General features: G+C 70.0%; 99 protein-coding genes, 1 tRNA gene and 1 pseudogene (2 of these 101 cut by a window edge). 57 read left to right on the forward strand and 44 right to left on the reverse strand.

Annotated features, from left to right (window positions below):
* The 9 genes from AB0B96_RS14625 to AB0B96_RS14665 all read left to right on the forward strand — a co-directional run.
* Positions 1 to 155, forward strand: partial view of a Ppx/GppA phosphatase family protein gene (locus AB0B96_RS14625; RefSeq protein WP_362898846.1) — the 3' end only. It extends 805 nt beyond the left edge of the window; the window shows 155 of its 960 coding nt (coding positions 806-960); its start codon lies off the left edge, out of view; its stop codon occupies positions 153 to 155.
* A 168-nt stretch (positions 156 to 323) separates the two neighbouring features.
* A complete protein-coding gene (locus tag AB0B96_RS14630) occupies positions 324 to 1,481 on the forward strand; it encodes a hypothetical protein (protein ID WP_362898848.1) in 1,158 nt (385 codons plus the stop codon).
* A 282-nt stretch (positions 1,482 to 1,763) separates the two neighbouring features.
* Complete coding sequence (locus tag AB0B96_RS14635; RefSeq protein ID WP_362898850.1) at positions 1,764 to 2,564, forward strand: uracil-DNA glycosylase; 801 nt, start codon at positions 1,764 to 1,766, stop codon at positions 2,562 to 2,564.
* A 169-nt stretch (positions 2,565 to 2,733) separates the two neighbouring features.
* Positions 2,734 to 4,050 (forward strand): FAD-dependent oxidoreductase, encoded by a 1,317-nt coding sequence (locus tag AB0B96_RS14640; RefSeq protein ID WP_362898852.1) that lies wholly within the window; start codon positions 2,734 to 2,736, stop codon positions 4,048 to 4,050.
* A gap of 241 nt (positions 4,051 to 4,291) precedes the next feature.
* Positions 4,292 to 4,364 (forward strand) — tRNA-Leu (locus AB0B96_RS14645).
* Between the two features lie 212 nt (positions 4,365 to 4,576).
* A complete protein-coding gene (locus tag AB0B96_RS14650; RefSeq protein WP_362509416.1) occupies positions 4,577 to 4,960 on the forward strand; it encodes a helix-turn-helix domain-containing protein in 384 nt (127 codons plus the stop codon).
* A 147-nt stretch (positions 4,961 to 5,107) separates the two neighbouring features.
* Positions 5,108 to 5,893: a Bax inhibitor-1/YccA family protein gene (locus AB0B96_RS14655; RefSeq protein WP_350949992.1), complete on the forward strand. Its 786-nt coding sequence runs from the start codon at positions 5,108 to 5,110 to the stop codon at positions 5,891 to 5,893.
* A gap of 187 nt (positions 5,894 to 6,080) precedes the next feature.
* Positions 6,081 to 6,308, forward strand: a complete 228-nt coding sequence (locus AB0B96_RS14660; RefSeq protein WP_350950018.1) for a DUF4287 domain-containing protein — start codon at positions 6,081 to 6,083, stop codon at positions 6,306 to 6,308.
* 68 nt (positions 6,309 to 6,376) lie between these two features.
* The gene (locus tag AB0B96_RS14665) at positions 6,377 to 6,787 is read left to right on the forward strand and encodes a PPOX class F420-dependent oxidoreductase (protein ID WP_350949991.1); all 411 of its coding nucleotides are present in this window, start codon (positions 6,377 to 6,379) and stop codon (positions 6,785 to 6,787) included.
* A 105-nt stretch (positions 6,788 to 6,892) separates the two neighbouring features.
* On the opposite strand, the gene AB0B96_RS14670 is transcribed toward AB0B96_RS14665, so the two are convergent.
* The 3 genes from AB0B96_RS14670 to AB0B96_RS14680 all read right to left on the reverse strand — a co-directional run bounded on the left by AB0B96_RS14670 (position 6,893) and on the right by AB0B96_RS14680 (position 10,685).
* Complete coding sequence (locus tag AB0B96_RS14670) at positions 6,893 to 8,113, reverse strand: acetyl-CoA C-acetyltransferase (RefSeq protein ID WP_362898855.1); 1,221 nt, start codon at positions 8,111 to 8,113, stop codon at positions 6,893 to 6,895.
* 194 nt (positions 8,114 to 8,307) lie between these two features.
* Positions 8,308 to 9,651, reverse strand: coding sequence for a PQQ-binding-like beta-propeller repeat protein (locus AB0B96_RS14675; protein ID WP_362898857.1), 1,344 nt, complete (start codon positions 9,649 to 9,651; stop codon positions 8,308 to 8,310).
* A gap of 59 nt (positions 9,652 to 9,710) precedes the next feature.
* Positions 9,711 to 10,685: an SGNH/GDSL hydrolase family protein gene (locus tag AB0B96_RS14680; protein ID WP_350949988.1), complete on the reverse strand. Its 975-nt coding sequence runs from the start codon at positions 10,683 to 10,685 to the stop codon at positions 9,711 to 9,713.
* A gap of 134 nt (positions 10,686 to 10,819) precedes the next feature.
* Between AB0B96_RS14680 and AB0B96_RS14685 the strand changes: the two genes are divergently transcribed.
* Positions 10,820 to 12,190, forward strand: a complete 1,371-nt coding sequence (locus tag AB0B96_RS14685) for a cystathionine beta-synthase (RefSeq protein WP_350949987.1) — start codon at positions 10,820 to 10,822, stop codon at positions 12,188 to 12,190.
* A 24-nt stretch (positions 12,191 to 12,214) separates the two neighbouring features.
* Here AB0B96_RS14685 and AB0B96_RS14690 read toward each other — a convergent pair whose 3' ends face one another.
* The gene (locus AB0B96_RS14690; RefSeq protein WP_362898860.1) at positions 12,215 to 13,510 is read right to left on the reverse strand and encodes a histidine kinase; all 1,296 of its coding nucleotides are present in this window, start codon (positions 13,508 to 13,510) and stop codon (positions 12,215 to 12,217) included.
* 262 nt (positions 13,511 to 13,772) lie between these two features.
* The gene (locus AB0B96_RS14695) at positions 13,773 to 14,879 is read right to left on the reverse strand and encodes an RNA-guided endonuclease TnpB family protein (protein ID WP_362898862.1); all 1,107 of its coding nucleotides are present in this window, start codon (positions 14,877 to 14,879) and stop codon (positions 13,773 to 13,775) included.
* Between the two features lie 305 nt (positions 14,880 to 15,184).
* Here AB0B96_RS14695 and AB0B96_RS14700 point away from each other — a divergent pair, with 305 nt between their 5' ends.
* Positions 15,185 to 16,324: a cystathionine gamma-synthase gene (locus AB0B96_RS14700; RefSeq protein WP_350949985.1), complete on the forward strand. Its 1,140-nt coding sequence runs from the start codon at positions 15,185 to 15,187 to the stop codon at positions 16,322 to 16,324.
* Between the two features lie 205 nt (positions 16,325 to 16,529).
* On the opposite strand, the gene AB0B96_RS14705 is transcribed toward AB0B96_RS14700, so the two are convergent.
* Positions 16,530 to 16,958, reverse strand: a complete 429-nt coding sequence (locus tag AB0B96_RS14705) for a hypothetical protein (RefSeq protein WP_350949984.1) — start codon at positions 16,956 to 16,958, stop codon at positions 16,530 to 16,532.
* 169 nt (positions 16,959 to 17,127) lie between these two features.
* Positions 17,128 to 17,307, reverse strand: coding sequence for a hypothetical protein (locus AB0B96_RS14710; RefSeq protein WP_362898864.1), 180 nt, complete (start codon positions 17,305 to 17,307; stop codon positions 17,128 to 17,130).
* A 282-nt stretch (positions 17,308 to 17,589) separates the two neighbouring features.
* Here AB0B96_RS14710 and AB0B96_RS14715 point away from each other — a divergent pair, with 282 nt between their 5' ends.
* A complete protein-coding gene (locus AB0B96_RS14715) occupies positions 17,590 to 18,012 on the forward strand; it encodes a DUF6292 family protein (RefSeq protein ID WP_362898866.1) in 423 nt (140 codons plus the stop codon).
* A 268-nt stretch (positions 18,013 to 18,280) separates the two neighbouring features.
* Here the strand turns inward: AB0B96_RS14715 and AB0B96_RS14720 are convergent, their stop codons facing one another.
* Both AB0B96_RS14720 and AB0B96_RS14725 read right to left on the reverse strand, forming a co-directional pair.
* Positions 18,281 to 20,224 (reverse strand): hypothetical protein, encoded by a 1,944-nt coding sequence (locus tag AB0B96_RS14720; protein ID WP_350949981.1) that lies wholly within the window; start codon positions 20,222 to 20,224, stop codon positions 18,281 to 18,283.
* Between the two features lie 9 nt (positions 20,225 to 20,233).
* Positions 20,234 to 21,631 carry a sigma 54-interacting transcriptional regulator gene (locus AB0B96_RS14725; protein ID WP_350949980.1) on the reverse strand — a complete coding sequence of 466 codons (1,398 nt, stop codon included), beginning with the start codon at positions 21,629 to 21,631 and terminating at the stop codon, positions 20,234 to 20,236.
* Between the two features lie 361 nt (positions 21,632 to 21,992).
* On the opposite strand from AB0B96_RS14725, the gene AB0B96_RS14730 reads away from it, so the two are divergent.
* Positions 21,993 to 23,174, forward strand: coding sequence for an FIST N-terminal domain-containing protein (locus AB0B96_RS14730; protein WP_350950017.1), 1,182 nt, complete (start codon positions 21,993 to 21,995; stop codon positions 23,172 to 23,174).
* Between the two features lie 124 nt (positions 23,175 to 23,298).
* A complete protein-coding gene (gene ilvA, locus AB0B96_RS14735) occupies positions 23,299 to 24,507 on the forward strand; it encodes a threonine ammonia-lyase (protein ID WP_350949979.1) in 1,209 nt (402 codons plus the stop codon).
* Between the two features lie 63 nt (positions 24,508 to 24,570).
* Here the strand turns inward: ilvA and AB0B96_RS14740 are convergent, their stop codons facing one another.
* The 3 genes from AB0B96_RS14740 to hppD form a co-directional block, all read right to left on the reverse strand.
* Positions 24,571 to 26,043: a M1 family metallopeptidase gene (locus tag AB0B96_RS14740; protein WP_362898869.1), complete on the reverse strand. Its 1,473-nt coding sequence runs from the start codon at positions 26,041 to 26,043 to the stop codon at positions 24,571 to 24,573.
* Positions 26,044 to 26,116: 73 nt separating this feature from the next.
* Positions 26,117 to 26,794, reverse strand: a complete 678-nt coding sequence (locus AB0B96_RS14745) for an RDD family protein (RefSeq protein WP_362898871.1) — start codon at positions 26,792 to 26,794, stop codon at positions 26,117 to 26,119.
* 101 nt (positions 26,795 to 26,895) lie between these two features.
* The gene (hppD, locus tag AB0B96_RS14750; RefSeq protein WP_362898873.1) at positions 26,896 to 28,005 is read right to left on the reverse strand and encodes a 4-hydroxyphenylpyruvate dioxygenase; all 1,110 of its coding nucleotides are present in this window, start codon (positions 28,003 to 28,005) and stop codon (positions 26,896 to 26,898) included.
* A 102-nt stretch (positions 28,006 to 28,107) separates the two neighbouring features.
* Here hppD and AB0B96_RS14755 point away from each other — a divergent pair, with 102 nt between their 5' ends.
* Positions 28,108 to 28,587, forward strand: coding sequence for an Lrp/AsnC family transcriptional regulator (locus AB0B96_RS14755; RefSeq protein ID WP_362899194.1), 480 nt, complete (start codon positions 28,108 to 28,110; stop codon positions 28,585 to 28,587).
* 102 nt (positions 28,588 to 28,689) lie between these two features.
* The gene (locus AB0B96_RS14760; protein ID WP_362898875.1) at positions 28,690 to 30,870 is read left to right on the forward strand and encodes a transglycosylase domain-containing protein; all 2,181 of its coding nucleotides are present in this window, start codon (positions 28,690 to 28,692) and stop codon (positions 30,868 to 30,870) included.
* A 578-nt stretch (positions 30,871 to 31,448) separates the two neighbouring features.
* Here AB0B96_RS14760 and AB0B96_RS14765 read toward each other — a convergent pair.
* Positions 31,449 to 33,500 (reverse strand): thioredoxin domain-containing protein, encoded by a 2,052-nt coding sequence (locus tag AB0B96_RS14765; protein WP_362898877.1) that lies wholly within the window; start codon positions 33,498 to 33,500, stop codon positions 31,449 to 31,451.
* Positions 33,501 to 33,882: 382 nt separating this feature from the next.
* Positions 33,883 to 34,293: a hypothetical protein gene (locus AB0B96_RS14770; RefSeq protein ID WP_362898879.1), complete on the reverse strand. Its 411-nt coding sequence runs from the start codon at positions 34,291 to 34,293 to the stop codon at positions 33,883 to 33,885.
* A 34-nt stretch (positions 34,294 to 34,327) separates the two neighbouring features.
* Between AB0B96_RS14770 and AB0B96_RS14775 the strand changes: the two genes are divergently transcribed.
* Genes AB0B96_RS14775 through AB0B96_RS14785 form a run of 3 tightly spaced genes read left to right on the forward strand, consistent with a single transcriptional unit; the run spans position 34,328 to position 36,912 of the window.
* On the forward strand, positions 34,328 to 34,825 hold the full coding sequence (locus AB0B96_RS14775) for a DUF2243 domain-containing protein (protein ID WP_362898881.1): 498 nt from the start codon (positions 34,328 to 34,330) through the stop codon (positions 34,823 to 34,825).
* The gene (locus AB0B96_RS14780; protein ID WP_362898883.1) at positions 34,783 to 35,700 is read left to right on the forward strand and encodes a cytochrome c oxidase assembly protein; all 918 of its coding nucleotides are present in this window, start codon (positions 34,783 to 34,785) and stop codon (positions 35,698 to 35,700) included. Before AB0B96_RS14775 ends, AB0B96_RS14780 begins: the two co-directional genes overlap by 43 nt.
* Before the next feature lie 51 nt (positions 35,701 to 35,751).
* Positions 35,752 to 36,912, forward strand: a complete 1,161-nt coding sequence (locus tag AB0B96_RS14785; RefSeq protein ID WP_362898885.1) for a hypothetical protein — start codon at positions 35,752 to 35,754, stop codon at positions 36,910 to 36,912.
* 203 nt (positions 36,913 to 37,115) lie between these two features.
* On the opposite strand, the gene AB0B96_RS14790 is transcribed toward AB0B96_RS14785, so the two are convergent.
* The 3 genes from AB0B96_RS14790 to mca all read right to left on the reverse strand — a co-directional run bounded on the left by AB0B96_RS14790 (position 37,116) and on the right by mca (position 38,711).
* Positions 37,116 to 37,433, reverse strand: a complete 318-nt coding sequence (locus AB0B96_RS14790; protein WP_350950387.1) for a GNAT family N-acetyltransferase — start codon at positions 37,431 to 37,433, stop codon at positions 37,116 to 37,118.
* A gap of 146 nt (positions 37,434 to 37,579) precedes the next feature.
* The gene (locus AB0B96_RS14795) at positions 37,580 to 37,780 is read right to left on the reverse strand and encodes a hypothetical protein (protein ID WP_350950386.1); all 201 of its coding nucleotides are present in this window, start codon (positions 37,778 to 37,780) and stop codon (positions 37,580 to 37,582) included.
* A gap of 34 nt (positions 37,781 to 37,814) precedes the next feature.
* Positions 37,815 to 38,711: a mycothiol conjugate amidase Mca gene (mca, locus tag AB0B96_RS14800; RefSeq protein WP_362898887.1), complete on the reverse strand. Its 897-nt coding sequence runs from the start codon at positions 38,709 to 38,711 to the stop codon at positions 37,815 to 37,817.
* 227 nt (positions 38,712 to 38,938) lie between these two features.
* Between mca and AB0B96_RS14805 the strand changes: the two genes are divergently transcribed.
* From AB0B96_RS14805 to AB0B96_RS14860, 12 genes are all read left to right on the forward strand, one after another.
* On the forward strand, positions 38,939 to 39,367 hold the full coding sequence (locus tag AB0B96_RS14805; RefSeq protein ID WP_350950306.1) for a DUF4307 domain-containing protein: 429 nt from the start codon (positions 38,939 to 38,941) through the stop codon (positions 39,365 to 39,367).
* A gap of 112 nt (positions 39,368 to 39,479) precedes the next feature.
* Positions 39,480 to 39,980 (forward strand): transcription elongation factor GreA, encoded by a 501-nt coding sequence (gene greA, locus AB0B96_RS14810; RefSeq protein WP_350950305.1) that lies wholly within the window; start codon positions 39,480 to 39,482, stop codon positions 39,978 to 39,980.
* Between the two features lie 199 nt (positions 39,981 to 40,179).
* Positions 40,180 to 41,475: a C40 family peptidase gene (locus AB0B96_RS14815; protein ID WP_362898889.1), complete on the forward strand. Its 1,296-nt coding sequence runs from the start codon at positions 40,180 to 40,182 to the stop codon at positions 41,473 to 41,475.
* 271 nt (positions 41,476 to 41,746) lie between these two features.
* Positions 41,747 to 42,274, forward strand: a complete 528-nt coding sequence (locus AB0B96_RS14820; RefSeq protein ID WP_362898891.1) for a hypothetical protein — start codon at positions 41,747 to 41,749, stop codon at positions 42,272 to 42,274.
* Positions 42,275 to 42,563: 289 nt separating this feature from the next.
* Positions 42,564 to 44,363: a phosphoenolpyruvate carboxykinase (GTP) gene (locus tag AB0B96_RS14825; RefSeq protein WP_362898893.1), complete on the forward strand. Its 1,800-nt coding sequence runs from the start codon at positions 42,564 to 42,566 to the stop codon at positions 44,361 to 44,363.
* A 211-nt stretch (positions 44,364 to 44,574) separates the two neighbouring features.
* Positions 44,575 to 45,561 (forward strand): TIGR04222 domain-containing membrane protein, encoded by a 987-nt coding sequence (locus AB0B96_RS14830; protein WP_362898895.1) that lies wholly within the window; start codon positions 44,575 to 44,577, stop codon positions 45,559 to 45,561.
* Positions 45,554 to 46,366, forward strand: coding sequence for a DUF692 domain-containing protein (locus AB0B96_RS14835; protein WP_362898897.1), 813 nt, complete (start codon positions 45,554 to 45,556; stop codon positions 46,364 to 46,366). Before AB0B96_RS14830 ends, AB0B96_RS14835 begins: the two co-directional genes overlap by 8 nt.
* Positions 46,359 to 46,742, forward strand: coding sequence for a hypothetical protein (locus AB0B96_RS14840; RefSeq protein WP_362898899.1), 384 nt, complete (start codon positions 46,359 to 46,361; stop codon positions 46,740 to 46,742). Before AB0B96_RS14835 ends, AB0B96_RS14840 begins: the two co-directional genes overlap by 8 nt.
* 102 nt (positions 46,743 to 46,844) lie before the next feature.
* A complete protein-coding gene (locus AB0B96_RS14845; RefSeq protein WP_362898901.1) occupies positions 46,845 to 47,633 on the forward strand; it encodes a TIGR04222 domain-containing membrane protein in 789 nt (262 codons plus the stop codon).
* Positions 47,634 to 47,925: 292 nt separating this feature from the next.
* On the forward strand, positions 47,926 to 48,402 hold the full coding sequence (locus AB0B96_RS14850) for a hypothetical protein (protein ID WP_362898903.1): 477 nt from the start codon (positions 47,926 to 47,928) through the stop codon (positions 48,400 to 48,402).
* A 78-nt stretch (positions 48,403 to 48,480) separates the two neighbouring features.
* Positions 48,481 to 49,248, forward strand: coding sequence for an isoprenyl transferase (locus AB0B96_RS14855; RefSeq protein ID WP_350950296.1), 768 nt, complete (start codon positions 48,481 to 48,483; stop codon positions 49,246 to 49,248).
* 221 nt (positions 49,249 to 49,469) lie between these two features.
* Positions 49,470 to 50,813: a PhoH family protein gene (locus tag AB0B96_RS14860; protein ID WP_350950295.1), complete on the forward strand. Its 1,344-nt coding sequence runs from the start codon at positions 49,470 to 49,472 to the stop codon at positions 50,811 to 50,813.
* Positions 50,814 to 51,049: 236 nt separating this feature from the next.
* On the opposite strand, the gene AB0B96_RS14865 is transcribed toward AB0B96_RS14860, so the two are convergent.
* From AB0B96_RS14865 to AB0B96_RS14875, 3 genes are all read right to left on the reverse strand, one after another.
* On the reverse strand, positions 51,050 to 51,655 hold the full coding sequence (locus tag AB0B96_RS14865) for a hypothetical protein (protein WP_362898906.1): 606 nt from the start codon (positions 51,653 to 51,655) through the stop codon (positions 51,050 to 51,052).
* Between the two features lie 122 nt (positions 51,656 to 51,777).
* A complete protein-coding gene (locus AB0B96_RS14870) occupies positions 51,778 to 53,175 on the reverse strand; it encodes a HAMP domain-containing sensor histidine kinase (RefSeq protein ID WP_362898908.1) in 1,398 nt (465 codons plus the stop codon).
* A gap of 29 nt (positions 53,176 to 53,204) precedes the next feature.
* Positions 53,205 to 53,879, reverse strand: coding sequence for a response regulator transcription factor (locus AB0B96_RS14875; RefSeq protein WP_350950292.1), 675 nt, complete (start codon positions 53,877 to 53,879; stop codon positions 53,205 to 53,207).
* Positions 53,880 to 54,182: 303 nt separating this feature from the next.
* On the opposite strand from AB0B96_RS14875, the gene AB0B96_RS14880 reads away from it, so the two are divergent.
* Together AB0B96_RS14880 and AB0B96_RS14885 are read left to right on the forward strand one after the other, a co-directional pair.
* A complete protein-coding gene (locus tag AB0B96_RS14880) occupies positions 54,183 to 54,938 on the forward strand; it encodes a lytic transglycosylase domain-containing protein (protein WP_362898910.1) in 756 nt (251 codons plus the stop codon).
* Between the two features lie 60 nt (positions 54,939 to 54,998).
* A complete protein-coding gene (locus AB0B96_RS14885; RefSeq protein WP_362898912.1) occupies positions 54,999 to 56,975 on the forward strand; it encodes a glycosyltransferase family 2 protein in 1,977 nt (658 codons plus the stop codon).
* Positions 56,976 to 57,069: 94 nt separating this feature from the next.
* On the opposite strand, the gene AB0B96_RS14890 is transcribed toward AB0B96_RS14885, so the two are convergent.
* The 7 genes from AB0B96_RS14890 to AB0B96_RS14920 all read right to left on the reverse strand — a co-directional run bounded on the left by AB0B96_RS14890 (position 57,070) and on the right by AB0B96_RS14920 (position 66,318).
* Positions 57,070 to 58,461: a tannase/feruloyl esterase family alpha/beta hydrolase gene (locus tag AB0B96_RS14890; protein ID WP_362898914.1), complete on the reverse strand. Its 1,392-nt coding sequence runs from the start codon at positions 58,459 to 58,461 to the stop codon at positions 57,070 to 57,072.
* Complete coding sequence (locus tag AB0B96_RS14895) at positions 58,458 to 59,489, reverse strand: alpha/beta hydrolase (protein ID WP_362898916.1); 1,032 nt, start codon at positions 59,487 to 59,489, stop codon at positions 58,458 to 58,460. Before AB0B96_RS14895 ends, AB0B96_RS14890 begins: the two co-directional genes overlap by 4 nt.
* Before the next feature lie 20 nt (positions 59,490 to 59,509).
* On the reverse strand, positions 59,510 to 60,832 hold the full coding sequence (locus AB0B96_RS14900; protein ID WP_362898918.1) for an MFS transporter: 1,323 nt from the start codon (positions 60,830 to 60,832) through the stop codon (positions 59,510 to 59,512).
* Between the two features lie 176 nt (positions 60,833 to 61,008).
* Positions 61,009 to 62,850 (reverse strand): helix-turn-helix domain-containing protein, encoded by a 1,842-nt coding sequence (locus AB0B96_RS14905; RefSeq protein WP_362898920.1) that lies wholly within the window; start codon positions 62,848 to 62,850, stop codon positions 61,009 to 61,011.
* 430 nt (positions 62,851 to 63,280) lie between these two features.
* Positions 63,281 to 64,027 carry a 3-hydroxybutyrate dehydrogenase gene (locus tag AB0B96_RS14910; protein ID WP_362898922.1) on the reverse strand — a complete coding sequence of 249 codons (747 nt, stop codon included), beginning with the start codon at positions 64,025 to 64,027 and terminating at the stop codon, positions 63,281 to 63,283.
* Between the two features lie 329 nt (positions 64,028 to 64,356).
* Positions 64,357 to 64,743, reverse strand: a complete 387-nt coding sequence (locus AB0B96_RS14915) for a tautomerase family protein (protein ID WP_362898924.1) — start codon at positions 64,741 to 64,743, stop codon at positions 64,357 to 64,359.
* Between the two features lie 183 nt (positions 64,744 to 64,926).
* Positions 64,927 to 66,318, reverse strand: a complete 1,392-nt coding sequence (locus AB0B96_RS14920; protein ID WP_350947980.1) for a class II fumarate hydratase — start codon at positions 66,316 to 66,318, stop codon at positions 64,927 to 64,929.
* A gap of 137 nt (positions 66,319 to 66,455) precedes the next feature.
* On the opposite strand from AB0B96_RS14920, the pseudogene AB0B96_RS14925 reads away from it, so the two are divergent.
* Together AB0B96_RS14925 and tnpB are read left to right on the forward strand one after the other, a co-directional pair.
* Positions 66,456 to 67,036, forward strand: a pseudogene (locus tag AB0B96_RS14925) (IS607 family transposase).
* Positions 67,037 to 67,049: 13 nt separating this feature from the next.
* Positions 67,050 to 68,324 carry an IS607 family element RNA-guided endonuclease TnpB gene (gene tnpB / locus AB0B96_RS14930; protein WP_362898927.1) on the forward strand — a complete coding sequence of 425 codons (1,275 nt, stop codon included), beginning with the start codon at positions 67,050 to 67,052 and terminating at the stop codon, positions 68,322 to 68,324.
* A 258-nt stretch (positions 68,325 to 68,582) separates the two neighbouring features.
* On the opposite strand, the gene AB0B96_RS14935 is transcribed toward tnpB, so the two are convergent.
* A complete protein-coding gene (locus AB0B96_RS14935; RefSeq protein WP_362898929.1) occupies positions 68,583 to 70,241 on the reverse strand; it encodes a protein kinase in 1,659 nt (552 codons plus the stop codon).
* A 35-nt stretch (positions 70,242 to 70,276) separates the two neighbouring features.
* Positions 70,277 to 71,542 carry a serine/threonine-protein kinase gene (locus AB0B96_RS14940; RefSeq protein WP_362898931.1) on the reverse strand — a complete coding sequence of 422 codons (1,266 nt, stop codon included), beginning with the start codon at positions 71,540 to 71,542 and terminating at the stop codon, positions 70,277 to 70,279.
* Positions 71,543 to 71,857: 315 nt separating this feature from the next.
* On the opposite strand from AB0B96_RS14940, the gene AB0B96_RS14945 reads away from it, so the two are divergent.
* Entirely contained in the window at positions 71,858 to 73,291 is a 1,434-nt protein-coding gene (locus tag AB0B96_RS14945; protein WP_362898933.1) for an ATP-binding protein, read from the forward strand.
* A 27-nt stretch (positions 73,292 to 73,318) separates the two neighbouring features.
* Here the strand turns inward: AB0B96_RS14945 and AB0B96_RS14950 are convergent, their stop codons facing one another.
* Complete coding sequence (locus tag AB0B96_RS14950) at positions 73,319 to 74,971, reverse strand: fumarate hydratase (RefSeq protein WP_362898935.1); 1,653 nt, start codon at positions 74,969 to 74,971, stop codon at positions 73,319 to 73,321.
* A 230-nt stretch (positions 74,972 to 75,201) separates the two neighbouring features.
* Here AB0B96_RS14950 and AB0B96_RS14955 point away from each other — a divergent pair, with 230 nt between their 5' ends.
* Entirely contained in the window at positions 75,202 to 75,549 is a 348-nt protein-coding gene (locus tag AB0B96_RS14955) for a hypothetical protein (RefSeq protein ID WP_362898937.1), read from the forward strand.
* Here the strand turns inward: AB0B96_RS14955 and AB0B96_RS14960 are convergent.
* Positions 75,455 to 76,405 carry a DMT family transporter gene (locus AB0B96_RS14960; RefSeq protein WP_362898939.1) on the reverse strand — a complete coding sequence of 317 codons (951 nt, stop codon included), beginning with the start codon at positions 76,403 to 76,405 and terminating at the stop codon, positions 75,455 to 75,457. The two genes, AB0B96_RS14955 and AB0B96_RS14960, sit on opposite strands and share 95 nt — an antisense overlap.
* A gap of 67 nt (positions 76,406 to 76,472) precedes the next feature.
* On the opposite strand from AB0B96_RS14960, the gene AB0B96_RS14965 reads away from it, so the two are divergent.
* Together AB0B96_RS14965 and AB0B96_RS14970 are read left to right on the forward strand one after the other, a co-directional pair.
* Positions 76,473 to 77,981: a PLP-dependent aminotransferase family protein gene (locus AB0B96_RS14965; RefSeq protein WP_362898941.1), complete on the forward strand. Its 1,509-nt coding sequence runs from the start codon at positions 76,473 to 76,475 to the stop codon at positions 77,979 to 77,981.
* A gap of 519 nt (positions 77,982 to 78,500) precedes the next feature.
* Complete coding sequence (locus tag AB0B96_RS14970; protein ID WP_362898943.1) at positions 78,501 to 79,412, forward strand: TIM barrel protein; 912 nt, start codon at positions 78,501 to 78,503, stop codon at positions 79,410 to 79,412.
* Between the two features lie 91 nt (positions 79,413 to 79,503).
* On the opposite strand, the gene AB0B96_RS14975 is transcribed toward AB0B96_RS14970, so the two are convergent.
* Positions 79,504 to 80,709, reverse strand: coding sequence for an MFS transporter (locus AB0B96_RS14975; RefSeq protein ID WP_362898945.1), 1,206 nt, complete (start codon positions 80,707 to 80,709; stop codon positions 79,504 to 79,506).
* A gap of 184 nt (positions 80,710 to 80,893) precedes the next feature.
* Between AB0B96_RS14975 and AB0B96_RS14980 the strand changes: the two genes are divergently transcribed.
* Positions 80,894 to 81,496: a DUF1707 domain-containing protein gene (locus AB0B96_RS14980; RefSeq protein WP_362898947.1), complete on the forward strand. Its 603-nt coding sequence runs from the start codon at positions 80,894 to 80,896 to the stop codon at positions 81,494 to 81,496.
* Between the two features lie 207 nt (positions 81,497 to 81,703).
* On the opposite strand, the gene glpX is transcribed toward AB0B96_RS14980, so the two are convergent.
* Complete coding sequence (glpX, locus tag AB0B96_RS14985; RefSeq protein WP_350947970.1) at positions 81,704 to 82,738, reverse strand: class II fructose-bisphosphatase; 1,035 nt, start codon at positions 82,736 to 82,738, stop codon at positions 81,704 to 81,706.
* 81 nt (positions 82,739 to 82,819) lie between these two features.
* Here glpX and AB0B96_RS14990 point away from each other — a divergent pair, with 81 nt between their 5' ends.
* The gene (locus AB0B96_RS14990) at positions 82,820 to 83,425 is read left to right on the forward strand and encodes a TetR/AcrR family transcriptional regulator (protein WP_362898949.1); all 606 of its coding nucleotides are present in this window, start codon (positions 82,820 to 82,822) and stop codon (positions 83,423 to 83,425) included.
* Positions 83,426 to 83,463: 38 nt separating this feature from the next.
* Positions 83,464 to 83,997, forward strand: coding sequence for a DUF4245 domain-containing protein (locus tag AB0B96_RS14995; protein WP_362898951.1), 534 nt, complete (start codon positions 83,464 to 83,466; stop codon positions 83,995 to 83,997).
* 210 nt (positions 83,998 to 84,207) lie between these two features.
* On the opposite strand, the gene AB0B96_RS15000 is transcribed toward AB0B96_RS14995, so the two are convergent.
* The 6 genes from AB0B96_RS15000 to AB0B96_RS15025 all read right to left on the reverse strand — a co-directional run bounded on the left by AB0B96_RS15000 (position 84,208) and on the right by AB0B96_RS15025 (position 90,138).
* A complete protein-coding gene (locus tag AB0B96_RS15000; RefSeq protein ID WP_362898953.1) occupies positions 84,208 to 85,863 on the reverse strand; it encodes a CotH kinase family protein in 1,656 nt (551 codons plus the stop codon).
* A 9-nt stretch (positions 85,864 to 85,872) separates the two neighbouring features.
* Positions 85,873 to 86,550 (reverse strand): DUF4956 domain-containing protein, encoded by a 678-nt coding sequence (locus AB0B96_RS15005; protein WP_350947966.1) that lies wholly within the window; start codon positions 86,548 to 86,550, stop codon positions 85,873 to 85,875.
* Positions 86,551 to 86,556: 6 nt separating this feature from the next.
* Entirely contained in the window at positions 86,557 to 87,468 is a 912-nt protein-coding gene (locus AB0B96_RS15010) for a polyphosphate polymerase domain-containing protein (protein ID WP_362898955.1), read from the reverse strand.
* A gap of 92 nt (positions 87,469 to 87,560) precedes the next feature.
* Positions 87,561 to 89,027 carry an ATP-binding protein gene (locus AB0B96_RS15015; protein ID WP_362898957.1) on the reverse strand — a complete coding sequence of 489 codons (1,467 nt, stop codon included), beginning with the start codon at positions 89,025 to 89,027 and terminating at the stop codon, positions 87,561 to 87,563.
* Positions 89,024 to 89,725 (reverse strand): response regulator transcription factor, encoded by a 702-nt coding sequence (locus AB0B96_RS15020; protein WP_362898959.1) that lies wholly within the window; start codon positions 89,723 to 89,725, stop codon positions 89,024 to 89,026. The genes AB0B96_RS15015 and AB0B96_RS15020 overlap by 4 nt, the downstream gene beginning before the upstream one ends.
* 182 nt (positions 89,726 to 89,907) lie before the next feature.
* Positions 89,908 to 90,138 carry an exodeoxyribonuclease VII small subunit gene (locus AB0B96_RS15025; protein ID WP_350947962.1) on the reverse strand — a complete coding sequence of 77 codons (231 nt, stop codon included), beginning with the start codon at positions 90,136 to 90,138 and terminating at the stop codon, positions 89,908 to 89,910.
* Positions 90,139 to 90,275: 137 nt separating this feature from the next.
* Between AB0B96_RS15025 and AB0B96_RS15030 the strand changes: the two genes are divergently transcribed.
* Entirely contained in the window at positions 90,276 to 90,746 is a 471-nt protein-coding gene (locus AB0B96_RS15030) for a GNAT family N-acetyltransferase (RefSeq protein ID WP_362898961.1), read from the forward strand.
* Here AB0B96_RS15030 and xseA read toward each other — a convergent pair.
* The gene (gene xseA / locus AB0B96_RS15035; protein ID WP_350947960.1) at positions 90,724 to 91,932 is read right to left on the reverse strand and encodes an exodeoxyribonuclease VII large subunit; all 1,209 of its coding nucleotides are present in this window, start codon (positions 91,930 to 91,932) and stop codon (positions 90,724 to 90,726) included. The two genes, AB0B96_RS15030 and xseA, sit on opposite strands and share 23 nt — an antisense overlap.
* 27 nt (positions 91,933 to 91,959) lie before the next feature.
* Positions 91,960 to 93,345 carry a hypothetical protein gene (locus tag AB0B96_RS15040; protein WP_362898963.1) on the reverse strand — a complete coding sequence of 462 codons (1,386 nt, stop codon included), beginning with the start codon at positions 93,343 to 93,345 and terminating at the stop codon, positions 91,960 to 91,962.
* 112 nt (positions 93,346 to 93,457) lie between these two features.
* On the opposite strand from AB0B96_RS15040, the gene AB0B96_RS15045 reads away from it, so the two are divergent.
* Positions 93,458 to 94,426 carry a 4-hydroxy-3-methylbut-2-enyl diphosphate reductase gene (locus AB0B96_RS15045; protein ID WP_350947958.1) on the forward strand — a complete coding sequence of 323 codons (969 nt, stop codon included), beginning with the start codon at positions 93,458 to 93,460 and terminating at the stop codon, positions 94,424 to 94,426.
* A gap of 194 nt (positions 94,427 to 94,620) precedes the next feature.
* Here AB0B96_RS15045 and AB0B96_RS15050 read toward each other — a convergent pair whose 3' ends face one another.
* Both AB0B96_RS15050 and rmuC read right to left on the reverse strand, forming a co-directional pair.
* Positions 94,621 to 95,151: a DUF6542 domain-containing protein gene (locus AB0B96_RS15050; RefSeq protein ID WP_362898965.1), complete on the reverse strand. Its 531-nt coding sequence runs from the start codon at positions 95,149 to 95,151 to the stop codon at positions 94,621 to 94,623.
* Between the two features lie 138 nt (positions 95,152 to 95,289).
* Positions 95,290 to 96,594, reverse strand: a complete 1,305-nt coding sequence (gene rmuC / locus AB0B96_RS15055) for a DNA recombination protein RmuC (RefSeq protein WP_362899196.1) — start codon at positions 96,592 to 96,594, stop codon at positions 95,290 to 95,292.
* Positions 96,595 to 96,769: 175 nt separating this feature from the next.
* On the opposite strand from rmuC, the gene ychF reads away from it, so the two are divergent.
* From ychF to AB0B96_RS15120, 13 genes are all read left to right on the forward strand, one after another.
* A complete protein-coding gene (ychF, locus tag AB0B96_RS15060) occupies positions 96,770 to 97,858 on the forward strand; it encodes a redox-regulated ATPase YchF (protein WP_362898967.1) in 1,089 nt (362 codons plus the stop codon).
* A 733-nt stretch (positions 97,859 to 98,591) separates the two neighbouring features.
* Complete coding sequence (locus tag AB0B96_RS15065) at positions 98,592 to 99,620, forward strand: conjugal transfer protein (protein ID WP_350947955.1); 1,029 nt, start codon at positions 98,592 to 98,594, stop codon at positions 99,618 to 99,620.
* Positions 99,621 to 99,770: 150 nt separating this feature from the next.
* A complete protein-coding gene (locus tag AB0B96_RS15070) occupies positions 99,771 to 100,046 on the forward strand; it encodes a hypothetical protein (protein WP_362510052.1) in 276 nt (91 codons plus the stop codon).
* 47 nt (positions 100,047 to 100,093) lie between these two features.
* Positions 100,094 to 102,892: a TcpE family conjugal transfer membrane protein gene (locus tag AB0B96_RS15075; RefSeq protein ID WP_362898970.1), complete on the forward strand. Its 2,799-nt coding sequence runs from the start codon at positions 100,094 to 100,096 to the stop codon at positions 102,890 to 102,892.
* 23 nt (positions 102,893 to 102,915) lie between these two features.
* Complete coding sequence (locus AB0B96_RS15080) at positions 102,916 to 103,053, forward strand: hypothetical protein (RefSeq protein WP_362898972.1); 138 nt, start codon at positions 102,916 to 102,918, stop codon at positions 103,051 to 103,053.
* Positions 103,050 to 105,542 (forward strand): ATP-binding protein, encoded by a 2,493-nt coding sequence (locus AB0B96_RS15085; protein ID WP_362898974.1) that lies wholly within the window; start codon positions 103,050 to 103,052, stop codon positions 105,540 to 105,542. The genes AB0B96_RS15080 and AB0B96_RS15085 overlap by 4 nt, the downstream gene beginning before the upstream one ends.
* Complete coding sequence (locus AB0B96_RS15090; RefSeq protein ID WP_362898976.1) at positions 105,539 to 108,082, forward strand: type IV secretion system protein; 2,544 nt, start codon at positions 105,539 to 105,541, stop codon at positions 108,080 to 108,082. The genes AB0B96_RS15085 and AB0B96_RS15090 overlap by 4 nt, the downstream gene beginning before the upstream one ends.
* A 2-nt stretch (positions 108,083 to 108,084) precedes the next feature.
* The gene (locus AB0B96_RS15095) at positions 108,085 to 108,753 is read left to right on the forward strand and encodes a hypothetical protein (RefSeq protein ID WP_362898978.1); all 669 of its coding nucleotides are present in this window, start codon (positions 108,085 to 108,087) and stop codon (positions 108,751 to 108,753) included.
* 139 nt (positions 108,754 to 108,892) lie between these two features.
* Entirely contained in the window at positions 108,893 to 109,996 is a 1,104-nt protein-coding gene (locus AB0B96_RS15100; RefSeq protein ID WP_362898980.1) for a bifunctional lytic transglycosylase/C40 family peptidase, read from the forward strand.
* A 14-nt stretch (positions 109,997 to 110,010) separates the two neighbouring features.
* The gene (locus AB0B96_RS15105; RefSeq protein ID WP_350947948.1) at positions 110,011 to 110,424 is read left to right on the forward strand and encodes a (deoxy)nucleoside triphosphate pyrophosphohydrolase; all 414 of its coding nucleotides are present in this window, start codon (positions 110,011 to 110,013) and stop codon (positions 110,422 to 110,424) included.
* Between the two features lie 107 nt (positions 110,425 to 110,531).
* Positions 110,532 to 112,628 carry a hypothetical protein gene (locus AB0B96_RS15110; RefSeq protein ID WP_362898983.1) on the forward strand — a complete coding sequence of 699 codons (2,097 nt, stop codon included), beginning with the start codon at positions 110,532 to 110,534 and terminating at the stop codon, positions 112,626 to 112,628.
* Positions 112,629 to 112,703: 75 nt separating this feature from the next.
* Entirely contained in the window at positions 112,704 to 114,239 is a 1,536-nt protein-coding gene (locus AB0B96_RS15115) for a hypothetical protein (protein WP_362898985.1), read from the forward strand.
* Between the two features lie 358 nt (positions 114,240 to 114,597).
* The gene (locus tag AB0B96_RS15120; RefSeq protein ID WP_350947945.1) at positions 114,598 to 115,038 is read left to right on the forward strand and encodes a MarR family transcriptional regulator; all 441 of its coding nucleotides are present in this window, start codon (positions 114,598 to 114,600) and stop codon (positions 115,036 to 115,038) included.
* Between the two features lie 171 nt (positions 115,039 to 115,209).
* Here the strand turns inward: AB0B96_RS15120 and AB0B96_RS15125 are convergent, their stop codons facing one another.
* Positions 115,210 to 115,343, reverse strand: partial view of a succinate dehydrogenase/fumarate reductase iron-sulfur subunit gene (locus AB0B96_RS15125; protein ID WP_350947944.1) — the final stretch only. 628 nt of this gene lie beyond the right edge of the window; only the last 134 of its 762 coding nucleotides appear in the window; its start codon lies beyond the right edge, outside the window — the gene reads right to left on this strand; it ends in the stop codon at positions 115,210 to 115,212.

A 115,343-nucleotide genomic window follows, 5' to 3' on the forward strand; every position in this document is an offset into this window, starting at 1 on the left:
CTGCGATTCCCCTCATGCACCCGGGAAGGGTCGACGTGATCGGGGCGGGGGCGCTCATCCTGGACCGAATAGTGACCCGCTACGGCTTCGGAGACGTGGTCGCCAGCGAGCACGACATCCTCGATGGCATCGCGTGGTCGATTGCTGACTCGTAGCGAGATCTAGACAATTAACCCGTTTAGGGAGTATTGAGGAAAGCTTCCCGTTTATGGTTAGGTAAAGAAGCTTTAGTGAGGCTTTGCCGTAGGGCCCGGCACAGCTGTTGTCGGGGCGGCAACCGTCTCCCGAGCAATCTTGCTTCCCAACGAACGGAGCATCCCCTCATGAAGTCCGGACTAGCCACCAAGCTAGCCGCAGCAGGAGCCAGCGCGGCCATGCTGGCGACGATGGCAGTAGGCATGCTGGCCACGCCCGCAGCGGCGGCCAGTGGTTCGAGCCAGGCGGGTACGGCGGCCTCGGCCGTCGGCAAGCCGAAGCCGGCCGTCTCTGTCGGAACCCCCAAGGCATCGCCCTCGAAGTACAAGGGTGAGTGCCCCGTCGGCGTGACCTTCTCCTCGAAGATCAAGGTGAAGGCCGTCAAGAGCAAGACCACGGTCGCCTACCGGTGGCTGCACGGTGACGGCTCGAAGAGCAAGGTGAAGTCCTTCACCTTCCGCGGCAAGGGCGTCAAGAGCTTCACGGTCAAGGAGAAGTCCACCTTCAAGGGCAACGTCAAGGGCTGGCAGGCCATCCAGGTCCTGTCCCCGCGTGGCGCCACCTCCTCGAAGGGCAAGTTCTCGGTCACCTGTGGCTCCAACGGCGACAAGGAAGAGGTCGTCGTTCCTCGCCGCGTCGACGCCGACGCGTGGGTCGACGAGGGCAACTGCCAGGCTGCCCTGATCGGTCGCATCACCGCCACCGGTACCCGCTGGGTGCACTACCGCTGGGTCGTCAACGGCGAGGTCGTCGAGCGTGACGCCATCCGCGTCAACGGCTCGCGCAAGGTCGTCCACGTGATCAAGCCCGGTGAGAACTTCAGGGGCTGGGCCGTGCTGCAGGTCGTCGGCCCGGTGAAGGCGTCCTCCAACCGCGTCCACTTCAAGATCTGGTGCAAGGACACGTCGCCGAAGGTCTGGGCGTCCGTGGACGGTCCGTCCTTCTACGCGGGCACCTGCCCGACGACCCGCACCTTCACCGGCACGATCGGCGCGAGCGGCCGCACCACCGTGAGGTACCGCTGGATCAGCGACGGTGTGGCGGGCGACTGGAAGTACGCCCACTTCAGCGGCTACGGCTCGCAGAGCCAGAGCGTGTCCGACAGCTGGACCGCCTCTGCCTCCGGTGAGTCCAAGCGCGCGATCGAGATCTCCGGTGGCCCGACCACCGGCACCGCGGTCGGCAAGGTCTTCTGCAAGCACCCGCCGAAGCCGACCCCGACGCCGACGCCCACCGTGACCCCCACCCCCACTCCCACCCCGGCCGTCACCGAGACCGCTGGCTGAGAACGTTGAGGACACGGTAGGTCGAGGTAGCGCGCCCGGCGGCTGACGCCGGGCCGCGTCCCGAGTGAAACAGGCGGCGCCCGCACCCAGCGGGCGCCGCTTCTCGTTTCCCGCGCCGTCTTCCGGCTTCCCCGGGGCGGGAGGTGGTTCGGGCGCTCCCGTGCGGGCGTGAATCGAGTGCTCCCGTGCCGGACGCCGTGAGGGCGTGAACCGGGTGGTCTCGCGCGCCGGGCATCGCGAGCGTGGACCCGGCGCTCTCGCGTGTCGGGCACCATCGAGGACATGAGCTACGTTCCTCCGGGATCCGGCTGGCCCGGTGACCCTGCCCAGCCCGGCACCCCCGTCGCCCACGACCCCGCCGAAGTGCGGAAACTCGCGAGGGAGAGCCGTACCCTCGCGGAGCTCACGGCCGCGCAGTCGGTCTGCCGGGCCTGCCCGCGCCTGGTGGAGTGGCGCGAGGAGGTGGCGACGGTGCGAAGGCGGGCGTTCGCGGAGGAGACCTACTGGGGCCGGCCCATCGCGGGATGGGGTGACGAGAGGCCCGAGGTCCTCATCGTCGGGCTCGCCCCGGCGGCGCACGGCGGCAACAGGACCGGAAGGATCTTCACCGGAGACCGCAGCGGCGACTGGCTGTTCGCCTCGCTGTACCGGACGGGCCTGGCCGTACAGGAGACGAGCCTTCGCGCGGACGACGGCCAGCGGCTCGTCGGCGCGCGGATGGTGGCCGCGGTCCGGTGCGCACCGCCCGCCAACAAGCCCGAGCCCGCCGAGCGGGCCGCCTGCCTGCCCTGGCTCTCCCGCGAGGTCGCCCTGGTCTCGGCGGAGGTACGGGTGGTCGTCGCGCTGGGTGGTTTCGCCTGGCAGGCGATCTGGCCCGCGCTGAGGGACGCCGGGTACGCCCTGCCGCGGCCGAGACCGCCCTTCGGGCACGGCGCCGAGGTGGAGATCACCTCTCCCCAGGGAAATCCCGCGCACCTTCTCGGCTGCTATCACCCCAGTCAGCAGAACACCTTCACCGGCAGGGTGACCGCACAGATGCTCGACGATCTCTTCAGCAGGGCGAACGCGCTACGGGGCTTGTGAAGTCGATCACAAAGAGAAGATTGATCGGAATTCTGTCGAGAAGAGTGATGTTTCTAGCTGATGACGGAAATTAGATCCAGCTTGCCAGATGGGCGGCTGGTGCGACGGGAAGCGTGAGCGTATCCTTGTGAAAGGTTTCACAAGCCTCGAAGCTAAGGACAGTGTCGAAGTGAACCGCAACTCCAAGCACATCGTGGTCGTGGGTGGAGGCTATGTCGGCCTCTACACCGTGCTGCGCCTGCAGCACACCCTCCGCAGGGAGCTCCGCGATGGAAGCGTGCGCATCACCGTCCTGACCCCCGAATCCCACATGACCTACCAGCCGTTCCTCCCCGAGGCCGCCGCGGGAAACCTCTCGCCCCGGCACGTCGTCGTCCCGCTCCGCCGCGTGCTCTCGAAGGCGACGATCCTCAACGGCAAGGTCTCCAAGGTCAACCACGCGGCCAAGACCGTCACCTTCGCCCCCAACGTCGGCACCCCGCACGAGATCGACTACGACATCGTGGTGATGGCCGCCGGATCGATCTCCCGTACGCTCCCCATCCCCGGCCTGGCCGACGCCGCGATCGGTTTCAAGACGGTTGGCGAGGCGATCGCGCTGCGCAACCGGGTGCTCGAACTCCTCGACCGGGCCGAGAGCGACGACGACGAGGCCCTGCGCAGGCGCGCCCTGACGTTCGTCGTGGTCGGCGGGGGCTTCGCCGGCGTCGAGGCGCTGGCCGAGCTGGAGGACATGGCGGTGGACGCCACCCGCTACTACCGCAACATCTCCCGCAAGGACATGCGCTGGATCCTCGTCGAGGCCACCGACCGCATCCTCCCCGAGGTGGGCCCCGAGATGGGCGCGTGGACCGCCGAGCAGCTGCGTGAGCGCGGCATCGAGGTCAAGATGAACACCCGCCTCGATTCCTGCGAGGGCGGCCTGGTCAAGCTCTCCGACGGAGACGAGTTCGAGTCGGCCACCATCGTGTGGACCGCCGGGGTGAAGCCGAGTCCGGTCGTCAACGCCGGAGACCTGCCCCTCGACGAGCGAGGCAGGATCAAGACGACCGCCCGTCTCACCGTGGTCGGCGTCGAGGACGCCTACTCGGCGGGAGACGTGGCCGGGGTGCCCGACCTGACCAACCCCGGCCAGTACTGTGCGCCCAACGCGCAGCACGCCGTACGGCAGGCCAAGGTCCTCGCGGACAACATCACCCGGAGCCTGCACGGGCAGGAGCTGGTCGACTACCGGCACAGGTACGTCGGCTCCGTCGCCGGGCTCGGCCTGCACAAGGGGGTCGCCAACGTCTACGGGATCAAGCTGCGCGGGCTCGCCGCGTGGTTCATGCACCGCACCTACCACCTGTCGCGGGTTCCCACCTTCAACCGCAAGGTCCGGGTGACGGCCGACTGGACCCTGGCGCTCTTCTTCAAGCGCGAGACCGTCTCTCTCGGAGAGATCGAGGAACCGCGCACGGAGTTCCGCGCCGCGGCGAGCAACTGAACGCCCGAAGGGCGAACAGACTCCGAGTGTGAACCGGACGTCCGAACCCGGAGAGTGAACGGAACTCCCGAACCCGGAGGTGGCCGACGAGGCCCACCTCCGGGTTCGCCGTTCCCGGCGATGTGCTATTCCTTGACCGGGTCCCCCGAAGGCGGGACGATCCATAAGATTCTCAGCGGAAGTGATGCGACGGTTGCCTTGAGCAGTTACGCATGAGTGGTCCGTTACGTATGATTACGGCGCCCCCGTAGCCCAATGGCAGAGGCAAACCCCTTAAAAGGGTTCGAGTGAGGGTTCGAGTCCCTCCGGGGGCACTCATGATGATCTGCGGAACAAGGCCCGCGACCAGTGAAAACGTGGTCGCGGGTCTTTTCGTGTTATCCGGCTCCGTGTGACCCGTGCCGAACGGTCGGGAGTACCCCTCCCAAATGTGCTCGCAAAACTTTTGGAGTTACATAACTGTGATCATTCTCCGTGGAGTGCTGAGGGCCGGGATTCGATGTATCCCTGGTATAAAATAGTAACCATGAGTAGCGAGGCGAACCTGGAGTCCGTGCTGGGGGCGAACGGGGTCGCCCGACAGTTGATCGGTCATATCGGGGACAAGTGGTCCCTGCTGGTGATCGCGGCGCTGGGGCACGAGGCCCAGCGCTTCTCCCGGCTCAAGGCGCGGATCGAGGGGATCAACCAGCGCATGCTGACCCGGACGCTACGGGCCCTGGAGCGTGACGGCATCGTCGAGCGCAACGTCTACCCGACCTCGCCACCCACGGTGGAGTACGTGCTCACCAGGATGGGGCGCGACCTTTCGGTGGCCGTGACCGGCATCTGCGAGTGGGCGCGCCGCAATCTCGAAGAGGTCGAGGCGTCGCAGCGACTCTTCGACGAGCGAGCGGCAAGACAGATGTGAGGCCCGGGAACCGAAGGCGCCACCTGTTCGTTGGCACCATCGGCGGTAGCCGTACGGTCGCCTGGACAACATGGATATCAGCACGATACGGCCGTGTGACAACCGATCTAATACGCTGATCGCGTAGGTCGCAGCGTGGAGGCAGCGATGGAGAGCAAGAACCCCGTATTCAGTCGGCAGGCCAAGGGCCAGCAGCAAGGTTGGGGCATGCCGACCCCCACCCCTGACCAGCTTCAGGGCATGTACAACACGCCGTCATACGCGCCGCCCGCACAGCGGACGATGACGATCGACGACGTGGTCGTGCGTGGTTTCATCACGCTTGGCACGCTTGTCGTCTCGGCGGCGGTCGCCTGGGTGCTCAACCTCGGCATGGTCGCGGCGATCGCCGGTGTCATCGTCGGTCTGATCCTCGCCCTGGTCATCTCGTTCAAGTCCAGCACCAACCCCGTTCTGATCCTCGGCTACTCGGTCGCCTACGGTGTCGCCGTCGGTGTGATCAGCCACGTCTACAACGATCTGTACAGCGGCATCGTCTTCCAGGCGGTGGTCGGTACGGCTCTGGCCTTCGCCGCCATGCTGACCGTTTACTCGCTGCGCATCATCCGCGTGACGCCCAAGTTCACCAAGTTCGTCGTGGCCGCCGGGCTGGGCCTGATGGGTCTCATGCTCATCAACCTGGTCGCCGGGTTCTTCATCGAGGACGGCATCGGCATCCGGTCGGGCGGCCCGCTGGCCTACGTGTTCAGCATCGCCACGATCCTCATCGGCTGCTTCTTCCTCCTCCTCGACTTCGACCAGGTCGAGCAGGGCGTGCGGAACGGAGCCCCGGAGAAGTACTCGTGGCTGATGGCCTTCGGCCTCACCGTCACCCTGGTCTGGATCTACCTGGAGATCCTGCGCCTGCTGAGCTACTTCTCGAGTAGCGACTGACGACAGCACGGAGAGGGCCCCGCCGGACGCGTTCCGGCGGGGCCCTCTCGTTTTTTCCGGCGACGGACGAGTGAACGGAAGGCAAAGGGGGATGGACGAACCGCGAAGGAAGAGAGCATCTCAGGGCTTGCTATCTGGGCTTTCGTGATGCACTGTCGAGCAAAGGAGCCTATCCGTGGAGGTGCCCATGTCGTTGAACCACTCGATGGAGACGCAGAGCAAGCTGATCGCCAGGGTTCCGGACATCACCGGACGTGCACTCCCAGAGTGGTTTCAAGCCATCGACAACGGCCCGTCGTTCCTTCGCTGTGACGAGCGGGCCACCTGGCTCGCCAACGAGCACGGGCTGACCCACGGCTACGCCGCGGCCATCGTGCACGAGCACGAGCGGCACCGCCGTACCCGCCACCTGTAAGCCGTCCATCTCCGTGAAGCCCGCGCCGCTCCGGTGGTGCGGGCTTCGGCGTGGGTCATGATGGAGTCATGGATCATGACAAGGCGCGCGGGTTCATCCGCGCCAACCACCGAGCGGTCATGCTGACCTCACACGCCGACGGCCGCCCGCAACTCTCCCCGGTCACCGTGGGGCTCGACGCGGAGGGGAACGCGATCGTCAGCACCAGGGAGACGGCGGCGAAGGTACGCAACCTCCGCAGGAACCCGCAGGTCTCGCTCTGCGTGACGACCGACGCCTTCTTCGGTGAGTGGATCCAGATCGACGGCGTCGCGGAGATCGTCTCCCTGCCCGAGGCGATGGATCTCCTGGTCGGCTATTACCGTGACATCTCCGGCGAGCACCCGGACTGGGACGACTACCGGGCCGCGATGGAGCGGGAGCGGCGGGTGATCCTGAGGATCGCGATCACCCGAGCCGGCCCCGACGTGCACGGCTGACCGCGTCCCGGGACACACCCCGGCCGCGCGCTCGCCTGACCGGGTGGCCCGCGTCGGGAGATCTCCCCGGTACGCGGTGCCCGACGACACCGCGCCCGGCCCGGTTCAGCTGAGGCGTTCCAGAACCATCGCCATGCCCTGGCCGCCGCCGACGCACATGGTCTCCAGGCCGATCGACCTGTCGTGGAAGGCGAGGCTGTTGATCAGCGTGGAGGTGATGCGGGCGCCGGTCATCCCGAAGGGGTGCCCGACCGCGATGGCGCCGCCGTTGACGTTGAGCCGGTCGATGTCGATCCCCAGGTCCTGGTAGGACGGGATGACCTGGGCGGCGAACGCCTCGTTGATCTCGACGAGGTCCACGTCGCCGATGGCCATGCCCGCCCTGGCCAGGGCCTGCTTCGAGGCCTCGACCGGGCCCAGGCCCATGATCTCGGGGGACAGGCCGGTCACCCCGGTGGAGACGATCCGGGCGAGCGGGGTGATGCCGAGTTCGGCGGCCCGGGTGTCGCTCATCACGATCACGGCGGCGGCACCGTCGTTCAGCGGGCAGCAGTTGCCCGCGGTGACCGTGCCGTCGGGCCGGAAGACCGGCTTGAGCTGGGAGACCGCCTCGTAGGTGGTCCCCGCCCGAGGGCCGTCGTCCTTGCTCACCACGGTCCCGTCGGGCAGGGTGACCGGGGTGATGTCCTTCTCCCAGAAGCCGTTGGCGATGGCCTTCTCCGCCAGGTTCTGGGAGCGGACACCGAACTCGTCCTGCTCCTGCCGGGAGACGCCCTTCAGTCCGGCGAGGTTCTCCGCCGTCTGGCCCATCGCCACGTAGACGTCGGGCATCAGGCCGTCCTCGCGCGGGTCGTGCCAGACTCCCCTGCCGCCCTCCGCGGCACTCGCCGTGCGGGCCTGGGCGTCGACGAAGAGCGGGTTCGTCGTGTCGGGCAGCGAGTCCGAGCTGCCCTTGGCGAAGCGGGAGACGCACTCCACGCCCGCGGAGACGAACACGTCCCCCTCGCCCGCCCTGATCGCGTGCAGGGCCATCCGGGTGGTCTGCAGCGAGGACGAGCAGTAGCGGGTCACGGTGGTGCCCGGCACGCCGTCCAGGCCGAGCAGGGTGGCGACCACGCGACCCATGTTGAAGCCCTGTTCGCCGCCCGGCAGGCCACAGCCCAGCATGAGGTCGTCGATCGTGGTCGGGTCGAGCTGGGGGACCTTGGCGAGCGCGGCCTGGATGATCTGTACGGTCAGGTCGTCGGGGCGGATGTCCTTGAGGGACCCCTTGAAGGCGCGTCCGATGGGCGAGCGCGCGGTCGCGACGATGACTGCCTCGGGCATGTGGCTCTCCTGGGTTGATGTCTGCTCCTCCTGCGGAGCGTACCGCGCGGTATGCCCAAAACCGCGCCCAGGGGCGTTGAAACAGAACTTTGTACGGGGAGCGCGAGGCCCCTTCCCGACCGGAGGAAGGGGCCCGGCCGCCCTGTCGGTGACGGGTGACGGGTGACGGTGGTACGGCCGTGGACGCCCGGATGTCAGCCGTACATGCCGGGGGAGGTGCCGTCGCCGTCCCTGATCCCGTGCAGAGCGCCCTTCTCGTCGCGCCACATCCGCCAGCCGTTCTGACTGCCGGTGAACCAGAGGGGCGGGGCGCCCGAGCCGGACACCCGCTTGCCGTCGGCCAGCCTGTACTCGCACAGCGAGGCCACCGAGTAGAAACCGGGGTTCTGGCCCTTGAGTGCGAGCGGCTTGGGGTCGGTCACGCAGAAGGACCAGGCGCGCTCGTCCTTGACGTCGGCCGCGCGGGCGGTGGGAAGGTCGAAGGCGCTACCCGGCTCGCCGTGCCGCAGGAAGCCGACCTTCTCCATGCGAGGCGGGAAGGCGAGCCACCAGCCCGCCTCGGGCACCTGATCGGCGGAGATCTGGCCGAGCACCCGGCCGCTCCCCGCCTCCAGTCTGGCGAACCCGCCGTACCGGCCCTCCTGGTCGACCGGGCGGACCACCGGGGCGAAGCCGGGACTGCCGCTGGGATAGACGCGGACCACCGACGGGCGCATCCAGTTGACCGTGCCGTCGGAGAGCTTGACGGAGAACAGGCCGAAGGCGGAGACCTTGCTCGTCTTCGGATTGGTGTAGGGGGCGACGTATCCGACGAGGTTTCCCGCCGTCGCGCCGAAGGACCAGCCTCCCGACAGGTCGACTCCGGCGCCGAGGGGCTGCTCGACGGGGAGCCGCCAGACGGCCTTGCCGGTCTTGAGGTCGTGCGCCTCCAGCACGGGGTGGCGGGCCAGACGGAGGAACACCACGCGCGAGGCGTCGGACCACTCGGCCTCGGCGATGCCGGGGATCTTCCACAGGGCCTTGCCGGTGGCCGGATCGAGGACGACGACGCGGGCGCTCGCGAGCGCGGTGTTCTCGGACACGCACACGAACGCCCCGCACCGCTGCGGGCCGAAGGTGGAGTGCACCGGGCGACGCCACCTGCGGGCCCCGGTCCTGGCGTCCAGGCCGACGAGCGTGGCCTTCCAGCGGCCCCGCCTGGCGGGGTCGATCGTCACCGCGACGGTCTGTCCGGTGGAGGTCTCGACGATCGCGGGGGCGGGCACCCCCATGCCCGGCAGGCGGCCCGCCATGGTCGAGGGGTGGGCCCACAGCTTCCTGCCCGTGGCGAGGTCGAGGGCGACCGTCTCCAGCGTGCCGTCGGGCTTCATGGAGGTCGTCGTGGCGACGCCACCGGCGGCGGTGGTGCGGCTGACCGCGTTCACCTCGGTGTTGTGCCAGGTGGGATGGTCGGGGGTGGCCGCTTCAGTGCCGGAGCAGCCGCCCAGGGTCAAAGCTCCGGCGAGCACCAGGGCCGGTTTCGCGAGGGGCCGGATCACGGGTATTCCACTCCAATGCGGGCGAGGCGTTACGGCTTCGCAGCGGAGGGTGACCGTGTTCAGGCGTCGTTGGGCCGCATCCACGGCCTTCGGCCGAGTATGGTCACCCACCGTCCGTGAGGTCCGGTCGCTCGCCCGGCGACACGGGTCGCGGAGACCTCGGCGCCGGGCTCCTCCGCGGCCTTGGCCGCCGCGAGGTAGATCGACTCAGTGCGCCGGACCCGGGGCTCGGGCCAGAGTTCCAACGCACTGCATACGGAAGGTAGCACCGCGTAAGCGATCTGGAGATAGCCTTGGGTAGATGGGTGAAAACGATCAAGGCCGAACATCTCCGTGGGGTTCGTGTCGAACTCCGGCCCCAGCAGGTCGGCGAAGGCCACCGTCCGCCCGCCCGCCTCGACCACGGCGACGGTCTGCGCGGCGGCGAGCTGGCGGCTCCATCGCCGCGTCACCCAGCGCAGAGGCTGTGCGATCGGCCGGACCGTGCCCAGGTCGGGGCAGGTGCCCACGACCACCTCCGCCCCCGCCTTCCGCAGCCGTTCGACCGCCTTGCGCAGGTGCCGTACGGCGTGGGCGGGCCTGCTCTGCGAGGTGACGTCGTTCGCCCCGATGAAGATGACCGCGATCTCGGGCCTGGCCTTCAACGCCTTGTCCACCTGCTCGCCCAGCTCCGCGGAGGTCGCTCCCGACCTGCCCGTCACGGTGAGCCGAACCGGCCGCTCGGCGATCACGGCCAGCCCGTTCGCGATCAGCACGGCGGGTGTCTCCGCGGGTTCCGAGGTGCCCAGGCCGACGGAGGTGGAGTCGCCGAGCATGACCATCCTGACGGGCTCGCCGTCGAAGGCCCCGTACACCCCGTCCGAAGGCGGTCCCTCCATGCCGTGCGGGCGGCCGACGGTGCGGCGGGCCACCAGTGCCTCGGCCAGCAGCAGGCCGTAGGTCGCCGCGCCGAGCGCGGTGAGGCCCCCTCCGCCCAGGGCGGCCGCCGCGGCGACGCGGCGGGCGACTCGCGCCGTACCCGGTGTCCAGCTCACGTGGCGTCGCTCCCTCCGTACGGGGCGGTAGCGTTGCCTTTGGTGACACAGCCGAGTCCCTGCCACCCCTACGGGGATCGCGGCGATTACGACAACAAGCCGACCGAGCTTTGGTATTTCGAGGTGATATCCCGGTGCGCGTACATGACTCGCTTGTCGAACTGATGGGCAACACCCCTCTCGTCCGACTGAACAAGGTGACAGAGGGCATTTCCGCCCAAGTGCTGGCGAAGGTGGAGTATTTCAACCCTGGAGGGTCGGTGAAGGACCGCATCGCGGTCCGGATGATCGACGCCGCCGAGCAGTCGGGAGAGTTGCGTCCCGGGGGCACGATCGTGGAGCCCACCTCGGGTAACACCGGGATCGGCCTCGCCATCGTGGCCCAGCAGCGGGGATATCGCTGCCTGTTCGTGGTGCCCGACAAGGTGGCCCAGGACAAGATCTCGGTTCTGCGCGCCTACGGTGCCGAGGTCGTGGTCTGCCCGACGGCGGTCTCCCCCGACCACCCCGACTCCTACTACTCGGTCTCCGACCGGCTGGCCAGGGAGACGCCGAACGCCTGGAAGCCCGACCAGTACTCCAACCCGCGCAACACCGAGAGCCACTACCACTCCACCGGCCCGGAGATCTGGGACCAGACGGAGGGCAGGATCACCCACTTCGTGGCGGGCGTCGGCACCGGGGGCACGATCAGCGGCACCGGCCGCTACCTCAAGGAGGTCTCCGGCGGCCGGGTCAAGATCATCGGAGCCGACCCCGAGGGTTCCGTCTACTCAGGCGGCACCGGGCGGCCGTACCTGGTGGAGGGCGTCGGCGAGGACATCTGGCCGGCCAACTACGACACCACGATCTGCGACGAGGTCATCGCGATCTCCGACAAGGACTCCTTCACCATGACCCGCCGCCTGGCCCGCGAGGAGGCGCTGCTGGTGGGCGGCTCCTGCGGGATGGCGACGGTCGCGGCGCTGCGCGTGGCCGAGCGGGCCGGGCCGGACGACGTGATCGTGGTGCTGCTGCCCGACGGCGGACGTGGTTACCTGTCGAAGATCTTCAACGACGAGTGGATGGCCGACTACGGCTTCCTCACCACCTCCAGCGAGGAGGGCCTGGTCAAGGACGTGCTGACCCAGAAGAGCTCCGGCATGCCGGAGTTCGTGCACACCCACCCGCACGAGTCGGTCGACACAGCCATCTCGATCATGCGCGAGTACGGGGTGTCGCAGCTTCCGGTGATGAAGGAGGAGCCGCCGGTCATGGCCGCCGAGGTGGTCGGCTCGATCCTGGAGCGCGATCTGCTCGACGCCCTGTACCGGGGCCGGGTGCGGCCGACCGACCCGCTGGCCGCCCACATGTCGCAGCCGCTGCCGACGATCGGCGCGGGGGAGCCGGTCTCCATCGCCGTCGAGGCACTGGAGAAGGCCGACGCCGCGGTCGTCCTCGACGACGGCAAGCCCGTCGGCCTGATCACCCGGCAGGACCTGCTCGCCTTCCTCGCCAGCCACTAGCCCGTTCTTCAGGAGAGGGCGGGGTCAGAGGGGAAACTCCGCCGTCACCTCCCAGGCCCCGGAGCGGGTGGGGCCGGCCAGCAGACGGCCGCCGAGAGCCTCGACGCGCTCGGCCATGCCCACCAGGCCGAACCCACCGCCGAGACGGGCGACCCTGACGTCGGCCAACGAGCCGTAGTTGCGCACCCGCAGCCGCACGGCGCCCCCGGTGGGTGAGGCGCCTTCGCGAGGCGGGGGGCCCGCCGGGGCGGAGGCGGTACGCCGGGCCCGCGGGTCCTGGTCGTTCCCCGTCTTCACGCGTACGCTCTCGGCCCAGGCGCGCAGGTCGGAGCCGTCGGTGAGCTTCAGGTCCGCCTCGACCCAGTCGGTGCCGGGGGCGTGCCTGCGGACGTTGGTCAACGACTCCTGAAGGACCCGGTGGAGGGTGGTCATCACCTCCGGGGCGACGGTGCCCTCGGCGATGCCCTGGCCGATGTCGAAGGTGACCTGGGGGCCCGCGGCGGAGAAACGCTCGACCATCGTGCGCATGTCCATGAGCGTGCTGCCCGGTGAGCGGGCGGCCCCGTCCTCCGCGCGCAGCACGCTGACCAGGCGGCGCATCGAGGTGAGCGCGTCGGCCCCCGCGTTCGCGATCGCCTCCAGGGAGGGGACCACGGCCTCGGGTTTCTGCTCGGCGACGACCTTGGCGGCCTGGGCCTGCACCACGATCCCGGTGATGTGGTGGGCGACCAGGTCGTGCAGCTCCCTGGCCAGCTCCAGGCGTTCGGACCGCCGCACCGTGTCGACGGCCTCCCTGCGGCGCTCCAGCTGGAAGCGGAGGTAGGCGCCGATACCGGCGGCGCAGGACCAGCAGACGAAGAGCAGGAAGCCCGAGGCCGTCGCCGGTTCCCCGCTCATGAAGTTCAGGCGGACGGAGGAGGTTTCGAGCACGATCATCGTCGCCAGGGAGAACAGCGCGGCCCGCCGCACCGGCTCGATCGCGCGCAGCCCGCCGACGGTGAGGACCAGCAGCGACCCGATCTCGGCCACGCCGGGACTGCCGTCGCCGTCGGTGATCCCGATGATCAGGGACGACAGGAACGACACCGTCAGCAGGGTGACGAGCCCGCCGACCCGCCAGCGGCGGCGTCGCGCCACCGCCACGACGCCCACCAGGCCGCACACGGGGCTCAGCAGCATCGCCGGGTTGAGGCCGCCCCTCGACGACATGATGGCCGAGACCACCATCACGTCGATCAGCAGGAGCAGGACGAGCCAACCGATCAAAGCGATCTCGCTGAGTCTTTTGACCCAGTAGATCAGCCGGTTCGTCTCTCCCACGGTCCCCGAGCCTAAGCCTCGCGGAGGAGTGGTCATATCGGCCGTTCGGCCGAATCGTTCCCCGGAGAACCGGTCCTTCAGCGGAAGCGGCGCGGGGAGCCTGTCGCCGATGCTTGAGAGGTCGAAGGGGGAAAGAGTTGACCTCCTCCCCTCCCTGAAGGGAGGGGATTCCCCACGGTCACCCGTGAGGGTTCCTGCTTCACCGCCAGTTGCCCGCCCGAGAGGACTCTCGTTGAGGTCTTACACCGGCTCCACAGGCGTTTTACCTCTCCGCCAGCCCGGCGGCGAGGATGTTTTTGGCGGCGTTGACGTCGCGGTCATGGGCCGCGCCGCAGGCACAGGTCCACTCCCGTATGCCCAGCGGCATGGACTGCTGAAGGACGCCGCACGCCGAGCACAGCTTGGAGGAGGGAAACCAACGGTCCACTACGAGGAGTTCCCGCCCGTACCAGGCTGCTTTGTACTCCAGCATGGTCCGCATCTGGCGCCAGGAGGCGTCGGAGACGGCGCGGGCCAGGCTGTGGTTTTTCACCATGTTGCGCACGGTGAGGTCTTCGATCACGACCGTTTGGTTCTCACGGACGAGGCGAGTGGTGACCTTGTGCAGATGGTCTCGGCGCCGGTCGGCGATGCGGGCATGGACGCGGGCGACCTTGAGTTTCGCCTTGGCCCGGTTCGCCGACCCCTTCGCCTTGCGGGAGAGGTTGCGCTGAGCTTTGGCGAGTTTGCGCCGGTCGGCCCGCTCATGCTGGGGGTTGACGATCTTCTCTCCGGTGGAGAGCGTCGCCAGTGCCGTGATACCCGCGTCCACCCCGACCGCGTTGGGCGTCGGCTCCAGCGGCCGGAGGCTGTCTTCGCACAGGATGGAGACGAACCAGCGGCCCGCCGCGTCCTTCGACACCGTCACCGTGGACGGCTGCGCCCCCTCGGGCAGCGGGCGCGACCACACGACGTTCAGCGGACCGTTCATCTTCGCCAGGGTGAGCTGACCGTTGCGGTAGGTGAACGCCGAGCGAGTGTACTCGGCGCTGAGGCGGGACTTCTTGCGGGACTTGAACGTCGGGTACTTCGCGTGCTTGGCGAAGAAGTTGGCGAACGCCGCCTGAAGGTGGCGCAATGCCTGCTGAAGCGGCACCGAGGACACCTCGTTCAAGAAGACGAGGTCGTCGGTTTTCTTCCACTGCGTGAGCGCGGCCGACGACTGCACGTAGGAGGTCTTTCGGCCTTGCAGTGTGTAGGCGCGGGTGCGTTCTTCGAGGGCTTTGTTGTAGACGAGGCGCACGCAGCCGAATGTCCGGGCAAGCTCGGAAGCTTGCTCGGGGGTCGGGTGGAAGCGGAACTTGAACGCCCGCTTCACGGTCTGCGCCATGCCTCACATTCTAAAGCAAGATCAGCTAACAGTGGACGTGTATTCGATTCCAGGTCCGCGCGGCATGGTGCCGCGTTTCCTCTCCGGCCTGAAGGTCGGAGTATCCACACTGGAGGTATTCGATGACCATCATTGGGATAGTGCTCCTGCTCGCCGGGCTTGTGGTCGGTGCGGCCTTGACGCTCGCCGACCCGGTCCTGCTCTCGCGGATCGGCGGGGAGCGCGCGGAGTAGGCGGCCGGAGGCTCCCTGGGCGGCGTTTTCCGCTGCTCTGGGGCACCCGGCGCCGCGAGTAACGTTGACCTCATGAACCAAGGATTCGAGACGCTGGCCATCCACGCAGGTCAGGAACCCGACCCCTACACCGGGGCCGTGGTGCCGCCGATCTACGCGGTGTCCACCTACAAGCAGGACGGCGTGGGCGGGTTGCGCGCCGGATATGAGTACAGCCGGTCCGCCAACCCGACCAGGACCGCGCTGGAGGAGGCCATGGCCGCCGTCGAGGGCGGCAGCCGTGGTCTGGCCTTCGCCTCGGGGCTGGCCGCCGAGGACGCGGTGCTCCGGGCGATCTGCAGGCCGGGCGATCACGTGATCATCCCGAACGACGCCTACGGCGGCACCTACCGTCTGTTCGCGAAGGTCCACGAGCGCTGGGGGCTGCACTACGACCCGGCGCCGCTGGGCGACCTGACGGCGGTGGCGGCCGCCGTGACCCAGAAGACCAAGATCATTTGGGTGGAGACGCCCACCAACCCGCTGCTCGGCATCGCCGACATCGCGGCACTCGCCCAGCTCGCGACCGAGTGCGGCGCGCTGCTGGTGGTGGACAACACCTTCGCCTCCCCGTACCTGCAGCAGCCGATCGCGCTGGGCGCGGACATCGTCGTGCACTCCACCACCAAGTACGTGGGCGGCCACTCAGACGTGGTCGGCGGCGCGCTCGTCGCGCGGGACGCCGGAGTGGGCGAGGAGCTCGCCTACCACCAGAACGCGATGGGCGCGGTGGCCGGGCCGTTCGACGCCTGGCTGACGCTGCGCGGTCTCAAGACACTCGGGGTGCGGATGGATCGCCACTGCGAGAACGCCGAACGGGTGGTGGACCTGCTGCTCGCCCATCCTCGGGTGTCCTCGGTGCTCTACCCGGGCCTGGCCGACCACCCGGGACACGAGGTGGCGGCCAAGCAGATGAGGCGTTTCGGCGGCATGGTCTCCTTCCGGATGGCCGGAGGCGAGGCCGAGGCCGTCGAGCTGTGCAACAGGACCAAGCTGTTCACCCTGGGCGAGTCGCTCGGCGGCGTGGAGTCGCTGATCGAGCACCCCGGTCTGATGACCCACGCCTCGGTGGCGGGCTCGCCGCTGGAGGTGCCCGGCGACCTGGTGCGCCTGTCGGTCGGCATCGAGTCGATCGACGACCTGCTGGCCGACCTCAGCCAGGCGCTGGGCTAGGAGCGGGCGCCGGTCCAGGAGCCGGATCCTGGGCCGGGAACGGGCGTCCGGCCGGGATCGGGTGCCGGACCGGGTGCGGGCGCCCGGCCGGGAACCGGCGCCGGGCAGACGGCGGCCACCGGGTCGGAAACGGGCGCGGCCGGGAAGCGGCCGTGGCCAGGAAACGGCTGCGGCCCGGAAAGGGGCGCGGTGGGAAAACGCGGGCTCAGGCCGGGCTTCCCCAGACCATCAGCACCAGGATGACCATCCAGATCAGCACGATCACGCCGGAGAGGGCGGCGATCCGGCCGACCTGCACCTTGGCGTCGTCGTCCGGGCTCTCATTGGTGAGGACCCGGATGGCGGTGCGCTGGTCCCGCTCCACCATGACCAGCAGCACCGCGGCGACGATGAAAAGCGTCATGGATACCGACAGATACGGCCTTCCAAGGAATTCGCGGCCCAGCAGTGCCCCGAACAGGAAGACACCGACGGACGCGAAACCGTAGATGCGCGTGGTCTTGTGGAGATAACGCAGGACATCGACGTTCTTGGTGCGGATGAATCTGGGAGTCGACATCGTGGCGGCGGTGATCGGCCCCAGGGCGAAGATCGCGAAACCGATGTGCAACCAGAGCAGCAGGTGGTCTGTCATGCGCCAGACATTAGTATCCGGTGATCTCGTCTGGGTACGGCTCGCACGGTGTCACCCGACGGCGTGGTCTTCCTTAATGATCGTTTGAAGGGTCTTCCCACGGAATGGGCGGACGTGCTCCTCGTCCTTCGCTCTTTCGCCGGCCCCGTGGCCGAGATGTCGCCGCCGTTCACGACAGGGACGGTTCACCCTCGACGGTGTCGTACCTGCCCGGACGGTCGTCATCGCGCTCATGGTCCGAGGCGCCGCGATCCGAGATCGCGTTCTCCTCACGCGCGTGTGGCACCATGCACACCTCGAAACAGACGCAGACGATGAGCATCAGCACCACGAGAATTCCCGCGAGCATCGGGCTCACTTCTTCCCCCCTCCACAACGGTGTTCTTCCTTTATCGGGTAGACAGCGCGGACATCGATGCGGTTGTCACGAAAAGGTAACGGTTGAGGTGAGGGGCGGAATTGACGATACGCGATTGTCGATCTTCGCGTTCCGCGCGGAGCACGTCCGCGGCGTTAGTAGGATCGTGGGCGAGCTCGTTACCGTGTGATGAGACCGGCGGTGGTGAAACCGTGGTCGTGCCGGACGGGCGTTCAACCAGACAGAGCAAGACGGCACAAGGGAGTGCCCGCCGTGGGTGTCAAACATGTTGAGCCGTATACCGAGGAGTGGCGCGACCAGCCGTCCCGCTACGTCGGCCTCGTCGTCGAGGCGCTGGGCGAGGCGGTCGAGAGCTGGTGGCAGGGTCCCTGCGACCCGCGCACCGTCACCATTCGCCTGACCGGTGGCGACGCGCTGGTCTGGGACGAGGAGAGCGGCTGGCGCCGTGGCCGCTACGCGAGCGGCGACCCCGCCACCTCCACGGTCCTCGCCGACGCCCGCTATCTCGGCGGAGGTCTGCTGCCCTCCCCTGAGCGGGTCCCCTCCGCGATCGCCGACGCCCGCGCGGGCGTCGGCAACAGCACGGCATGGCGGCCCTGCTACCGCTCCTACCGCCACTATCGCGACGGCTTCGATCTGGCGCTCGACGGATACGCCGCCTACGCCAACGCCTGAGCCCACCTCGGGCCGCGAGCCCACGTCGACCCGGGTCCGCCTCGGCGAGTGCGGCGGGCCCGCAGGAAGTCGCCGACGCCTGGGCCCGGCCTTAGGCCGTGAGGTTCAACATGACCCGGGCCCGCAGGAAGTCGCCGACGCCCGGGCTCGCCTTAGGCCGTGAGTCCGACATCATCCCGGGCCCGCCTCGGCGGATGCGGCGGGCCCGCAGGAACACGTCAACGCCTGGTCCGCCTCGGGCCGGGAGTCCGATCACCCCGGGCCCGTCTCAGCGGGTGCGGCGGGCCCGCAGGAAGTCGCTGACGACGTACTCGCCCAGGCGGTCGGCGCCGGGGGAGAAGACCCGGCCGCCGTTGCGTCGTCCGACCTCGTTCACGAACTCCTTCAGGCGCTCGTCGTCGGCGAGCATGAAGACGTTGAGCGTCGCCCTGCGCCGGGTCATCTTGTCGACCTCCGCGAGGGTCAGCTCCAGCGTCTCCTGGGTCGGTGGCCACTCGAAGGCCGCCGAGCCGTTGCGCCGCAGGTGGGCGGTGGGTTCGCCGTCGGTGACCACGAGCACGACCGGCTCGAAGTCGGGGTGGCGGTCCAGGTGGCGTCCGGCGATCAGCAGGGCGTGGTGCAGGTTCGTTCCCTGGACCATGTCCCACTCCAGCCCCGCCAGTTCGTCGGGCTGCAGCACCCTGGCGTAGTTGGAGAAGCCGATGATCTGCACCGAGTCCTGGGGGAACTTCGAGGCCACCAGCGCCTGCAGCGCCATCGCCGTCTGCTTGGCGGCGGCCCAGGTGCCGCGCAGCGCCATCGAGTAGGACAGGTCGACCAGCAGGCACACCGCGGCCGCCGTGCGCCGCTCGGTCTCGGCGACCTCGAAGTCGTCGACCGACAGGGTGACCGCGCCGCCCCCGCCGCGCCGGACCCCGTTGATCACGGTACGGACCACGTCGATCGGCTGCTCGTCGCCGAACCGCCAGGGCCGTGATGACCCGGTGAGCTCACCGGCAGAGCCCGCGTCCACCTGGTCGTGGTCGCCGCGGCGCCCGCTCTCCAGGGAGGAGAAGACGCGGCGCAGCGCGGTCTCTCCCAGGCGTCGTACGGCCTTGGGGGTGAGCTCCAGCTTGCCGCGCCGGCGCAGGAGGTAGCCCTGCTGCTCCAGCTCGCGCTCGACCTGCCTGAGCGCCTCCAGGTCGTCGACGGCGGAGCGGCCCAGGGCGCGCCGGATCGCCGCCTCGTCGATGTCGTCCAGGCGGGCGCCGGGGTAGTCCTGGCGGAGCGCGGCCTCCAGCTGGGTCAGGTCGGCGAGCTCGTCCAGCGCGCTCACGGCGTCGGACATCCCCATCGGCTCGTCGCCGCTCAGCCGCTCGGGGGTGTTCCAGGCCAGGTCCGGACGACGGGCGTGGAGGGACTCGCCCAGGCGGCGCATCTGCTCGTCCAGCCCGGCCTGCTGGAGGGTCTGCTCGATCAGGTGGTCGAGCTCCTCGCGTTGGGCCGGGGTGAGGGAGGCGAGCAGGCGCTGGGTGGCCGCCGCCCGCCGGGCCAGGGTGTCGACCAACTCCTCCAGGTTCCGGGGCGACTCCGGGAACATGTCCCCATATTTCGACATGAACTGCTCGAAGTCGGCCTGGGTGTGCTCACCCCGGGCATCCCGGTCGAGCATGTCGTTCAAATCGGACATCATCTCCCTGACCCGCTCCATGGCGGCCGGGTCGGGGTTGGCCAGAGACTGCCGCATGCCGCGGAACTGGCTGTCGAGCACCTCCCTGCGCAGCAGGTCGCGCAGTTCCTCGAAGGTCTGCCCGGCGGCGGCCGAGCGCCACCGGTAGGCGCCCAGCTCCCGGATCGCGCTCGCCGTGTCGTCGGGAAGAGCAGCCAGCTCCGCCTCGCGCAGCCGGGCCTCGTCGGAGGGGTCGGGGAACAGTTCGGCCCGCTCCTGGCCGATCGCCTTGTCCAGCAGCGCCCTGGCCCGCTCCAGCGTGCCGTCGATACGGCCGCGCTCGCGCAGCTCACGGCGCCGCCTTCGCACCTCGCGGAGAAGCTCCTCAAGGCCACGACGATCCTGCGCGCCCGGCAGGCCCTCCTTGAGCAGGTCGCGCAGGGCATGGGACGGGTTGGAGCCGGACAGGATCGCGTCACCCATCCGGTCCAGCGCGGAACGGACGTCGTACGGCGGGGCGAGCGGGTCGGGCCCGTCCCGGTATTCGCCATAGCGATAGCTCATGCGGACACCTCAGGTGCGGTAGACCGTCGTGCCGTCCACCTCGTCCTTGGACAGCCGACGCAGGAGGTAGAGGCCCTCCATGGCGAATTCCAGCGCGGCGGCGGCGTGCCCGGGGGACTCGTCGCCGATGCCGAGCTGGGACATGATCTTTGCCAGGCCCGGAACGGGGCCGACCCTGCGCAGCAGCTCGCCCGCGGGTACCGCCACGCCCGACTCGACCTGGACGCCCTCGGAGAACTTCTCCAGCAGCGGGTTCAGGTCGCTGCCGCCGAGCGTGCCGCGGAACGTCTCGGCCACCGCCCTGCGCAGCAGGTGCGCGAGCACCTCGGTCTCCCGGCCCTCCTCGCTGACCTCGAACTCCACCTTGCCGCGCAGCGTGTGCACGATCCCCGGCAGGTCGGCGACCCTCGCCACCGCGTGATCCTCGCCGGTCAGCGCCGCACGCCGTACGGCGGAGGCGGCCGCGGTCTCGGCGGCCGCGATGGAGAAGCGGGCCGAGACCCCGGAACGGGCGTCCACCGCGGTGGACTCGCGGACCAGCCGGGTGAAGCGGGCGATCACCTCGATCAGGTGGTCGGGCAGGTCGGCGCCCACCTGGTCGAGCGCGGCCTCCTGGCGGATCAGGACCAGCTCGGTCTCGATCGACAGCGGGTAGTGGGTGCGGATCTCGGCGCCGAAGCGGTCCTTCAGCGGGGTGATGATCCGGCCGCGGTTGGTGTAGTCCTCGGGGTTGGCACTCGCGATCAGCAGGATGTCCAGGGGCAGGCGCAGGTTGTAGCCCCTCACCTGGATGTCGCGCTCCTCCAGCACGTTGAGCAGCGAGACCTGGATGCGCTCCGCCAGGTCGGGCAGCTCGTTGACGGAGAACACCCCGCGGTTGCTCCTGGGGACCAGGCCGTAGTGGACGGTCTCCGGGTCGCCGAGCGTACGCCCTTCGGCGATCTTGATCGGGTCGATGTCGCCGATCAGGTCACCGACGGAGGTGTCGGGGGTGGCGAGCTTCTCGCCGTACCGCTCGTCCCGGTGCTTCCAGGAGATCGGCAGCTCCTCGCCCATCTCGTCGGCCAGGCGGCGGCAACGGACGCACGAGGGTTCGTAGGGATGGTCGTTGATCTCGCAGCCCTCGACGGCAGGGGTCCACTCGTCGAGGAGCCCGGTCACGGTGCGGATCAGCCGGGTCTTGCCCTGCCCTCGCTCACCGAGCAGGACCAGGTCGTGCCCGGCGAGCAGCGCTCGCTCCAGGTATGGCAGGACGGTGTCGTCGAAGCCCACGATGCCGGGGAACCGCGGCTCTCCTGCCCGCAGGCGGGTCAGGAGATTCTCACGGATCTCGGCCTTTACCGTACGGTGAATATGGCCGCTCGCGCGCAGCTCGCGCAGAGTACGTGGCTCTGGGATTTGAGGCACGGGACCGAGCCTACGTCCACAACGCCCGATCCGGCACTCTCATCCCTCTTTCGGATCTTGACGATTGCGTGAGGGACAACGTGAGTGCTTGTCTCCCCAGTGGGGAGAATCGCTCCAAGACAAGGTATCGGCCGGTTCCCCCGCCCGGGAGCCGGGGCACCCCCGGAAGGGGCCGCCACGTGGGATCTTCGGCATTCGCGGTCGCACGGCACTGACGGGCCTCACGCTCTCGGCTAACGTCGGTTCACAACGGTTCATGGCAGGCTTCAGGGCTTCAGGACGGGCTTCGGACGAGATCCGGACGCTCTCCGGCGAGCCACACGACGAGGGACAAGAGGGAGAGGCGAGACAAGTGGCGTTGATGACGAGCCGCTTCGCCGACGGCCTCGCGGTGGGGGCCGATCTGGTCTCCGCGGCCGAGGCGGCGGTACGCCAAGCCCTGTCCGGCTTGTCCGGACCGGCCGACCTGCTCTGTTTCTTCATCTGCGGCGACGATCCCGACGACGTCTCCCGCGCGGGCCTGCGCGCGATGAGCATGGCCCCCGGCGCCGCCGTCCTCGGATGCAGCGCCACCGGGGTCATCGGCGACGGGCAGGGGGTCGAGGTCACCCCCGCGGTGAGCGCCTGGGCCGCCTCCCTGGGCGGGGCCCGGCTGACGACCTTCGCGCTCGACACGCTGAGGGCCGACGACCGCTTCGTGGTGGTGGGTCTGCCCGACCGCGCCCCCGACGATCACGCGGCCATCCTGCTCGCCGATCCCTACAGCTTCCCCACCGACGGCTTCGTCGAGCGCTCCGAGGAGGTCATGGGAAATCTTCCCCTGATCGGCGGCCTGGCCAACGCGATCCAGGGCCGCGGCGCGGTCCGGCTGTTCGCCGACGGGGAGATCCACACCGAGGGAGCCGTCGGGGTGCTGCTCAGCGGTGCCCTCAACGTCAGCACCGTGGTCAGCCAGGGCTGCCGCCCGATCGGCCCGACGATGACGGTCACCTCCGTCGAGGACAACCTCCTGCTCGAACTCGCCGGGCAGCCCGCCCTGGCGCGGCTGGAGGAGATCGTCAGTGCCCTGGACGAGGACGACCGCGACCTGGTCGCCTCGGGCCTGCAGATCGGCGTCGCGATGGACGAGTACGCCGAGAAGCACGAGCGCGGCGACTTCCTGATCCGGGGCGTGCTCGGCATCGACCCCGAGCGGGAGGCCGTGGCGATCGGCGACGTCGTCGAGATCGGCCGCACCGTCCGCTTCCAGGTCCGCGATGCCGCCACCGCCGACGAGGACCTGTACGAGTTGCTGGACGCGCACCGCGCGGAGTTCGGCCGGGTGGACGGCGCGCTGCTGTTCTCCTGCAACGGCCGGGGCTCGGCCATGTTCGGCAGCGCCGACCACGACGCCGTCGCCGTCCGCGACACCCTGGGTCCCATCGGGGTGGCCGGGTTCTTCGCCGCGGGAGAGGTGGGCCCGGTGGGCGGCCACAACCACGTCCACGGCTTCACCGCCTCGGTCCTGGTCTTCTCCTCCCACCAACCGGCCGGCGGCTCCTGACCTCAGCCGATCTTGAGCTGTTCGTCGCCTGAAGTCGGCGATGAGTTTGAGAGTGCCGGACCTCCGGTTCCCGCGACCACCGCGCCGTCCGGACTGTGGGTGCGCTCGTCGTACGATGATCCGCATGTCAGGCACCCAGGTGACCTACGACGACGTGGTCGCCGCGCGTGAGCTGCTGGCCGACGTCGCTCTGCGTACCCCCCTGCTCCACTCCCACGTGCTCTCCGAGATCATCGGCGGGCCCGTCCACCTCAAGTGCGAGCACCTGCAGCGCTCCGGGTCGTTCAAGATCCGGGGGGCGTACGTCAGGATCGCCGGGCTGACCGAGCAGGAGCGGCGTCGGGGGGTGGTCGCGGCCAGCGCGGGCAACCACGCGCAGGGGGTCGCGCTCGGGGCGGGGCTGGTCGGCGCCGGGGCGACGGTCTACATGCCCCTGGGGGCGCCGCTGCCCAAGGTGGCCGCGACCCGCTCGTACGGCGCCGAGGTGCTCTTCGCGGGCGAGACCGTGGACGTCGCGCTGGAACGGGCGCGGGAGCACGCGACACGGACCGGGGCCGTGTTCATCCATCCGTTCGACCATCCCGACGTGATCGCCGGGCAGGGCACGATCGGGCTGGAGATCGTGGAGCAGTTGCCCGAGGTCGGCACGATCGTGATGTCGCTGGGCGGGGGCGGGCTGGCGGCCGGGGTGGCGCTCGCGGTCAAGTCGCTGCGGCCGGGCGTGCGGATCGTCGGGGTCCAGGCGGAGAGGGCCGCCGCCTATCCGGCGTCGCTGGCCGCCGGGCATCCGGTGGAGGTCAGGCCCGCCTCGACGATGGCCGACGGCATCGCGGTGGGCCGTCCGGGCGAGCTGCCCTTCGAACTGATCCACTATCTGGTCGACAGCGTCGTCACCGTCACCGAGAGCCAGATCTCCCAGGCGCTGGTGCTCTGCCTCGAACGCGCCAAACAGGTCGTCGAGCCCGCGGGCGTGGCCGGGGTGGCCGCGATCCTGGCCCACCCGCACGTCTTCGAGCCGCCGGTGGTGGCCGTGCTCTCCGGGGGCAACATCGACCCGCTGCTGATGGCGAAGGTCCTCAGGCACGGCCTGGCCGCCGCCGGGCGCTATCTCACCCTGCGGGTCCGGCTCTCCGACCGGCCGGGCGCGCTGGCGGCGCTGCTGTCGCGGCTGGCGGAACTCGGCGCGAACGTGCTCGACATCGTGCACGGGCGGCTGGGCATGCACCTGGGGGAGGTCGAGGTCCAGCTCCAGATGGAGACCAAGGGGCCGGTGCACTCCGAAGAGGTGCTGGGCTCCCTGCGCGTCGAGGGATACAAGATCATCGTCACGTGAGGGCGCGGCAGTGGACGGACGACCTTCCCGGCCAGGACGACCGCCCTGACCAGGGCGGCCTTCCTACCAGGTGGTGGGCTTCCTCGCGGTGAACAGCCAGGCGTCGAAGAGGGCGTCGAGCTTCTTGCCGGAGATCTTCTCGGCCATCGCGACGAATTCCGGGGTCGTGACGTTCCCGTACCTGTGGGTGGTGTTCCACTCCTTGAGGAGCTTGAAGAACGCCGGATCGCCGATCCGCTGCCTGAGAGCGTGGAGCGTCATGCCGCCCCGGGTGTAGACGGAGTCGTTGAACAGGTCGTCGGGCTTGGCCTGGCCCGGGGTGTAGCCCCAGATGGGATCTTCGGCCCCGGCGCCGTAGTGCCTGCGGAAGAGCTGCTCGGCGGTGGCCTCGCCCTCGTGCTCCGACCAGAGCCACTCGGCGTAGGTCGCGAAGCCCTCGTTGAGCCACAGGTCCTTCCAGCGCGTGATGCTGAGGCTGTCGCCGAACCACTGGTGGGCGAGCTCGTGGGCGATGATGGCGTCGTCGGGGTCGAACCCGCCGTACATGGGCTTGGTCTGGTTCTCCAGCGCGTAACCGGCGGGGAAGTCGTCGACCACGCCTCCGGTGGAGGAGAAGGGGTAGGGGCCGAAGACCGTGCTCCAGTAGTCGGTGACCCTGCCCGACACGTCGTACAGCTTCTTCAGCGAACCGCGGAACCTCGGATCGACGGCCGCCAGGTTCTTCACACCCCCGGGGGTCGTGCCCTGGAGCATCTCGAACCTGCCCAGCGTCACGGTGGCGAGGTAGCTCGCCATCGGGTGGCTCTCCCGCCACTGGAAGGTCGTCTTGCCCTCGGCGCTCTTCGGCGTGCCGACGAGCTCGCCGTTGGCCAGCGCGGTCAGCCCGGCGGGAACGGTGATCTCGAAGTCGTAACTCGCCTTGTCCGAGGGGTGGTCGTTGCCGGGGAACCAGGTCTTGGCGCCGTTGGGCTGGCAGGTGACGAACGCGCCGTCCTTGGTCGGGATGAAGCCGTACGTGCCCAGGTTGGAGGAACCCCTGACCGGTTTGGGCTCACCGGCGTACGCGACCTCGACGGTGAACGCGGCGGCGTTCGGGATGAACGCGGCCGGGGTGACGCTGAGCTCGGTCCCCGCCCTGCCGAAACTCGCGGGCTTGCCGTCCACGGTGACCCGGCTCACGGTGAAGCCGGAGAGGTCGAGGTTGAAGCTCGCCAGGTTCTGGGTGGCCCGCGCCTCGATCCTGGTCACTCCCGACAGGTGCTTGGAGGGCGGGTCGTAGCTCAGCTTGAGCCCGTAGTGGCCGACGTCGTAGCCGCCGTTGCCGTCGGTGGGGAAGTCGGGGTCGCCGATCCCCGCGGTGCCGGGTGCGGCCTCACCGCCACCACCGCCACCGGCGACGACGTCGGAGGCGACCGGCTTCACGGAGCCCGTCGGCGGGACGCTCTCCCCGTTCGACGTCGAGCAGGCGACCGTGCCAACGGTCGCGAGCGTGCTGAGAAGAGCGGCGGTCGCCGCGGCCAGCCGTTTGGACGCCATGCGTTAAAGCCCCTTTCCCGGCCGGACGGCCGAGCCCCGTGGAATGGCACACTACGCGACCGACCTGCGTCGATCAGGCGTCTATGACAAGCGTCTTGGCGGCGAGGTCGTGCACGGCCTGCTTGCGTGGGTGGAAAAGGATGAAAGCCACATCTATCCAGCCCAGGCAGCAGGTGGAGTACATCAGCCAGGAGACCAGTTCGCGCAGCGCGACCTGTCCGACACCGGCCCTCCGCCCTTCGGTGTCCGTCACGCGCAGCCGAAAGATCTTCTTGCCGAGCGTCTGCCCGTTCCAGTAGGCGGTCAGCAGCCAGTAGTACAGGAAGCCGATCACCGTGACCAGGAAGGTCTCCGCGTAGGGTACCTGCACCGACAGCCCGCTCGCGGCGCCCGTGACGGTGTTGACGGTCCGGTAGGTGAAGGGCGAGGAGATGAGCCCGACGATGAGAAGGTCGAGGATTCCCGCGAAGAGGCGGCGCCAGCGGCCTCCCAGCCTCATGGCGTCCGAGGGGGGAAAATCACCGGGCGGATACCCCTCGGCCGTGTAGCCGAAGACGGGGTCGAACCCCCGGCCGTGTTCCCTGCCATGGCCCGGACCGAGGTCGGAGCCGAAGCCGGGCCCCTGGCCGGGGCGGGGATCGTGCCCGGGGCCCGAAGCGGGGTTCGAGCCCTCGTGGCCCGGCCTGAGCGGCTCGGGATCGGACCACGGGTCCGATCCCCGGTCATCCGGCGGTGGCGGTAGTGATCCCATCCAAGGATGATCACCTCAGGGGCGCCATCGCAAAGCCAAGGACGGTTATCGTGTTCCTTTCAGTGCGGAGACCTCGCCTTTGGACGTGGGGAGGAAGCCGGTTACAGGTTGCCTCGCAGGTCCTGCTCGCGCTCGATCGCCTCGAAGAGCGCCTTGAAGTTGCCCTTGCCGAAGCCGAGTGAGCCGTGCCGCTCGATCAGCTCGAAGAACACCGTCGGACGGTCCTGCACCGGCTTGGTGAAGATCTGCAGCAGGTAGCCGTCCTCGTCCCTGTCGACCAGGATGCCGCGCTTCTTCAACTCCTCGATCGGCGCGCGGACCTCACCGATGCGGGCGCGCAGCTCCGGGTCGTCGTAGTAGGAGGCGGGGGTGTCCAGGAAGCTCACACCGGCCTCGCGCATGTGGTCGACCGTGCTCAGGATGTCGTTGGTGGCGAGCGCGATGTGCTGAACGCCGGGGCCGCCGTAGAACTCCAGGTACTCGTCGATCTGTGACTTCTTCTTGGAGATCGCCGGCTCGTTGAGCGGGAACTTCACCTTGCGGGTGCCGTCCGCGACCACCTTGGACATCAGTGCCGAGTACTCGGTGGCGATGTCGTCGCCGATGAACTCCGCCATGTTGGTGAAGCCCATGACCCGCCGGTAGAACTCCACCCACTCGTCCATCCTGCCGAGTTCCACGTTGCCGACGCAGTGGTCGACGGCCTGGAACAGGCGGCCGTTGCGCACGTCGGGGGCCGCCACCAGGGGCTTCGCCGCGACGTAGCCGGGCAGGTACGGGCCGCTGTAGTTGGACCTGTCGACCAGGGTGTGCCGGGTCTCGCCGTACGTCGCGATCGCGGCCGTCACCACCTTGCCCTGGTCGTCCTCCATGACGTGCGGCTCCACGAGCCCTCGCGCGCCCTGGGCGAGCGCGTGGGCATAGGCGGCCTCCACGTCGGGGACCTCGATGGCGAGGTCGATCACGCCGTCGCCGTGCTCGGCGACGTGGCGGGCGACCCCGGTGCCGGGCCGCACCGCTCCCCGGAACTCGAACCTGGCGGAGCCCGAGGTGAGGACGTACGCCACCTCGTCGCGGCTGCCGTTCTCCGGGCCTCGGTAGGCCACGAGCCGCATGCCGAACGCGGTGGAGTAGTAGTGGGCGGCCTGCTTGGCGTTGCCTACCGCGAAGACCACGCAGTCCATACCGTTCACAGGAAAGTTGTCGCTCATGCGAATACTGTCTGTTTTGTTGGGCTGTTTGTGCAACACTGTCTTCGAAGACCAGACAATATGCACACCTACTCGCCGTCCATCGCGGAGCATCTGTACATCATGACGATCGACCAGCTCGACGCCCGGCTCATCGCCCTGCTGGCGGCGGAGCCCCGGCTGGGGGTGCTGGAGTGCTCACGGCGGCTCGGTGTGGCGAGGGGGACCGTGCAGGCACGCCTCGACCGGCTCGCCGCCCGGGGGGTGGTCACCGGGTTCGGCCCCGACGTCGACCCCGCCGCGCTCGGCTACGACGTGATGGCGTTCGTCACCCTGCAGATCCGCCAGGTCAGCGGGTACGATCCGGTCGCCGATCAGCTCGCCGCCATTCCCGAGGTGCTGGAGGTGCACACGATCACCGGCGGTGACGACATGCACTGCCGGGTGGTGGCACGCAGCAATGCCGACCTGCAGCGGGTAATTGACCTGATCGTTGACGTCCGGGGCGTGGTCAGAACCTCGTCGGTGATCGCCTTGGACACCCCTGTGCCATACCGTGTTCTGCCTTTGGTGGCCGATGTCCCGCGCAAGGGGAGGGGCTAGCCGTACCATGCCAAGCAGGGGCCAGACACCGTTATCCATCGTTTACCCTTAACGGTCCGCAACCGTCGGGGGTCAGCGGCGGGTCCTATCGGGGGGTCACGCGTGTCAAAGGGCGGGACGAGCAGTCGCAGGAGGAAACTCCTGAGAATCACACTCATCGTCTTCGGTGTCGGGATCATCTCGGCGATCGGCCTGCTCGGGGTGGTGTGGGCGATCACTCCCATCCCCGACAGCACGCAGCCAAGGGCCACCGCGCAGGGGTCGGTGATCTACTACCGTGACGGCAAGACCGTGCTGGCCAGACAGGGCGTCAACCGCAAGAGCGTGACCCTCGACAAGGTGCCGCAGAGCCTGCGGAACGCGGTCATCGCCGCGGAGAACCGCTCCTTCTACGAAGACCAGGGCGTCTCCCTCTCCGGCACCTTCCGCGCCATGTGGTCCACGATCAGCGGCCGGCAGCTCCAGGGTGGCTCCACGATCACCCAGCAGATGGTCCGCAACTACTACAGCGGTCTCAGCCAGGAACGTTCCATAATCAGGAAACTCAAGGAGGTCATGATCTCCTTGAAGGTGGACCAGTCGAAGTCGAAGGACTGGGTGCTGGAGCAGTATCTCAACACGATCTACTTCGGCCGGGGCGCCGACGGGGTCCAGGCGGCGGCCGGCGCCTACTTCGGCAAGGACGTGAGCAAGCTGAGTGTCGCCGAGGGCGCCTACCTCGCCGCGGTGATCCAGCAGCCCTCCAGGTTCGCCGACCCGCGGGGCCCCGACCTGCACGCGGCGAGGGACCGCTGGAGGTCGGTGGTCGACGGGATGGTGGCCACCGGGGCCGTCACCTCGGAGGAGGCCGCCGCGCTGACCTTCCCCACCCTCCGCAAGCCCAAGGCGATCTTCGCGCCCAAGGGGCAGGAGGGCTACATGCTCGACCAGGTGACGGCCGAGCTGAAAAACAGGGGCTACACCGACGAGGTCATCAACCAGGGCGGGCTGAAGATCGTCTCGACCTTCGACAAGAACCTGATGGCCGCCGCCGAGCGTGCCGTCACCTCGATCCTGCCGGACGACACCCCCAAGAAGGTCCGCACCGGGCTCGCCGCCGTCGACCCCGCCACCGGTGAGGTCGTGGCCTTCTACGGCGGACGCAGCTACGCCGCCAACAAGTTCGACAACTCCTTCTCGGCCAAGGTGCAGGCCGGATCGACGTTCAAGACGTACACGCTGGCCGCGGCCCTGGACAACGGCTTCGGCCTCGACACCAGGGTCGACGGCAACTCCCCGCTCAGGATCGCCTCCGCCGACATCCCCAACTCGGGCGGCTACTCCTACGGCGAGGTGAACCTCGTCAAGGCCACCCAGAGCTCGGTGAACACCGCGTTCGTCGACCTCGGCCAGAAGGTCGGCCTGAGCAAGGTCGTCAAGGTCGCGGAAAGCGTCGGAATCCCCCGCAAGCAGCTCGACCCGCACCGGGGCGCCGCCACGCTCCCACTCGGCGTGGCCTCGGTGAGCGCCGTGCAGAACGCCTCGGGCTACGCCGCCTTCGCCGCCGAGGGCGTCCACCGCGAAGCCCACGTGATCCGTTCGGTCACCGACGCCGAGGGCAACGTCGTCAAGAGCTCGACCAAGGGCAAGCGTGCCTTCGGCGAGCAGGCCGCCGTCGACGCCACCTACGCCCTCACCCAGGTCGTGGAGGGGGGCACCGGCTCCGCCGCCCGCCTCTACGACCGTCCCGTGGCGGGCAAGACGGGCACCACCGACGAGTCGGCGGCCGTGTGGTTCGCCGGGTTCACCCCGCAACTGGCCGTGGCGGTCGACATGTTCCGTGACGACAACAAGCCGGTGACGGTGAACGGCAGTGCCCTGTACGGCGGTTCCTACCCCGCGCAGATCTGGCGGGCCTTCATGACCGAGGCGATGGAGGGCAAGCCGGTCAAGGAGTTCAAGGAGCCGTCCAACTACGGCTACGCCCCGTACGACTACAGCTCGGGCGACCAGCACGGCGACGACCAGACCGGCGGTCAGGACACGACCACGCCCGGCCCCGACGAGGCGGCCACCCCCGGCCCCGAGCAGAGCGCCACCCCCGATCAGCAGACTCCAGGCCCCGACCAGACCTCGGCCCCCGAGGACACCGGCAGAGGAACGGACGGTCCCGGGCCAGGCAGGGGTGAGGACCTCGGCGGCGATGGCGGCGGAGGCAGCAGGGGAGACCGAGGAGACAGGGGCGGTGACTTCGGTGTCGACGACCTGGGCCGCAGGCTCGGCGACCCCGGCCTGGGCGAATGACCCGGTCCGGAAACCGAACCGGTCGGTGTCTTCCACCTGCTGGTGACGTCGACCATGCCACCCGCACCTGATGAAGGAACGGCCGGTCGAGTTCTCCTCGCTGACGCCGTGCCGGTCCTTACGGCATCGACCCCGCAGTGGTTTCTTACGGCATCGACCCTGAAGTGGTGCGTGAGACACGCGTCAGCTACGGCGATCGACCCTGAGCGGTCCCGTCGCCAGGGCTTCAGCACCGGAGAGCGCGCTGGGCGGCCGGAGAGTGAGCGACTACGGTCCGCACACGGTACGGCGGGGTGGAGGTGCGCGGAGGTGGGTGGGTGTTCCGGCCGGCGTATAAAAGCCCGCAACCGTCGCGCCCGAGCAGGCCGGAGGCCTGAAACGCCGGGGAGCAACTGAGACGGCCGGCCGGAGCACCCGCCCACCGGAGCGCGCACCTCGGATCAGCCGGAAAACAGCCGCAGCGCACACCCGACCCACCCGCAACCCGAGCTGACCTCGGCCGGGACAACCGACCGCGATCCGGGCATCCGAATCCGGCCAGGCGACCGCTCCGCCCGGCCGTTGATCCCGGTCTGCCGTTACGCCTCGCCCGCCAGCTCGGCTCGAAGGGCCTCGGGGGTGGTGACGGGCATCCTGCAGGTGAAGCCGCGGCACACGTACGCCGCAGGCTCGCCGCCCACCAACCCCCGCCCGCCCAGCAGCGGAACCTCCCCGAAACCGGATCCGGAACCCGGATCGCCGAGCGCCAGCACCAGACCCGGTAGGGGAGACAGCAGGGCGGTCCTGTGCAGGGCGGTCGTCACCGGATCGCCCGCCGGGCCCACGATCGCGACCTCGATCGGACCGGACAGCGCGGCCTGGGCCGCGGCCAGCCCCCACCCGGCGAACCTCGCGTGTTTGCCGGCCAGCACGGTGACCGTGCCCAAAGCCGCCTCGGCGGCCTCGCGGTGCCTGGCCGAGCCGGTCAGCGCGGCGTACGAGAGCAGCGCGCCCGCGGCGGCGAACTGGCCGGACGGCGTGGCGTTGTCGGTCGCGTCCCGTGGGCGCTGGAAGAGCGGTTCGGCGTCGTCGGCGGTGTCGTAGAACCCGCCGGAGCCGTCGGAGAACCGCTCCAGGACGGTGTCGAGCAGCGCCTCGGCCCGGTGGAACCAGCGGACCTCGCCGGTCACCCCGTACAGGGTGAGCAGGCCCTCCGCGAGGTCGCCGTAGTCTTCCAGGACTCCGGCGTTGGCGCCGGCCCTGCCGTCGCGGGAGGTGCGCAGCAGCCGGTCGCCGTCCACGTGGAGCTCGTCGACCAGCACGGCCGCCTCGCGCGCCGCCTCGACGAGGTCCGGCCGCTCGAACAGGGCGCCGGTCTCCGCGAGGGCGGCGATGGCCAGGCCGTTCCAGGCGGCCACCACCTTGTCGTCCCGTCCCGGCCGCACCCGGCGGGACCTCGCGGCGAGCAGCGCGGAGCGTACCCGGGCGAACCGCTCCTCCTCGCCGGGGTCGGGGTCGGCGAGGAGCTGCAGCACCGAGGTGCCGTGCTCGAAGGTCCCGGTCACCTCGAACAGCTCGATCGCCCAGAGCCCGTCCTCCTCGCCGAGGACCTCACGGAGCTCCTCGCGGGTCCAGGCGTAGAACTTGCCCTCCACGCCCTCGCTGTCGGCGTCCAGGGCGGAGGCGAAACCCCCCTCGGGGGTGCGCATCTCGGCCAGCAGCCAGTCGGCCGTCTCCAGCGCCACCCGCCTGCCCAGCGCGGAGCCGGTGGAGCGCCACCAGTGCGTGTAGACCCGCAGGAGCAGGGCGTTGTCGTAGAGCATCTTCTCGAAATGAGGAACCACCCACTCGGCGTCCACGCTGTAGCGGGCGAAGCCTCCGGCGAGCTGGTCGTAGATGCCACCCCGCGCCATGGCCTCCAGCGTCCGCCCGGCCATGGAGATCGCCGCTTCGGCGGTCGCCCGCCCTCCGTCTCCCTCGGCCGCCGTCGCACCCTCGGCCGCCGCGCCCCCGGTGGCCGCGCCGTACCGCAGCAGGAACTCCAGCGCCATCGACGGCGGGAACTTGGGTGCCCCGCCGAAACCGCCGCGGACCGGATCGAAGGACTCGGCCAGGTTGTGCACGGCCCGGGTGAGCGTGTCCGGCGTGGGAAGCGGCCCGGACGGCAGCGCCGACCGCTCGTTCAGCGCCTCCACGATCTTCGAGCCCTGTTCCAGCACGGCCTCCCGCTCGCCGGTCCAGGCGTTCGACACGCCGGTCAGCAGCCGCTGGAACTGCTGCCTGGGAAAGTAGGTGCCGGTGTAGAAGGGGTGGCCCCCGGGGGTGGCGAAGACCGTCATCGGCCAGCCACCGTGACCGGTCATGGCCTGGGTGGCCGCCATGTACACCGCGTCGACATCCGGCCGCTCCTCGCGGTCGACCTTCACGTTGACGAAAAGCTCGTTCATCAGAGCGGCCGTGGCCCGGTCCTCGAAGGACTCGTGGGCCATCACGTGACACCAGTGGCAGGCCGAGTATCCGACGCTGATCAGCAGCGGCACGTTCCGCCGGGTGGCCTCGGCGAACGCCTCCTCACCCCATTCGAACCAGTCAACGGGATTGTCCGCGTGCTGTAACAGATACGGGCTCGTCGCGTCCTTCAAACGGTTCATGGGAGTCCTTTCTGGCGGGCGACCGGCACTGAAGCAGGAACCCTCACGGGTGACCGTGGGAATCGCCCTCGTTGACGAGCTGACGACGGGGAGGAGGCCGGGGCCCTTTCCCGCGTGCGCGGTGCGTGAACGGTGGGTCCTCCTGTCAGTGGTGCCGGTCGCAGCTCTTTCCCGCGTCGCGGTGTGTGATTCCTCTCGCGAGGTGCGCGGAGGTCGCGCGTCGTGGTTCTTCCCGCTCGCTGCCCCTCACACCAACCCCGGAGGGGGACGACGCCGCGAGCGCGGGCGGGACACCCGTCGCGCGGTCGCCATCGCCATGATCGATTTCCGTGCGGCCGTGGTCGAAATTTTAGGCCGTGAGCGACGCACCCGGGTGCGTCGCTCACATACGCCCGCCGGTGGTTCTGGTGAGGTTTGCCGGGGAACCCCGCCACATCCACGGGCGGAGCGGTCCCTCTTCACGGTGAAGCGGCGGGTCGGCGGGCGGCATGTGATCACGGACCATGTTGACCCGTACGTGGAACGGACAGAACTGACCGGGCGCGAGCCGGGAACGAGGGGGCCGTGATGACGAACGAACCGAACGAACCGAACGAACCGAGGGCGAGGGGGCCGTGATGACGAACGGACCAAACAAGCCGAACGGACCAAACAGGCCGAACGGACCAAACAGGCCGAACGGACCGGACAGGCCGAACGGACCGGACAGGCCGAACGGACCGGACAGGCCGAACGGACCGGACAGGCCGAACGGACCGGACAGGCCGGACAGGCCGGACAGGCCGGAAGGCAAGGCCGGTGCCGGGCGGATCGCCCTGCCGGGCGCGGTGCTTGGCGTCGGGCTGGGAGGGTTCGTCGACGGCATCCTGCTGCACCAGATCCTGCAGTGGCACCACATGCTGTCCAGCACGAACACCGACAACATCGGGGTGAGGTACTACCCGGTGGACACCGTTCCAGGGTTGCGGATGAACACGCTGTGGGACGGGCTGTTCCACGCGTTCACCTGGCTGGCGGTGCTGATCGGTCTCGGCCTGCTGTACTCGCGGGTCCTGCACTCCCGTGGCCGGGTGTGGAGATCGCGGAAGCTGTGGGGCTGGATCCTCGTGGGATGGGGGGTGTTCAACCTGGTGGAGGGCGTGATCGATCACCATCTGCTGGGCATCCACCACGTACGGACCGGGCCGTACCAGACCTGGTGGGATCTGGGATTCCTGCTCCTGGGCGCGCTGCTGGTGCTCGGCGGGTGGCTGTTGCAACGCGGTGGCGATCCGGTCGAACTGTGCGACGAGGGCGGGCGTACCCCCGCCGCGCCGACGTCGTGATCGCCCTGCCCCAGGGGACGCACGGGGGTCACGGGGTCCACGGGGGCGACCTGGTGGCGGCACTGCCGCCGACGGTCCTCGCCGTGGTGGCGGTGGGATACGTGCTTCTGGCGGTGCGGCGCGGCCGTGAGCCCAGGGGCTGGAGCCGATGGCGGACGGCGGGTTTCCTCACGGGCGTCGCGCTGGTCGTCGCCGCCGTGACTGGCCCCGTCGCCGCGTTCGCCGGGACGGACTTTCGCGGGCACATGCTGCAGCACCTGATGATCGGCATGCTCGCGCCGCTGGGCCTGGTGCTCGCGGCCCCGGTGACGTTGCTGCTGCGTTCGCTGTCGCCGGTCCACGGGCGGCGTGTCGGCGCGGTGCTGCGCAGCCGGGCGGTGCACCTGCTGACCGACCCGTGGATCGCGCTGCTGCTCAGCGTGGGGGCCATGGTGGCGCTGTACTGCACGCCGCTGTATCGGATCACCTCCACCGGCGGGCTGCCGCACCACCTGACGCACCTGCATTTCCTGCTGTCCGGGTGCCTGTTCGCCTGGGTGATCGCCGGTCCCGATCCGGCGCCGCGGCGCCCTTCGGTCCCCCTGCGGCTGGTCGTGCTGGGGGTGGCGATCGCCGTACACACCGCGTTGTCGCAGCTGATGTACGCCGGACTCCTCGTCGACGTGCCGGTGCCGGCCGAACAGCTGCGCGGAGCCGCGGAGATCATGTACTACGGCGGCGACATCGCCGAACTGCTGCTGGCGTTCGCGCTGGTCAGCACCTGGCGCCCCGCGCGGGCGGCCGGCCGTGCCGGCCCCGGATCGAGCCCTGAATCGGGTCCCGGATCGAGCCCTGAGGCTTTCCCGGCGGGCCCGGCGTCCCGGTACGGGAGGTGACACCGGGCGGGAAGGTGTGTTCGCGGCGCTTCGGGCGTAGGCTCACTGGGCGTGGATCTCGACTTCGTCTGTGTGCACGCCGGAAGGGCGGCTTCCGAGCTGACCCGGCGTGATGTTGCCCGCGCGCTGCTCGCCGTGCCGTCAGGGGTGGCGCTGGTGGCGCTGCCCGATCTGAGGCGGGCGCTGCTGGCGACGGGAAACCCGCTGTCGGTGCCCTTCTGGGACTCCGCGAAGGCGACGCTCAGCGCGATCGAGTCCGGCGCCGCGACCGTGGGGGATGTGCAGCGCTGGATGGAGTCCACTGGCACCGAGCCGCTCCTGCTCACCCCGAGCTTCTTCGTCTGGCCCGAGGAGGACGAGCGGGGGCCGGTCGGCGAGGAGATGTTCCGCGGGCTCGTCGCCCACCTGGAGGAACGGGTCGCGGCGGGGGAGATCGACCCGGACGCGCTCGCCCGGGGCGACGAGGGGGCGAGGGAGGCCTACGCGGACCTTCAGGAGCGCTGGCTCACCAGCCCGCTGCCCGACGGCCGGGTCCCCGGGACGGCGGTCTCCGACGAGCAGGACGAGGAGCTGTTCGCCGCCTGGGACGAGGAGGAGGCGTTCGCCCTGAGCGAGTTGCGGCGCATCCTGGCCGAACTGCCCGCCCCCGAGCGGCCCGTCAGGGAGTTGCGGGCCGCGGCGAGCAGGCTGCGCGAGGTGCTGGGCAGGCCCGGCTATCCGGGCAACGTGCTGCGGGCCTGTGCCGGGTACGAGGGGGAGCCGCTGCCGGCCGACGACGAGGAGCTCTGGCTCACCGTCACGGCGGGCATCGCGGGGCCGATCTCCGACCTGTCGGAGGAGGACGACCGGCTGGAGATCTTCTCCGATCTGGACGGGGAGCTCAGCCACGAGGACTCGGTGCTGGCCGCCCTGTGCGCGATCCACCACGCCGACTGGCTGGCCGTGGTCGCCGCCCTGGCCAGGCGTGGCCCCGGGGTGCTGGCGTCCCCCGAGCGGATCGCGAGGCTCATCGCCGAGTCGGAGGACATCGACGTCGATCTGGACGAGCCGGAGGACCTGGAGGCGGCCGAGACGCTCTTCAGCTCGGTCACCCCGCTCTGGGCGTGCCTCGGGATCGTCGACAGGACCGAGGTGCTCACCTCGCTGGGCCGATGGGGGCTACCCAAGGCGCTGGAGCGCGCCTGGTCCTCGACGGACACCCTCGGCGACTGACGGGGACGCTCGCGTACGGACCCCGTACGACCGGGAGGAAGCCAGGATTCCGACGCGTGCCCGTACGGCTCAGGGGAGCCCTCGTGAGCCCGCCGGGGCCAGGCCGCGGCGCCGTCCGGTGACCGGCGACCCTCGGGTGACCTTCCGCCCTCGATTCCCGGCCACCGACTCCCCGCTCTCGGTTTCCGGTGCGAACCGCGAGGTCAGGCTTCCTCGTCGAGGAGGTCGCGATAGCCCTCGGGCACCAGATCCCGGTATTCGGGGTGGCGCCGGATGTAGCGGGAGATGAACGGGCAGAGCGGCACGACCGACCGTCCCGACGAGCGGCTCGCGTCGAGGGCGGCGGAGGCGAGCCTGCTGCCCAGGCCCTTGCCCTCGTGCTCGGGGAGGATCTCGGTGTGGGTGAAAATGATCTTCCCGGCGCGCAGGCGGTACGCGGCGAATCCGGCGACCTCGCCCTTCAGCAGGATCTCGAAGCGGAGGGCCTCGGGGTTGTCGGAGACCTCGATGTCGTCGGCCATGCTCGTCCTCGCTCGTTCTCGGGGGTTATCGATTCGGCCCACTGCCGTGCGTGTCGCACGGCGGCCGGTCGGGGTCGTGGGGCCGGGGATGTGGGCGATCACCCCGGGCACGCCGGAGGTGCGCGGGGTCGTCCGAGCTGTCGGGGCTAGGGAGCGGTCGGCGTCGTGGTGGTGACGTCGGTCTTCTGCTCCCTCAGCTCGGCCTCGGAGGGGACCTCGATCCTGGAGATCTGCTTCCTCATCGACTTGACCAGCATGTAGAGGGCGAACCCCAGACCGGCGATGACGAGGAAGCCCAGGAGGCCCGGACTGACGTCACCCTTGGTGACGATGTCGAATGCAATCACATGTCAAGTTTGCCACCGCCACCCCATGGTCGCGTCAGTGGCAGGCGTGCGAGACCGTGTCCGCGGGGACCTCCGCGTGGACGCCCGTGAACAGGTCGTCCTCGGGAAGCCCGACGTCCACGAGCGATCGGGCCAGGTGGTAGTCCTCGGTCGGCCAGATCTCGCGCTGCAGGTCGCGCGGGCAGACGAACCAGAAGCCGTCCGGGTCGACCTGCGTGGCGTGCGCGAGCAGCGCCTCGTCGCGGAGTTCGAAGTAGTCGCCGCAGGGGATCCGGGTGGTCACCGGCCACTTCTGCGGGCGATCTTCCCAGCGGGAGATCCAGTCGGCGTACGGGGAGCCGATGCCGCGGGCGTTCATCGCTTCGTGCAGCGCCTCGAACCGGTCCTTGGTGAAGCCCATGTGGTAGTAGAGCTTCATGGGCTGCCAGGGCTCGCCGGTGCCCGGGTAGCGGTCGGGGTCGCCGGCCGCCTCGAACGCCTCGACCGAGACGCGGTTGGTCATGATGTGGTCGGGGTGCGGGTAGCCGCCGTCGTCGTCGTAGGTCAGGATCACGTGCGGCCTGAACTCGCGGACGGCCGCCACCAGCGGCGCCGAGGCGATCTCCAGCGGCTGCAGGGCGAAGCAGCCCTCGGGCAGCGGCTCGCTCTCGTCCTCGGGCAGGCCGGAGTCGACGAAGCCCATGAAGCGCTGCCGCACGCCGAGGATCTCGCGGGCGCGCTCCATCTCCAGGCGCCGGACCTCGCCGATGTTCTCAAGAATCTCCGGGCGGTCCATCTTCGGGTTCAGGATTGACCCGCGCTCGCCTCCGGTGAGCGTACAGACCAGCACGTCCACGCCCTCCGCCACGTAGCGCGCCATGGTGGCGGCGCCTTTGCTCGACTCGTCGTCGGGATGCGCGTGAACGGCCATCAGCCTGAGCGGTGCACTCACGGGCTCGGTGTCTCCTTATGTCGGTCGCGCGTCGGATCGTCGTCGGTCGCCTCGCGGACGGCCCGCCTGGCCGTGTCTTCCGCTCCGCTCGACGTGGTGCCCCCGCGCGCCCTCGGCTTACGTCACTCTAGGGAGAGGTTAGTTTCTCTTGGGCGGTCGCGAGGGCGAGGCCCTCGCAGGGGACAATTGTCTCGGATAACACCGAGGTAGTGCAGGGAGATTCCGTCATGGCCACCAGCGAAGCCGAGAAGGGCCGTCGGGACGGTCCCGTCCTCGGCACCCCGGGCGACTTTCCCGACCGCCCGGAGCGCAGGGGGCGTTTCGTGGTGCACGCCGTGATCGCGATCCTCTGCGTCGTGTGCGCCGGGGGGTGGGGCTACGTGATGTGGGCGGCGAAGGGGGACACGGAGGTGATCGACCAGGTCATCGCATTCGACACCAGTCGCGGCGATTCTGCGCAGATCACCTTCGAAGCGGTCAAACCATCCGATCGCGCGGCGCTCTGCCGCCTGCGGGCCACCGATGTCAGCCACGTCGAGGTCGGCAGCAAGGAGGTCAATATTCCGGCTGGTGAGGGGTATGTTCGGCTTACCGAACGGCTAGAGACCAGTGCTCGGGCCACTTCCGTTCACGTCCAGTACTGCTATCTCGTATAGTGAGACATTTGGGGAGGCGGTTGAGGGGTTAACTTGTTAGCCTTTCGAGATTCGACCGACAGCAACCCCCCAGGCACCAAGCACGAAGCCCCCGAGGAAGCAAGGAGAACCCGTGGCCGACTCCCACAACGAGAGCGTCACCTGGCTCACTCAGGAGGCGTATGACCGCCTGAAGGCTGAGTTTGAGCACCTCTCGGGGCCCGGGCGCGTTGACATCGCCAAGAAGATCGAGGCGGCACGCGAAGAGGGCGACCTGAAGGAGAACGGCGGCTACCACGCCGCCAAGGACGAGCAGGGCAAGATGGAGGCCCGGATCTTCCATCTCCGCCAGATCCTGGACAGTGCCAAGGTCGGTGAGGCGCCCCGCACCGAAGGCGTGGTCGGCCCCGGAATGACGGTCACCGTCCGCTTCGAGGGCGACGACGAGGAGGTCGCCTTCCTGCTGGCCTCGCGCGAGGAGAGCGGCGCCCCGATCGACGTCTACTCGCCCAAGTCGCCGCTCGGTTCGGCGATCAACGGCAAGAAGATCGGCGAGAAGGCGACCTACACGATGCCGAACGGCCGTTCCAACACGGTCGAGATCCTTGAGGCCGTGCCGTACATCGGCAACTGACCTCCGCGAACCCTGATCGATTCGCTGATCCGCCGGGACGGGCGTCCCGGCGGATTGCCGTGTGCCCAAAGATTTGACAGGCTTTCGCAAAACTTGTGGCTGCATTGCAGATTGGGTGCTTTTCGGTGGGTTTGCGTGCATCCTGGGACGGTCTACGGCACCCTCGTAGGGCTGGAGTTCGCGGGGAAGGGGATATGTCGTGTTCAAGCGGCGACCACGTGTCTCCGACCTGATCCGGGAGGCCCGGCAGGACCTCGCCTACACCCCTCGTCCCCGCTACAGCTACCGCACCGCCCGCCTGATGAGGCGGGCGGTTCCGATCCTGGCGGTCCTGCTCGTCGGCCTGCTGGCCACCGGTCTGATGGTCTTCACCCAGATGCCGGAGACCGAGCCCGAGAAGATCACGATGCGCAAGTCCGTCGCCACCCTGCCGACCCAGGTGGCCAAACCCGTCCAGGACAGGCAGAACGGTAGCTCGCCGGAACCGGTGGCGCCGCTCACCTCGATGCGGCAGCCGCACCTGTTCGTCGTCGCGAACAGGCCGCTCAGCGCGGCCGCGGTCGCCAAGGTCGCCCAGCTCTCCGGGGTGCGGGCGGTGGAGCGCGCCGACGCCGCCGAGGTGGTCCTGGACGGCAAGCGGGTGCAGACCCTCGGGGTGAACCCCTCGACGTTCCGTGCGTACACCCCCAAACCGACCGCGCGCTCCGACCGGCTCTGGCGGAACGTCTCGGCGGGGGAGGTCGCCGTCTCCTTCGTCCTGGGCAACGACGGCGGCATGCCGCTGGGCAAGACCTTCACCACCGCCGGGCGCGAGCTGCGCGTCGGCGCCTACGCCACGATGGGCATGGGCGCCATCGACGCCGTGGTCTCCCGGCCGACCGCCCGCGCCCTGGGCATCCCGGAGAACAACGCGCTCGTGGTGAGCGCGCCGAAGGCCGACTCCGCGAAGCTGCGCCTCACCCTCCTGCGCGCCCTGCCCAAGGGGTCACAGGTCGCGGTGATCAACCCGGTCTTGCGGGCTCCCGGCAAGACCACCGCTCCCGGCAGGAGCGTGACTCCCGACAACACCGCGACGACCTGGTCCGCGAGCTCCTTCATGACCGCCCCGCAGGTCACGACCGCCCTCACCGCCGCGATCGGCAAGCTCGGCCGCCCGTACGTGTGGGGGGCGGAGGGACCCGACAGCTTCGACTGCTCGGGCCTGGTCCAGTGGGCGTACGCGCAGGCGGGGATCAAGGTGCCCCGGGTGACGCACCAGCAGTTCGTCTCAGGACCCCAGATCCCGCTCGCCCAGGCGCAGCCCGGTGACCTGCTGTTCTGGCGGCACGACCCCACCAACCCCGGTTATGTCTCGCACGTGGCCATTTACTGGGGAGACGGCAAGATGCTGCACGCTCCCAGGACCGGCGACGTGGTCAAGCTCGTTCCCGTCACCACCCGCAACTTCGCCGGGGCCGTCCGGATCAGCCCGGGGGTCGCCGCCCGGGTCCGCTAGCCCGGTGCCGCCCGGGTCCGCCGACCAGGTGCCGCCGGGGCCACCGGCCCGATCCCGCCCTGGTGTGCCGGTCCGGGTGTCGCCCTGGTGTGCCGGTCCGGCTCCGCCGGCCCGATGCCGAGCGCGCGACTTCGATCGCCCTCGGGTGATCGACCGCCGCGCTCACCCGGGGACCTGACTTCGGCCACTTCGTTTCCTCGCCCGCGGGCGCTTCTCCGGTCTTCCCTCGCAATGCTGGCTTCGATCTACGAAGCGATGTAATCTAAATTACATGGAAAACGATGAAGCGGTGGAGAAGCTGCGCGGCTGGTTCTCGGGGAGGCTCCCCGAGGAGTGGTTCGAGGGTGGAGTGGAGATCGTGCTCGACCGCGAGGAGATCGCGGTGGTCGGCAGGCTCCGGGCTCCCGCGCTCGGTGACGACGTCTCGGAGGTGGAGCGTTCCGCCGCGGTGGAGGGCGGCATCCTGCGTTTCCGTGAGGAGACGAGGGAGCGGCGCGTCGAGATCGCGCTGGAGGCCGAGCATCGTTTCCGCAGGAAGGTCTCCTGGGGCGTCGCGGTCGGTGACGAGACGGTGATGTTCACCACACTCTCGGTGCCCGTCATGACCCGGCTCAAGCAGTCGGAGCGCCAGGTGCTCGACACTCTCGTCGCCGCCGGAGTGGCCCGCAGTCGCAGCGACGCGCTCGCCTGGTGTGTGCGTCTGGTGGGCAACCACACCGACACCTGGCTGGCGGATCTGCGGGACGCGCTGCAACACGTCGACCGTGTGCGGGCCGCGGGTCCGGACGTGAATTCCTGACCCCATCGGGGAAAATGGCGAAAAAATTGGTCTGAACCTGTCCGGTGATTGGTTTAGACCTTTCTTATTGGCCTATACCATTGGTGGAACGGCTTTTTTAGAGTCACTTCTTTTGGGTAGGGGTTTCGAAACCCCGCGCCTCCTGCCTGGGCATACGTCGGCAGGGGCGTCGGGTCTGGGGTGTCGAGACGTGTGATCGCGTTAATTCAGTGGTCTACGCCAATTGGATTGGACGCGGTCCGGTCGTCAATGATGCCTTGGTCCCGGGAAGTGTAAAGGAGCCCAAGTAGTGTCTGTTGTCGTAGATGCCACCGCCGTCAGCCCGACCCGCCACGAGGAGCTCGCGGGGTGGGTCAAGGAGATCGCCGAGCTGACCCAGCCGGACCGGATCGAATGGTGCGACGGCTCCGAGGCCGAATGGACCCGCCTGACGAACCTGCTGGTCGAGCAGGGCACCTTCACGCGCCTTTCCAAACGGCAGAACAGCTTCCACGCCGCCTCCGACCCCAGCGACGTCGCCAGGGTCGAGGACCGGACCTACATCTGTTCCGAGCGCGAGGAGGACGCGGGGCCGACCAACAACTGGATCGCTCCCGCCAAGATGCGCCGTACCTTCGGCGAGATCTTCAAGGGCAGCATGCGGGGCCGGACGATGTACGTGGTGCCGTTCTGCATGGGCCCCCTGGGCGGTGAGATCTCCCAGCTCGGCGTGGAGATCACCGACTCGCCGTACGTGGTCGTGTCCATGCGCGTCATGACCCGCATGGGCGAGGACGCCCTGCGGCTCATCGAGGAGCGCGGCGGCTACGTCAAGGCCGTCCACTCGGTCGGCGCCCCGCTGGAGCCCGGCCAGGACGACGTGCCGTGGCCGTGCAACCCCACCAAGTACATCAGCCACTTCCCCGAGACCCGCGAGATCTGGTCCTACGGTTCCGGGTACGGCGGCAACGCCCTGCTCGGCAAGAAGTGCTACGCCCTGCGCATCGCCAGCACGATGGCCCGCGACGAGGGCTGGCTCGCCGAGCACATGCTCATCCTCAAGATCACCCCGCCCTCGGGAGAGACGCGCTACGTCGCGGCGGCCTTCCCGAGCGCCTGCGGGAAGACGAACCTCGCCATGCTCCAGCCGACCCTCCCCGGGTGGAAGGTCGAGACGATCGGCGACGACATCGCCTGGATGCGCTTCGGCGCCGACGGACGGCTGCGCGCGATCAACCCCGAGGCGGGATTCTTCGGCGTCGCCCCCGGGACCGGCGAGTCCACCAACGCCAACGCGGTCAAGACGCTGTGGGGCAACAGCATCTTCACCAACGTCGCCCTCACCGACGACGGCGACGTGTGGTGGGAGGGCCTCACCGACGAGCCCCCGGCGCACCTGACCGACTGGAAGGGCCGCGACTGGACGCCGGAGTCCGGCGAGCCCGCCGCGCACCCCAACGCCCGCTTCACGGTCCCGGCCGCGCAGTGCCCGACGATCGCCCCCGAGTGGCAGGACCCCGAGGGCGTGCCGATCTCCGCGATCCTGTTCGGCGGGCGCCGCGCCAGCGCGGTCCCCCTGGTGACGGAGGCATTCGGCTGGCGGCACGGCGTCTTCGTAGGGGCGAACATCGCCTCGGAGAAGACCGCCGCGGCCGAGGGCAAGGTCGGCGAGCTGCGCCGCGACCCGTTCGCGATGCTGCCCTTCTGCGGTTACAACATGGGCGACTACTTCGCCCACTGGCTCAAGATCGGTCGGCGTGAGAACGCGCGGCTGCCGCGCGTCTACTACGTGAACTGGTTCCGCAAGAACGACGAGGGCAGGTTCATCTGGCCCGGCTTCGGCGAGAACACCCGCGTTCTCAAGTGGATCGTCGACCGCCTCAACGGCGAGGCGGAGGCGGTACGCACCCCCATCGGCCTGCTCCCCGAGCGGCTCGACACCGAGGGCCTCGACGTCTCCGACGAGGACATGCGGACGCTGCTGAGCGTCGACGAGGAGATCTGGAGGCACGAGGCGTCGCTCATGCCCGCCTTCTTCCAGACCTTCGGCGATCACCTGCCGGGAGAGCTCTGGGAGGAGCACGAGGCCCTCGTCGCCCGCCTGGGCTGAAAGGACCGTGCCATCCGGGCGTGCCGGAGACCGGGAGCCCTGGCTCCCGGTCTCCGGCGTACTCGGGGCGGGTGGCCGCATTTCGCCTGGTGACCGACATCTCACTGAGTCGCCGTCGAAGTCGGGCGAAACTTCTGCCAGGCTGTGCGCGTCCATCTGAGTGCACGGGACGCCGCTCCTGTGGCCCACCTTTCCCCCCGAGGAGGCGGACATGGAGTTCTCGCTCTTCGTCATCGCCTGTGTCGTCGGCCTTGTCATCCTCTCCACAGCCCTCACGGTGCGCCGTGAGCACCGCCGGGTCCGCTCGGCCATGGCCGGCCACTACGGCGGACCGCCGAACCCGTACGAGCTCGCCTATCTCGCCGGAGGGCCGCGCCGCGTGATCAACACCGCGCTCGGCCTGCTGGCCAGGGCCGGGGTGATCCGGGTCTCGCGAGGCGGGCACACCAGCCTGGTCGCCGGCGCCAAACCCTCTCCCGACCCGATCGAGCACGCCGTCATGGAGGCGCTCCACCTGCGCGGAGGCTCGGCCCCTGTGGGTGAGGTCCGCCGCGCGGTGGCCGAGGGGCGGGGCGTGGAGAGTCTGCGCTACCGGCTGCTGGGGCTCGGCCTGCTCGTGCCCGAAGGTGCGCTCGACCACGCGCAGGCGCTGCTCAGCCGGCTCCAGATCGCCTCGATCATCGAGGTGATCGTCGTGGCGGGCATCCTGCTCGCCGGGGCGACCGGAGGACTGGGCACCTTCGCGCTCCTGGTGGGGATGATCTCGGCGATCGGCGGCTTCTCCGCCTACTCGCGGCAGAAGCGGGCCCTGCGCGACGCCCTGAGCAACGCGGGCCACCAGGTGCTCGCCTCCGCACGCGAAGCCCATGTGCGAGGCAGCCGCCCGCTGGTGCCCGATCTGGCCTTCGCCGTCGGCATTCCCGTCGCCCTGTACGGCCTGAGCGAGCTCAACGAGCCCGGACTGGAGGAGGAGCTGCAGCGTCAGACCGCGGGCGCCGCCAACAGCTGCGCCACGGGCGCCTGCGGGGGCGGCTCGAATTCCGGTGACGGCCTCTCCTTCGGAGGTGGCGGCGACTTCGGCTCCGGCGGCTGGGGCGACTCCGGCGGGTCGGGTGACGGCGGCGGATCGAGCGACGGCGGCGGCTCCAGCTGCGGTTCCAGCTGCGGCTCCGGTTGCGGTGGCGGGTGCGGTGGCTGAGCCTGGGGCGCTGGGGGTGGGCATCGGCTGGCGGCCGGAGATCGACCTGACCGTGGAGCGGCTGCCCGGTGTCGACTTCGTCGAGGTCATCGCGGAGAACGTGAACCCCTCCCGGCTCCCCGAGTCACTGCGGGTGCTGCGTGCCCGCGGGACGCCCGTGATCCCGCACGGTGTCGGGCTCGGCATCGGTGGCGCCGAGTCCCCCGACCCGCGGCGGCTGGCGCATCTGGCGGACTGCGCCCGAGCCCTGGACGCGCCGCTGGTCAGCGAACACCTCGCCTTCGTACGGGCGGGCGGGATGGAGGCCGGGCACCTGCTTCCCGTCCCGCGCACCCGGGCCGCGCTCTCGGTCGTCGCCGAGAACGTGCGACGGGCGCAGGACGCCCTCCCCGTACCGCTGGCTTTGGAGAACGTCGCCGCCCTGTTCGGCTGGCCGGAGGACGAGATGACCGAGGCCGCCTTCCTCGGCGAACTGGTGGAGATGACGGGTGTCGGGCTCCTGATCGACGTGGCGAACCTCTACACGAACCAGGTCAACCTGGGGCTGTCGGCCGTCGCCGCGCTGGACGGCCTGCCGCTGTCCGAGCTGGCCTACGTCCACGTCGCCGGGGGCCACTCCCACCGGGGGCTGTGGCACGACACCCACACCGCGCACGTCCCCGAGGACGTGCTGGACATCCTCTCCGAGCTGTGCGCGCGGGTCGAGCCGCCCGGGGTGCTGCTCGAATGGGACGACGACTACCCCAGCGACGGCGCGCTGGAAGGGGAGCTCGACCGGATCCGCGGTGCGATGGCCCGTGTCTGAGGACGAGGCGAGGGAGGCGCTGGCCAAGGCGCAGGCGGCCCTGGTCGCGGCCCTGGTGGCCGGGGAGGAGGCGCCCCGGGGTTTCGACCGGGAGCGGCTGCGGATCCAGGAGGCCGCCCTGATCTCCAAGCGGCGCAGGACCGTGGCCAGACTGCGGCCCGATCTGGCCGCGCTGCTCGGCGACGGCTTCGCCGGGGAGTTCGACGCCTACGCGCGGGGCCGTCCCAAGCCGCAGGGCGGTTCCCACGCCGATGCCCGTGACTTCGCCGACCACCTCCGCGCGGCGGGACGGCTGCCGGAGGAGCCCGCGGTCCCGGAACCCGGCCCCCCGCCCCGCCGATGGTGGCTCTTCGGCGGACGCCGCCGAGCCGGGTAACCGATATCAGTCCTGCCGGACAGAGGGCGGCAGAAACTTCCGGCCCTTCCCGTTCGTCCACCGGGTAGTGAACCTCAGGCAGGGACCGTCCCGGAGGCCGTCATGCAGAGCGTACAGATCGTCGTCGTGGTGGGTCTCTCGCTTCTGGGAGTGGCGGGGCTGATCGCGCTGCGCCTCGCCATGCGCCCCTCGCGCGTCTACGAGGGGCCCGAGCTGACGCCGTACGAGCTGGCGCTGCTCGCGGGCGGCCGGCCCAGGGTGGCCGACACCGTGCTCGCCTCCCTGACCGCGGCAGGGGCGGTGAGGGCGGTGAGGGCGCAGCGTGACGGGCGGCTGACGCAGGTGTCAGGCCAGATCGGCGTACTCACCCAGCCGGTGGAGACCGAGGTCCTCGAGCACCTCAGGGGGCATGCGGGCGGCGTGCCGGTCTGGGTGGTCAGGAACGGGGTCGCCCAGGGGACCGCGGTGACCATGCTGATCGCGCGGCTGAGGGATCTGGGGCTGATCGACGCGCCCGGTTCGGGGCGGGCCAACCCCACCCACCTCAATCGTGCGGGGAAGACCGCGCTGGCCCACTACCGCCTGCGCCACCGCGAGGACAGGTCTCTGCCACCCCGTGCCGGAGAGCACGTCGACCATGACGAGCTGAGCATCCTGGGCGTCGCCCTGCACGGTCTGAAGCAGTTGGAGGACGGGCGACTGGCGGAGATCCTGTCCATGGAAGGCCCGCCACCGCCTCGCGCGCCTCGGCGCGGCTCCTCCCGCCGTGGCGGCGGCTCCGGCACCTCGGCGAGTTCCTCCTATTACGGCGGCGGGGGCTGCGGCGGCGCCTCCGGCGACTCCGGTTCGGGTTCCGGCTGTGGCGGCGGCGGTTGCGGCGGCGGCTCCTGAGGACCCCGGACAGGCCGGGTGACGCCGCCTCGGGGACGTGTACGGGGCGGCGCCGCCGGGGTGGCGTGGTCTTGGAGGCGTTGGGCGGCGCCGCCGGGGTGGCGTGCTCCTGGGGAGGTGCGTGGGTGGGGACGCCCGGGTGACGCGGTCCTGAGGGTGTGCGCCGGGGCCGTCGCCCGGATGGCGGGGACATGGAGGGCGTTGATCATGTTTTGGCGGACTGGGGCGGGATACCCTCTCTGAGGTGGGGGGACTGCGTTGTCTTGATGGTTCTTATCTGACCGTTACGCCAGTGGCGTGCCGTGACAGTGCCGGTACGCCGTACGAGATCACCCTGCGGCTCCACCGCGACGGCGCGCTGTACGGCACGGTGGGTGAGCGGTGCGGCTGGTTGCTCACCCGGCTTGCGCGAGGGGTCGCCGAGGCGCGTGCGGGTCACGAGGCCCGATGGCCCGACCCCGACGACCGCTTTCCCGGCGACGAGGAACTGTTCGCCTTTCGTTACCGGGCCAGGAACGGTGTCGTCGGCGGGGGCGAACTCCGCTGCCAGCTGCGGACCATCCCGATCTGGGTTCCGGGGCGACGGGGGCCCGGTGGAGAGTGGCGGGTCACCAGAAGGGCGTTCCTGGAGGCGGGGGGTAGCGACGGGGTGGGGATGCGCGCCGTTCTGACCTCCTCCGAGCTGGGCGTTTTCGTGGAGGCGCTCGTCGCGGAGGCCGAGGAGTGCCTGAGATCTCCCAACCCGGGCAGGGCCGCCAGATCCCTGTAGCGGGGGCCGAGAGGTCCGCGGGGCGGTGATAATTGCCTGTCAGTGCCCATTCGTGGCAGTGCTGAGGGAGGGGCTTCAATGGGCGTGCGCGATCTCGTCTACCGCCTGTACGAACGCCGGCTTGAGTCGAAGCTGTCCCGTCACAAGGAGATGGTTCCCCGGCACGTCGGCGTGATCGTCGACGGCAACCGGCGCTGGGCGCGCTCGATGGGCCTCGACGACGTGAGCCGCGGGCATCGCAAGGGCGCGGACAAGATCTCGGAGCTGCTCGGCTGGTGCCGGGAGGCCGGTGTCGAGGTCGTCACCGTGTGGTTGCTGTCGAGCGAGAACATCAACCGCTCCAAGGACGAGCTGGACCTCCTGGTGAAGATCATCGAGGATGTGGTCCAGGAACTCGTGGCCGACGGATGGCACATCAAGCCCATGGGCGCGCTTGATCTTTTACCTGATCACACGGCTCGGGTGCTCAAAAACGCAAAAGAAGCGACATCACATCGTCCCGGTTTGATTGTGAACGTTGCTGTTGGGTATGGAGGAAGGCGTGAGATCGCTGATGCGGTGCGCTCCCTTCTCCAGGAGCACGCGAGCAAGGGCGCAAGTATCGAGGACCTTGTCGAGGTCCTCGATGTCGAGCACATCGCGGAGCATCTCTACACGCGCGGTCAGCCCGATCCGGATCTGGTCATCCGGACATCGGGGGAGCAGCGGCTCTCAGGCTTCCTGCTCTGGCAGAGCGCTCACTCCGAATTCTACTTCTGCGAGGCCTACTGGCCTGACTTCCGCAGGGTCGACTTCTTGCGGGCTCTCCGCTCCTACGCCGCGCGACACCGCAGGTACGGTTCCTGAAATTCCACATGAACGACCCCTTTCGGGCGGTCTTAAGCAGTTGGAAGTCGGGCATTCAGGACGTACCGTAAGAAGTAGGAGAGCACAGCTCACCTACGCCGGAGAGGGCCCGCCTTTGCGTCACGACCTGCTGAGGAGGGCCGGTCAACGGTCCCTGCTCGACGTTCTCGTGAGCGGGCCCCTGGCCGGTCCGCATCCCAGCTCATGGCAGGGCACCGTCAATGGTGCCCGGGGGAGAACGCGTGGCAAACCCTTCGTCCTCACCCACGTCGCCGGCAGTGCAGCGGCGCACGTACGTCCTGGACACCTCGGTGCTCCTGGCGGATCCAACGGCGATGAGCCGTTTCGCCGAGCATGAGGTCGTCCTCCCGATCGTCGTCATCACCGAGTTGGAGGGCAAACGCCATCATCCAGAGCTCGGATATTTCGCGCGCAAGGCGCTGAGATACCTCGACGAACTCCGGGTGACACACGGACGTCTGGACGAGCCCATGCCGATCGGCGAGGGCACCATCCGGGTGGAGCTCAACCACAGTGACCCGTCCATCCTGCCCGTCGGGTTCCGGCTCGGCGACAACGACACCCGCATCCTGACCGTGGCGAAGACCCTCGCCGCCGAGGGCCACGACGTGGTGCTGGTCTCCAAGGACCTGCCGATGCGGGTGAAGGCCGCCTCCATCGGGCTCGCCGCGGACGAATACCGCGCCGAACTCGTGGTGGAGTCCGGCTGGACCGGCATGGACGAGCTCCAGGTGACCGCGGAGGACGTCGAGACCCTCTTCGAGCACGGCACGGCCGACCTGGTCGACGCCCGTGACCTGCCCACCCACACGGGCCTGCGCCTGCTGTCCAGCAGGGGTTCCGCGCTGGGCCGGGTGCTGCCCGACAAGTCGGTGCGGCTGGTACGCGGCGACCGCGAGGTCTTCGGCCTGCACGGCCGCTCCGCCGAGCAGCGGATCGCGCTCGACCTCCTGATGGACCCCGAGGTCGGCATCGTCTCGCTGGGCGGCCGGGCGGGCACCGGCAAGTCCGCGCTCGCCCTCTGCGCGGGCCTGGAGGCGGTCCTGGAGCGCCGTCAGCACCGCAAGGTCATCGTCTTCCGTCCCCTGTACGCCGTGGGCGGCCAGGAACTGGGCTACCTGCCCGGTTCCGAGAACGAGAAGATGGGCCCGTGGGGGCAGGCGGTCTACGACACCCTGGGCGCGGTCACCACGCCCGAGGTGATCGAGGAGGTCATGGACCGGGGCATGCTGGAGGTGCTTCCGCTCACCCACATCCGTGGCCGGTCGCTCCACGACGCCTTCGTCATCGTGGACGAGGCGCAGTCGCTGGAGCGCGGGGTGCTGCTCACCGTGCTGAGCCGGATCGGCGCCAACTCCCGGGTCGTCCTCACCCACGACATCGCCCAGCGCGACAACCTGCGGGTGGGGCGCCATGACGGCGTCGTGGCGGTGGTGGAGAAGCTCAAGGGACACCCGCTGTTCGCGCACGTCACCCTGACCCGCTCCGAGCGCTCGCCGATCGCGGCGCTGGTCACCGAGATGCTGGAGGACATCACGATGTGACGGGGCGTCGGACGCCGCCGGAGCGCGGTCGCGGGCCGTACGGGCCCCGCGACCGCGCTCCGCGCGTTGTGGCTCCGCGCGTTGTGGCTCCGCGCGTTGTGGCTCCGTGCCTCCGGTGGCGGCCGGTGCGTCGGGGCGCCTGCGGATTCCGGTGTCCGTACCCCTGGCCTTCGCGGGATTCCGGTGCCCCATGCGCGCCTGGCCCGGGTGCCCGGGTGGAGGAGGTACGGGGTCTGTCAGGGGGGCAGCCGCACTCCGGGGGCCGCGAGATTGCGGAACTCGAAGCAGCCCCGGTCGCCCATCGTCTCCGGGGTACCGGGGAAGAGCCGGGTGACCTCGACGCTCCAGATGCTCTCCTGCTTGTTCTGCCGGATGGTGCAGGTGATCTGGGCGAGGGCCTCCTTGGTGACCTTGCCCTGGCCCGTGATGATCACGTTCAGCCGGTAACCCAGGTTGTCGTTCGGCTCGTTGCGCTGATCGGTGCTGTCGGTGTTGTCGGAGTAGCGGGTCGTCTTGGTGTCGTAGTGGCTGAAGTCGTTGAGCGCGCTGGTCAGCCCCGCCTTCGGCGGCTGCTTGCCGGCCCGGAAGAGCGTGTCGATGATGTTCTTGGCCGAGTCGGAGACCACCGGGATCTTGACGGGCTCCAGCCGGCCGTCGCGGAGCAGATAGACCGTCACCCAGGTGGGGCTGTAGCTGATCACCGGCGGACGGCCGTAGTCCTGGACCTCGGTGGGGGAGATGCCGCATCCGCCGAGCAGCAGGGAGGCGGAGAGCAGGCAGGCGAGCCACCTCGCACCGGAAACGGCCGGCCGGGCGAGCCACCTCCTGCCGAGGGACGTCATGGGGATGAGCCGTCTTCCGCCGAGGCCGGTCGGGAGGGTGGGCCGTCCGCTGCGGGGGACGGTCAAAAGGACGGGCCGCCTCCTGCCGAGGGCCGTCGGGCCGTACGGGCGGGTGAGCCGTCTCATGCCGGGGGAAGCCAGACCGTGAAGAGGGTTCCCGGCCGCTGCGCGCGGACCGAGATCGTGCCGCCGTGCAGCTGGGCGTTGGCCCGCGCGATGGACAGGCCGAGCCCGCTGCCGTCACCCCGGGCCCCGGCCTTGTAGAAACGGTTGAACACGAAGGGCAGATCCTTCGCAGGGATGCCCTTGCCGTGGTCGCGCACCTTCACCTCCAGGCCGTTCGGGGTGCTGCGGGCGGTCACCATCACCGGGGGCTCACCGTGGCGCAGGGCGTTGCCCACCAGGTTGGCGACGATGACGTCGAAACGCCTGGGGTCGACGGAGAACGTGAGTCCCTCCGGCACGTTCACCCGTACCCGGTCCGACCAGCCGCGCGTGTCCAGGCAGTCGCAGACCACGTCCACGATGTTCACGGTGTCCACGTTCAGCGTGGCCGTGCCCGAGTCGAACCGGCTCGCCTCGATGAGCTGCTCGATCAAGGTCCGCAGCCGCTCGATCTCGCGCAGCACGAGCCGTACGGCCGTCGCGGGCTCGGGCGGCAGGCGTTCCGCCTCCTCGGAGAGCATGTCGGTCACCGCGGTCATCGCGGTGAGCGGTGTCCTGAGCTCGTGGGAGACGTCGGCGACGAAACGGCGGGACATCGCCTCCAGCGAGCGCAGCTCGGTGACGCTCCGCTCCAGGGCGGCGGCGGTGTCGTTGAACGTGGCGGTGAGCTCGGCGAGCTCGTCCTGGCCGTGTACGGGCAGGCGGGTGTCCAGGTGGCCCGCTCCGAGCGCTCGGGCCGCCGAGCCGAGCCGTCTCACCGGCAGCAGGAGCTGCCTGGCCGACACCAGGCCCAGGGAGAGGGCGATGATCAGCATGGCGACGCCGGCGACGGCGAGCGGCTGCCGCAGGCCGCTCAGGAGCCGGTCCTCCTCGATGAGGGGGGCGAACACGTAGACGATCATCCCGGTGGGCTGCGCGGTGTGGATGGGCTCGATCCGCCAGACGGGGGTGCCGATGAGCAGCCACATGTCGCCGCGGATGGTCATGCGCTTGGCGACCATCCGCTGGGTGGCCCTGGCGGCGAGGTCGCCGGGGACGTCCTTGGTGCCGAAGTCGCCGTCGGGGTAGACGTACTCCTCGTAGCGGACCACCACCCTGCCGCCCTGGGGACGCAGGCTCCGCTGCAGCGTGCTGATCTCCTCGTCGGTCGGTGGGCCGTCTCCCGGCCAGAGTCCGCCGACGGGCACCCTGATGCCCTCCAGGGTGTCGCGTACGTCGCTCACGGCCACATGCTCGGCACGTCCGATCATGCGGCTCTTGACGAACTCGTAGCCGATTCCCGCGACGACCGCGGAGGCGGTGACGGCGATCAGGGTGAAAGTGATCACCAGGCGCCCGCGCAGACCGGTGTACATCCGCCGGAGAGCGGGAGGGAGCGCCGGTCTCACGGCGGGCTGAACCGGTAGCCGAATCCCCGTACCGTGTGGATGAACTCGGGCTCGGCGGGGACCGCCTCGATCTTGGCGCGGACCCGTTGGACGCAGGCGTCGACGAGCCGGGAGTCGGCGACGTGGGTGTGGTCCCAGACGGCCCGCAGCAGGTATCTGCGGTTGAGCACCTGGCCGGGGTGGCGGACGAGTTCGAGCAGGAGCCGCAGCTCCGTGGGGGTGAGGTGGACCTCGCGGCCCCCCAGCGCCACCTTGAGCGCGCCCCGGTCGATGACCAGGTCGCCGAAGGTGATGCGGTCGGAGGCGACCGACTCCATCCGGCGCAGGACGGCGCGGATGCGGGCGTCGAGCACGCGGGGTTCGACCGGCTTGACCACGTAGTCGTCGGCCCCCGCCTCCAGTCCCACGACGACGTCGAGGTCGTCGCCCCTGGCGGTGAGGAGGATCACCGGCAGCTGGTCGAGCCTGCGGATACGGCGGCACACCTCGACGCCGTCGATGCCGGGCAGCATGACGTCCAGGATGGCGATCTCGGGTCGGCGCGTTCTGATGTGCTCAAGGGCCTCCTCACCGCTGGTGTAAGCGGTGACGGAGTGTCCCTGCCGGGTGAGCGCGAGCTCCAGCCCGATCCGGACCGAGGGGTCGTCTTCGACGAGAAGGATGCCTGCCACCGGGTAATCATTCTCCCAAGGCTTGGTTGGTTCCGCTGGGTCACAAAACCCAGACATAACGCAAACAGTACCTGAATTAGGTGGTCAGACCACGATTCGGGCACTTTCATGATCATCAATGTGGTCGAAGTTATCCCATAAGGCAAAATGTGAGCAAAATCACTCCCATGCTTTCATTGCCGGGAAAGCACCTGTGGCCTGGCGGTTGTGTCACCGGAAACCCCTGCGGGTACAGCCGAGCGCCGACCAACTCTCCCGTTCCGGTTGCGGACCACCCCCCTCCCCACGGCAAGCTCATAGGTCGTGAGTCCAGGATCACAGGAACTGAGGGAGCGCTCGGCGCCCGGTGCCCGCCGCGCGAGCCGCAGGGCCGGCAGAGGGAAGGCCGACGCGGGGAAGGCCGACGCGCCCAGTTCGAAGCGCGGCATGACCACCAAGCGGGCCCTCATCCTGGGCACCGCGCTCGTGGTGCTGGTCGGCGTGGGCGCCTTCACCGCCTACACCGCCGTTCAGAACGCCTCGGCACCGAAGACGACGCCGCTCACCCTGGACGAGATGGCGCAGATGCTCGGTTCCGACCCGTTCGGCTCGGACCTGGAGTCCGACATGCTGAAGGCCCAGGCCGCGCAGGCGCTCAAGGCCGACAAGATCGCCGCCGAGCGCGACAACCGCAAGGCGCTCAACCAGGTCAAGATCGTTGACGAGGCGCCCGGCGGTGGCGGCTTCAACCCGCAGCAACTCCCCCCGGGCACCTCCAACCCGACCGGCAACAGGGCACTCGGCAAGCAGATGCTGGACGCCAGAGGCTGGTCCGGCGAGTGGGGCTGCCTGGAGAAGCTCTGGATGAAGGAGAGCGGCTGGAACGAGCGCGCCATGAACACCTCCAGCGGCGCGTACGGCATCCCCCAGTCCCTCCCCGGCCACAAGATGGCGAGCGCGGGCAGCGACTGGCAGACCAACGCGGCCACCCAGATCGAGTGGGGGCTGGGCTACATCAAGGGCCGTTACGGCTCGCCCTGCGGCGCCTGGGCCCATTCCCAGGCCAAAGGCTGGTACTGAGAGACCAGGAGTCGGCAAGTCTGATCGCCTCCCGGCGTCCCGCGCCGCACCCTTGGCCGCATGGACGTGAAGGTCAGCGTGGTGGTGCCGGTGCACAACCCCGGTGATGGCGCCGACGCCTGTATCCGGTCGGTGCTGGAACAGTCGATGGCCTCCGAGGACTACGAGGTCATCTTCGCCGACGACGGCTCCGACGACGGGATCCAGCAGCGCCTCGACACCCTGGCCGCGGTGCGGTCGAACGTCAGGGTGCTCCACCTGGAGCGGACCGGCTCGCCGATGCGCGGCCGCAACCTCGCCCTCATGGTCGCCAGGGGCGAGTACGTCTACCTGCTGGACCAGGCCGACCGCCTGGAGAGGGACGCCCTGGAGCGGATGTACGCGCGGGCCGTGGAGACCGGGGCCGACATCCTCCTCGGACGGCTGATCAACGACCGGAGGCCGTCCTCCGCCGTCTTCGACGCCGACCGCGAGAACGCCGACATCGTACGGGACCGGCTACTCACGCTGCTCACCCCGCACAAGCTCTTCCGCAGGGCCTTCCTCGACGCGGAGGCGCTGAACTTCTCCGACCCCGGCGGCCTCCTGGCCGAGCAGACCTTCGTGCTCCGCGCCTACCTGCGGGCCGAGAACATCGTCGTCATGGCCGACGGGGTCTGCTGCCACGTCACCGAGCGTCAGGAACCGCCGCAGGACCCCTACGTCTGGGCCGCGGAGCTGCGCGAACTGCTCGACGTCATCGACGACGAGGTCCCAGAAGGCCGTCGGCGCGACCGGATGTACGCCCAGTGGTTCCGCGGCGCGGTGCTGCGACGGCTCGGCGGGAACCGGTTCGTCACCTCCTCCGCGGATCGGGCGGTCACCTTCACGACCCTGCGCGAGCTGGTCGTCCAGCGCTTTCCCCCGCGCCTCGACCTCCTGCTGCCCGTACCGCTGAGGGTCCGCGCCGCACTGCTCCGCGCCGGCAGGCTCGACCAGCTCGTCGCGCTGGCCGGAGCCATGCGCGGCGTCCACCTCCAGGCCGACCTCGACGACCTCGCCTGGGACGACGGCGCGCTCACCCTGCGGCTCACCGTGGAGATGACCCAGGCCGACGGCACCCCCATGCGCTTCGTCCCCTACGGGGAGGGCGGCCTGCTCTGGGAGCCTCCCGTCCCCCTCGACGGGCTCCGCCTGCCGCCCGAGATGGCCGACGTCAGCCAGGCCGCGGCCAAGGCGCGGTTCGAGGTCTACGTCAGACACGAGGACACCGGGACGATCCACTTCCTGCCCTCGGACTGTTCGATGACCCGCTGCCGTCACCGCAACGGGGTCAGGCTCCAGATCACGGGCACCGCCCGGCTGGACATCGACTCGGCGGCCATGGACGGACCGCTGCCGCCGGGACTGTGGGAGATACACGTACGCATGTACGGCGGGGTGCAACAGGCGAGCACCCGGGTGACGGGGTCGCCGCTGAACTGCACGGGAATGGTCGCCGACTGCTCCAGGCGGCTCGTCGTCCCCTGGTGGTCCGACAGGGGGGAGCTGGGGATCTGCGTGGAACCCCGCTCGTTCCCCGAGTCGATCGTCCTGGTCTCACCGGGTACGACGGTGATCAAGCAGCGCAAGCACGTCTTCGTCGTCGTGCCCGTGCCCTACGTGCCGCCGAGCGGAGGGCCGCCCGCGGAGCTGGTGTTCCGCCAGGCCGAAGGCAGGGAACGCGAGGTGACCGCGCCCGCGCTGGTCGAGCCCGGTGTCCCGGGGGAGCTGGCGGGACGGCTGATCGCCAAGATCCCGACCAGGCTCGCGTACCGGGAGGGGTTCCTCGCGCCGGGGATCTGGGCGCCGTTCCTGCGGGTCGACGGCGAGGAGACCGGGCTCCGGTTCAAGGTGGAGATGAACCGCGGCGGCCGGGTGGAGATCCGTAAATCCGCCGCCGCCGAGCCCTCCGAGCCCTGGTACCCGCTGCTGAAGCGGGTCGCGCTGCGGATACCGCTGGTCAGGAACGCGGTCCGGGTGACCAAGAGCGTCCAGCGGCGCTACATGCTCAACTGATCCGGCCCGGCGCCGCACGGCCCGTCGGGGCTGTGCGGCGCCGGGCCGTCATACGGGTCCGGGTCGGTGTGTCCGGCGGTTCAGGGGAGTGGAGTCACGCTCTCAGCCGGCACTCATTGGGCAGGTCACCGGTCGAGGGCCTCGGCAGCGTCGCGCTCGGCGGCGGGTTCTGCCCACGCTCCACCCAGCTCTCCAGGGTCTCGAAGGCGCTGCGGAAGCACGGCAGCAACGGGCGGAGTTTGTCGGGATAGGAGGCGTAGAGGCTGTCCACGTGGGTGCCGTCGGTGATCCTGTAGTAGCGGAACGGCCGGCGATCGCCGACCATGTCCGCGTAGACGTCGCCGGAGCGGGAGATCGGCAGCAGCGTGTCCAGCGTGCCGTGGATCGTGATCAGCGGCTTGCCGATCCGGCCGGTGAGCCCGATCTTCCGCACCGCCGCGTACGGCTTGCGCGCGTCGTAGTCGTAGTCGGCGTCGCAGGCCGGCGTGCCCGAGGAGCAGAAGGGCGTGCCCGCGTCGGTGTCGCCGTCGAAGGAGGGGTCGAGTTCCTCGCGGTAGACGCGCTGGGTCAGGTCCCAGTAGTACTGGTGGTGGAACGGCCACAGGAACTCCGAGCCACGGGCGAAACCCGCGTCGTACATCGCCTGGGTGTCACCCGCCGGATAGGCCCGCAGCGCCGGAGGCAGGTAGTTGAGCAGGTTGTCGCCCTTGACCCGCCAGAGCGTGCCCTCCCAGTCGATCCCGCCGTCGTAGAGCCAGGACCGGTTCTCCAGCTGCCAGCGGACCAGGTATCCGCCGTTGGAGATGCCCGCGGCGTAGGTCCGCTCGGGAAGCCTGCCGTAGCGCTGCGCGACGACGGCCTTGGCCGCGATCGCGATCTGCGTGACCCGGTCGTTCCACTCGGCGACCGCGTCACCGGGCTTGCGGCCGTCCTTGTAGAAGGTGGCGCCGACGTTGCCCTTGTCCGTCACCGCGTAGGCGTACCCCTTGGCCAGCGCCCAGTCGGAGACGGTGAAGTCGTTGGCGTACTGCTCCCGGTTGCCCGGGGTGCCGGTGACCACCAGCCCGCCGTTCCAGTCGTCCGGCAGCCGCAGGACGAACTGCGAGTCGTGGTTCCACCCGTGCGTCGTGTTGAAGGTCGAGGTGTCGGGGAAGTAGCCGTCGATCTGGATGCCGGGCACGCCCTTCGGGTTCACCGCCCCCGCCGGGTGCAGGCCCGCCCAGTCGGCAGGGTCGGTGTGCCCCGAGACGGTCGTGCCCGCCGTCGTGAGGTCGTCCAGGCACGCCTTCACCTGGTGCTCGGCCCCCGGCACCGTCACCCGGTTCAGCTTGGCGCAGTGCGCCGGCGCGGCCCCCGCACTCGCCGCGGGCGCCCCGGCGAGGACCGTCAGCGCGGCGAGCCCGACAGCCACGACCCCCGCCACCCGGCCGCGCCGCCTGGCACCACGTTCCGCGCTGTTCTCAACGCCGCTTTCTTCACTACTCATGGTCGGCTCCGCTTCAGGTGGTCGGAGAGGGCGGCGCGGAACTCGGCGGGCCGCTCGATGTGGGGGCTGTGGCCGCAGTCCAGGACGACCTCGGTGTACGGGCCGTACCGCTCCAGGACGGCGCGGGTCTGGGTGACCATCGGCTGCGCGGGGGTGCCGGGCGAGCCGGGGACGGCCCCCAGGGCGCCCAGGTGGGCCAGGTCGAAGAGCGAGGTGTCGGAGATGATCACGTCTGCCTCGCCCCGCACCCACAGGATCGGCGGCTTCGGGTCGATCGTGTGCAGGTCGTCGAGCCGGAAGTGCGTCGGGGCGAACGAGTTGAGCACGCCCCGCGTACCGGGGCGGACCCCCGGCCACTCCTCCGACGTCACCGCGTCGCCGGGGTAGTGGTCCTCGCCGACCCTCGTGGACAGCAACGACGCGACCAGGGCGTCCTCGTCATCGATCACCGTGCCGGGCTTCACGTACGTGGTGCGCATCACGTTCCTCGGCGAGACCGGGGAGTCGTCGGAGGTGTCTCCGGCCGCGAGCAGCTTCACGAAGTCGGGGTTGGCCGCGCCCGCCCCGGAGCCGGTGCCGTCGGGGTGGTTCAGCACGCCGTCGGGGCCGTGCGTGCCGCCGAAGCCGTACGGGGAGACCGGGTTGACGAGCGTCACGCTCCGTACGGCGGCCGGCCGGTCGCGCAGCGCCTGCAGCACGACGCCGCCGCCCATGCTCCAGCCGACCAGGTGCACGCCGTCCAGCCCGAGGGCGTCGAGGAGGGCGAGCACGTCGTCGGAGTAGTCCCGCAGGCCGCGGGTGGCGTCGACAGGGGCGGGCTCGGTGTCGCCGAAGCCTCGCAGGTCCACGGCGAGCGGCCGATGGCCCGCCTCGGCCAGGGCGAGCAGCGTGGCCCGCCAGAAGGCGGCACTCGACACGTTCCCGTGCACGAACAGCACCGTCTCGCCGCTCTCCGAGGCGCTCCCCACGACCGACAGGACATTCTGGGTGATCCGGCCGGTGGGCACCGGCCGGTTCTCGATGTGCATCAGACGTCTCTCCGTACGGTTCAGCGGGTGGTGGTCTTGGCCTCGTCGGGAGTGCCGATGGTGACGAGGTCGCGCCCCCTGGTCTCGCGCGAGACATACACGGTGATCAGGGTGAGCACGGCGGCTCCGGCCACGTACAGCATGATCGGGAACGCCGACCGGTAGGTGTCCAGCAGGGCGACCGCGATCAGCGGGGCGAGGGCGCCCGCGACGATCGAGGCGAGCTGCGAGCCGATCGAGACGCCCGAGTAGCGCATCCTCGTCGCGAACAGTTCGGAGAAGAACGCGGCCTGCGGGCCGTACATCGCGCCGTGCAGGATCAGTCCGACGGTCACCGCCAGGGTGACCGCGGCGAAGCTCTTGGTGTCGATCAGCGGGAAGAAGGCGAAGGCCCACAGCCCCACCCCGGCGGCGCCGATCAGGTAGACGGGCCTGCGGCCGAGCCGGTCGGAGAGCGCCCCCCACATCGGGATCGAGACGAAGTGGACGGCCGACCCGATCAGTACCGCGTTGAGCACGAGGGGCTTCGGCAGTCCTGCCTGTGCCGTCGCGTAGACCAGCACGAACGCGGTGATCACGTAGTAGGAGACGTTCTCCGCGAAGCGGGCGCCGATCGCGATGAGGACGTCCCGCCAGTGGTATCTGAAGACGTTCACGATCGGCAGGGACGGCGCGGGCTCGGCGTTGGCGACCGCCTGCTGGAAGACCGGCGACTCGCTGATGGAGAGCCGGATCCACATGCCGACCAGCACCAGGACACCGGACAGCAGGAACGGGATCCGCCAACCCCAGCTCACGAACGCCTCGTCCGTCTGGACCGCGGCCAGCACCGCCAGCACGGCGGTGGCGAGCAGGTTGCCGCCGGGGGCGCCGGCCTGCGGCCAGGAGGCCCAGAAGCCGCGGCGCGCGGCGTCGCCGTGCTCGGAGACGATCAACACCGCGCCACCCCACTCGCCACCGAGGGCGAAGCCCTGGACGAGCCGGAGCAAGGTCAGCAGCAGCGGTGCCGCCATGCCGATCGCCGCGTGGGTCGGCAGGCAGCCGATCAGGAAGGTCGCCCCGCCCATCAGCAGCAGACTGATCACCAGTAGCTTCTTACGGCCGAGCCGGTCGCCGAAGTGCCCGAAGACCAGCGCGCCCAGCGGGCGGGCCACGAAGCCCACCGCGTAGGTCAGGAACGCCAGCAGGGTGCCCGTCAGCGGCTCCGACTCGGGGAAGAACAACTGCGGGAACACCAGTGCGGCGGCCGAGCCGTACAGGAAGAAGTCATACCACTCGATCGTGGTGCCGACGAGACTGGCACCGACGATCTTTCCGATGGGGGTACGGGTTTTCTCTGCCATCTCACTCACCAGGGGAAGTCGCTGTTGGGGGGATTTCGGCTACCGTACGTAGTGACCGGCGTCACTCCTATGGGTACGACCGCCATAGCCGACAGGTGCTCTATGTGGACGTGTGCGGCGGCCCTCCGCGAGTCGGCGCGGCCCGGTGTGGCCTGGCACGGTCCGGTGCGGCCCGGTCAGCCGCTGAGACGGTGCAGGCGCAGGGCGAGCTGGACCTCCAGCGCCCTGTCGGGGCTCTGCCAGTCGTCGCCGAGGAGTTGGCCGATCCGGTCCAGGCGCTGAGTGACCGTGTTGACGTGGATGTGCAGGGCCTCGCTCGTCCGCGACAGCGAGCCGCCCATGCCGAAGTACGCGGTGAGGGTCTGCACCAGAGCGGTGCCCCTGCGGGCGTCGTAGTCGATCACCGGGCCGAGTACCGAGGCGAGGAACGCTCCGATGTCGCGGCCCTCACCGACCAGCAGCCCGACGAAACCCAGCTCCCTCGCGCCGGCACCCTCCCCGGCCCTCCCCAGGGCCACCAGGGCGTCGGCGCAACGCTGCGCCTCCCGGTGCGCCGCGGCCACCTCGGCGGTGCCGCGCACGGGCCCTCCGGCGCCCGCCGTGGCCGGATGGCCCAGTGAGGCGCTCAGCTCGGTCGCGACCCGTTTGGCCAGCGGCCCCGGCCGGTCCCCGGGAAGCATCAGGACCACCTCGTCGCCGCGCTGCGCGGCGAGACCGTGGTGCATCGCCGCCTGGGAGGACGCCCAGAACGCGGCACGCTCCCGCCCACCGCCGTGGCGCACCACGACCACCACGTGGTCATGGTCCAGATTCACCCCGACCCGCCGGGCGCGGTCGGCCAGGCCGTCGAGCGCGGGCCGCGAGATCAGGTCGTCGAGCAGCTCACCCCTGACCCGGCCCTCCGCCTCGGCCACCGTACGCCTGAACAGCAGCAGCAACGCGGTCACCAGCGCGGCCCGCTCCAGGATGCGCTGGTCGGCGTCCGACACCTGGCCGCCGCTGCGCAACACCAGTGTGCACAGCGGCTCCGCGCCCACGTCCACCGACGCGACCAGCAGATCTCCCTGCCGTACACCGCGCCCCAGCGCCCTCGACGAGCGCGCGGCGTCCGCGATCGCGTCCTTGCCCAGCGCGCCGTCCTCCAGGACGCGCGCGTCCCCGGCGATCGGGCGCCCGGCGTCGTCGAGCACCGCGAGCGAGCCGCCGAGCACCTCCGTCACCACCGCCGCCACGTCCTCGACCCCGCCGCCGCGCAGCACCAGGCCGGTCATCCGGTCGTGCGCGAGCGCGGCGCGCTCCACGGCCTGGCTGTGCGCGCTCACCTGCCGGTTGGCCTCGCTGAGCTCCTCCAGGGCGTGCCTGGTCTCCTGCAGCAGCCGGGCGTTGTCGATCGCCACCGCCGCGTGCGCGGCCAGCGAGCCCAGCAGCACGACCTCGTCCTGGGTGAATGGCCGTACGCTCCGGTTGGCCGCGAACAGCACCCCGATCACCCGCGCGCCCAGCTTGAGCGGCACGCCGAGGATGGCGACCAGCCCTTCCTCAAGCACCGCGTCGTCGATGTCGGTCTTGTGCCGGAAACGCTCGTCGGCGAAGTAGTCGGCGGTCGAGTACGGGGTGGCGGTCTGGGCCACCAGCCCGCCGAGCCCCGCGCCCATGGCGAGCCGCAGCGCCCGGAACTTCGCCGACACCGAGCCGTCGGTCACCCGCATCCAGGTGTCGCCCCGCTCGGGGTCGTGCAGCGTCATGTAGGCGGCGTCCGTGCCGAGCAACTGCCTGGCCCGGTGCACGATGGCCTCCAGGACGGCGTCCAGGTCCCGCAGCCCGGCGAGGTCGCCCGCCGTGTCGAACAGCGCCGACAGCTCCGCCTCACGCTTCGCCCTGCGCCTCAGCAGCGCCCGCACCCTCAGCGCGGCGAGCTTGGCCTCCTCCAGCTCCGCCAGCGCCTCCGCGCCGATCCCGTCGGACCTCGCCGCGAGAACGGGTCCCTCGAACTCGACGGCCGAAGCCTCCCTGGCCAACAGCTCGAGAAAGATCTGTACTGTTGGCGACGCTGGCGCGTCGCGGTGAGGCCGCTGTGTTGTTGGCGACGCTGGCGCGTCGCGGTTCGGCCGCTGTTTTGTTGGCGACGCTGGCGCGTCGCGGTGAGGCCGCTCTTGTCCGGCTCCTTCCCTCGTCGAGGAAGATCGCTCGTTCCTCACGACCTTCCTCTCCTCAGTCCAGTCGCCGGCGCGGCCTCACGGGTAGTCCCACCACCGAGGACGCTGGGGCATCGCGGTGAGGCTCTTCCTATCCCGCTCCTTTTCTCGTCGCTCATCCGCTTCCCTCGTGTTTGTTTGCGACGCTGGTGCGTCGCGGTGAGATCGCTCGTTCTTCGCGACCTCTTCTCCTCAGGCCGGTGGTCGGCGAGGACTCATGGGTTCATTGCGATGTTAGGTGGCTTTGCGGGGGTCAGCGGGCGGTCCAGCCGCCGTCTATGGGGAGGGAGGTGCCGGTGACGAAGGAGCCGTTCGGGCCGCAGAGGTAGGCGACGAGTTCGGCGACCTCCTCGGGCTCGATCAGCCGTTTGACTGCGGCGGGGGCGAGCATGATCTGCTCGATCACCTCGTCCCTGCCGATGCCGTGGGTTCCGGCCTGGGCGCCGATCTGGTTCTCCACCAGGGGGGTGCGGACGTAGGCGGGATTCACACAGTTGGAGGTGACGCCGTGGGAGGCGCCCTCCAGGGCGATCGTCTTGGACAGCCCTTCGAGGGCGTGCTTGGCGGTGACGTACGCCACCTTGTAGGGCGAGGCGCGGAGGCCGTGGACCGAGGAGATGTTGACGATCCGGCCCCAGCCGCGTTCGTACATCCCCGGCAGGACCTCCCTGACCAGCAGGAAGGGTGCCTCCACCATCACTTTGAGGATCTTGGAGAACACCTCTGGGGGGAACTCCTCGATCGGGGCGACGTGCTGGAACCCGGCGTTGTTCACCACGATGTCCGCACCGGGCGGGATCGCCCGTACGAAATCCGGTTCCGACAGGTCCGCGACGACGGGTGTGCCCGAGATCTCCGCGGCGACCTTCGCCGCCGCCTCGGGGTCGATGTCGACCACCAGCACGTGTGCTCCGGCCGCGGCCAGCCGGTGCGCGCAGGCGCGCCCGATCCCACTGCCCGCTCCGGTCACCACGGCTCGCCGACCCGCTAGGTCAATCATGTTGCCGAATCTAGGCAATGACCCGAATCCTGGCCCATGTCGCCCACCCCCACACTCCACCGTACGTTTATGTGGCGGATATCCGCCTGCCCGGTCCCGTCCCGTCGCCCGGCTCGGGACACCTCGGTGGCGGAGGGCGCGAAGTAGGTCAACGTCCCGGAAACCACCGCGTGAAGAGCGATCGTCTTGCGAATCTTTTGCGGTGAGCGAGATGAATGCGGACGTTCAGCGATTCGTTGTCTCGCGCGCTTCGGCCACTGAGGGGCTCCTGGCTGTACGGGTGACGGGAAGGGCTTCCCGGTGCGGGTTCGTGGAGGGTCGCGTTGCTCTCAGACGGTGACCGGGTAGGTGAGCGTGAGTTCGTCGCCGGGGAGGCCGCGGATGCCCCAGTTGACCTTGGGGGACTCCATGATCACGATCTCCAGGTCCTCGGCGGGGAGGTCGAGGGCATCGCCGACTGCGGTGAACAGGGCGCGGATCAGCGAGCGTTTGGCCTCGTCCGTCCGGCCGCTGAAACAGACGATCTCCACGATGAGATACCGCTCGCTCCGCTGCGGGCAGATCATGTCCTCGGCGTCCAGCAGCAGGAACCGGTGGAACCGCTTGTCCTCGGGGAGCCGCCAGACGTCCACCAGACAGCCGTGGACGGCGTCGGAGATCTCCTGCCGCCGGTCGGACCAGGCGTCCCTGCGGCCGTAGAACTTGATCTGGGTCATGTTTCCGAGTCTCCCAGGAAGCCGATCTACGGCGCCGACCGGGGAGCCGGTTCACGATCGTGCCGGTTCGCGGACGTTCCCGGTCGCGGTCGCGCCGGTTCACGGTCGGGGGAGCCGGTTCGTGTGCCGGAGCGGTCACCGGTCCGTGAGGGTGCGCGGGCGGTGACCGGCGGCCGGGGCGGTCTACGAGGGGGGGCGGGTCATGGACAGGACGTCGAGCAGTTCGTCGAGCCGTTCCTCGGTGAGGGTGCCGTTGGCGACGTGGCCGCGCTCGATGACGACCTCACGGATGGTCTTGCGCTCGGCCAGGGCCTGCTTCGCTATCTTCGCGGCCTCCTCGTACCCGACGTACGGGTTGAGCGGGGTGACGATCGACGGTGACGACTCCGCGTACTCGCGCATGCGGTCGACGTTGGCGGTGATGCCGTGTACGCACCGGTCGGCCAGTAGGCGGGAGGCGTTGGCGAGCAGCCGCACGGACTCCAGGATGTTGCGCGCGATGACCGGGAGCATCACGTTGAGCTCGAACGTGCCGGAGGCGCCGGCGAAGGCGATGGCCGCGTCGTTCCCGATGACCTGGGCGGCGACCATGGTCACCGCCTCGGGGACGACCGGGTTGACCTTGCCCGGCATGATCGACGATCCGGGCTGCAGGTCGGGCAGGTTGATCTCGCCCAGTCCCGCCCGGGGGCCGGAGCCCATCCAGCGCAGATCGTTGGCGATCTTGTTGAGCGAGATCGCGACCGTGCGGAGCTGGCCGGAGAGTTCGACGACGGCGTCCCTCGCGCCCTGGGCCTCGAAGTGGTCGGGAGCCTCGGAGAACGGCAGCCCGGTGGTCTGGCGCAGCTTCTCGATGACCTTGGCCGCGAAGCCGGGCGGGGTGTTGACGCCGGTGCCGACCGCCGTACCGCCCAGGGGCAGCTGGGTGAGGTGCGGGAGCGCGCTCCGCACCCGCCCGATGGCGTTGTCGATCTGTGTGGCGTACCCGCCGAACTCCTGTCCCAGCGTGACCGGGGTGGCGTCCATCAGGTGGGTGCGCCCGGCCTTGACCACGCCGTCGAACTCCAGCGACTTGTCCCGCAGCGCGGTGGCGAGGTGTCGTAGCGAGGGGATCAGGTGGTACGAGACCTCGGTGGCGGTGGCGACGTGGATGGAGGTGGGGAACACGTCGTTGGACGACTGTGAGGCGTTCACGTGGTCGTTCGGGTGGACGGGACGGCCGAGCCGCTCCTCGGCGAGGGTCGCGATCACCTCGTTGGCGTTCATGTTGGAGGAGGTGCCGGAGCCGGTCTGGAAGACGTCGACGGGGAACTCGCCGTCCCACTCGTTCTCCGCGACGTCGGTGGCGGCCTCGGCGATCGCCTCCGCCAGCTCCTTGTCGATCACCCCCAGCTCCGCGTTGACCTCGGCGGCGAGCGCCTTGATCAGGCCGAGGGCCGAGATGTGCGGGATTTCCAGCCCGCGCCCCGAGACGGGGAAGTTCTCCACCGCCCGCTGGGTCTGCGCCCGCCACTTCGCCCCCGCGGGAACCCGTACCTCGCCCATCGAGTCATGCTCGATCCGATACTCGCTCATGACCCCAGTCTGCGTCCTGAGGAGGAAATCAAACGGCGGGTACGGGTTCGCCCTCGCGGGGCGCTCTCGGAGGGGGGGTTAGCTGCTCAATTTTTTATAAGCAAAGATGATCACACGTAGTCATGTATCTTGCGCGCGTGAAGCTTTCGGAGTGGGCACGCCGGCAGGGCGTGAGCTATCAGACCGCCTGGCGGTGGGTGAAGAGCGGCAAGATGCCCGTCGCCGTCCACCAGGCGCCCTCCGGCACGTGGATCGTCGAAGAGCCCGCCGCTACCGTTGGCCGGGTGGTCGCCTACTGCCGGGTGTCGTCCGGCGATCAGAAGGGCGATCTGGGCCGGCAGGCCGTACGGGTCGTCGAGGGCGCCAACGCTCTGGGCCTGGCCGTCGGCGAGGTGGTCAAGGAGATCGGGTCCGGGCTGAACGGCACACCCGCAAGCTGCACCGCCTCCTCGCTGATCCGACCGCGGCGGTGATCGTGGTCGAGCACCGCGACCGTCTGGCCCGCTTCGGCGTCGAACACCTGCAATCCGCGCTCGCCGCGACCGGCCGCCGCCTGGTGATCCTGCAACCGCAGGAGAGCGCCGATGACGATGACCTGGTACGGGACATGACCGAGGTATTGACCTGCATGTGCGCGCGCCTGTACGGGCGGCGCTCGGCCAAGCGGCGCGCCGAACTCGCCGTATCGGCCGCAACAGACGCCGGCGTATCGGCGTAGGGGCCGGTGACCGATGGCGAAGCTCCAGGCCAAGTTCCAGGCGCGGAGCGGTTTCGTGGTGCAGGCCTACCGTTTCGCTCTCGACCCGAACGCGGGCCAGGCCCGCGCTTTGGCCTCGCACTGCGGTGCGGCGCGCATGGCGTTCAACTGGGGCCTGGCCCTCATCAAGGCCAACCTCGGCCAGCGGGAGGCCGAACGCAGCTACGACATCCCCGACGAGCACCTGACCCCGTCGCTGTCGTGGTCGATGTACTCGCTACGCAAAGCCTGGAACACCGCCAAAGAGCAGGTCGCGCCGTGGTGGCGGGAAAACTCCAAAGAGGCCTACAACAGCGGGCTGGAACGCCTCGCCGTCGCGTTGAAGAACTGGAGCGATTCCAAGAACGGTAAGCGCAAGGGCCCGAAGATGGGTTTTCCGGCCTTCCGCTCCAAGCGCACGGCCGCCCTGTCGGTGAAGTTCACCACCGGCACCATCCGCCTGGAAGACGACCGTCGTCACGTCACGCTGCCCCGGCTGGGTGCGATCCGCACCCATGAGTCCACCCGCAAACTCCATCGGCGGCTGAGCGCCGGGAGCGCCCGCATCCTGTCGGCCACCGTCCGGCACGAGCGTGGACGCTGGCTGGTGTCCTTCCAGGTCGAGGTCCAGCGCGCCGCGAGCGTTGCCGCGCGGCCGCAGGCCGTCGTGGGTGTGGACCTGGGCGTCAAACACCTCGCCGTACTCGCCGTACTCGCCGAGGGCGCCGGTGAGGTGCGCTATGAGCCCAACCCCGCCCACCTGCAGGGCTCTTTGAAGCGTCTGCGGCGCCTGTCTCGCCGCGTCTCGCGCCGTCAAGGACCCGACCGGCGCACCGGCGCTCAGCCGTCCAACCGGTGGCTGAGCGCCAACGCCGAGCGCAACCGCGTCCATCACCGGGTGGCGAACCTGCGGGCCGACGGCCTGCACAAGCTCACCACACGACTGGCCGCCGAGTACGGCACCGTGGTGATCGAAGACCTGAACGTCGCCGGGATGCTTCGCAACCGGCGCCTGGCACGCCGGATCGCCGATGCCGGATTCGGCGAGATCCGCCGGCAGATCACCTACAAAACAGGCTGGAACGGCGGGGCCGTGCGGGTCGCCGACCGCTGGTATCCCTCCTCGAAGACCTGCTCGGGCTGCGGCGCGGTGAAAGCCAAGCTGCCGCTGCACGCTCGAGTGTTCGACTGCGACCACTGCCCTGTTGTGATGGATCGGGACGAGAACGCAGCCCGAAACCTTGCCGCCCTCGTGGCGTCAACGCCTTGACTGGTACCGGAGTGGCCGGAGACCAGGACGCGCGAGCGTCGAAACCGCGTGGAGCCGACCGCAAGACCCGCACCACCCGGCCCGGCCGCGAGGCCGGGCCGGGGCGGGCAGGTGGCGCAACCCCGCACCAGCGGGAAGAAACGCGAGACCGTACTCAGGACACCGAAGCGCAGCCCGCGCTTCGGTGACACCGTGACGGACCTTCCGGGCGGTAACGCCCGGATTACTGATATCCGACAATGGAATCAGTAACGGTTCTCAGAAGATGGCGGCCACCGCGAGGATCATGATCACCACGAGGGCGATCGCCGCCACGCCCATGAGGACGAGGACGCCGATCCGGGTCTTCTCCGACGGGGGCTTCCTCGGCCCGGGGCGGCCGGGGTCGGGCTGGGCGTTCTGCCCCGCGATCGCGAACAGGTCGGTGCCCAGGCCGGGGGAGCGGTAGGCGCCGTCCGACGCCTCGGGGCCCGGCGGACGCCAGGGCTGTGCGGGCACCGGCCCCGGCTGGTCGGGGGGCGGGTTGCCGGGGACGAGTCTCAGCGGAGGGGGCGCCTCCGCCCCCGGGCCTCCCGCGCCGGGCCTCCCGAACTCCGGAGTGACCGGCGGGAAGCCGTGTGGCGGGGTGGCGGAGAGATCGGCTCTGCCGCTCACGGGGAACCCGTGGGGCGGCGTCGCCGACGCCTCGGCCCCCGGCTCCGCGAAGGCCGTCTCGTCGTCCGGTTCCTCGAACGCGCCCGGCCTTCCAAAGGCGCCGGGTCCCCGGGCGACGGGGGTTCCGAGACCGGGAGGGCCCTGCCGTCTCGCGGCCGGACCGCCCGGCTCTCCGAAGGGAGGACGGTCGGGGTAGGGCGAGGTCGTCGGGGACGGGGCGGCGGGCGGTGTGCCGCCGGGGATGCGCAGGCCGTCCTTGGGGCGGATGACCATCACGGTGCGATTGGCGTCGAATTCCTCGGCGTCGTCCTCGGGGTCCTCGTCGGAGCCCGGGGCATCCCCGATGTCCGCCGGGAAAGGGGCCGCGGAGGCCGAGGGGGACGGCGCGGGAGGGGGCGTGGCGGGCGCGGGGACCGGTGGCAGGGAGTCCGCGAGGTGCGAGGGGGTGTCGGCCACCGCCCGCAGCAGCGCCCCCGCCTGGGCGGCCGTCAGCCGCGCCGTGTGGTCCTTCTCCAGCAGCTGTTCGAGCACCGGGCGGAGCGGCCCCGCCTGGGTCGGCGGGTCGACCTGCTCGCTCATCAGCGCGGCCAGGGTCTCCGCCACGGAGGCCCGCTCGTAGGCCGGGCGGCCTTCGACCGCGAAGTACAGCGTGGCGCCGAGGGACCACAGGTCCGACTCGGGCCCGGTGTGCTCGCCGCGGGCCCGCTCGGGTGCGGTGTATCCGGGGGAACCGATCACCATGCCGGTCTTGGTGAGGCTCGTGTCGCCCTCCGCCTTCGCGATGCCGAAGTCGGTGAGGACCACCCGGCCGCTCTCGGTGATGAGCACGTTGCCGGGTTTGACGTCACGGTGCAGGACCCCCTGGGCGTGGGCCGCGCGGAGCGCCCCCAGCAGGTCGGCCCCGATCTCGGCGACGAGGCGGGGTGGCAGGGGCCCCTCCTCCTCGATCACCTGCTCCAGGGAGCGCGCCTGCACGAGCTCCATGATGATCCAGGGGCTGCCGTCCTCGACGATCGCGTCGTGGACGGTGGCCACCGAGGGGTGGCTGATACGGGCGGCCGTACGACCCTCGCGGATCATCCGCTCCCGAAGCTCGGCGCGTTGCGCCTCGCTGAGGCCGGGCTCCTGACGGATCTCCTTGATCGCGACCTCACGGCCGAGGGAACGGTCGTGGGCTTTCCAAACGGTGCCCATCGTGCCTCGGCCGAGCGGCGCGATCAGCTCGTAACGGTCCGCGAGCACACGCGTCTGCTGTTCCGGCATGAGAAGAAGATAGCCATTCCACCTTGAGAAGCGCTTTACCCGCGCTTACGGAGTTCCCTCGGCCAGAGAAGACGTGGGAGGACCAACCTTATAAAGGGCGTCATAAAACGGACAAGTGGCCGATAGGTTGGCGAAATCTCCACTGGCTTCCGATGGACCCCCTCACCGGGGCGCCGGTGCGCCCGGAGTTGGGGTGTCGGCCCGGACGGAGGTCCCGACGGCGGTGGGGGCGTCCCCGGCGACGAGGGGCGCGGTGCCGGAGGCGGCGCGGAGCCGACCCGGTGCATCCCGCGGTGCTGGGAGCGGCGGCTGAACGGCGGGGCCGACGCGCCGTCGGACCCGCTCGCGGACGACCTGACGTTGAATCCGCCCGAGGAGGACCTGCCGCCGGACCCGCCCGTGGACGACCTGCCGCCGGACCCGTTCGCGGGAGGCCTGACGTCGGGTCGTGCGGATGGCCTGGAGAAGGACTCCTCGACCAGCCCGCCGGCCGCCACCCTGGCGAGCATCATCAGGGCACGTCCCGCGTCGAGCCGGGCGTTCGGGTCGATCGTGAGGAGGCCGCGCAGCACCGGCGTCAGCGGTCCGGCCCGCTCCATGGGGATCGGCTCGCCGCTGGTCAGCGCGGCGAGCGCGGCGGCGGCCGTACGACGCCCGTGCAGGCCCCGGCCCTCGACGGCGGTGTAGAGGGTCGCGCCGAGCGACCACAGGTCGCCGGCCGGGCTGGCCTTGGCGCCCAGCACGCGCTCGGGGGCGATGTATCCGGCCGAGCCCAGCACGATGCCCGCCTGGGTGATCGACACGTCTCCTTCGAGCGCGGCCAGGCCGAAGTCGGTGAGCACGGCCCGGTCGTCGGTCACCAGGACGTTGCTCGGCTTCACGTCGCGGTGGAGGATCCCCTTGGCGTGCACGGCGCGCAGCGCCCCCAGGACCTGCCTGCCGATCTCCGCCACCTGGCGGGGCGGCAGCGGGCCGTGGTCCTGGAGGAGTTGCTCCAGCGACCTGGCGCGGAGCAGCTCCATCACGATCCAGGGGCGCTCGTCCTCGGTGACGACGTCGAAGACCGTGATGACGGAGGGGTGGGCGACCATCGCGGTCGCGCGCCCCTCGCGCTCGGTCCTGGCGCACAGTTCGGCGCGGAGCTCCTCGTCGAGGATCACGGGAAGGCGAACCTCTTTGACGGCCACCTCGCGGTTGAGCAACTCGTCGTGTGCACGCCAAACAGTGCCCATGCCGCCGCGCCCAACCGGCTCGGACAGCCGGTAGCGCGCTGCGAGAAGGTATCCGGGCGGCGCACGCATGTGGTGCAGCTTACCGATTTGCGTAATGCGACCAGTAGAGACAGGCCCGAATCTTCTTGCCAACTTGAGTCAGATTTTCAGGCTTGTAACTGTTAGGAAACAATGAGTGACACCTGGTGGCTTGATTGAGCTTCACGATTTCTCTCCGTAGTCGAGTGATGTGTTGTGGTATCGGAGGTGGTGAGGTCTTCTCGTCGGAAGCAATGATGGCTTACGGAATGATAGTTGTGACTATGATAGTTGCAACTATCATTCCTGTGGCGATCTTCGGGGGAGTGGATGATATCGAAACCGGAACGGCTCTTCGGTCGTGACATGGAATGGGAGGAGCTCTCGGACTTCGCCGCGTCCCCCGTCGCCGGGGCGACGCTGGGGCTGGTGTACGGCCGCCGGAGGCAGGGCAAGACGCTGATGCTCGAACTGCTCGCCAGGGAGACCGGCGGATTCCTGTTCGCGGCCACCCAGCAGAGCGAGCGGCAGAATCTCGCGGATCTCGGCGCCGCCTACGCGGCCTTTCGCGGGCTGGGTGCGCCCGTTGTCTTCGGGACCTGGCGCGACGCGCTGGACGAGCTGCTGCGGCTCGGCGAGGAGCGGGCCGTGCCCGTCATCGTCGACGAGTTCCCCTACCTGGCCGCGGTGACTCCCGCCCTGCCCTCATACCTCCAGGCGGCGCTCAGCCCGCTCGGCCACGCGAAGGAGCACACCCGGGCTCGGATGATCCTCTGCGGCAGTGCCCTCACCACCATGGCTCAGCTTCTCGGTGGTGGAGCGCCACTTCGTGGTCGCGCCTCGCTGGAACTGGTCGTCCGGCCGTTCAGATTCCGCGACGCCGCCGCATTCTGGAACGTAGGCCACGATCCCGAGCTCGCGTTCCGGCTGAACGCCCTGGTCGGTGGGACTCCGGCCTACCTTGAGATGTGCGGTGGATCCGGACCCGCCGACCTCGCGAAGTTCGACAGGTGGGTCGAGCGGCGCCTGCTCAACCCAGCCTCGGCCATGTTCCGCGAGGGCGCGCTGCTGCTCAGGGAGGAGCCCTCGATCACCGATCCGAACTCGTACTCGGCTGTGCTGAGTGCTCTCAGCGTCGGCAACCATCGGCGTTCGGAGATCGCCTCGGTGCTCGGCCGCCCGAGCAGTGCCCTGGCGCACCTGCTGTCGGGTCTCCGGGACATCGGCCTGATCGAGCAGGTCGACGACGCCCTTCGGGAGAAACGCGCCGTGTTCCGCGTCGCGGAACCCGTCGTCCGCCTTCACCAACTGCTCATCCAGCGGCACGAGCCCGAACTCGTCATACGACGAGCGGCCCAGGTCTGGGCCGCCAACGCGGACACCGTGTCAGGGAAGATCTACGGCCCGCACTTCGAGGATCTTTCCAGGGAGTGGTGCCTCGAACACGCCGCCGCCGAGACCCTCGGAGGTGTCGCTGCGGCCGTCCGGCCCACGCGGATCCCCTGCAGGGAGCACCGGCAGGGTCACGAGCTGGACATCGTGGTGACCGAGACGGTTCCGTTCGCCGCCGACAGGATCGTTGCGATCGGGGAGGCCAAGGGGACGATCACCCCCGTCTCCCTCGCCGAACTCCAGCGTCTCGAACACCTGCGAGGGCTGCTTCCCAGCGCGAAGGTCGCCGCGCTGCCCAAGCTCCTGATGTTCTCCCGGTCGGGCTTCACCGCGGACCTCGCGCACACCGCCGCACGGCGCTCCGACGTCGAACTCGTCGACCTCGGGCGCCTGTACGGCGGGTCCTGACCCTCGGCGTCTCGCGAGGGGGCGTGGTCAGCGGCGGCCGATGGTGAGGACGGGGCCGGTCGTGTCGGCGAAGAAGTCCTCGCCCTTGTCGTCAACGACGATGAAGGCGGGGAAGTCCTCGACCTCGATCTTCCAGACGGCCTCCATGCCCAGCTCGGGGTATTCGAGGACCTCCACCTTCTTGATGCAGTCCTGGGCGAGGCGGGCGGCGGGGCCGCCGATGGAGCCGAGGTAGAAGCCGCCGTGGGCCTTGCACGCGTCGGTGACCTGCTTGGAGCGGTTGCCCTTGGCGAGCATGACCTTGGAGCCCCCCGCCGCCTGGAAGCGTTCGACGTAGGAGTCCATGCGCCCGGCGGTGGTGGGACCGAAGGAGCCCGAGGCGTACCCTTCGGGGGTCTTGGCGGGGCCGGCGTAGTAGACCGCGTGGTTCTTGAGGTACTCGGGCATCTCGCCGCCCGCGTCCAGGAGCTCGCCGATCTTGGCGTGGGCGATGTCGCGGGCGACCACGAGCGGGCCGGTCAGCGACAGGCGGGTCTTGACGGGGTATCTGGTCAGCTCGGCGAGGATGTCCGCCATCGGGCGGTTGAGGTCGATCTTGACGACGTCGTCGGAGAGGTGGTCGTCGGTGGTCTCCGGCAGGAACCTCGCCGGGTCGGTCTCCAGCCGCTCCAGGAAGACCCCCTCGGGGGTGATCTTCGCCAGGGCCTGGCGGTCGGCGCTGCAGGAGACCGCGATGGCCACGGGGCAGGAGGCGCCGTGGCGGGGGAGACGGATGACGCGGACGTCGTGGCAGAAGTACTTGCCGCCGAACTGGGCGCCGATGCCGAGCTTCTGGGTGAGCTCGAAGACCTTGGCCTCAAGGTCGGTGTCGCGGAAGCCGTGACCCGAGGGGGAGCCGGAGGTGGGGATGGAGTCAAGGTAGCGGGCGCTGGCGTACTTGGCGGTCTTCAGGGCGAACTCGGCGGACGTGCCGCCGACGACGATCGCCAGGTGGTACGGCGGGCAGGCGGCGGTCCCGAGCGAGCGGATCTTCTCCTCCAGGAACTGGAGCATCCGCTTCTCGTTGAGCACCGCCTTCGTCTCCTGGTACATGAAGGACTTGTTGGCGCTGCCGCCGCCCTTGGCCATGAACAGCAGCTTGTACTCGTCGGGGTGGCCGCCCGGGTCCTCGGCGTAGAGCTCGATCTGCGCGGGGAGGTTGGAGCCGGTGTTCTTCTCCTCCCACATGGTGAGGGGGGCCATCTGGGAGTAGCGCAGGTTCAGGCGGGTGTAGGCGTCGTACACCCCGCGGGAGATGTGCTCGCCGTCGGCGCCGTCGGTGAGCACGTGGCGCCCGCGCTTGCCCATCACGATCGCGGTGCCGGTGTCCTGGCACATCGGGAGCACGCCGCCCGCCGAGATCGAGGCGTTCTTCAGCAGGTCGAGGGCGACGAAGCGGTCGTTCCCGCTCGACTCGGGGTCCTCGATGATCTTGCGGAGCTGGGCGAGGTGGGACGACCGCAGGTAGTGGGAGATGTCGTGGATCGCGTTCTCGGTGAGCAGCCGCAGCGCCTCGGGCTCGACCTCGAGGAACCTGCGTCCGGCGGCCTCGACGACCCGTACCCCCTCGGCGGTGATCAGGCGGTATTCGGTCTCGTCCGGTCCCAGGGGAAGCAGGTCGGTGTAGTCGAACTCGGGCATCGTCGTCGATCCTCCGTGCGGGCGCCGTTTTCCCTAGAGGGTACGGCCTCGTGTTTCGCGCTCGGCCTCCGCGGTCGGGTTGTGCGCGGCCAGGCGGACATATGAGATGAAAGACACATATTTAGGGCAAGTGTTGATGACTTATGCGTCTTTTATAGCTATCTGTCCGAATCAAAGAGGAGGCTGGAAAGAGCCGGATCGAGCGTCCGGCGGAAGCGGGGAGACAGACGATGAACATCGGAAACACCATCATGCTGGCGATCGTGGCCCTCTTCGTGGTGGCCGGTCTCACCGTGTCACTGATCGCGATCACGCTGACGAGCATCAAGGAGACCGGCGGACGCGTTCCCCAGTGGCCGGTGAGCTGGCCGGAACCTCCGCTCACCCTCCCTCAGCAGAAGCCCGGCACCGCCTCCGGGCCGGCGAGCCTGCCCTCGCAGCGGGTGACCCTGCACCCGCGGGACGGCGAGACCGTGTGGCGGGTCAGCCTGCCCCAACAGGTCGAGATTCCCCGGCAGCGGGTCGCCTCGTCCCGGTCGGCCGACGTTCCCCCGCAGCGGGTGAGCCCGCTGAGCTGAGGCCGATGACGATGCCGGCGACGACGAGCGCGGCGCCGAGCAGGTCGGGTGCCGAGGGTACGCCGAGGCCGAGGACCGCGCCGGTGGCGATGGCGCCGACCGGGATCAGCCCGGCGAACAGTCCCGCGGTCGCCGGGCCGAGCCGGGGCAGGGCGTCGTACCAGAGGAAGAACGCCACGCTCGTCACGATCAGCGACTGGTAGCCCAGACCCGCGAGTTCGGGCGCCGTCGGCACGCGGATCATCGCGGCGCCGTCCACGAGCAGCCCGGTGACCACCAGCATCGGCACGGCCAGCGTCACCGAGTACGCCGAGACGCGCACCGCTCCCAGCTTCGGCAGCAGCGGGATGGCGAGCAGGGAGAAGCAGACCTCGCAGCCCAGCGCGCCCAGCGACCAGAGCAGCCCGGTCAGGTCGCCGCTGCCGAGTCCGGTCGCCACCGTCGCCCCGGCGACGACCACCGCCGCCGCCCCGACGAGCCGGGGCGAGGGGCGTCCGCCGAGCAGGGCGAGCGCGAGCGGTACGGTGCCGAGGACGGTCCCGACCAGGGCCGGACCGCCGTGCCGGGTGGCCTCGATCACGCACACGTTGAAGATCACCAAACCGGTGAGGGAGAGCGCCGCGAGCAGCGCCGTCTCACGGGGGGTGAGGCGGACGAACCGCAGCCCCGCGAGCCGGGCGACGGCGAGCAGGATCACGGCCGCGAGCAGGTAGCGCAGGGCCTGGCCGCCGTAGACGGGGTACTCCCCGATCACCCCTGAGACCCCCGCCAGGGTGCCCACCAGGAACATCGCCGTCGCGGCCTCGACCGGGCCGCGCCATCCCCGCCGGGCGGCGGTGCTGACATCCACGTTCATGTGCGGAATGCTAGGAAACCAATGGCACCCCTGTCGGGTCCAATCCAGCGGTGAAACAGAGGACCAATTGGCGGACCTGCACATCGTCGTCGACCGGGCGGCGGGCGGTGTCGCCGCCCAGATCGCCCGCGAACTCCGCGAGGCGGTGCGGCGCGGGCGGCTGGCGGCCGGGGCGAGGCTGCCCGCCAGCCGCGAGCTGGCGCGGGATCTCGGGCTCTCTCGCGGCGTGGTGGTCGAGGCGTACGAGCAGCTCGTCGCCGAGGGTTTCCTGATCTCCAGGATCGGGGCGGGAACCACCGTGGCACCCGCCGCCAGCCGTCCCGCGCCCTTCGACGGTCCCTCCCCGACGCCGCCGGGCCGGCCGCGCGCGAAGGCACGCACCCCCCGCGCGCAGGAGAGCGTTCGCGGGGAGGAGAGCGGTCGCGGGCCGTACCGGGAGCGCCGTTCCACCGCGCCCGACCTGGGGGCGTTCCCCAGACAGCGGTGGCTGGCCTCGATGAGGAGGACGCTCGCCACGCTGCCCGCGGAGGCCCTCAACTACGGCGACCTCGGCGGTGTCCCGGCGCTGCGCGAGGAACTGGCCGCCTATCTCGGGAGGGTGAGGGCGGCCGACGTGAGCCCGGACAACCTGGTGATCGTGGGCGGGGTGGCCCAGGGGGTGAGCCTCACCGTCCAGGCGCTCGCGGGCAGGCTCCCCCGAGCCGGGTCCCCCCACGATCTCGGCTGGTTCGTCCGGCGGGCCGCGAACCCCGTGCCGCCCCCCGGCCGGATTCGGCTCGCGGTCGAGGATCCGGCGGGGGCGCGTCAGCTCCCTCTGCTGCACGCCGCCGGCGCCGACCTGGTCGCCGTCCCCGTGGACGGCGAGGGCGTCGACGTCGGGGCGCTGGCCGCGACCGGAGCGCGGGCGGTGCTGCTCACGCCCGCGCACCAGTACCCGACGGGGGTCGTGCTCTCGCCCCGCCGCCGCGCCGAGCTGATCGAGTGGGCCGTCGCGACCGGCGCGGCGATCCTGGAGGACGACTACGACGCGGAGTTCCGCTTCGACCGCGACCCGGTGGGCTGCCTGCAGGGGCTGGCGGCCGACCGGGTGATCCTGATCGGGAGCGTCAGCAAGTCCCTCGCTCCCGGCCTCCGCCTGGGCTGGGTGGCGGCCCCGCCCGAGATCGCCGGGTCGTTGCGGCTGGCCCGCGGCGAGCTGGACCTGGGATCACCCGTCCTGGAGCAGTACGTCCTGGCCGACTTCATCACGACCGGCGACTACGACCGGCACCTGAGAAGGATGCGCCGGGAGTACCGCGCTCGCCGCGACGCCTTCACGCTCGCCCTCGGCGAGCACCTTCCCGAGATCACCGTGTGGGGTGTCTCCGCAGGGCTCCACCTGCTCGCCGAGCTGCCGCGTGACTGGGACGAGGTGGCGGTGGCGGAGACGGCCCAGGAGTACGGGCTGGCGGCCGAGCCGGTGGGGCCGATGCGATACGCCCCGGGTCCGCCCGCACTGGTGATGGGCTTCGCCCGTCTGCCCGTGCACCGCGCCGACGCGATGGTCGGTGCCCTCGCGGACGCCCTGCGCCGCTGAGTCGCCCCGTGATCCGTGCCCTCGCGGGAACCCGGCCGCCGGTGCCACCGAGGTCGGCGGCCGCGATCCGGGCCCTCGTGGAAATCGGCCCGGCCGTCTCGCGATCCGCCTCCCGGTGCGTGCCGCGCGCCGCTGAGCAGCCCCACGACGACGCCTCCCACCTGCGGATACGCCGTCCGGTGGACGTCGCCTACCGCCCGATGGATAGTCCTGATGTCCTGACAAATTCTTGACGGCTTCCCGGTCCTCACCTAGAACTGGGGGTCAACCGCTTTCCTCTCCGAAAGGCACAATGCGTGTTGGATCATCGGGAATCCGCAGAATTAACGCGTTTCCCAGCGTGGTCCGGGGGGAAGCGGAGAGTCACCGCACCGCTGAGGACACCCTCGTGGCGCCCTGCCTCGCCGAGGCCGCGGAACCCTCCCGGCGCGAGGGGCGTCCGGTGCGCGACACGGAGGTGATTATGTGAGAAGAGGCGATCCTATGAGAGAGTCCGGCTCCGCCGTCGAAGGAGCCCCGGTGCGAACGGCCGGCGCGCCCATCTCCTGGGGGGCCTGCGAGGGCCCGGGCTGGGGGCGGCAGCCGGATCGTTCTCAGGTGCTCGCCGAGATGAGAGAGCTCGGCCTGACGGCCACCGAACTCGGCCCCGCCGGGTTCCTGCCGCCCTCGCCGACACACTGCCGCTCCCTGCTCGCGGAGTACGGGCTGCGCGCGGTGGGCGGGTTCGTCCCCGTCGTCCTGCACGAGGCCGACCACGACCCGCTCCCGATCGTCCGGGCCGCGATGCGCGCCTTCATGGACGGCGAGGTGGACGTGGTCGTGCTCGCCGCCTCCACCGGTGGCGAGAGCCACGACGCCAGGCCGGAGCTGGACGCCGTCGCCTGGAAGACCCTCACGGGCAACCTGCGCCGGATCCTCAAGAACGCCAAGGAGTTCGGCAGGACCGTCACCCTGCACCCGCACATCGGAAGCGTGGTGGAGAACCGCGAGGAGGTCCAGCGGGTGCTCGACGACAGCTCGATGCCGCTGTGCCTGGACACCGGCCATCTCCTCGCGGGTGGCACCGACCCCGCCGAGCTGGTCTCCCACGCCGCGGAACGGATCGCGCACGTCCACCTCAAGGACGTGGACGCCGCGATGGCCGAGCGGGTCAGGGCGGGCGAGCTGACCCACACCCGGGCCGTGAGAAACGGCCTCTACCGCCCGCTGGGCGGAGGCGACGTGAACCTCCCCGCCGTCGTCGGCGGCCTGACGGCGGCCGGGTACGACGGCTGGTACGTCCTGGAGCAGAACATCGTGCTGGAGCCTGCCAACGGTGGTTCCGATGCTCCCAGGGAGCCCGCTGGTTCCGGCGAGCCCATGGAGAACGTCCGCGAGAGCCTGGCGTACCTGAGGAAGCTCACCGGAGACGAGAGCGGCCGACCGGGCTGACGACGAGGGACGACGAGGTCCGGGCGAGCCTCGCGCGGCAGGAGGCGACGGCGAGCCGCCCGGCCGGGCCGGCCGATCACCGGGACCGGGGTCACGGTCGTTCGGCGGGCTCCTGCGGGCCTCTCCCGGGGCTGCCTTCGTCCGAGGGTTCCAGGTCGGGCTGGAAACCCCTGGCGAGGAACACGATCAGGGCCACCAGGACGGCCGCCGGTACGAACGCCACCCGGACGCTCACCAGGTCGTTGAGCGTCCCCACCACGGCGGCACCGACGAGGAAGCCGACGTAGTTGAACATGTTGACCCGCGCGATCGCGGTCTCCGCGCCGGCGCCCAGCCGTCCCGCGGCCGAGAACGACTGCGGGGCGATGACGGACAGCCCGACGCCGATCAGGCCGAACGACACGACGGCCACCGCGACGCCGGGCGCGACGACGACTCCGAGCGTGCCGACGGCCGCGATCACCGCGCCCACGCGGACCACCGGCGCCGGCCCGTACCTGCGTACGGCGAGGTCGCCGGGGACCCGCGCCAGCAGCATGGTCGCCTGGTAGACGAGGTAGGCGAACGGCACCAGCCAGCCGCTCGCCGCCAGCGCCTTCTCCATGTAGACCGTGCTGTAGTTGGACACCGCCGCGTCGCCGACGTACAGGAACGCCATCGCCAGGCAGAGCGGGATGATCGGCCGCCACGGCACCCGGGCCGTCACGTGCCCGGCCCGCTCACCGGACCTCTCCTCCGGGTGCCCGTAGAGCCGGGGGAGCATGACGATCGAGATCACCGCGCCGATCAGCACCGGGACGGAGAAGGACCAGCCCAGCTCGACGCCGAGCGCGCTGAAGGCGGAGTTGAACCCGGCGCCCAGCATCGAGCCGATGCTCCACACCGCGTGGAAACCGGTCAGCACGCTCATGCCGTACCGGCGCTCGACCGCGACCGCCTGCATGTTCATCGCCGCGTCCACCGCGCCGACGAACAGGCCGAACGCGGCGCTGAGGACGTACAGCCCGGCGAGCTGCCCGTTCCAGCCCATCAGCACCACGGTGGCGCACACGCCGACCTGGGCGATCCGCAGGACCGGGCCGCTGCCGTACCGGCTCGCCAGGAGACCCGCGACCGCGCTGCCGATCCCGGCGATCACCGGTACGAGCAGCAGGACCAGGGTGAGGTCGCCGTCGCTGAGCCCGAACCTGTGCTGGAGGTCGATCACATGGGTGAGCAGGGTGGCGAAACAGAGACCCTGGACGAAGAACGCCGCCCAGGTCGCGACGCGCGCCTGCCTGTCACGTGGGGTCGGCATGACGACCTCCGGGAAACATGAGGGGGATTCAAGTTTCCGTCAGGGTATGGGCGAGGTACCCGGTGGTCAATGGTTGATGATCTACCGGTTTTCGCCGGCCCGTCGCGCCGGACGTTCCGGCTCACGGGGCATGTCGGCGCACTCGCGCCGCTGCCGGAGCCCGCGCAGGGATTATGGTCGAGGGGTGGAGAGTCCCCGTCCCCCCGCCGTCCGCCATACCGGTCCCCAGCCGCACCCCGCCGACCTGAGAGCCGGAGACGTCGACCGCGAGAGAGTGGCCGCCGTACTGGCCGACGCGCTCGCCGACGGGCGTCTCGACCACGCGGAGTACGACGAGCGCACCGAGGCCCTCTATCGCGCCCGCACGCTGGGAGAGCTCTCCGCGCTCACCGCCGACCTGCTCCCGCCCGAGGCGCAGCCGCTGCGCACCGACGTCCGCCCGGTGGCGGCGTTCTTCGGCTCCGAGGAGCGTTCCGGCCGATGGGTGGTGCCGACCCGGTTCACGGCCACCGCCATCTGCGCGAACGTCAAGCTCGACCTGTGTGACGCGCTGCTGCAGTCCAGCCACGTGACCCTGCACGTCACCGTGATGGGCGGCACCCTCACCCTGATCGTCCCCGAGGGCGTGCGGATCGAGATGCCCGCCTCGTCGTACATGGGGGGCAAGAAGAACCAGGTCCCCGCCTCGCCCGACGGGCCGGTCATCGAGATCACCGGCGTCGTCACGCTGGGGAGCATCGTGGCGAAGTCTCCCAAGCGTCCCCGCCGCTCCTGGTTCCGCCGCTGACACCGTTCCCAGGTCGGCGGCGGACGCCGTTTTCCTGGTCTTTCCTGATCCTTTCGGGTTTTTCCCGGCCGCGATCACTCTTCCGCCGCGCACTCCTCACCGGAAACCCTTCGCCGAGTTCCCTTCACCGGGAGCCCTCGGCCGGAGGGCGCCCCGCTGAGGGCGCTCCTCGGCCGAAGGGGAATCCCGGCTCCGGCGTCCCGGCTCTCAGCTGGCGCTGTCGAAGTTGATCGCGCTGTAGGCCCGCAGCTTCCAGAGCTGGTGCTCGCTCTCGATCTTCCGTATCGTCCCCGAACGACCGCGCATCACCAGGGAACTGGTGATGGCCCTCCCCGCGCGGTAACGGACGCCCTGCATCAGCTCGCCGTCGGTGATCCCGGTGGCCGCGAAGAACACGTCGTCGGACCTGACCAGGTCGTCGGTGCTCAGCGTGGCGTCGAGGTCGAGGCCCGCGTCCAGCGCCCGGCGGCGCTCGGCGTCGTCCTGCGGCCAGAGCCTGCCCTGGATGACACCGCCGAGGCACTTGAGCGCGCACGCGGCGATGATGCCCTCCGGGGTGCCGCCGATGCCGAGCATCAGGTCGACGCCCGTGCCGACCCTGGCCGCCATGATCGCACCGGCCACGTCGCCGTCGGTGATGAGCCTGATCCTGGCCCCGGCCTCCCGGATCTCCTGGATGATCTTTTCGTGGCGGGGCCGGTCCAGGACGACCACGGTCACGTCCGAGGGCACACCGCCCTTGGCGCGGGCCACCGCGGCGATGTTGTCCGCCACCGGCGCGTTGATGTCGACCGACGAGGCGGCCTCGGGGCCGGTGACCAGCTTGTCCATGTAGAAGACGGCCGAGGGGTCGTACATCGAGCCGCGCTCGCTGACCGCGATCACCGAGATGCCGTTGGGCATGCCGAGCGCGGTGAGCCGGGTGCCGTCGATCGGGTCCACGGCCACGTCGCACGCCGCGCCACTGCCGTCACCCACCTGCTCGCCGTTGTAGAGCATCGGCGCGTTGTCCTTCTCACCTTCGCCGATCACCACCACACCGCTCATGGACACCGTATTGATCAGCTGGCGCATCGCGTTCACCGCGGCGCCGTCGGCGCCGTTCTTGTCACCTCGTCCGACCCAGCGGGCACCGGCCATCGCGGCCGCCTCCGTGACCCGGACCAGTTCCAGAGCGAGGTTGCGATCGGGTGCGTGTTCTCCCGTGGCGAGGGCGTCGGGAACGGACGTCTCATCGGACATGGTGGGAAACCCCTCTCGTGTCAATGCAACGATCGTAGTTGGCCCCCCTCTGACCGGTCGGCGGAGGATAATGTGCCCACCATGAGCAGCGACACGGAACGGCTGGTGAAAGGCGCGGGCGGGCGGACATCCGAGCGGGGTGCCGCCACGCGCGTCGCGCTCCTGTCCGCCGCGAGGGAGATCTTCGTCACAAGCGGTTTCGCCGAGACCGGGGTCACCGACGTGGTCGCCCGCGCGGGAGCGAGTGTCGGAAGTCTTTACCATCATTTCTCCGGCAAAGCCGATCTCTATCTCACGCTCTTCGAGGAGTTCCAGACCCGTCAGACCCAGCGGACCAAGCAGGCGGTCCAGGACGCCAGGGCCGACGGCGAGAGCGACCCGATGCGCCTGTTCATCGCCGGGGCCCGCGCCTACCTGGAGGGCTGCCTGGCCGAGCGGGAGGTCTCCGCGCTCTTCCTGCGCGGCGACGGGCCGCCCGGGTTCGAGGTGATCATGCGCGACCGGCTCCGGCAGTGGGCCAAGCGCAACGCCGCCCTGTTCGAGGGCGACGAGGGGGCACTGGTCGTCGTCCTCACCGGCGCGCTCGCCGCCGCCGTCTCCGAGGTCGCCCTCTCCGACGACGAGGACGCCTCCCGGGCACTCGTCGAGGACGTGCTGACCATCATCGCCCAGATCCACCGCCCCTGAGAGCCGACCGCTCACCCGAACGGATAGTGTCGACAGTCGTGCGAAAGTTCACCCAGGGCTTCTACGGCTACGTGTTCGCGATGGCGGTCTGCCTGGCCGCCGTCGGCCTGTTCCTGCTGGTCACGCCGCAAAGCAGGACCGAGCACATTCCCAGGGTCGACTACTCGATCGCCCTCGCCGACCTGCGCCGTACGGCGCCCTTCCTGGTGTGGGCCCCCGAACCCGTCGCCGCCGGATGGATCCCGAACAGCTCCAAGAACACGAGCGCGAACGGTGTCACGACCTGGAGGCTCGGTTTCGCCACCGCGAAGCGCTTCCACGCGATGCTCGCCCAGAGCAACGAGAAACCCGAGGCCGAGTTCGCCAACCGGCTCTCCAACACCTCCACGGTCACCGGCACCGTCCAGATCAACGGCGTCACCTGGGAGCAGCGCGTCCGTGAGGACAAGAACCAGCGCTCCCTCGTACGGTTCCTGCCGGACGTCACGATCGTCGTCACCGGCACCGCCCCGTGGGACGAGCTGTCCACCCTGGCCGGGTCCCTCAAACAACTGCCGAAGAACACCTCCTAGAGAGCCGGTCACGTGATCGTCAGGTGACCGGCACCGGCCCTTGGTCGATCATGTGCGTGATCATCGTCACGCACATGACCTGTGTGATTCCTGAGAGGGCGAGGGGACGGTTCTCCGGTAGACCGGTCTGTCGGAGAACCGTTGGGCCGCGGTCGCTTCCGGGCTTCGGCCCAGTTCCCTCCTCAGGGCCCTCGCGTGATCGCGAGAACCCTAACCGCCGCTGATCGCTTTGTCGGACCGCAGCGTCTGAGTGCGGGTGGTCAGGAACGTGCGCAGCTTCTCCGCCTCGGTGTCGGCCTTGGCGGTGTCGGCGTTCTCGTTCAGCTTGTAGGACGTGACAAGATCGTCGAGCAGGCCGGACGCGGTGCCGTTGCCGAGCAGTTCGGTGTACAGGGCGCGATACTGGTCCTGGTAGATCTTCTTGAAGGCGGCGTTCTTGAGGAACTTCTCCTTCAGAGGATGGCCCAAGCGCATCATGCCGCCGCCTTCTGGACCTTGCGGACGCTCCGGCTGGCCATTCCGGGGTGGGGTGGCACTCTGAGACGGCTGGTTCTGCCGGCCTTGCTGGTTCTGTTGCCCTTGCTGGGGGAGTCTTCGGCCGCCGCCCATCGAGATCGTGTCGTTCACACCACTCTTGGCGTTACCGTTGAAGGCGAAGTTGAGGTCCCAGGTGATGACTTTGAACTTCTTGGTGTCCAGGTCGTACCACAGGTAGTAGTTGCGTCCGGGCCCAGCCATGTCGTCGAAGTTGACCATGAGATTCTGCAGGACCAGATAACGGGCGAACGACTCCACATCCAAACGCTCGCCCAGGCCTGAGGTGAATTCGGCGTCGGAAGCCTCGTTCACCCATTTGACCAGATCGATGACCGGCTGTAGATCCTGGACGCCGACCTTGTTGATCTGCTTGAAGTCGTTGGTGTACCCGGTCTGGTCCTCGCCCTTGTAAGTGAAGGAGCCGCTGGCCAACGACTTGTACAGCACGCCTTCGCCGAGGTTTTCCGCATAGCCCTCGTCGAGGTATTCCACGATCAGGCGCGGTGTCGAGGTGCGGCCGTTGACGGTGAAGGCGCTGTGGATGGAGCGCTGGGTAGGCTCACCGGAGGCGCCGACCAGTGCGATGCCCAGTGCCTCGTTCAGCATCGTCGTCGAGCCCATCGCGGCCGGCCGTACCGCCACCTGGTTGTGCCCCTGGTAGCGGCGGCCCTCCACAAACTCGTCGAAGCTGATCAGCCACGGCAGGTTCTCAGGCTCCTCGCCCTTCAAAGACGCGCCGAACCCACCACCTCTGGGCTGGTCGCCATTTGGCTCACCGCCTTCGGGTGGTTGGAAGCCTTCGGGTGGTTGGAAGCCTTCGGGTGGTTGGAACCCTTCGGGTGGTTGGAACCCTTCGGGTGGTTGGAACCCCTCGGGTGGTTGGAAGCCCTCCGGCATACCTCCGCGTCGTTGCCCGCCGCCAGGCATGCTCCGTTGCTTGGACTGTCCCTTCCAGGTCAGCCCGGCCAGAGTGGAGTTGCCCTTGAGCCGGATGCCCACGCTGGGGACGCGGGTGCCGTCGATGGTCAGATCGGCTTCGACATACTTCTTGTCGCCGTCCTTGAAGTACTCGTTCAGCATGTCCTCATAGGCCGCGTCGGTGAAGGTGATCTTCACCTCGTGCGCCACGGAGGTGTCGAAGAGCTCCTTGGTGCCGGTCACGTTCGTGATGACGGTCTCGGCCGTGGCGGTCTGGGAGACGGTGACGTAGGGGCGGATCATCCCGCTGCCGAGTACGCCCCAGCACAGGGCGAGGAACGCCGCGCACAGCGTTACCAGCTTCCAGTTGTGTCGGAGTTTGACCGGAATGCGATGCTTGAGCTGCGCCATGGTGCCGGCCTACAGGTCGCTCTGGTCGTATCCGGTCAAGATGGTGACCGGCTGGCCGTGGTTGCGCTCGCGCAGCGCGGCCATCACGTCGGCGGGCTCGCTGCCCTTTTTGATCTTCACGGTGTACATCAGCTCCGTCAGTGCGCCACCTCGGATCGACTCCATGCTGACCAGCTCGAACTCCTCGGTGTGCCGGATGAGCACATCCTGGATGACCGCGGTGTAGTCCTCATCCGTGGGAACCTGCACCTTGACCACCTGCCGCCGTACGTTGAGCTGGAACCAGTTGAACCGGTGCATGACCATGATGATCAGCGAGATCGCCACGGCGGCGACGATGGCCAGCAGGTAGAAGCGGGTACCGACGGCCATCCCGATGCCCATGACGAGGAAGATGAACCCGACGTCACGCGTCTCCTTGATGGCGTTACGGAACCGCACCACCGAGAGCGCGCCGACCAGGGCGAAGGCGCGGGCGATGTTCGAGCCGACGACCAGCATGATCAGCGAGATCAGCATGCCCAGGATGACCAGCGTCTGCACGTAGGACTGGCTGTAGGACACGTTGCGGTGCGTGGCCCGGTAAACCCAGCCGATCATCGCGCTGAGCACGAACGACAGCGACATCGCGATCGCGATGTCGGCCACGCTGAACGTGCCGGACAGGTCCTGGAACGAGAAGTCCATGGGGAGTCATGCCTCCGAGAGAACGGCCGGCTGATGGCGGCCGAGAGCGAGATCGTGGTCGGGAATGTGAAAGACCGAGCGGGGGGCGAGTCCATGCGCCTCCACGCTCTGGCAGTACTTGGAGACCCGGACCACCTGCAGGTTCCGTTCGGCGGTCAGGTCGGTCAGCCAGTACGGCACGCGCTCGTTGGCCTTGACCTCGACGATGGACATGTGAGCGGGGACGATGAGCCTGTTCTCGGCGTCGGCGCCCAGGTGGAAGTCGCGGTCACGGCCCCGGACGCGGTTGTCGAAGGTGACGCGCAGGCCCACGTCGGCGTCGCGGCCCACGTAGGCGTGCCGGGTGTAACCGGTCATCGCGACAGCCCGCAGGTCCAGACGCAAGGAGAGGTCGAGCACCTCCTGCAGGAACGCGCGCTGGGACGGCTCGTGCTCGACCATCTGGCGGCCGTCACACAGGCGCAGCGCGTCCCTGTAGGGCAGGCTCACCCGGCGCTTCTGCGTGACCCGGTTGACCCGCTGCTTGATCTCGACGAACACCGGAGTGTCGTCCCGCAGGGTGAACCGGTCGCCGTAGTGGCGCACCCGCAGCTTCCTGCGGAACTTCAACCCCTCGATCTTCTCCCAGTAGAAGCGCAACTGCCGGGTGTCGTAGTAGACGCTCCAGATGCCGTACCCCTCCTGGCCGCTGTGACGGTCGCGATCCAGTCGCTGCTCGATCTCTTTCCTGAGCGTGACCGCCTCCGAGGCCTCCACGAGGTACTTGATCTCGTACCGGTTGAAGGCGTGCAGCTTGCTCGGTGCCCGCAGCCGGTGACCCTGATCACCGGCTGGGTCATCGGCCGGTTCGGTGCCGGATGTGCTTCGATCGCTGTCGCGAGCCATGGAGACGGCTGGTTTGCGGAATCTTGCCAGCATGTTTCTCCTTTCGTCAGCGCACATCCGACAGCACCAAGCTGGGAACAATGTGTGAACCGCATCCGACGAGAAGGTGAACTGTCTGTGGACGTTCAGCTGTCCTGAGGCTGCTCCAGCGGGAGAAGCACGCGGAAGGTGGTGCCGCGGCCAGGTGTGCTGGTCACCTCGATCCGGCCGTCGTGCGCCTGCACGAGCGCGGCGGTTATGGCCAGGCCCAGCCCGGTCCCGCCGCTGTCGCGGGAGCGGTCCGGATCGGCACGGTAGAAGCGGTCGAACAGGTACGGCAGATGCTCGGGATCGATGCCCTGCCCCTCGTCTCGCACTTCGAGTAGTGCGGCTCCGCGGTGGGGAGCGGGTCCGGTACCGGCGTGCACGACACCGGGGGTGAAGACCCCGGTAACCGCTCGCGGAGCGACGGTGAGGCTGATCTCGGTGCCGGAAGAGGTGTGCTGGATGGCGTTGCCGACCAGATTGGCGATGACCTGATGCAGGCGGCGCTCGTCGCCGCGCACGAAGACCGGCCCCTCGGAGATGATCAGTCGGATCGGCCGTTCGCGATCGCGGGCGCGAGCGGCGTGCACCACGTCTCCGGCCAGCACGTGCAGGTCCACGACGCTGGGCTCCAGCGCGGGCTCCTGGTCCAGCCTGGCCAGCAGCAGCATGTCCTCCACCAGGACGCCCATGCGCTCGGCCTCGGCCTCGATTCTGCGCAGCAGCCGCTCGGCCACCGGATCCCCGGCGTCCTGGCCGTGATGGTAGAGCTCGGCGAAGCCCCTGATGGAGGTGAGCGGGGTGCGCAGTTCATGCGAGGCGTCGGCGACGAAGTGCCGCAATCGCCGTTCGGAGCGCTCGGACTCGTTGAGTGCCGTGGCCAGGCGTTCCAGCATGGTGTTCAGCGCGCCGCCGAGGCGGCCTGTCTCGGTGTCGGGGTCGGTGTCGCTGACCCTGCGGTGGATGTCTCCGCCTGCGATGGCCTCGGCGGTCTGCTCCATGCGGGTCAGCGGGCGCAGGCCCAGCCGTACCACGGCGAAGGCGAGCGTGCCGAGCAGCAGTAACACCAGGCTGCCCGCCACCGCCTCGATGACCAGGATCTGGTGCACGGTCGCCTGGTTGGGCTCCAGCGACATCGACACGGTCAGCCTGGTGCCGTCGGGCAGGCTCCTCACCAGCACTCGCCACTCACCCGTCCCCATGGCGGGCACGGTGATGGGGCCTCGCGGGATGGTGGATATCGCCGCTTTGGGGATGGCTGGTCCGTCGCCGTTCTCGGCGGGAAGACTGCGCAGCAGGGTCCCGGAAGGGTGGTAAAAGGCGATCTTGAACTGGGTGGGGATCTGAACGGACTGCCCCCCGTCCACCGATGACGGAGGCGGAGGCGGAGGCGGGAGCGGACGCCGGCCGAAGGCGATGACCGTCTCGGTCAGCTGGGCGTCCACCTTGGACAGCAGCGAACGCTCCAGTAGCAGCACACTCGCGGTGGCGAACACCGTCAGCCCGACCGCGCACAGACCGAGCAGCGCGGCCAGCAGCCGATGCCGCAGGGGCCAGGTCCGTCTCACGAGAACCTCTGCAGCCGGTAGCCGACGCCACGCAACGTGTGGATCAGTGGCGGGCCGTCAGCGTCGATCTTCCGCCGCAGGTAACTGATGTAGGACTCCACGATCCTGCTCTCGCCGTCGAAGGCGTGGTCCCACACACGGTCGAGGATCTGCGCCTTGCTGACCACCCGCCCGGCGTTGATCATGAGGTAGCGCAGCAGGCTGAACTCCGTCGGAGACAGATGGATCGCCCGTCCTGCCCGCCGTACGGTGTGGGCCTGCTCGTCGAGTTCCAGGTCGGCGTAGCGCAGCACGCCGTCGTCGGCCTGCTTCTGTGCGGGCCGTATCCTGCGCATGATCGCCCGCAGCCGCAGGAGCACCTCCTCCAGGCTGAAAGGCTTGGTCACATAGTCGTCACCACCGGCGGTCAGCCCCGCGATCCGGTCGGACACCGCGTCCTTGGCGGTCAGAAAGAGCAGCATGGGGCTGTCACCGGCCTCGTGGAGCCTGCGCGCGACCGTGAACCCATCCAGGCCGGGCATCATCACGTCCAGCACGACGATGTCGGGCCGCTCTCGGGCCACCGCCTCCAGCGCCTGGCGGCCGTCCGCGGCGGTCCGTACGGCGAAGCCGTTCAGTTCCAGGGCCTCGGACAGCAGTTCGCGAATGTTCGGTTCGTCGTCGACGACCAGCACCTTCGCGACGGGTTGTTCGTTCACCGCATCGTTCTACTCGCTCTCTATGAGAGAAAGATGGGAACGGCCGGTCGAGTACGGATGGCTCTGTCCAACGGCGCGGACATCCGGAGCAGGGCGGCGACGTGATTCCAAAACGATCGATGATCGTGGGCGGTGATGCCGTTGGAAACGCTCGCTCCGACGTCAGCCGGTCGCCGGGGGACTCAGAAGGGCGTCTCTCCCGCCGGGTCGGGTTGCCGGCGCTGGGCCATCGCGGCCGCGAGCCTCACCCGGGCGCCCTGGAGCCACTCCTCGCAGATCGCGGCCAGCTTCTCGCCGCGCTCCCAGAGCTCGATCGACTGTTCCAGGGTGAGCCCGCCCGCCTCGAGACTGCGGACCACCTCGGTCAGCTCCTCGCGCGCCTGCTCGTACGACGGTCTCTTCTCATCGGCCACGAACCCACCTTAGATCGTCGCGCCCATCCGGTGACGCCGTGCCGTGCCGGGAGTCAACGCCGGCCCGCGAGGGCCGACCGGCGCCGACGGGCTCCCCTCCCGCCTCGCCGATGCCGTACGGCTGGAAGAATGCCGAGGTGAACGTTCGTGACGCGGCCGTCGGCGACATTCCCGAGCTGGTGCGCCTCCGTGAGATCCTGGCCGACCGGATGGCGATGGACGGCCACCTCCCCATCGAGGAGGAGTGGCAGCACGCCTACGCCGAGAGCCTCCGGGAGCGGCTGGGCAGCTCCGACACCGCCGTCTACGTGGTGGACTCCCCCGGCCACGGGCTGGCGGCCTGCGGGATCGGCCTCATCTTCGACCGCTTTCCCGGCCCCAGCCTTCCCGACGGCCGCTACGGCTACGTCCAGGGCATGACCACCGATCCCCGCCACCGGCGCAGGGGGCACGGCCGGGCGATCATGGGAGCCCTCCTGGAGTGGTACCGCGACAGCGGCGTCCGCAGGGTCGACCTGCACGCGACCTCCGACGCCGAGCCCCTCTACCGGCAGCTCGGCTTCGTCGACGACGGCTACCCCTCGCTCACCTGGCGGGATCGCTCCTGACCCGCACCCGGTCGTCGGGGAAGCGCACCGTGAGCTCGTCGCCGGGGGAGACCTCGCTCGCGAGCCGTACGACCTCGCCCGAGGGGCGCTGCACGATCGCGTAACCGCGTTCCAGCGTGGCGGCGGGAGACAGCGAGACCAGGCGGGCACGCAGGTGCTCCAGCGAGTCGGAGGCACGGTCCAGGGAGGCGGTGAGGGACCGCCTCGCCCGATCCCTGAGCTGCTCGGCCTGCTCGGCCCTGCGTTCGACCTCGCGCACCGGGTCGGCGAGAGAGGGGCGGGAGCGGGCCGCCGCGAGCCAGGCCGTCTCGCGGTCGAGCCAGCCGCCCGCCACCCTGCGACCCCGGTCGCGGAGCTGGCGGATCAGCGTCATCTGCTCGCCGACGTCCGGCACGACCTTCTTCGCGGCGTCCGTCGGGGTGGACGCGCGCACGTCGGCGACCAGGTCGAGCAGCGGATTGTCCTGCTCGTGGCCGATCGCGCTCACCACGGGCGTACGGCAGGCCGCCACCGCCCGCACGAGGGCCTCGTCGGAGAAGGGCAGCAGGTCCTCCATCGACCCGCCGCCCCGCGCGACCACGATGACGTCGACCTCGGCGTCGGCGTCGAACTTGCGCAGCGCCTCGACGACCTCACCGACCGCGTACGGCCCCTGCACGGCCACCGGCTCGACCTTGAACCGCACGGCGGGCCAGCGGCGCCGGGAGTTTTCCAGCACGTCGCGCTCGGCGGCCGAGTCGCGGCCGCAGATCAGCCCGACCGTGCCCGGCAGGAACGGCAGCCGCCGCTTCCTGTCGACGCCGAAAAGCCCCTCCGAGGCGAGCAGCCGGCGCAGCCGCTCAAGCCGCGCCAGCAGCTCGCCCACCCCGACCGGCCGCATCTCCAGCGCGGTGAACGCGAACGAGCCCTTGTTGACCCAGAAGTCGGGCTTCAGGTGGGCCACGATCCTCGCGCCGTCGACCGGCCGGGGGACGGTCGCCTCGTAGACACCGCGCGGGCAGGTGATCCGGGCCGACACGTTGGCCACCGGGTCGCGCAACGTCAGGAACACCGTGCCGCCGCGGGCGGTCAGCTCGGTGATCTGCCCCTCGACCCAGACGGTGCCGAGCTTGCCGATCCAGCCGCCGACCATCTGCAACACCGTGCGAACCGGTAGGGGCTGCTCAGGGGTGGTGTTCGAGCTCATGGCCGGGAGCCTACGCGCCGGAGGCGACTATTCCGCGGCCGCCAGCTTGGCCAGGCGGTTCTCGTACATCCGCACGACGACCTCGCGGCCCGCGGTGGCCCGCTCGTAGGCGAGCAGCTCCCGGATCTGCTCGGAGGTCCTGCCGCGCATCCGCGCACGCAGGGACGCGACCGTCAGTTCCGCGTAGCCGGGAAGAGGCTCGGCGGGCGTGGCGGTTTCCGAAGAGGACTCCGCCGCCGTGGTCGTCGTCCTCGGGGAGGGGCCGGCCGCGTCGGCGGCCTCGGGTGCCGCGCCCCTGGTCCCGGTCACCTCGACCACCGCGGCGTCCGCGGTCTCGGGCTTCGCGGTGTCGACCTCGGTCACCTCGACCTTCACCGCCGCGGGGGCCTCCGCCTCGGCCGGGGTGCCTTCGGCCGCGGAAGTCGTGGCGCTCGTCAGGGTGCCGCTCTCGGCGCGCTCGGCCACGGTGTCCGCAGGGGCGGCCTTGGCGGTCGTCTTGCGGGTCCTGGTCGTCCTGGCCTTCGGGGCGGTGGCCTCGACGGCCTCGGGGGCTGCGGTTGCGGCTTCGGCGGCCTTGGCCTTGGCCCGGGTGGCCCTGGGCTTCCTGGCGGGGGTCTCGGTGACCGCGTCCGCCTCCGCCGCCGGAGTCTCCGCGCCCTTGACCTCGGGGGCCTCGGGGGTCTTGGCGGTCTTGGGAGCCGAGGTCTTGGAGGTCTTGGCGGCCTTGGGAGTCTCGGCGACGGCCGGGGACGCCGAGACTTCCGGGGCGGCCGGTGCTTCCGTGGCCTTCACCTCGGCGGTGTCCGAGGGCTCCGTGGCGACGACCTCGGCGGGCTTCGCCGGGGCGGCCTCGGGCTCCGGAGCCGGGGTGCTCTCGGACTGCGGAGCCGGGGTGCTCTCAGGCTCCGGAGTCGAGGCGGGGGCCTCGGTGGTTCCGGCGGCGGCAGGGGTGTCGACGGCCTCGGGAGCCTTGGCCTCCGGGGTGTCGCCGGCCTTGACCTCGGGGACCTCGGGGACCTCGGGGACCTTGACCTCGGGCGAGGCGGGCGTCGCGGTGTCGGGCTTGGTGGGGCTGAAGATGACAGGGTCGGGGGTGGTCTTCGTCCCGTTGCGCTCGGCGGAGGGAGCGCTCGCGGCCTTCTCCGGACGCGGCGCGAAGATGACGGGCTCGCGACGGGTGGGCTTCCCCGCCTGCTCCGTGCTCTCCTCGGCGATCTTCGCCGGCTGGTCGCCGATCGTCCCGGTGGGTTCCTCGGCGGTCTCGCCCTGGCCCGAGGTTCCCTTGAACCTGGTCCGGACGCGGTCGCCGAGGAGTAGGGCCTGGCCGACCCCGCTCAGTGCGCTCTGCAGCATGTGCAGCGGCAGGTCTTTTGCCTTTTGTGTGACATTGCGAATCATGTCGGGGACTGACATATCGTCTCCCTGGGAGGTCTGTATCGAGAAGGCTAGTGTGACAAGACTTGTGCCGCATGAGCTTGTGGGACGTATGGGCAGTCTCGCGGGCGTGTCCACGTAGCATATGAGCATGACTTCAGACACCCCCGCGACCCGACGCGTACTAGTGGCGAAGCCCCGTGGTTACTGCGCGGGGGTCGATCGTGCGGTCCAGGCCGTGGAGAAGGCGCTGGAGCAGTACGGCGCCCCGATCTACGTACGTAAGCAGATCGTCCACAACACCCACGTGGTCAAGACGCTGGAGCAGCGCGGGGCGATCTTCGTCGAGGAGACCGAGCAGGTGCCCGAGGGCGCGATCGTCGTCTTCTCCGCCCACGGCGTCTCTCCCGCGGTCCACCAGGAGGCCGCGGACCGCAGCCTCAAGACGATCGACGCCACCTGCCCCCTGGTGACCAAGGTGCACAACGAGGCCAAGCGTTTCGCCTCCCAGGACTACGACATCCTCCTCATCGGTCACGAGGGCCACGAGGAGGTCGAGGGCACCGCGGGCGAGGCGCCCGACCACGTCCAGCTCGTCGACGGCCTGCACTCGGTCGACACCCTGCAGGTCAAGGATCCCGATCGGCTGGTCTGGCTGTCGCAGACCACGCTGTCGGTGGACGAGACGACCGAGACGGTCTCCCGGCTCAAGGAGCGCTTCCCCAACCTGATCGACCCTCCGAGCGACGACATCTGCTACGCCACCCAGAACCGCCAGGTCGCGGTCAAGGAGATCGCCGCCCAGGCCCAGCTGGTCATCGTCGTCGGCTCCGAGAACTCCTCCAACTCCAAGCGGCTCGTCGAGGTCGCCCTCGACCACGGGGCCGACGCCTCCTATCTGGTCGACGACGCCTCGCTCATCGACGACGCCTGGTTCGACGGCGTCACCACGGTCGGCGTGTCGAGTGGTGCCTCGGTGCCCGAGGAGCTCGTCGCCGAGGTCCTGGCCCGTCTCGCCCGAAACGGGTTCGGGGACGTGGAGGAGGTCGAGTCCGTCCGCGAGAGCGTGCGCTTCGCCCTCCCGCACGAGCTGCGCAGGGACCTGCGCGCCACGGTCTGACGTCGGGTCGTCCGCCCACGGGGTCGAAGTCCCTCGGCGAGAGCGTGCGCTTCGCGCTCTCGCCCGAGGACCCCTGCCACCCTGAGGACCCCTGCCACGCTCCGGCCGGCCGATCTTTCATGCGAGGCCCTGGCCCGGCGGCTTTCTCCGCGATCCGGGAGATCCCGTCACGGACGAAACCCCGCGCCCGGCCGCTACTGCCCCTCGCGGGGGGTGCCGTACACCCTGGGCTCGAAGTATCCCTCGGGCTCGGGGGCGAAGGCCCTGCCGTCGCCGTCGCCGCTCCTGGGGCGGGGCACCGAGGCCCTGGAGGCTCTGAGCTCCTCGCGCAGCTCTCGGACGCAGCGGGTCAGCCCCCGGCGCCAGGCGATGACCAGCACCAGGAACGAACCGCCGAACAGCCACGGGGCCCCCTGCGACAGCGCGGTGTACATGCCCAGGCCGAAGGCCTGCACGGGCGTGGACGCGAACAGGGATCGGATCGCCTCGATGAACGCGGTGGTCACGAAGAAGAGCAGGGGCGGGGACACCACCAGCGACAGCAGGTCCCTGCGGTTCACCAGCGACGCGGCGGCGACGCAACCGGCGACGAACGCCGCCCCGGTCAGTGCCGCCACCCCGGTCAGCGCCTGCAGCACGCCGCCCACCAGCGTGGACGCCAGCACGAAGGCCAGTGCGCCCCGAACGGTCAGCCGGATGCCCGAGGCCCGGTCAAGTTCACTCATGCGATCACCCCGCCGACCGGCTGCACGCCGCCTCGCTCGTCCACCACTCGCCCCCTGACCTTGACCACCGCGGCCCCCCGGCGCCGTCGCCCTCGCTATCTCCAGTGTCCGGCCGCAGGAGCCCCCGAGGGAACAGTTTCAGGGCAGGTCGTTGGTCAACCTACCGTTCAGGCGGGATACGAGAGGCGGGCTTGGCTCCTCTCGCGCCAGGAGTTCGGGTGAGGTCAGGGCGCGCGGCAGGTCCTCGACCGCCTGTGGCGTGTCCAGGTCGCTCTCGACGAGCCCCAGGTCGTTCAGCTTGCGGGCGCTCACCAGCACCCGGGTCTCCAGCGAGCCGACCGTCCTGTTGTACGACTCCACGGCCCGGCTCAGCGAGCGGCCCAGGGCGTCGACGTTGCGCCCCATGCTGCCCAGCCGCTCGTACAGCTCCTTGCCGACCTCGAAGATCGCCCGTGCGTTCTCGCCGAGCGCGGCCTGCTGCCAGGCGTACTGCGCGGTGCGGAGCATGGTGATGAGCGTGGTCGGTGTGGCGATGTGGACCCGCCGTCGCATGGCGTACTCCAGCAGGGCGGGGTCGCGTTCCAGCGCGGGGGCGAGGAACGCCTCGCCGGGAATGAACAGCACCATGAACTCCGGCGCCGGGCTGAACGCCTGCCAGTAGGGCTTCGAGGCCAGCCGGTCGACGTGGTCGCGCACGTGCCGGGTGTGGGCGTCGAGCCGGGCCGACCGATGGTCGGGGTCGGCCGACTCGGCGGCCTCCAGGTAGGCGGAGAGCGAGACCTTGGAGTCGATCACGATGTTCTTGCCGCCGGCGAGCCGCACGATCATGTCGGGTCGCAGGACGCCGTCCGGCGTGGTGACGCTCACCTGCTCGTCGAAGTCGCAGAATCGCTGCATGCCGGCGATCTCGGCGACCCTGCGGAGCTGGAGCTCGCCCCACCTGCCCCTCGCCTCGGGCCGCTGCAGGGCCCGTACCAGCGAGTTCGTCTGGGCGCGGAGCTGCTCGTTGCTCTCGCGGACGATGTCGATGTGCTTGGCCAGCTCGGCGTGGGCGGCCCGCTGGCCCGCCTGGGTGTCGCGCAGCTGCGTCTCGACGCGGGCCAGGGTGTCCTTCAGCGGCTCGATCAGGTGCTCGACGGCCTGCTTGCGCTGCTCCAGCTCCCCGGCGGCCTCGGCCCGGTTGGCGGCGAGCCTCGTCTCCGCCAGCTCCAGGAACCGCAGGTTGTTGACGTCCAGCGCCCGGCTCGACAGGGCCTGGAACCGTTCGGAGAGCTGTTCCTCGATGTAGACGACCTTCTCCTCGGCGATCTTCGCGCGGGCCTCGGCGTCGGCGAGGCGGGCCATGACGTCGGCGGCTCCCGAGGAGGCACGCGCCCGGCCCAGCAGGAAGCCGATCGCGAGTCCCGCGGCGAGGCCCACCGCGAGCTGGAAGGAGAGAGCCATGACATCCACCCCGGCATGATTCCAGGCTCGGCCGCTTCCGGCGGTTCCGACACGCTCCCCGGCCCGGAACGGCTCGGTTCGTGCCCCATGAGCGTCCCGCGAGCGTCCCGTGATTCGTACCTGTGACCTGCCCATGGCGGGTAGCAGTGGGTCATTCCGCGTAAACTCGGCTCACGTGAGCCTGAGCATCGGCATCGTCGGATTGCCCAACGTCGGCAAGTCAACGCTTTTCAACGCGCTGACGAAGACCGCCAACGCCCTGGCGGCGAACTATCCGTTCGCCACCATCGAGCCCAACGTGGGCATCGTCGGCGTTCCCGACCCGCGTCTTGAAAAGCTGGCCGAGATCTTCGGGTCGGCGAAGATCCTGCCGGCGAAGGTCGAGTTCGTCGACATCGCCGGCCTGGTCCGCGGCGCCTCCGAGGGACAGGGGCGAGGCAACCAGTTCCTCGCCAACATCCGTGAGACCGACGCGATCTGCCAGGTCATCCGGGTCTTCAACGACCCCGACGTGACCCACGTGGACGGCGGCGTCGCCCCCGGGCGCGACATCGAGACGATCAACACCGAGCTGATCCTCGCCGACCTGCAGACCCTGGAGAAGGCGATTCCCCGCCTCCAGAAGGAGTCCAGGACCAACAAGGACCGCAAGGCCGCGCTGGAGGCGGCGGAGGCGGCGTTCAAGCTCCTCGACGGTGGCGCCACCCTGTACGCCGGGGCCAAGGGCGCGGGCATCGACCCCAAGGACCTGCGCGAGCTGCACCTGCTCACGGCCAAGCCGTTCCTGTACGTCTTCAACCTCGACGCCGACGAGCTGGTGGACGAGAAGCTCAGGGCGCAGCTGTCGGCGCTCGTCGCACCGGCCGAGGCCGTCTTTCTCGACGCGAAGATCGAGTCCGAGCTCGTCGAGCTCGACGACGCCGAGGCGCTGGAGCTCCTGCAGTCCGTCGGCCAGGAGGAGTCGGGCCTCACCCAGCTCGCCAGGGTGGGCTTCGAGACCCTGGGCCTGCAGACCTACCTGACCGCGGGTCCCAAGGAGACCAGGGCCTGGACGATCCGCAAGGGCGCCACCGCCCCCGAGGCTGCCGGGGTGATCCACACCGACTTCCAGCGCGGTTTCATCAAGGCGGAGATCGTCTCCTTCGACGAGCTCGTGGAGACCGGTTCCATCGCCGCCGCCCGTCAGGCGGGCAAGGCCCGCATCGAGGGCAAGGACTACGTCATGCGCGACGGCGACGTGGTGGAGTTCCGCTTCAACGTCTGAGCGGACGGTCGTCCTCGCCGCGCACGAAGTCCGCTTCGACGTCCGGCCGAACGCTCGTCCTCACCGCGCACGGAGTCCACTCCGGCGTCCGGCCGAACGGCGTCCTCGCCGCGCACGAACGGTCCGGTGGGCTCTCCGACCCCGAACCGGACGAGCACGCTCGGGTCGGTCGGAGCGTGGGCGACGGCATCCTGGATCGTGAACGACGACGTCCCGGCGCATCCCGTCTCCGTGACGGTCGGTGCGCCGACCCGGTATACGAGCGGGCGGTCCGGACGTCTCGCCGGGCTTCCGGGGCCGGTGGACCGGCCGACCGTGGAGATCGGCCGCTGTCGCGCCTCGCCGCCCCTCTCGGGGGGACGGAACCTCCTCGCGATGGCGGTCGGTGGCGAGGAGGCGTATTTCCAGGGGTTGTGACCCCAGGTGACGTATTTCGTGTTAAATGCGCAGGTCGCGACAGTCAGGGGGCTGTCTGGTTAGCAATGGGTGGCGTTTGAGTAATCACCCCACGCGCTGGCCAGGGGGAATGCGCTTTTCCCCGACCATAGGCCGCATCGGCGCCCTCGTCGAGGTTCCAGACCCGGTTTGCTCAGTCATCATGATGCCTGCAGCATAGGCGTGGCTTTCCTGGAAGAATCGGCGGGGCGGCTAGAGTAAGTGCGTCACCATGGCCAACGGGATCGTCAACAATACGACACCGCACCGGCCGAGGATTGACGCGAGCGGAGGCGTGATGGCTCGAAGGTCGACAGTCCAGCGTGATCCCCGGATCGCTGGCGACCCTGAGCTGTCGTCATATCCGGACTTCCCCGACGATCCCGATCTCGACCGCGCTCCGGCGCGCGGGCGGGGTGTGCCGCGCGGACGCTGGTCCGGTGGAGGCGGCCGCTGGCTGGTGTGGACCGGCCGCGCCGTGCTCTGGGCGCTGATCGTCGTCATCGTCGTGAACGGGGTCCGCGCGCCCTTCGAGCGCTTCACCCAGCAGAACGCACCCGTGGGCGCGGCGCCCGTCGAGGGAAACGGGTTCCCCACGGTCCAGGCCTCCGCCTTCGCGGCCCAGTTCGCCGGGGTCTATCTGAACTTCGACGGGGCCCGCCTCGCGGAGAGGGAGTCGAGGCTCGCCCCCTACCTGCCGGAGGGCGTCGAAGGACAGTTCGGCTGGGACGGTTTCGGCAGGATGGTCGCTGGAGCGGTGCAACCGTACGGGATCGAGGTCGTCGACGCCGACAACGCCGTCGTCACCGTCGCCTACCAGTCGGAGGACCGCCGCCAGCTCCTGTCCGTGCCCGTCTACCGCGACCGGGCCGCGGAGAGGTTCGTCGTCGCCGGCCGTCCGGCCATCCTGCCCGCGCCGAGGGCCGCCGCCCTGCCGCCCAAGGCCGCACCCGAGCGCGACCGCGCCGTGGAGCAGGAGCTGCGCACCACGCTGGAAGACTTCTTCAAGGCCTACGCCGGTGACACCACCTCGCTGCAGCAGTACGCCGACGCCGGGGTCACCCTGCAGGGGTTCGGGGGGGCGTTCACCTTCCTGCAGCTCAAGGACCTCTCCGTGCCCGTCGGCGGGGGGGCGACCCGCGAGGTGACCGCGACGGTCACGTGGGGCGTGCCGTCGAAGGCGGCCCCGTCCACCGACCCCGAGCCCGCCGATCCCGGCCAAATGGGAGGCAAGCTGGAGCAGTCCTACTTGCTCACCATGGTCGAGCAGGGCGACAAGTGGTTCGTCAAGGACATCCGCGGCGCATACCGATCTGTGGCGGGGTAAGCATGATCGAATGGTGCCGATCCACGGTGAGCAGACCCCCCCTGATCGATGAGCCGTCGGTCCGGGTCCCGGCGCACACGCGCCGAGGACTCTTAGCCGCTTGGCGGGCACGATCGTGAGTACGGAGGACAAGAAGTGATTCTCAAGACCATGCTGCTGAGCGCCATGGAGCTCGCTCAGCCCACAGCACCTCCGGCGGGCGTCAACACCGAGGGCCTCGCCGACTTCCTCCGCAGCTTCTTCGCGCCGCTCTTCCTGGTCATCGTCTCGGTGGTGGCCCTCTTCTTCCTCTTCACCCGTGAGATCACCAGATTCGTCCAGTTCATCATTCTGGCGATCGCGATCGGAGTGATCTTCTACGTTCCGAACATCATCGAGGTGACTGCCAAGGCGATCGCGGGCGCGCTGGGCATCTCGGGGGGTTGAGACCGGGTTCGAACGGTCAAACAAGGAGAGGCGGAGAGGAGGATCACGTGGATCTGCCCACGTACACCAATATCTGGAGGATCGAGAAGCGGCTCTACAAGCTGTACGACCTACGGCTGCCGATGCCGCTCCCGATCGTCTGGATCGGTGGGTTCGTGGGAGTGCTGGCCCCGTGGTCGCTGCTGCTCTACCTTCTCGGTCTGCCCTTCGCCGCTCCCTGGCACGTGCTCTATCTGGTGCCCCCCGGTGTCGTCACCTGGCTCTCCACCCGGCCGGTGATCGAGAGCAAGAGGCTCACCGAGCTGCTCCAGTCGCAGGTGCGCTACGTGGGAGAGCCGCGCACCTGGTGCAGGATGGCCCCCCTCTCCGAACCCGCCGAGGTCACGCTGACCGGCCGGATCTGGCGGGCCGCGCCGCAGTACACGGCCGTCAGGGTCAAGGCGTCGCGCAAGGCCCGGCACGCCCAGGCCAAGCGCGCCGCCGCCCGCCGCGAGGTGCGTCCCGCCGTGGCCGCGGCCGCGGCGGCCGCCGCCACCGCGCCCGTCGCCACCGCGCCCGTCGCCAGGACCGAGGTTCACGCGCTTCGCCAAGGTGTCGCCCCGGCCCTCGGCCAGACCTCGGCCCTTGGTCAGGCTGCGGGCGTCGGTCAGACCTCGGCCCTCGGTCAGGGCCCGGCCGCCGAGACCTCCCGGGGCGTCGAGACCTCCTGGGCCGTCGAGGCACCCCCGGTCGCCGTCCCCGCGATCCCCGCCGTTCTTCCCGGGCCCGCAGCGCCGTCCGGGTCCGCTGCGTCGTCGGTGCCGTCCCTGCCCGTCGTGACTCCGGTGCCCGAGCCCGTCGCGTTCGCCGAGGCGGCCGAGGCCGTCGAGTCCGCGCCGGGCACGCCGATCCTCGGCCCCGCCTCGCGGCCGCCCGCGGACCATTCCCAGGGACCTTCCGAGGAGCGGGCCGACCGCACTCCGCCGGCCGGATCCGCGGCCGAGGGGAACGCGGACGATTCGAGGGACGAGACCCCGGCGGCGTCCGGCGCGTCCGCGGCTCCGCCCGCTCCGATCGGCACCGAGGCGCTGCGGCGGCTGCGCAGGCTCGCGGCCTCCGCGGAGGCCGAGCGCGCCGCCGCGGCCCCCGCCTCGCCCGTCGTGCCCCCACCGCCGGTCGTACCTTCCACCCCGGCCATACCGGTCGCGCCTCCCGCGGCGGTCACGCCGCCCTCCGAGGTGATCGTGCCTTTCACGCCGGTCGAGCGACCGAACACGCCGATCGAGCGCCCCGAGGTGATCGCGCCCGCCGGGCCGCCCTCGCCCCCGGAGGTGATCGCGCCCGCGGCGTCCTCCGAGACCGACGCTCCCGCCTCGAAACCATCCGAGGAACGGCCCGAGGCGCCGGCCGTGCCGGAGCCCTCGGCACCCAGGACGACACGGGAGGAGACCTCCGCCCCGGCCCGTGCGGTGTCCGCCGAGAGGCTGGCCGTCGTGCCCGACCCCGTCAGGAGGCCCTCGGAGCCCGCCGCCCCCTCCTTCGTACCGAGGTTCGTCGGACCGGCGCCGGTCGGGCGTCGCGCCGAGGCGGCCGAACTCCCGCAGACCGGACAGAGCAGGCAGGACAAGCGGGACGGATCGGACGAGGAGAGCGCACGGCGTCAACACCGCAAGGGGCAGCCCACGCCGATCGGGCGCGCGGCGGAAACTCCGGAGACGGCGGAGACGGCGGAGGCACTGAGGGCGTCGAAGGCGTCGAAGGCATGGCCGCCGGAGCGGCCCGCGAGTGCGCAGGCGGGTCCCGGCGCCCCGGCGGGCACCGGCGTCCAGGGTGGCGGCATGTCGATCCGCGCGGTTCCCTCGGGGCCCGCCACGGCGGATCCGGTCACCCCCGCGGTGCCGGTGACCGGTCCCGCACGTGGCGAGGCCGAGACCAGGGTCCGCCGGGTCGAGTCGGTGGTCGGCCGTGACTCCTCCGGCGGCTGGCGGCGGCTGGCCCAGGTGGTGATCGGACCCGGCGGTGGCCGTACGGACGGCTCGGAGATCGACGAGGCGCGGGCCAGGGCGGTGTTCAGCGGCAGTCGCCGGGTGGTGGTCCTGGGATGCACCGGCGGCGCCGGGCAGACCACGACCGCGCTCATGCTCGGCCACACCCTCGCCCGCTACCGCGAGGACCGGATTCTCGCGGTCGACGCCAGCACCGGCTCCCACGCCCTGTCCAGCCGGATCCAGGGCGAGTCGCCGGAGACCCTGACCTCCCTGCTCTCCGGGCTCGACAGCGTCCAGGGATATCTCGGCATGCGCGCCTACACCAGCCGCTGCGCCTCGGGGCTGGAGGTCCTCGCCGGAGACAGCGACGCCGGTGCCGAGCAACGCCTGTCCGACCGGACGCTCTTCTCCGACCGGCGGCTCGGCCAGACGATGGACATGCTCGACCGGCACTACAAGGTCGTCGTGATGGACCCGGCCGCGGCTCTGGCCGCGCGGGTCCTCCCCTACGCCGACCAACTCGTCCTCGTCGTCCCGGCGAGCGAGGACGGGCCGGACGCGGTGGCGATGACCTACGAGTGGCTCGACGGGCACGGTTGCTCCGACCTTCGCCATCGGGCGGTCATGGTGGTCAACGGGGTGAGCCGCCGCAGCATGGCCGACGTGGAGCAGGCGGAGGCGGTCGCGCGGGGCAGGTGCCGGGCGATCGTCCGGGTGCCCTGGGAGGACGCCCTGGCCCCCGGCAGGGCCGATCGGGTGGAACCGTCCCACCTGCGGGCGCCGGGCCGCCGGGCGTATCTCGCCCTGGCCGGTGTCGTCGTGGCGGGCTTCGGAACGGTTCAGGCGGGTCGACCCAGCGAGGAGGAACTAGCCCAGTGATCCCCCGGGCGCGAGGAGATGCGGTGAGCGGGCGAGACGAGGTGCGGGTGGTGAGCGGGCAGGCCGGGGTCCGGATGAGCGGACGCCGTGGAATCCGGATCGGCGAGGGGTCCGGAGGCCGCGGAGCCAGGGCCGCGCGCGCGACGGAGGAGGGGCCGTGAGCCGCGCCTCCCAGGCGCGCAGCCGCCTCGCCGTCCGATACTTCGACGATCGGATTTTGCTGACCGACTCGTCGGTCTGGGCCTATTTCAGGCTTCCCACCGTGAGCTACGAGTTCATCACCCCCGAGGAGCGGGAGGCGCTCGCCACCAACATCACGATCGCGCTCGCCGCCATCCGCATGCCCGACGCCGAGGTCCACCTGCGGGTGGCGCACCGCACCTACCCCGCCGCCGAGTGGGCGATGGCGCTGAACGCCACCTCCGACGAGGGACCGGGCTGGCGCGACTACCTGGAGGACATGTATCGCCACGTCTGGGCCAAGGACTTCTGGACCAAGGAGGTCTATCTCGGCGTGCGGCTCGGCACGCGCGGGCGGCAGCTGGGCACCGGGGTCCTCGCGCAGCTCTTCGGTTTCTACCAGCGCAGTGAGAAGGCCCTGGGCATCGAGGACGACCACGTCCCCAAGGCGGAGATCGCCAAGTGGTCCGAGCAGGCGGAGCGGCTGGGCAGGGCGCTGTCCGCGAGCGCGCTGTACGCCAGGCACGCCACCTCCGTCGAGCTCGCCTGGCTGTTCCAGCACGCCACGACCGGTTCCCTCGGCGACCCCCCGGCCTCGGCGAGTCCCAAGCGCCGCTGGGGGCAGGGGGAGATCGAGTCCCTCGTCGAGGGGCAGATCCACAACGGCAGGGCGCTGCTGCGGATCGAGCAGCCGCAGGGCGACTCCTACGTCGCGCACATGTCCTTCGCCCGCTTCCCCGATCTCATGCCCTTCCCCGACGGCGAGCCCTGGATGCACTTCGCCGACCAGCTGCCCTTCCCGGTGGAGATCAGTTCGAGGATGCGGCTGATCCCGCCGGTCAAGGCGAGCAAGGACGTCGCGCGCAAGCTCGCCCATGCCCGTGACATGGACATCCACATCCGTGAGGCGGGCGCCGAGGCGCCGCTCGCGCTCGCCGAGCAGATCGACGCGGCCAGGATGCTGGAGCACGGCATCACCAAGGAGCGTCTGCCGTTCGTGTACGGCTGGCACCGCCTCATCGTGTCGGCCCCGACCGAGGAGATCTGCGTGCAGCGGGTCGAGGCGGTCGTGGAGCACTACCGCGACATGGGCATCGACATCGTCAACTCCACCGGCGACCAGTTCTCGCTGTTCTGCGAGACGCTGCCGGGAGAGCGGGTCCGGGTGAACGCCTACGCGCAGCGGCAGCCGCTGCGCACCATCGCGGGCGGCATGGCCACCGCCACCGTCGACCTGGGCGACCGGACGGACGAGGGCGGCTCCGGCTGGATGGGCCCGTACGTCGGGGAGACGCTGGGCAGGGCGCGCAGCATCGTGCACTTCGACCCGCTGGTCGCGGCGACGCGCAACCGGCCGACGGCGATCGCCATCACCGGCGAGCCCGGTGGAGGCAAGACCACGCTCGCGCTGCTGATGATCTACCAGATGGCGTTGCGCGGGGTGACGGTCGCGGTGATCGACCCCAAGGGCGACGCCGAGTCGCTGGTGCAGCTGCTGCAGAAGCGGGGCAGGAAGGCGCGGATCATCCCGCTAGGCTCGGCGGCTCCCGGCCTGCTCGACCCGTTCTCGTTCGGCGACGACCTGGCGGCCAAGAAGACGATGGCCACCGAGACCCTGCGTCTGCTGCTGCCTCGCATGTCGGAGGAACGCGAGTCGGCGATGATCCAGGCGGTCGCCGCGGTCTCCAACGGCCAGGACCCGTCGCTGGGCAAGGTCGTCGACTTCCTTGAGCAGACCGAGGACGCCGCCTCCAAGAACCTGGGCGCGGTGCTCCGCTCCATGTCGGACATGCATCTGGCCAGGCTCTGCTTCGACCCCTCGGGCGGCGACCAGATCGACACCGAGGGCTGGACCACGGTCTTCACCCTGGGCGGCCTGACCCTGCCCGACGCCTCCACCGGCCGCGACGACTACTCCTACGAGCAGAGGCTGTCGGTGGCGCTGCTCTATCTCGTCGCGCAGTTCGCGCGGGGTCTGATGAACGGCCTGGACCGGCGGACGCCCAAGGCGATCTTCCTGGACGAGGCGTGGGCGATCACCTCCACGCCCGAGGGGGCCAAGCTGGTGCCCGAGGTCAGCCGGATGGGCCGCTCCCGCAACACGGCGCTGGTCCTGGTCTCGCAGAACGCCGGCGACCTGCTGAGCGAGCAGGTGACGAACTGCCTGTCGTCGGTCTTCGCCTTCCGCTCCACGGAGCGGGTCGAGGTGGAGCACGTGATGGCGCTGCTCGGGGTCGAGCCCTCCGAGGAGCACAAGGCGGTGCTGCGCTCACTCGGTAACGGCGAATGCGTCTTCCGGGATCTGGACGGTCGCGCGGGCCGTATCGGGGTGGACCTGATCTCGGACGAGCTGCTGCGTTGGCTCGACACGAATCCGACCCACGACAAACCCGACGAGAAAGTGCATGATCTTCCTGGGGGCGACAGAGTCGGTAGGCCGGGGGCTGCGGCGCTGGAGGTGCGGTCATGAAAGGCTCCCTTAAGGGATTCGAGGGCTTTCGCGGGAGACGGCCACTCGGAGGGCCGAAGGGTCTCCGCGGGCTCCGTGAGGTCCGTGGTTTCCGCGGTCTTCGTGGGCTCCGCGGGATTCGCGGGCTCCGTGAGGTCCGAGGCACAGCGGGCTCTCGCCCGGGTTCCCGCAGGGGACGGCTGGGCAGGCGGATCGCGATCGGGCTGGTCGTGCTCGCCGCCTTCCTCGCGCTGCCGCTGGCGTTCCCCGGCGACACGTCCACGGCCGTCGCCGCGGCGCCCTGCGACATGTCTCCCGACCTGTCACCCGACATCGTCGCCGGAGGCGTGGACGGCCTGATCCAGCCGCCGCTTCCCGACCCGCCCGCGACGGGCGCCCCCGCGGCACAGGCCCCGGCGGCGGCCCAGGGCAACTACGCGACGTACGGCATGAGCGGCCAGTTCTGGCACACCCACCTGCTCGGCTGCGACGACATCGCGGCCGTGATGGGCAACGCGATGGCGAACACGGTCTTCCTGTGGGCGAAGGCGCTGGACCGGTTGACCATCACGACCTACCAGGCGGCGGCCACCGAGGGCCCGCTGGAATCGATCAAGAACGTCGTCGACGACATCGTGGTCCGTCTGGCCGACGCCATGTACTGGCCGTACCTGCGGCCGCTGGTGATCCTCGGCGCCATCTGGCTCGCCTGGTACGGGCTGATCCGCAAACGCGCCACCACCACCGCCGAGGGCGTCATCTGGATGGTCCTCGCGGTCACGGTGGCCGTCTGGTTCTTCAGCCGCCCCGGCGACCTCACGGGCATGGGCAAGATCGTCACCGACAAGACCGGCGAGGTGGTCAACTCCGCCTTCGCCGGGCTGCCGGGCGCGGGCGGGACCTCCTGCCTGCCCGCACCGGGTGAGGCGAACCCGCAGGTTCAGGGCGGCGGATACGGGCAGAGCGGCGTGCCCGGCGTCGAGCAGAACGCCGACGCGCTCTGGTCCACACTGGTCTGCAAGCCGTGGCTGATGGGCCAGTTCGGCACGGCCGACCCCGAGGCCCCCATCATCAAGATATTCGGCGCCAAGCTGCTGGAGATCCAGACGATCGACGCGGCCGAGCTGAAGGCCCAGCAGGTGCCTGAAGCGGGCTCCCACCAGGCGCGATACGAGACGGAGATCGCCGACAAGCTGCAGAACACACCGTACTTCCCCCTCTTCCAGGGCAAGGACTGGACGAACCGCCTGGGGGTCGCGATCGGCGCCTTCATGGCCGCGGTGGTCGCGGGACTGCTGATCTTCCTGGTGGCGGTCTCGCTGCTGGTGCTCAAGGTCGGGTTCCTGCTGCTGCTCATCCTCGCTCCGGTCTTCCTGCTGATCGGCGTCCATCCGGGATCCGGGCGGATCATCGCCATGCGCTGGGTGGAGATGCTGATCGGCACCCTGCTCAGACAGGCGGTGCTCGCCCTCGTCCTCGGCATACTCGTCTACGGCTACGCCCTGATCATCTCCACCGCGATGCCGTGGGGCATGCAGGTCATGTTCATGGCGATCCTGACGATCGCGGTGTTCTTCTACCGGAGGCCGTTCCAGCACCTGTTCTCGTCCATGGACGGGCACACGCTCACCACCCGGATGCTCGGCGACGCGGCGTCCGCGCCGACCCTGCAGCGGGCGGCGTCCGCGCTGCCGCCGGTCGCGGCGGTCAGGGCGGGCCGGTGGGGGATGCGCAAGGCCGAGCCGGTGCTGCAGGCGGCCGCGATGGTCGGCGGAGCCTCGGTCGGCGCGGCCGCGGCGGCAGCGGTCGCCCAGGGCAGGGTCCGTGGCGAGGAGGGCGGTGCCACGCCGAACACGCCGTCGGGCACCCGGGTGCCGACCGGCGCCCAACCGGCGCCGCTCGACACCGACGCCCAGGCCGCGGGCAGGCGCAAGGGCACCGGCAGACCGGTCACCGCGGCCCGCGCCGGTGCGGCGCCGCCGCTCAACCTCTCCGGAGCCGGTACGGGAGGCAGCGCGCCTCCGACCAGGTCCGGAGGCTCCTCGGGCCGCGGCTCGGGAGGGACGGGCTCCTCGGGAGGCTGGTTCGGCGGCCGTTCCGGCGGCTGGGCTCCGCAGGGAGGCTCGGGCGGCCGATCCTCTTCGGCGGGCAGGTCGTCGGGTTCCTCCGCCCCCGCGGTGCGGCCCTCGGCGCCCGCGCCCGGCAGGTCGTCCGGTTCCTCGGGCTCCTCGGGCGGCGGCGGTCGTTCCGGCGGGAGCATCTTCGGCGGCGGCGGTTCGTCCCGGGGGTCCTCGGGATCCGGCTCCTCGCGGGGCGGCTCGGGCTCGGGATCGCGTAACGGCGGAGGTTCCTCCCGCGGCTCCTCGGGGTCGGGAGGCTCGGGGTCGGGCGGGAGCATCTTCGGCGGCTCCCGGGGCTCCGGTGGCTCACGGAATCGCGACTCCGGAGGCAGGTCGTCCGAGGCGCCCCCGCTCTGGATCACCCGGCGGGTGGAGCGCGGCGGGGAGGCCGGTGAGCCGCCGCCGTTCTGGCTGCGTTCGTCCAACCGCGACAAGGACTGACCGTGGTCGAGGGAGGCAGTCGGCGGGGAGCCGTCTTCGCGGTGCTGGTCGTGATACTCGCCGTTGTCGGCGTCTACCTGACCATGTGGCCGGACACCAATGAGGGGCCGGGGCAGCCGGCCGGTGTCACCCGTACGGTGGCGGCTGGGCAGGAGGCGGCGGAGGAGCCGGCCCGTCCGGCGGCGACGGCGAGTAACGCGCCCTTCGACGTCTACTCCTACCTGCCGATGACCAAGCAGGAGCTGGCCGCGGCGGCCGACTACGCGCAGCGTTTCACCGCCGAGTACGGCACGTTCAGCTACGACGAGGACCCGGCGGTCTACGGCGACCGCCTCAAGGGGTACGTCACGGCGGAGTTCTCGGGGACGCTGCTGCGGACCGTCACCTCACCGGGCACCGTCGAGGCGAACAAGGCCGACGAGATCGTGTCGATCGGTACGGCGCGGGTCAAGGAGATCCGGCAGATCGACAGCGCCTCGGTGACCTTCGTGGTCGTCGGCACCCAGAACGTCACGGCGAGGAGCGGGGCGAACGAGCGGACCGCGGAGTACGCCGTCACGCTCATCCAGGCCGGCGCGGAATGGCGGGTCCACGATCTCCAGCCCGCGGACTCCGGCCAGGAGGGGGACGACCAGCCCGTCGAGAGCGGCGCCACCGGCGAGGCCGGATGAGCGGCGGGGTCGCGTACGGACGGGAGCGAGCGGGCGGGGCTGTGTACCGGCGGGATGAGATGGGCGGCGGGGTCGCGTACGGACGGGAGCGAGCGGGCGGGGCCGCGTACCGGCGGGATGAGATGGGCGGCAGGGTGGCATGAGGAACAACAAGCCCGTCCGCCTCGCGCTGATCCTCGGAGTCGCCGCGCTCTGCCTGATCACGCTGATCATGGCGCCGATGATGATGATCAGCGGGTTCCCCTCCTTCCCGTCGATCACCGGCGGGGCGGCGCAGCAGCCCGAGTGCGGAGACACCGGCGGGGCGGCGGAGGACCAGTCGGAGACCGCGACGTCCGACATCCCCGAGGAGTATCTGAAGCTGTATCGCGAGCACGGCAAGAAGGTCGGCGTGCAGTGGAACGTGCTCGCCGGGGTCGGCAAGCGCGAGACCAACCACGGACGCTCCACGCTCCCCGGGGTGCGCAGCGGCACCAACTACGCGGGCGCGGCCGGGCCGATGCAGTTTCTCATCAGCACGTGGGGCGGCAAGGCCAAGATCAAGATCCCGTCCACGTTCAACGGCTACGCCTCCGACGGCGACGGAGACGGCTGGGCCGACGTGTACAACCCGGCGGACGCCATCCTAGGCGCGGCGAAGATGCTGAAGCGGAACGGCGCGCCGGAGGACGTGCGACGTTCGCTGTTCGTCTACAACCGCGCCTGGTGGTACGTCGACCAGGTGATGGAGATCGCCAAAAAGTACGCCAAGGACGGAGAGGTCACCGTACCGCCGGAGGCGGACGAAGACTGTGACGAGCCCATGCTGGAGGCGGCGCCGACGAGCACGGTGGCCGCGATCCTGGAGTACGCGCTCGCCCAGCGCGGCAAGCCCTACATCTGGGGCGGTACGGGGCCCGCGGGCTACGACTGCTCGGGAATCATCTACATGGCCTACCGGAGCGTCGGCCTGACCATCCCGCGCACCACGTTCGGTCAGTGGCCGTTCGGGGTGGAGGTTCCCGCGGGGGAGGAGCAGGCCGGAGACCTCGTCTTCTTCAACTCCGGTCCGGGAACGGGCCCGGACCGTCCCGGCCACGTGGGGCTGGTGGTCTCCCCGGGCAAGATGGTCGAGGCGAGGTGCCGGTTGTGCGGGCCGATCAAGGTCACCACATACCGGGAGCGCACCGGGATCGTGGGGTTCACCCGGCCGCTGCGACACCCCCAGGTTCTCGCGCAACTCAAGACACGGGAGCAGGGCTGACAGAATCGAGAACCATGGAAAAGGTCGTTGTGGGCGCCGCCATCGTCGACGGCGACGGGAGACTGCTCGCCGCCCAGCGTGCCGATCCGCCGGAGTTGGCCGGAGGGTGGGAGCTGCCGGGGGGAAAGGTCGATCCGGGCGAGGACGAGCACACGGCACTGGTCAGGGAGTGCCAGGAGGAGCTCGGCGTGCTGATCGAGGTGGGCGAGCGCGTCGGGGGCGACTGGGCGCTCGCCGGCGGCTACGTCCTGCGGGTCTGGCTCGCGGTGGTCGCCGAGGGCAGGCCCGAGGCGAAGGAGCATCTGGACCTGCGCTGGCTGGCCGAGAGCGAGCTCTACGACGTGGCGTGGCTCCCCGCGGACCTGCCAATCGTCCGGGCGGTACAAGGTCGCCTCAACGATGGGCAAGGTCGGTTCAATAAGGATTGATCAACTCCGCAGCGTGACATAACTGCTACTGGACGTGGCGATGTCGCGTGTCCGTACCCGGGGAACGGAGATATGCGGTGACCTTAAGGTGGCGTGGTGCTGGGTTCGTGTCAGCGGTCGGGGCGGGAGTGCTCGTCCTCGGAGCCTCGGGGGTGTACGCCGTTCAGCTGGACGAGTCGGCCCCGTCGCCCCTCGACCTGACCACCGTGGCCGATTCGGGCGCGTGGGCACGGGGGAGCGGCGCCGAGCGGGTGATCCGCTACCGGATCCGGCTGCGGGGGCCGGGCACCGACGCCCGGCTCGCGGTCCTGACGACCCCCGCCGAGGCGCTCAGGGGCATCGAGTGCCCGAAGGAGACCAGGTCGTCGGCGCCCCTCCCGAAGGGGGCGGGGGTGTGCGTGGTCGGAGCCCTGCCCGCCGAGGGCGGTTCCGTCGACGTGCTGCTCGCCCTGCCGGAGCGCCCGCGTGATCTCACGGTGTCCGCCCTGGCCCGGATGAGCGGCCCCGACGGCAAGACGGTGAGCCAGCGGGCACAGAACACGATCAAGAGCACGGACGCGGTGATGCGGCGAGGCGAGAGTGCCGCCGAGGTGCCGGAGACGCTGGAGCACGCCCGCGTCGCGCGGGAGGCGAGGCCCGCCGAGCCCCGCGGTGGCGTGGGAGCTCCAGGTGCCGCCAGCATGGTCCTCAAGGTGCCCCAGACGGCCGAGGAGTCGGGGGAGACACCATTGGGCGCACCCGGCGTCTCGGAGGCGCAGAGGGCCGAACAGCGCATGTCGGCGTTCCTTCTCGATCTCGCCGGGAAGGCGTTCGTCGCGCCGCCCGCTTCGGGTCCTGACGCGGGGGCGAACGCCGCCGGGGTCCCCGCCGATCAGGGAACGTCGCGGGGAGCCGGGGTGCCCGTGAACCCGCGGACGGGCGCGCTTCCCGGCGCCCCGGGGGCGACGGGAGGTCCGGCGGCCTCCCACGAGACGCGGGACACGGTGCCGGGCGGGCGCGGGGAGGCCGGGTCTCCGGTGCCCCCCGCCCGGGACCCCGGCGGGGCGGCTCCCGGTCGCCCCGTGGCCCCGCTTCCTCCCGGTGGCTCGGCCGCCGCGCTCCCTCCCGGGCGCCCCGCAGTCCCGCTCCCTCCTGACCGTCACGCGGCTCCGCTTCCTCCCGGTCGTCCGCAGGAGGGAACACGGCTTCCGGACGGCGCCGCGGTTCCGGGCGCTGCGGCTCAGGGGGCCGCGCCGGAGGCCGGTACGGCGGTGCCGGGGCAGGGAGCGGCGCCGGGGCAAGGAGCGATCGCCATACCGCCGGCGGGAGCGCCCGAGCCCCCCGCCCTCCAAGGGCAGAACGGCAGGAACCACTCGGCCACGGGTGTCCAGACGGGCCGGAAGGCCGCCGGGCGGAAGGCGCGCGGGCAGCGGCACGCGGCCGGTCGGCCCGGTGCGCGTGAGCAGGGAGTGAACCCGCGGGCTCTCCTGCGGCAGGCGGGTCCCGGCGGGCAGACGGCCGGGCTGCCCGGGGTGCCGCAGATGGGACCCGGTCAGCCGGTTCTCCCGCAGATGGGACCGGGCCTGGAGCAGATGGGTCCCCTCTATCCCGGTTACCCGGGAAACGGGAAGAAGGCCGCCGGCCCTGGAGCGGGCCGGCCGATGGTCGGGCCGATGCCTCCCGGCTACCCGGGCATCGGACAGCCCGCCGTGCCCGGACAGGGCATGGGGCAGCCGATGCCTCCCGGCTACCCGGGGATCGGGCAACCGGGGCCGGCGGGACAGCCCGGCGTGCCGCAACAGGGTCCCGGTGGGCCGGTGGGCGGCCCGATGGTTCCCGGCCAGCAGGGAGCGGGGCAGCCTGGCGGGCCGCAGGCGCCGGGCGTTCAGCCCGGCGTACCGGGGGCCATGACGCCGCCGATCTCGATGGGCATGGCGGGAGCGGGCCAGATGCCAGGGCTCGCGAACGGTCTCCAGCTGCCGCAGGCGGGTCCCTTCCCCGCCGCGCAGGTCCCCGTCTCACAGGATTCGCGTCCGCAGGGGGCGCCCCTGCCGCAGGATCTCGACGGTCCGAGCGGTCAGGTCCAGCCGGTCGCCGAGTCAAGCCCGGTACTGACAGGGGCGACGGGTCTCCCGGCGGTAGGTGCGGGGGTGGGGACGTTGCTCGGCCTTCTGTGGCTGCAGCGGAGGATCCAGCGGCGTCGTCGGTCGCGACACGTTTTGTAAAACGCGGATTACTGTTATTTTTGCCCGACTAGTATTTCTTTGGCGTGTTCATGGTTGATTGCACGGAGGACACCGGTGACGCGAGCACGGCGCAGGGCAGCGTTCTCCGCCGTCGCGATGTCCGTCGGACTCAGCGGCGTCGTTCTGTTCGCCGTGGCGCCGTTCGCCGGATCCTCCGCGGCCGGCGCGACCGTCAGGACGATGGTCATCGAACCCTCGCAGGTCGAGGGGTGTGACGTCGATCCCGCGGGTCCCTGTGAGGAGCCCACGCCGGTCGTCACCGTCACGGTCACCGAGGATCCCGAGGTGCCGCAGGAGACGGTGACGACCACGATAACCGTCCCGGCGTCGCCGAAGCCCAAGCCCACGAAGACCACGGCAGCCCCTCCGCCTCCGCCGGAGACGGCGGTCGCGCCGCCGCCGGTCCAGGAGCCGCCCCCGGTGGTCCCGACCGCCGGGGCCAACACGCCGGAGAACACGGAGAACAGCGAACCCCAGTTCCCGCAGACCACCCCTGATCCCAACCAGCAGCTTCCCGCCGCCGATCCCACGCCGTCCGACACGGCCACGCTCGACCAGAGTTCCTCGGGCACCTCCGTGTACGAGATCCGCAACGCGGGTTCCGAGTTCGACGGGGCCACGCTGAGCCGTCAGCTCGGCATCCCGGCGCTCATCCTGGTGCTGCTGGTGCTGTTCGCCGTGCTGATCTTCGAGGGCAGGCTGCGCCGCATGGCTCACGCGGCGGCGATCCGCAGGGCCGGTCCGCGCGGCATGGACCCGATGGCCTACCCCGGCGGTCCCGGTTACGCCGCCGCCGGCCCCTACCAGGGCGGTACGGCCTACGCGCCGATCATCAGCTTCGTGCCCATGCAGATGTACGCCCCGGTCTACCCGGAGGGCTACACCCCCGAGCAGTATCCCCACGGGTACGATCAGACGACGGCGTACATGCCCGCGCCCGGTCACGAGCAGCCCCCGGCCGTCGGCCACGGTGCCCCGTACGACCCGCGGACCGGCCAGGTGTATCCCGTGCCCCCCGGTCAGTCGCCTTACGGCCCGACTCTCCAGGACGGCCCGACTCTCCAGGACGGCCCGACTCTCCAGGACGGCCCGGCGCCTCAGGGCGGCGCGGCGGCCTTCCAGGGCACCCCGCACCCCGGCCAGGACTCCCGTGAGGGACGCCTCCCGCAGGGGGCGCCGGAGTTCCCCGGTGCGCCGTTCCCGCAGGAGCCCGCCAGGAGCAGGCCGGGCGACGACCCGCTGGACGACTTGCGGCCGGCCGTCACCGATGACGCTCCCGGCCAGGTTCTCTCGCAGGACCGGCCCCTCAAGGACGGCATCCCGCCGTCGGGGCGGGAGCCGCAGGGCGACCTGGGCGGGTCGAAGGGCGAGGTCATGACCTTCGGACCCCAGCCTCAGGACGGTCCCGGTCAGGGGCCGGGCGAGGGCGGTCCCGGTGAGGCACGTCCCGGCGGCGACCAGCCTTCCGCGGGTCCCGGCTCGACGGCGATCTATCCGATTCCCGGCCGGGAGACCGGCAAGTCCTCGGACAAGGATTCCGGCAAGGGCTCCGGCAAGAAGAAGCGCGGTCTCTTCCGCCGCTCCACCTGACCCGCCCCGCCCTTCCGGGCGCGGCGACGACGGCCTGTGCCGTCCGCCGCTCGGTCGTGGACGCGGCGGGCAGCCGTGGGCAGTAGTGGGCAGCCGTGGGCAGGGCGGCGTGGCCGGGGCGCGGAGGGCGGCGCGTTGTCCGGGAAGGCCACCCTCGGGGCGATGCCGAAGATGATTCGGTTTCGACGTGATAGGGGCGAGCCGGTTTGGGCAGGAGGAGCGGGCATCCTCCCGCGGGAGGGTCGGCCACTCTTTGTCGCATGAGAGAGACTCTCTGATTTGGGGTCTCTCCGTTTTGAAGAGAACGGAAAGAGGGGGCGCCGTGTCAACGGAGCCGGAAGCCCGCAAAGAGATGATCATGGCCGTGTCCGATCAGGGACGTCTGACGGCGATGCGTTCGGTGCTGTTCCACGTCGGTGTGGCAGGCCGGGCCGGAATCAACGTGACCGACTTCAACTGCCTGGCCCTCCTCGACAAGGAGGGCCCTCTCACCCCCCACGACCTGGCCGTACGGCTGGGGCTGACACGCGGTGGCGCGATCACCGCGGTGGTGGACCGCCTGCAGAGAGCGGGGTACGTGCGTCGCGGCCGGGATGCCGCCGACCGGCGCCGCGTGCTCGTCGAGCTGGTGCGCGAGGGCCCCTACCGTGCGCTGCAGGAGATCCTGGGGGACCTCAACCGGGCCTACGCCGATCTCGCCGCGGACTACAGCGACGCGGAGCTGACGGTCATTCACGACTTCGCCGTCCGCGCCGACGACGTCATGCGGAAGCAGACTCGGCGGCTGTGGCGGGACTGAGGCCTCCGGGAGCCCGTACGAAGTTCCCGGAGACGGCGGCGAAAAGGGCTCGTACGAAGCCCTGAAGCTCAGGCCGGGAGAGCCCGTACGAAGGCCCTGAAGCCCGTGACGAAGCGCGAACGGCGCCGTCCCCGGGAGAGCCCGTGGACGACGCCGTGAGACGCGGGAAGGTCAGGTCTTCGAGCTGGAACGCTTGAAGATCTTGTTGCCGAGCCAGACCAGCGGGTCGTACTTCCGGTCGACGACGCGCTCCTTCATGGGGATCAGCGCGTTGTCAGTGATCTTGATGTGCTCGGGGCAGACCT

This window comes from Streptosporangium sp. NPDC049046 (genome assembly GCF_040649155.1).
Taxonomy (GTDB): Bacteria; Actinomycetota; Actinomycetes; order Streptosporangiales; family Streptosporangiaceae; genus Streptosporangium.

Coding starts and splice junctions, on each gene's coding strand:
- AB0B96_RS14630 (WP_362898848.1), top strand. CDS start 324: ATGAAGTCCGGACTAGCCACCAAGCTAGCCGCAGCAGGAGCCAGCGCG.
- AB0B96_RS14635 (WP_362898850.1), top strand. CDS start 1,764: ATGAGCTACGTTCCTCCGGGATCCGGCTGGCCCGGTGACCCTGCCCAG.
- AB0B96_RS14650 (WP_362509416.1), top strand. CDS start 4,577: ATGAGTAGCGAGGCGAACCTGGAGTCCGTGCTGGGGGCGAACGGGGTC.
- AB0B96_RS14655 (WP_350949992.1), top strand. CDS start 5,108: ATGGAGAGCAAGAACCCCGTATTCAGTCGGCAGGCCAAGGGCCAGCAG.
- AB0B96_RS14660 (WP_350950018.1), top strand. CDS start 6,081: ATGTCGTTGAACCACTCGATGGAGACGCAGAGCAAGCTGATCGCCAGG.
- AB0B96_RS14665 (WP_350949991.1), top strand. CDS start 6,377: ATGGATCATGACAAGGCGCGCGGGTTCATCCGCGCCAACCACCGAGCG.
- AB0B96_RS14670 (WP_362898855.1), bottom strand. CDS start 8,113: ATGCCCGAGGCAGTCATCGTCGCGACCGCGCGCTCGCCCATCGGACGC.
- AB0B96_RS14695 (WP_362898862.1), bottom strand. CDS start 14,879: ATGGCGCAGACCGTGAAGCGGGCGTTCAAGTTCCGCTTCCACCCGACC.
- AB0B96_RS14700 (WP_350949985.1), top strand. CDS start 15,185: ATGAACCAAGGATTCGAGACGCTGGCCATCCACGCAGGTCAGGAACCC.
- AB0B96_RS14705 (WP_350949984.1), bottom strand. CDS start 16,958: ATGACAGACCACCTGCTGCTCTGGTTGCACATCGGTTTCGCGATCTTC.
- AB0B96_RS14710 (WP_362898864.1), bottom strand. CDS start 17,307: ATGCTCGCGGGAATTCTCGTGGTGCTGATGCTCATCGTCTGCGTCTGT.
- AB0B96_RS14720 (WP_350949981.1), bottom strand. CDS start 20,224: ATGAGCTATCGCTATGGCGAATACCGGGACGGGCCCGACCCGCTCGCC.
- AB0B96_RS14730 (WP_350950017.1), top strand. CDS start 21,993: ATGACGAGCCGCTTCGCCGACGGCCTCGCGGTGGGGGCCGATCTGGTC.
- ilvA (WP_350949979.1), top strand. CDS start 23,299: ATGTCAGGCACCCAGGTGACCTACGACGACGTGGTCGCCGCGCGTGAG.
- AB0B96_RS14740 (WP_362898869.1), bottom strand. CDS start 26,043: ATGGCGTCCAAACGGCTGGCCGCGGCGACCGCCGCTCTTCTCAGCACG.
- AB0B96_RS14745 (WP_362898871.1), bottom strand. CDS start 26,794: ATGGGATCACTACCGCCACCGCCGGATGACCGGGGATCGGACCCGTGG.
- hppD (WP_362898873.1), bottom strand. CDS start 28,005: ATGAGCGACAACTTTCCTGTGAACGGTATGGACTGCGTGGTCTTCGCG.
- AB0B96_RS14755 (WP_362899194.1), top strand. CDS start 28,108: ATGACGATCGACCAGCTCGACGCCCGGCTCATCGCCCTGCTGGCGGCG.
- AB0B96_RS14765 (WP_362898877.1), bottom strand. CDS start 33,500: ATGAACCGTTTGAAGGACGCGACGAGCCCGTATCTGTTACAGCACGCG.
- AB0B96_RS14790 (WP_350950387.1), bottom strand. CDS start 37,433: ATGGCCGACGACATCGAGGTCTCCGACAACCCCGAGGCCCTCCGCTTC.
- AB0B96_RS14805 (WP_350950306.1), top strand. CDS start 38,939: ATGGCCACCAGCGAAGCCGAGAAGGGCCGTCGGGACGGTCCCGTCCTC.
- AB0B96_RS14820 (WP_362898891.1), top strand. CDS start 41,747: ATGGAAAACGATGAAGCGGTGGAGAAGCTGCGCGGCTGGTTCTCGGGG.
- AB0B96_RS14830 (WP_362898895.1), top strand. CDS start 44,575: ATGGAGTTCTCGCTCTTCGTCATCGCCTGTGTCGTCGGCCTTGTCATC.
- AB0B96_RS14845 (WP_362898901.1), top strand. CDS start 46,845: ATGCAGAGCGTACAGATCGTCGTCGTGGTGGGTCTCTCGCTTCTGGGA.
- AB0B96_RS14855 (WP_350950296.1), top strand. CDS start 48,481: ATGGGCGTGCGCGATCTCGTCTACCGCCTGTACGAACGCCGGCTTGAG.
- AB0B96_RS14860 (WP_350950295.1), top strand. CDS start 49,470: ATGGTGCCCGGGGGAGAACGCGTGGCAAACCCTTCGTCCTCACCCACG.
- AB0B96_RS14865 (WP_362898906.1), bottom strand. CDS start 51,655: ATGACGTCCCTCGGCAGGAGGTGGCTCGCCCGGCCGGCCGTTTCCGGT.
- AB0B96_RS14870 (WP_362898908.1), bottom strand. CDS start 53,175: ATGTACACCGGTCTGCGCGGGCGCCTGGTGATCACTTTCACCCTGATC.
- AB0B96_RS14885 (WP_362898912.1), top strand. CDS start 54,999: ATGGACGTGAAGGTCAGCGTGGTGGTGCCGGTGCACAACCCCGGTGAT.
- AB0B96_RS14890 (WP_362898914.1), bottom strand. CDS start 58,461: ATGAGTAGTGAAGAAAGCGGCGTTGAGAACAGCGCGGAACGTGGTGCC.
- AB0B96_RS14895 (WP_362898916.1), bottom strand. CDS start 59,489: ATGCACATCGAGAACCGGCCGGTGCCCACCGGCCGGATCACCCAGAAT.
- AB0B96_RS14900 (WP_362898918.1), bottom strand. CDS start 60,832: ATGGCAGAGAAAACCCGTACCCCCATCGGAAAGATCGTCGGTGCCAGT.
- AB0B96_RS14910 (WP_362898922.1), bottom strand. CDS start 64,027: ATGATTGACCTAGCGGGTCGGCGAGCCGTGGTGACCGGAGCGGGCAGT.
- AB0B96_RS14915 (WP_362898924.1), bottom strand. CDS start 64,743: ATGACCCAGATCAAGTTCTACGGCCGCAGGGACGCCTGGTCCGACCGG.
- AB0B96_RS14920 (WP_350947980.1), bottom strand. CDS start 66,318: ATGAGCGAGTATCGGATCGAGCATGACTCGATGGGCGAGGTACGGGTT.
- tnpB (WP_362898927.1), top strand. CDS start 67,050: ATGGCGAAGCTCCAGGCCAAGTTCCAGGCGCGGAGCGGTTTCGTGGTG.
- AB0B96_RS14935 (WP_362898929.1), bottom strand. CDS start 70,241: ATGCCGGAACAGCAGACGCGTGTGCTCGCGGACCGTTACGAGCTGATC.
- AB0B96_RS14940 (WP_362898931.1), bottom strand. CDS start 71,542: ATGCGTGCGCCGCCCGGATACCTTCTCGCAGCGCGCTACCGGCTGTCC.
- AB0B96_RS14945 (WP_362898933.1), top strand. CDS start 71,858: ATGGAATGGGAGGAGCTCTCGGACTTCGCCGCGTCCCCCGTCGCCGGG.
- AB0B96_RS14950 (WP_362898935.1), bottom strand. CDS start 74,971: ATGCCCGAGTTCGACTACACCGACCTGCTTCCCCTGGGACCGGACGAG.
- AB0B96_RS14955 (WP_362898937.1), top strand. CDS start 75,202: ATGAACATCGGAAACACCATCATGCTGGCGATCGTGGCCCTCTTCGTG.
- AB0B96_RS14960 (WP_362898939.1), bottom strand. CDS start 76,405: ATGAACGTGGATGTCAGCACCGCCGCCCGGCGGGGATGGCGCGGCCCG.
- AB0B96_RS14975 (WP_362898945.1), bottom strand. CDS start 80,709: ATGCCGACCCCACGTGACAGGCAGGCGCGCGTCGCGACCTGGGCGGCG.
- glpX (WP_350947970.1), bottom strand. CDS start 82,738: ATGTCCGATGAGACGTCCGTTCCCGACGCCCTCGCCACGGGAGAACAC.
- AB0B96_RS14990 (WP_362898949.1), top strand. CDS start 82,820: ATGAGCAGCGACACGGAACGGCTGGTGAAAGGCGCGGGCGGGCGGACA.
- AB0B96_RS15000 (WP_362898953.1), bottom strand. CDS start 85,863: ATGGCGCAGCTCAAGCATCGCATTCCGGTCAAACTCCGACACAACTGG.
- AB0B96_RS15005 (WP_350947966.1), bottom strand. CDS start 86,550: ATGGACTTCTCGTTCCAGGACCTGTCCGGCACGTTCAGCGTGGCCGAC.
- AB0B96_RS15010 (WP_362898955.1), bottom strand. CDS start 87,468: ATGCTGGCAAGATTCCGCAAACCAGCCGTCTCCATGGCTCGCGACAGC.
- xseA (WP_350947960.1), bottom strand. CDS start 91,932: ATGAGCTCGAACACCACCCCTGAGCAGCCCCTACCGGTTCGCACGGTG.
- AB0B96_RS15040 (WP_362898963.1), bottom strand. CDS start 93,345: ATGTCAGTCCCCGACATGATTCGCAATGTCACACAAAAGGCAAAAGAC.
- AB0B96_RS15045 (WP_350947958.1), top strand. CDS start 93,458: ATGACTTCAGACACCCCCGCGACCCGACGCGTACTAGTGGCGAAGCCC.
- AB0B96_RS15050 (WP_362898965.1), bottom strand. CDS start 95,151: ATGAGTGAACTTGACCGGGCCTCGGGCATCCGGCTGACCGTTCGGGGC.
- rmuC (WP_362899196.1), bottom strand. CDS start 96,594: ATGGCTCTCTCCTTCCAGCTCGCGGTGGGCCTCGCCGCGGGACTCGCG.
- AB0B96_RS15065 (WP_350947955.1), top strand. CDS start 98,592: ATGGCTCGAAGGTCGACAGTCCAGCGTGATCCCCGGATCGCTGGCGAC.
- AB0B96_RS15070 (WP_362510052.1), top strand. CDS start 99,771: ATGCTGCTGAGCGCCATGGAGCTCGCTCAGCCCACAGCACCTCCGGCG.
- AB0B96_RS15090 (WP_362898976.1), top strand. CDS start 105,539: ATGAAAGGCTCCCTTAAGGGATTCGAGGGCTTTCGCGGGAGACGGCCA.
- AB0B96_RS15100 (WP_362898980.1), top strand. CDS start 108,893: ATGAGGAACAACAAGCCCGTCCGCCTCGCGCTGATCCTCGGAGTCGCC.
- AB0B96_RS15105 (WP_350947948.1), top strand. CDS start 110,011: ATGGAAAAGGTCGTTGTGGGCGCCGCCATCGTCGACGGCGACGGGAGA.
- AB0B96_RS15120 (WP_350947945.1), top strand. CDS start 114,598: ATGGCCGTGTCCGATCAGGGACGTCTGACGGCGATGCGTTCGGTGCTG.